This window comes from Oceanobacillus limi (assembly GCF_900111445.1).
Lineage (GTDB): Bacteria > Bacillota > Bacilli > Bacillales > Amphibacillaceae > Ornithinibacillus > Ornithinibacillus limi.
Genome location: NZ_FOHE01000003.1, coordinates 174,742 through 290,084 on the forward strand (window position 1 = coordinate 174,742; position 115,343 = coordinate 290,084).

Consider the following 115,343-nt stretch of genomic DNA (forward strand, 5'->3'; position numbering starts at 1 on the left):
GCCGTTATTTGCAGGTTGATATTATTGTTGGTGTCTTAATTGGAATGGCTATTGTCGGTTTCTTTGCATTACTAGGTGGAATGAAGGGTGTTACATGGACACAAGCCATTCAGTATTTTGTTATTATCATTGCTTTTCTAATTCCTGCATTTGCGATCTCCTATCAGTTAACCGGAAATCCAGTTCCACAGCTGGCACTTACTGGTAGTGATATTGTCGATCGGCTTGGTCAAATTCAAGTGGATCTCGGTATGACGGAATATATGGCACCATTTACAGACCTATCTTTGTTAAATGTCTTTATGATTACGTTGGCCTTAATGGCAGGAACAGCAGGCTTGCCACATGTTATCGTCCGTTTTTACACGGTGAAAAGTGTTCGTGCGGCGAGATGGTCTGCAGTTTGGGCAATTGTGTTTATTGCATTGCTTTATTTAACAGCTCCAGCAGTCGGGGCTTTTGCAAAATATAACCTCATTGATAGCATTGCCAATAAGCCAATTGAAGAAGTAGAAAACATTAGTTGGGTGGAAAAATGGGAAACGACCGGTTTACTCCAATTTGATGATAAAAATGGAGATGGAATGGTTAACTTTACTGGCGGCGAGGATAACGAGGTTGTTATTGATGGAGATATTATCGTTCTTTCCACACCAGAAGTGGCGAATCTAGCACCATTTATTATTGCTTTAGTAGCTGCTGGGGGATTAGCAGCTGCACTTTCCACAGCTTCTGGCTTATTAATCACCATGACAAGTGCCGTATCGCATGATATCTACTATCGGATTTTTAATAAAGAAGCTTCGGAGAAACAACGGCTACGAGTTGGCCGAATTACCTTGCTTGTTGCTTTGTTAATTGCTGCCTATGTTGGTATTAACCCTCCAGGCTTCGCTGGTGAAGTGGTTGCTTTGGCGTTTGGATTAGGTGCCGCAAGTTTATTCCCGGTAATCTTACTCGGTATTTTTGATAAACGGATGAATAAAGAGGGGGCCATTGCTGGTATCTTAACTGGTCTAATCTTCACGCTAGCGATGATTGGTATGATTCTATCACAATCCATCTTTGGTACGGATGAGGCAATCATTGATAGCTTCTTCGGTATTAATGCCCAAGGGGTTGGGGTTGTAGGTATGGTGTTAAACTTTATCGTTAGCTTCATCGTATCCCGTAATACCGCAGCACCACCAGTTGAAATTCAGCAGTTAATTGAGGAAGTCAGGGCACCAGAAGTGGACGATGATAGTGAGATTGCTGCTGGAAAAGAAGAATAATAGCTACTAGAATGGAACGTTACGTCTTAAGGGAGTAGAAGCATGAGTAGTAGTATAAGGGCATGCGCCAGAAAGTTTGGCTTGGCGTATGCCACGTTTTTAGAAGGAAAGGGGGCAAAAACATGATATGGACCATTCTTTTAGCTAGTTCGGTTGCTTTATTTTACATTTTTCATCCGTGGGTGAATTTGAAAACCTTCCAGAAGGTAATTGGTATTACGCTGTTTTTGGAGTTATTTTATCTTGTTGGGCATTATTTGATGAGTTGGCCGTTTCCGACACCGATTGTACTGGGGCAATTATTTGTTGTTTCCGGCTTAGGAGTAGCGTTGGGAATATTTTTTTCACGACTTTGGCCACTACCAACTCATAAAGGATTTGAACGTATTTTTCGCACGTTTTTGATCGTGGTACCATCCTTGGGATTAGGAATGGGGCTTCAAGTTCTCCTACAAGGAGCTCAAGCAACCCAAGCTATTTATTTAATCTTTGCACTTGCGGCTTGGATCGGCTCGGGTCATTTTGTTCGGGAGGATACGGAAGTAAATAGAGAGGTAGGTGCTGAAGCTCAGGTAAGTGGGGGATAGTAAGAAAACGAGCTCATATTTTTATTTAACTATTTATCTATTACTTATTTTATTGTAAACTATTATTCAGATATTCAATATGTATTGTATATGAATAAATTTTGAATTGAATCAGAAAAAGGCAAACCTATCGAAAGGTAGCGACGCAAAGCTTTAGGGGCTAAAAATCTACGGATCCTGCCAGCCAGCTACCGGTTTTTTGGAGAGACTAATCGGCTTCGGTTAGTCTTTTTTATTTACCCTATAGATTGCTGACAGTACCCCACTGCTTGAAAGTTCACTTTTATATTACATATTGTTCATCTCATTACATCTAGGAGGATTCATAAATGTTAAATTTAAATGAAAAGGATGCTGTTTTATCCGAGATTAATCATTATAAAAAAGTGGTGGATAAGTATACCGCTCTGAGTAACCAGCTTACTCGTTTTTATAAAAAACCTATGGCAGGGTTTTCGATTCAACTACGAGTGTTTATTATTGGTATTTTATTTCTTTCGATGTTAGGTGGTTTATCAGCAGGTGCGGGTGATGACATAGGAACCATATTTCTACTTATAGTAGGGTTATTTTTACTCTTTTTTGTTTGGCCTTCTGTTGCCGTTCGAAATAAAGTAAGCAAAAATCAACATACGATTAATCAGTTGAAAGCGGAAATGAAGGAAATCGAAGAACGTATTCATCCTGAATACATACCTCTTGTTTATATCAACAGGAGTGCTTTATTAAAGTTAGAAGAGTATTTCGTTAATAAAAGAGCTGATACACTAAAAGAAGCGTTGAATCTTTTTGAACAGGAAAAACAATTGTCTGCGCAAATGAATCAGTTGAATGAAATTAAACAGATTCAAGAACAGACCTATCAGAGAACAAATGAAGCAGTAGTACTAGGTTGGGCTAACATGTTTAGAAGGTAACTCCCAAGGGGGTTATCTTTTTCACTTTAGAGAATGATAGTTGCTTTAAGAGAAATTTTAGCGAGGAGAGAAATTGGCCGATGAGAAGGAATCGTATTATACCGTTTATGGTTATCATGGCAACTCTATTAATTAGTAGCGCATGTTCAACCGAATCAAGTAATGGTAAATTGCAAGAGGATGAAAATAGTATAGAAAATGAAGCTACAAATGTTTCTACTTCTGATAAATCCGATCAGAGCCAAAAGGATGTTGTGGACACGGAGGTTAAACAAACCGTTCTAGCAAATCATAGTGGTAATATTAATGCTGGTGGTAAATATATTATTTTCGATGAGTGGGTATATTTTGCGAACATACTAGATGAAGAGCATCTATATAAGATGAGGCAGGATGGTACGAAGGCGGAAAAACTAACCGATCACCCTGTTAAAAATCTTCATATTTTTGGAGAATGGTTGTATTATGTACAAGTTGATCATTCAGATGGGCAGCCATTTCACCAATCGTTGAATAAGGTCAAAATGGATGGTAGTGATGAAACGATAGTTTTGGATGAGCCAGTTGGCGCCGTTTATGGAACGGATGAAGACTTGCTATTTATTAAAGATGACTATGTGCACAGACTTCAGGTTGAAAACGGTAAAGTAACCAAGCTTCCTTATGCTGCATTACAAATGGTTGCATCGGATGATCTTGTTGTGTACTACAATCATCAAGGCTACTTTTTAGGAGATCTTCAAGGTTCAGAGGCAGAACCGTTATTTACAGAGAACTATGGTGAATTTATTTTGGATGGCACGTATCTTTTTTATACAGTGATGGATGGTGATTCTGGTTTACATCGCTATTCTCTAGAGGATAGGGAAGAAGTTACTATCGTATCGGAAAAGGTAGATTATTTTAATGTAAACAATGGTCAGGTTTATTACTCTTCGGCGCAGTCTGAGGTTGAAAGAAAAATCTATAGTGTTGATATAGATGGTGAACAGAAGGAAGTTTTAAATACAGTGCTTCATTCCATCCATTTGACTGATGAATATGTTATAGGGGATTATTTTCGTCAAGGATATGGGGGATATATTTTTGTGAATATGGAAACGGGTGAAGTGGAAGAGGTAACTCCAGAAGAGTAGGGAAAGTGCTTGATAAATTTCCTTTATCGCAGCTGGTAATATGTGATCATGAAGATATTACTATTAAAATGGAAAGATGAAAAACCGTACTCCTGAACGCAGGGTGCGGTTTTTGTAATGGAAAAATTGGTGTATTTATTAGGTGTTACAGTTACTCCTTGTTCTTGATAGCTACATCTAAACGCGAGTGTTGAGCTATTGCCCTAACATCGTTAAATGGAGAACATATTTCTTTCGTCCGTATCCATGAAAATTATAGTATATAAGAACCATGTTACTGATTTTTTCCTTGGTTATTATGGCTCATGACATAATAACCCTACTATAATAGTATGTACGTTGACAATTAAATAAGGAGAGATGAAATGGTTAAAAAAATCAATGTTAATTTTCTTGTGTTGTTCTTATTATTATTGATTGTAGCATGTTCTACAGAAGATAATTCAACAACAGAAGAAAATGATGAATCCAATGGTCAAGCAGAAGAACAGTCAGAAGGTGGCGAAGAGGGGGAAGAAGATACCGTAGAACCTAAGATGCTATTTACATATGACCTATTTGAGGATAGTAGATTTGAGTTTAGAAGTATAAATAGCTCAAGTGATGGTAAAACAGTAACTTTTTCTACGCTAGAAGAAGGTGGAGAAAAAAAGGAAAATGAACGGTTTGTCATTTATGGCGATAAAGAAGCGGTAAATTTAAAGGACATTTCTACCGGGGATCCAGACGATTTAGTGGATCGTATGTGTACACGGATGCACCTGTCTCCTAATGGGAAATTTGTAACGTTTAGTTGTGCGTTGGATGAGAAGTGGTTTGTCGTTTATGATTTAGAAGAGGAAAAAATTGTTCACCATGCAGAAGAACTGGAAGATCCAAGGATAGATATTATTGGAATAACTGATAATATGGAGGCACTTGTAGCTAATACGGATGGCAACTTCTTTGGTATATACAATTTGGAAACCGGGCAAAGGAAGGAATTTGATTTATTTGATTTCCCTAATTTGGAAGATGAGCCATATCTTAGCTTTAGTTGGATTGCTCCAGCAGATAACGGGAATAAGTTTTTTATGCACAATTCATTTCGTTTGTATGTTCTAGATACACAAACAGAAGAAATACAAAAAATTGCTGATGTAACACCATATGAAGAGCGGTTTAAGGATGAAACGGAAGGAATAATATTGAGTAATATGAAGGTTTCACCGAATGGGAATTATGTATTTTACCGCTTAGATGATGAAACGTCTAAAGAAGAGATTTACCAAAGTCATAATTTTGTAAAACTAGAAGGTGGAGAGAAGAATAGCTACCACTTTCCTAATCATGTTGCATTAGGTACGATAGATAATAATGGGAACATGGTATTAGCGGAAGAGAAAGAGATATATGCATACCAATTTGATCAGGATAAATTTTTTCACATTCACCACTCCGAAACGAGCGTATACTTAGACGAATTAACACTTTCCGCTGATGGTTCACACCTGTTTTATACTGATAGAATAGATCTTTCCGAGGAACAAGAAGCATATTCGTTGTTTCAGTTGCCGCTTTCAGATTTAGGAGGATATGAAGAAGTTGAGTTTAATGGAACAAAAGAGGAATAGGTAAGCTTAATTGTTGTATTGTTATTTGTCATACAAAAACCGCACCCAGCATTTGAAGGTGCGGTTTTTTGAGTGTGGGTTTATTTTGGATACATCCACGTTCAATTATATTGTGCTTGGGACGTTTGTTTAATTACTGGATCCACTCATCAACTAGATCCTGATTATCTTCAACCCATTTTTCAGCGCCATCAATAGCCTCTTTGCCTTCATCTTCTGCTTCTTTTACATAGCTCATTAAATCACCAATGGCTTCATCGCCCATTTTCCAGTTTTTCACCCATTCGCTTACTTCTGGATAGTCATCACTAAACCCAAGGCGTGTTGCGTGGTGAATTTTTTCAACTTCACCAAACATTTTCTGTGGATCTTCTAAGTATTTTAGATCCATGGAAGAAAAGACGCGGTGAGGATTCCACAATGGAACAATAATTGGCTCCTCTTTATCAATGGCTTTTTCTAATTCCTCAAGCATTGCTGGCTCAGAACTTGGAAGTAGTTCGTAATCTAGATCGTACTCCTCGATCACATCTTGCACGACTAGCATCGTACCAGCACCTGGGTCAAAGCCAGTAATTTGCCCATCTAATTCTTCTTTATGGTCATTTAAGTCTTCAATAGAGTTGATTTCTTCCATAAAACTAGGAACAACTAACCCAACTTTTGCATTGTCATACCATGTTTCTTCGGAAAAATTAATTTTATCTTCATACTGTTGTACATATTCGGCATCCTGAACAGGTAGCCAAATTTCCACATTAATGTCGAGTTCGTCATTTGCTAATGCTTCCATTTGTGTTCCCATCTCAAGTAAATGGAATTCTACATCGTAACCTTGTTCTTCTAAGATTACTTTCCACATATTGGTCACAGCTATATTTTCCGCCCAACTGATTTGTCCCATATCAATGGTTGGTTTGTCTGAACCTTCATTGCTTTCATTACTGTCACTTGAGGTATCTTCTGTATCTCCACATGCACTTAAAACCAGTGCCGAAATAATTGCTAATAATAAGACTTTAATCCCTTTATGATTAAACATATTGTATGCATCTCTCCCTAACGGTTGTTTATTTTTCTGTATCCTTTGGTAAGAATTTATAAATTTCTTCGGTACGAATACTATCCACTAATTTTTCTACCCAGCGATAATATACTTTGGATTGATTAATTAATTCGTAATGACTTTTTGCTTCATCTCGAAGCTCTGTTGAAATGGATTCATCTTCAAAAATTTCTCGTAGCATTTTTTCTGCCTCGTGGATAGCCTCCATATTCATTTTTACCTCTCGCTCCCACATTTGACAGAAATAAGACATAAATGAATGAAAAAAATCCTTTTCAGCGGTGTACGTATGCTTCCTTGTTCCGCGCTGGAATTTTTTCTTTACCATTTCAATTTGTTGGAGTGTGCGGACGTTTGTACTCATACTTGGTTTACTCATTCCAAGCTCTTCCCGCATTTCATCTAAATTCATTTGGTCTTTAAAATACATCGTGCCATATATTTTACCGGCTGCAGGTGTTACGCCGTATAAATCCATTGTTTCTGAAATGGCTAAAATAACTTGATCTTTTGCTTCCTCAAGCTTCTCCCTTGCCCTCTCATCGTGTTGGTTTTCCAATAGAATACCCTCCATCAACAAACTGTTCATTTAATTAAATTTTTTCTTAACATATTTAATACTAAAGGATAAAAAAATAATGTCAAATTAAAAAGAATCATGAAGGGGTTTACAATATTGTTTTAATAGGAAGGAGAAGTATTTAGAATAGGAGGTCTTTTCTTCAATAACATAGAGTTCACCTTTTTCCTTTGACAAACCGTTAAATAATCTATATTATTAAATTCGTTCAGAACGTTAAATTTTTTCTTAACAAACTATAAGCCGAGGAGGGATTATTTTGGATACAAAAAAACAATTCATTAATGGTGAATGGGTGCTTGCCCTCTCCGAACAAACAAGAGAAATCATTAACCCATTTAACCAAGAAGTCGTTGCAATAGCTGCAGAAGGTAATGAAGAAGATGCTAAATTAGCAATTAAAGCGGCAAGAGATGCATTTGACCGAGGAGAATGGTCTCAGACCTCTGCAACAGAGCGTGGAAGAATTGTTCATAAAATAGCTGATTTAATCGAAAGAGATAAAGAAGAACTGGCGGAAATAGAGTCCCTTGATACTGGTAAAACAGTAGAAGAAAGTAGAGGGGATATGGATGATATTGCAGGTGTCTTCCGCTATTACGCTGAGATTGCGGATAAAGATGGTGGAGAAATTATAGATTCTCCGATTCCTAATTCCATTAGTAAAGTCGTGAAAGAGCCTGTCGGTGTTTGTGGGCAAATTACACCATGGAATTACCCGTTGTTACAAGCTTCTTGGAAGTTAGCTCCGGCATTAGTTACAGGGAACACGTTGGTAATGAAGCCTAGTGAAATTACGCCACTAACGACGGTGAAGGTATTTGAATTAATGGAAGAAGCGGGTGTGCCAAACGGTGTTGCCAACTTAGTGCTTGGAGCCGGTAATTCCGTAGGGCAAGAGCTATCAACCAATACAGATGTAGACCTTATTTCGTTTACCGGTGGAATTCAAACGGGTAAGAGAATCATGCAAGCTGCTAGTGTTAATGTGAAAAAACTAGCACTTGAACTCGGCGGTAAAAATCCGAATGTTGTATTTGCTGATGCAGATTTTGATACTGCAGTGGACCAAGCGTTGAATGCAGTGTTTTTCCATGCAGGGCAAATTTGTTCGGCTGGAACGCGTTTAATTGTCGAGGAATCCATCCATGATGAATTTGTTGATGCGTTAGTGAAACGTGTGGAAAACATTCGATTAGGAAGTGGCTTTGACGAGAAAACACAAATGGGGCCGTTAATTTCTGAGGAGCATTTAAATAAAGTTGTTCAATATGTTGAGGATGGGAAAAAAGAAGGCGTAACCGTTGCGACTGGTGGTCGTCGTCCAGAATCACCTGAGCTACAGGATGGTTTCTTCTATTTACCTACTGTCTTAACGAATTGCACAACAGATATGGATGTCGTCCAGAATGAAGGATTTGGTCCTGTTATTACAGTTGAGAAATTTACATCCGAAGAAGAAGCTATGAAACTAGCGAATGATTCGATTTATGGTTTAGCAGGTGGCGTGTGGACAAAAGATATTGCCAAAGCGGAGCGCTGTGTTGCAAAAATGCGCATGGGTACCGTTTGGATTAATGAATTCAATGTATACTTCCCACATGCACCATGGGGCGGATTCAAACAATCCGGTATTGGCCGCGAACTAGGAAAATCCGGACTAGAAGAATACCAAGAAACAAAACATATCCTCCACAACCTAGACCCACAAGCCCTAAACTGGTTCTAAAGACCTAAGGTGCCAGGCACTTAGGTGCCTGGCACCAAATAAAAAGACCAGATTTTGACTCCGATATTGGAGCAGAATCTGGTCTTTTTATTTGGTGCGATCATTATATGCGATCAAGGTTAGTCTATCATTCTATTTTATTTGTTCAATTGGCTTTGGTTTCACAGGTCCCATTCCACGAGGGATTTCTCTTTTTTCGCTTGTTTTTGATTCCAAAGACGCTGCGATATACTCAACAGCAATGTTTGGATCCACTTTACTCCCGCAAGTATATACATCAATACTTGCATAGCCGTGCTCGGGAAAGCTATGAACGGTTAAATGGGATTCGGAAATAATAACGACTCCACTGATCCCGTGTGGAGCGAATGGGTGGAACACGACCTCTCGCACCTCTGCACCGGCCTTCAATGCAGCCTCCACAAATAGCTGCTTCATTTTTTCCATATCATTTAAAATATCGACATTACAATCCCATAATTCAGCTATGATTTGTCTCCCCAAAATTTCCATTTACGAAACCCCTTGAAATAAATATCATCCTGTTTAAATATAGTATATAGAGGAGTATAAACCGTTTTATAGGTTTTTGCAATCTTCCTGGACAGAGGGAAAGGTGCTTCTTCTAACCCTAAAACCGCTCGGAGTAGGACTTGATTACAATCGCAAGTAGTCTAATTTGCGGATTGCTGTAGAGACGGTGAGCCGATCCTCGGTGTCAAGCTTGAAATGACTGGGACGATGAACCTGTCCCTCTGTCCCACGGGTCCGGTGATACCTGGGACAACAAACCTGTCCCCCTGTCCCACCCTTGTCCCGCTGGGGAAAAATTTTTGAAACCTTTTATTTTTGTATTACGTACTAGGTAATGTAGATCATATTTCAGATTTGTGAGGTGAGATTGTGGGGTTGTTTTCTAAGATCTTTTCTAAAAATAAACAGAGTGAACCAGCACCGAAGGAACGTACGGTTTTATCGATTAAGGTCGGGGATATTGTAACGTACGATTTAGTTGATTATGAAGTGGTGGGAAAAATCACCTATCGTGATGGAAATTTTGAATGGTATGGCTACCAGTTGTTAGAAGGAAATGATACAATTTGGTTATCAGCTGAAATGGATGATGAGTTAGAGCTTGGTATGTATAAAAAAGTTCAGCTACCCGTATCGAAGCCATTTCCAAAAGAACTTACCTATGAGAATAAAACCTATTACTTTAATGAGTCTGGTACAGCCAGGGTGATAGGGGAGGGAAGAAGCGCGAATTTACAAGGTTCTCAAGTAGAATATGCCGATTATGCAGATGCAGATGAGGCCAATTTTATCAGCTTGGAAGCATGGGGAACTGAAGTGGAGGCTAGTGTTGGATATCCTATCGAAGCCTATGAGCTAAAAATTATGGCAGGGTCAAGGTAATTTAACCGTAGCAAGAACCCCGCTGTGAAAAATAAAAAGCATGTAAGTAAAAAAGAATAATAAAATGGATATAGGAGGAAGTAAATTATGTTTAAATTTTTTAAGAGAGTATCAACGGTAGTAAGCTCTGAGTTAAATTCGATGTTAGACAAAGCGGAAGATCCAGTAAAAATGCTAGATCAGTATATGCGTGATATGGCTGAAGACATTCGTGAGGTAGAGGCAGCTGTTGCCAAACAAATAGCAAATGAAAAAATGCTAAAACGCAAAGCAGATGATGCCAATGCTATGGTAGAAAAAAGACAAAAGCAGGCAGAGCAGGCGATTGAAGCTGGAAATGATGATTTAGCTCGCCGTGCCTTACAGGATAAGAAAGAACACGAAGGAACTGCAACAACGTTGAACGAGTCATGGGAGCGAGCGAAAAATGATTCGGAACAGTTAAGAACAAAGCTAGACGAAATGAAAAAAGAATATCAAGAAATGAAATTGAAGAAGGATTCACTAAAAGCACGTGCTGAATCCGCAAAAACAAGAACGAAAATTAATCGCACGATGTCATCCATTGGAAATGACGAGTCGAAGCAAGGCTTTAGCCGTATGGAGGAAAAAGTTCTGCAGTTTGAAGCAGAAGCTGAAACCAGTGACGATATGTCACAGCAAAGTCGCACATTAGATGATGAATTTGAAGAATTAAGCAAAAACGATGGTGTTGATGATGAATTAGCAGCACTGAAGGAAAAAATGAATAAACAGTAAGTTGGCAGCGAAGGAGTAGTTCCGATGAGCTGCTCCTTCTGTTGTTGGAGGGGGATTGACTTGTGTAAAAAATCGATGTTACTAATAGGGCTATTATTACTGCTAATTCTTTTAGGTGCATGTTCTTCTAGGGGGATGCAAGATGGCGGGTCTATCAGATCTGAGGATATTCCAGAGGAGCCACCAAAGAGTGAAATTACAGAAACAATCAACCACTCTTCAAATTATGAGGTTGATGATGTGATTGAAGCTAATTTTCCCAGAATGGTTACGGTAGAGGGAGATTCTAGTAATGCAGAAGTTTATGCTACCAAGCAATTCAAGCTTTCTGAGCTTAGTTCTGTCATAACTACTGCCATCAAACCAGAGGAAATTAGTGACGTAAAGGATAACCAGCAAATTTTAATCTATCCAGAGCATTTTGTAACTTTACGTGAAAGTGACGAAGACCAGGATGTAGTAATGATTGAAGTTGCAAGTGATGAATTTGTTCGACGAAATTATTCTCCTAACTTTTTAAGTACATACTTTTCACTTCGACTTCTAGAAAATATGTTAGGTGTAGATAACTGGGGTAGCCGACAATCACGAGGAAGTTACACAGGCATGGGAGGATTAGGAGACTCTTCAAGCCGTGGGAACACGACATTTCGAGGTGGAGGCCCTGGAACAGGCAAATAAAGGGAAGGTGTTAAAATGGAACCATTTATTTCAACATTTGTGTATTTTGTAATAGCTGTAGTGATTGTTTTAATTGGATTAATCATTTTTGAAAATTTAACGCGAAAATATAAGGATATGGAAGAGGTTAAAAATGGAAATACAGCCATCGCCTTATCCATCGTTGGAAAGATAATTGGAATTTGTGTAATTTTATCCTTTGCAATCTATAACAGTGCGGTGATTTATGAAACGATTATTTGGGGAGCATATGGTGTCGTTTTACAAATGATTGCTTATTGGCTATTTGACTTATTCACAAGAAATTTTTCCGTAGAAGAGCAATTATTGAAAAATAATGTTGCAGTAGGAATAATATCAATGGGTGTATCGATTGGATTAGGATTTGTAATTGGTGCATCAATTACGTAAAAAAGACTACGGCCAGGCATTTGCTTGGCCGTCTGTTATTCTCGCAAGGTTTGATGGTGGAGTGGATGAAAGTTGAATGAAGCAGCAATTAGACAAAGTAAAATTATTTATTGGTCATCAGGAATTGTCTCCATTTGTGGGATTATTTTCGAAGTTTTATTTGGGGCATTAGGTTCGTACATATTGGGTGATGGCGTCAAACAGTATACGCTAACTATTTCGCTATTCCTAACGGGTATGGGAATTGGAGCTAGTTTAAGCGAAAAGTTCATGAAAAATTTAATCATAACTTTTGTGTGGATTGAATTCGGTGTAGCGATTATCGGTGGATTCTCTAGTTTTACCATGTTTGGTATGACCGCTTTTGCACCTTCTGGAACCGATGCATTATTTTTATACTTTATTACATTAGTCGTTGGGGCGTTAACAGGGGTGGAACTGCCAATCCTAATTCGTAAGGCAAATGAAATCGGCGTTACCTTAAACAAAAGTACTGCCCGTGTACTATTTTCCGATTATGCTGGTGGTTTAATCGGTGGATTATTATTCGTCTTTTTATTCCGGCCATATTTCGGCATGGTGAAAACAGCCTTTTTAGTTGGTTGTATTAATCTAACGGTTGCCTTAATCGTTCTTTGGTTATTCCGTAAAGAAATAAAACGATTTATGGTGCATGCTGGGATTGGAATAACGATTGGGTTGGTACTACTTATTGGATTGTTTTTTGGGGAGGAAATGGCATTTAGCTTTGAACAAAAGCTATATCAGGACCCAATTATTCATATGGAAGATAGTAGTTACCAAAAAATCACCATAACCCAGGATAACGATGATGTCAGGCTTTTTCTCGACGGCTCGTTACAATTTAGTACGACGGATGAGCATCGATATCATGAAGTGCTTGTCCATCCAGCCATGGCACATGCAGAAAATCCAGAGAATGTTTTAATTCTTGGTGGTGGCGATGGGATTGCAGCAAAGGAAGTCCTAAAGTATGATGAAGTCGAGCATATAACGCTCATTGATTTGGATCCGGCAGTTGTTGAGTTAGCCAATTCAAATCCGTTACTACTGGAGGCGAATGAAGGAGCTTTAACGAATGAAAAAGTTCATGTGGAGAATAGGGACGCTTTTCAATATTTAGAGGATACAAACGAATGGTTCGATGTTATCCTTGTTGATTTACCAGATCCAAATAACGAAAGCTTAAACAAGCTGTATACAACCGAATTTTACTCTCTGGTTCGTAATCATTTGAAGCCAGGGGGAGCGGTGATGATCCAAGCAACTAGTCCTGTATTTGCAAGAGAGGTGTATTGGACCATTTCCGAAACGGTTGCAGCAACCGATATGTTTATCGAAAATCTCCACGTCGACGTTCCAAGCTTTGGAAATTGGGGCTTTGTTATGGCCAGTCGCGAGGCGATTGATTTGGAGGATCTGGATATAACTGTTCCAACAGAGTTCTTATCAACAGATATGCTTCCTTCACTAGCATCGTTTGGGAAAGATGAGAATAGGGACATGAAGGCGGTTGAATGGAAACCAAATACCTTAATCGACCCGCATTTGATTCAAATTTATGAGCGAGCTTGGGAGAATTATTAGTGGGCTAAGTTGACAGTGCATGTAGTTGATGGAGCACCGCTGGATGTTGAACGAGGGAGTTGTCCCTTGCACTCCCGAAAGTGGTGCATCTGTGTGAACGATGGATGTCGACTTTTCCCAATTACTCTCAAATCAAAAATATAAATATCACTACATACAAAAAGCCAGACCTACGAACGGTCTGGCTTTTAATCTATCATTTTGCTAGGGGGAGGATAGTACTTATTATTGTCCAACTTTTTCAGTTTTATTCACTTTTTTTGTTAACGTAAAAAATGCAATGCATCCAATAAGGGAAGTACTAAATAAAATGGTTCCCATCGGTACTGCGGATGCTTCGTTTAATCCAACAAGTGGAGACACAATCGATCCGATTACTAATGGGAGCATCCCTAATACAGCACTTGCACTCCCGGCGCGATGTCCTTGCTTTTCCATTGCCAATGAAAAGGAGCTTGTTAGGATCATCCCCATCGACGTCATGTAAATAAAAATTGGGATAACAATGAGGACTAATGGTCCTTCGATAATGGTCATGATTAGAAGGAAGGAAGTTGCACTTACTGCAATAATAACCGCCGTTCGTAGCAAGCTTTTCTCATGGATGATTCCACCTAACCTCCCGATCGTAAAGCTCCCCGTAATAATGGCTAGACCATTTATCCCAAACAACACACTAAAAACTTGCGGTGATACATCGTAAATCCCTTGGTACACAAACGGGGTTCCCGATACATACGCAAAGCTTCCCCCGTGGACAAAGCCGACAACCAATGCATATCCAATAAAGGATCGATCTGTCCATAGGCTGCCGATCGTACGAATCGATTGGCCAACCGAACTGGGGATGCGCTTTTCTGGAGCCAATGTTTCGGGTAATTTTACAGTAATTGTGAGTACAATAATTACCCCAAGTATACTTAGAAAATAAAAAATCGTATGCCAGCTAGCAAATGGTAGCAGAAGAATTGCTCCACCCGTCATTGGGGCAATCATTGGTGCCGTGGCATTAATTACCATTAGCAGAGCAAAGAATTTCGTGAGCTCTCTTCCACTAAACACATCCCGAACAACAGCTCGGGATAAAACAATCCCTGCTGAAGCCGTAAATCCTTGTAAAAATCGTGCAGCAACCAATATCGTAATATTTGGGGCTAGTGCACATAGTAATGATGACACTGCAAATAAGGAAATCGAGATGAGCAATGGTTTTCTGCGTCCATGAGAATCACTAATCGGACCGATGATTAGCTGACCTACCGCTAATCCGATGAGACAAGCTGTTAAACTCAACTGTACAAGGGAGGCGGTCGCTTCTAGATCCCCAGCGATCTCTGGAAAGCTTGGTAAATACATATCAATATTCAATGGACCTAATATGCCAAGCATACTAAGTAAAAATGCTAAGCCTATTCGCTCTTTTCCTGTTGGATTATGTAACATGACAATCGTACACCTTTCTATCGAACTAGTAATTATACATAAGTTGAATCTAGTTTTTTATCCTCGCTGATTGGTAGATGGTAGATGAACGAATCGGTAACTTACGATCCTAATCTTCCATCGAAAACTCGAATTGTTGACGTGAGGATATTCCTACCAAATCTCCATCCGGAATAAATAAAATAAGTATACGGCAGTAAGCGCAAACATGTCTACCTCCAAGACTTAAGTCGGTGCCAGGCACCTGTCATTTTTTTTGGGTAAATTTGAAAAAACTCTGAATTAATTGTATAGTTAATAATTGCCGCTGTCTTCGGGAGCTACTTGAAATGTGAGATTTATCGTATTCTAGAATGCTCCATATTAAACAAACTGAATTACTGGTAGGAGGTTTTTATGGAAAAAAGAAAAAGAGAGGCAACATTTTTCGAATCAATTATATCATTTTTATTTATGGTATTCTTTGTTTTTGTTGGATATCTGATTTTTGGACTTCGGGTAGAGCTAATGATGATTGCTGCTGCTGCAACGGCTGGAATATTAGCATGGCGAATTGGGTATACCTGGAGTGACTTGGAAAAGGCAATTACCAACCGTATTATTAGTGCCACCCCGGCAATTTTGATCATTTGGGTTATTGGTATCGTGATTGCGACATTTATTTTTAGTGGATCGATCCCGATGCTAATCTATTATGGATTGCAGTTAGTAAATCCACAGTATCTCCTTGTTTCCGCATTTGTTATGTGTATCATCTTTTCAACTGTAACTGGTACTTCATGGGGTTCTGCAGGAACAGTAGGTGTGGCGTTTATGAGTATTGCGGCGGGACTTGATGTTCCACTTCATATTACAGCCGCAGCCGTTATTTCAGGGGCAATTTTTGGTGATAAGATGTCACCTCTTTCAGAAACTACGAATCTATCTGCTGCTACGTCAGGGGTTATTTTGTACGATCATATTAAATCCATGATGTGGACGACTGTCCCAGCTGCAGTGATTACGTTCTTTTTCTTCTTAATTGTTGGAAATAGTTTAGCCGTGAATGGGGAAGCAGGGACAATTGACGGTCTTAGCATGGTAACGGAATTGGAAGCTATTTTTTCATGGAGTCCATTGCTGTTAATTCCGCTTGTAGTTATCCTTTTTGGTGCGATCACGAAAAAACCACCGGTACCCACGATGCTAGTTGGTTGCTTGACGGCAGTTTTGCTTGGGGTATTCTACCAAGGGTTTTCTTTGCAGGATGGAATGGAAGCAGCCTTCAGTGGGTTTGATGCAAGTATGATTCCAGGTATCGAGGTAGCGAGTCTATCGGATGACATTCATACGTTGCTAAACCGTGGTGGAATTATGTCCATGGTGAGTGTTGTGATCATTATTTACTGTGGTTATGCGTACACAGCGATCATTAGTAAGGCAGGGTTTTTAGAAACTGCCCTTCGCCCATTATACAAGCGCGTGAAAAAGCGTGGTCCAGTAATGATTACGACGTTGTTTACAGAGTTTATCATTCTTGTTCTATCCGGTACGTCGTATACCGTAGCAATTTTAATTCCGGAAATGTTTAAAAAGCCATTCTTACGAGCAAAAATGCCAGCTCGCACGTTATCGCGTACGATTGAGGATGTTGGAACGATGATGGCGCCATTAATTCCTTGGGGTACATCGGGGGCGTTTTACATTAGTACGCTCGGCGTATCGATCTATGGTGCTGGAGGATATGCGGGGTGGACGATCATGTCCTTCCTTCCAGCAGTTGTTGCGATTATATTGGCATTTGCAGGAATTGGTATTTATAAGATGAGCAAAGAAGAGTCAGAAGAAGCACTTCGTGAATTGGAAGCGAAGCAGTCGGCATAAGAAATCGTAGTGGACGGGGGAAACCTCGTCCTATTTTTGCAGGTGGGGAAAGGTAGCTCTCATAGAAGGTTGCAGCATCCCGAATATAGTATGGAAGTTTATTCATTGTAAAACCAAAGATGAACATTTACATTTAAAAGGAAATCATTTTTTTAAAAAGGAATTTTGCTTATGTATGTACGTCTATTTTCTTGGGCAGCTGTAATTCTCTGGATGCTCTTAATTTTTTGCTTTTCCCATCAAGCTGGTTCAGATTCAAGCAATGTCAGTCAAGGTGTTACAGAAATTTTCCTAAAAACATTACAGTTGATAAACCCTAACGTGGACATAGAAATAGAAGATCTCACCTTCTTTATTCGTAAAGGTGCACATTTCACGGTTTACTTTGTTTTAGGATTCCTTGTGATGAATGCCTTGAGAAGAAGTAGTGTGGAGAGTAGAAAAGCAATGGCATTAGCTTTTGCAATCAGTGTACTTTATGCCATTTCCGATGAAACCCACCAACTATTTATCCCAGGTAGATCAGGAGAAATACGAGATGTAGGAATCGATAGTACCGGCGCCATCGTTGGAATCCTCGCTTACCTAACTGTCCAACACCGATGGAGACGAAGGAGTGGGACATGGGGTCGTGGACCGTGGGGACAGGAACCTCGTCCCAAATAACGGGAGAGGTGGTCCATGGGGAGAAGTGGTCCATGGGGACAGGAACCTCGTCCCAAATAGATCGGTAATTCTCGCCCCCGTCACGCCGCATAAACACAGCTCGGTTGAAATAATAATAAAAAGCACTTCCAGCGGCTAAACCGTCGGAAGTGCTTTTCCTATTACTTTTCATTCGTATATATTTTGCGAGATATAAATGTTTGCACGAGTAAGAATAATCCTCCTACTGTCCAATACAGTGGTAATGCTGCTGGAGCTGTTAAAGAGAATATCCCGATCATAACTGGTGAAATGATACCCATAATTGCCATTTGCTGCTTCATTTTTGGATCCATGTTCATTTGTGAAACCTTAAATTGAGCAAAGTAAATGATAACAGCGATGATGGTAAGTGGGATATCAGATTGGCCGAGATCAAACCATAGAAAACTGTGTGTACCAATTTCAGGTGTTTGACGAATGGCATAATAAAAACCGATTAGAATGGGCAACTGAATAATCATTGGTAAGCATCCCGCCAGTGAAGCAAGTGGGTTCATATTATGCTTTTGATAAAGCTGCATCATTTCTTGCTGCATTTTCGTTCTCGATTCTGCATCCGTTTTTCCATCATATTTTTCTTTCAGAGTATCCATGTCCGGCTTCATGACATTCATCTTTTCTTTCATTTGTATACTGCTTTTCATTTGTTTTAGAAAGAAAGGCATTAATAATAGGCGGATCACCAATGTAATGATGATGATGGATAAGCCGTAGTTGTCATTAAAAATGCCAGCAATGCTTTTGATAAGCTCGGAAAAGGGATACACGAAATAATGGGTAAAAAACCCTTCAGAATTCGCATCAACGGTACCAGTTGCACTTTGGCACCCTGTTAAAATAAGTAGGCAAAGCACCCCTAAAATGACGCTATATTTTTTAACGAAAGTGAATACAGATTTTTTTGTTGTTTCCATTGTTGTCCTCCTCGTAATTTGTTCATATGATTAAACGAGAAGGACGGTGCGTCAGTATCATCATCTGGTGCTTCAATGCGTTTCGTTTTGGTTGTGATCCAGTTGCGCATCTCGAGAACTCGAGGAATGATCTTCATCTCAGGTAGCAACTGAATTTGTACGTCATGCCATTTTCGAATGTAAAAATGATTTTCAAGTACGTTGTGTTTGACACCAATGTAAATCCGGTTCAAATAAAATACGGAAATAATGGCACTCAAATATAAGTAAAACGGAGAAAATTCATTCAGCATTTCATGGAGCAATTCTAAAAGCATCTGTATTCACCTCCTTTTGAGTTATCTATTTCTTCTACGTATCTATCGTATGATAGGTTTCACAATTTAGCAAGAAAGATTATATGGAAGAAATGGAAGGTGCAGTTGTGTTATGGTTGAATGATAGAAAATTGAAAAGAAAGGATGTCATAGGATGCAATCATTACAAGGAAAAAAAGCGTTAATTACAGGCGGGAGTAGAGGAATTGGAAGAGCAACAGCATTGGAACTGGCAAAGGAAGGTGTAGAGCTTGGTCTAATCGCACGTTCGGAGGAGAGTTTTGCATCAATTCGTAAGGAGTTAAACGATTTGGATGCTAAGTTCGTAACGGCGGTAGCGGATGTTTCTAATGAATCTGCTGTCGAGCGAGCCGTTAAAGAAATAGAAAATGAGCTTGGATCACTTGATATTCTCATTAATAATGCTGGAGTAGGGGTTCGCGGATCTTTCTTAGACCTTGCCGTAGAGGAATGGAAGAAGGTATTGGATACCAACGTAATGGGGATTGTTCACGTTACGAAAGCGGTGTTGCCTGGTATGATTGAGAAAAATTGTGGAGACATTGTCAATATTTCCTCCATGTCGGGCTTGAAAGGAACAGAAGGATCAAGTGCGTATAGTGCCTCGAAATTTGCAGTCATTGGCTTAAGCGAATCATTGATGCAAGAGGTTCGTCGTAATAATATTCGCGTGAACGTTCTAACCCCGAGTCTTGTAGAAACAGACCTTACTAGAGGAAGGAATTCGGAACAAAGAGATCCGGAACGCTTTACCCAAGCTGAAGACCTAGCCGAATATATTGTCAGCCAACTAAAACTTGAACAACGCACCTTCATCAAAACCGCAGCAATATGGGCAACCAACCCATTTTAGTTAATGGGTACCCTTAAACGGTGCCATTAATGGTGCCAGGCACCTACCATTTTGTGTTGGATTTGGTGGGTTCAAGGCAATTAAGTTGGTGCCAGGCACCTACCGACCGGAGACGAGGGAGGGGACTGTCCTTCAAATTTGTTGGTGTCTTGTCGGTGCCTGGCACCTTAGTTATAGTGGCACCTTAGAAGCAGAATTCTTCACAGGTTATGGGTTCTTTTGTAAAATGGGGGTGTAGACATTAATACATTCTTATGGAAGGAAGGATCTTAATGGGCAAAAAAGTTGCAGTTCTTGTTACCAATATGGTGGAAGAAATCGAATTGACGGACCCGGCAAAGAACTATAAAGAAGCGGGACATTCCGTCGAGTTAATTGAACAAGAAGCAGGTAAAGAAATTACTGGTAAGAATGGAGATACATTTACAATTGATAAGGGAATCGGTGAGGTCAGTGCCGATGACTATGATGCACTGTTAGTACCTGGTGGATTTTCACCAGATTTATTACGTATTGATGATCGTAATGCAGACTTTGCACGCGCATTTATTGAAGCAAAAAAACCTGTATTTGCTATTTGCCACGGTCCTCAGTTTTTAATTGATACAGATTTACTAAAAGGTGTGAATGTAACAAGCTTTAAATCTGTTCGTAAAGACCTAATTAACGCCGGTGCGAATGTGAAAGACGAAGAAGTTGTTGTTGACCAAAATATCGTTACGAGTCGTACCCCGGACGATCTACCAGCATTCAACCGTGAAGCATTAAAATTACTTAATGGATAATAAAAAACGGTCAGATTTCATTTAGAAATCTGACCGTTTTATGTATGCATGGCAAAGGTGGGAGGGGACGGAGGGACAGGAACATCGTCCTAATAGGAACTGCGTTACGGAGGGACAGGAACATCGTCCCAATAGGAAACGTATCCTTAACTCGAACTTCCTTAAATAAGGAAAAAATATCTTCTAAATGCGAAATAGATATATAGGAAGGTTAGGGTTGGTGTTTCTGCAATTTATTGAAGTTGTTGTATGTAAAAAGTCAATTTCTCCTTGAAATACACTTAAAAATTCTTTTTTTGTCCAGCGGAGTAAGCTTGACGATAAATCGTCCAACGGCTATCTTAGCTTTAAATACAGTTTAATTACATAGAATACAAGAAACTGGAACGAGTAATCCCCGTCACGAGGAGGTGCGTAGTAGATGCCAAGGAAACCTAGAAGAAAGAGCCGCAATGGTATGTACCATATTATGTTGCGCGGAATTAATAGACAAACGATTTTTGAAGATGAGGAAGATAAAGGGAGGTTGTTGGAGACATTAATAAAGTATAAAACGATTAGTAGATATTCCATTTACAGTTATTGCTTTATGGATAATCATATTCATTTGTTGATGAGAGAAAATGGGGAGTCGCTTTCCAAGGTAATCCAACGAATTAGTGCAAGTTATGTATTTTGGTACAATGAGAAATATGAACGGACTGGACATTTATTTCAGGAAAGATATAAAAGTGAAAATGTAGAAACAACCGATTACTTTTTAACCGTACTTCGATATATCCACCAAAATCCAGTAAAGGCAGGTTTAGTAAGGAATGCATTTGAATGTAAGTGGACAAGTCTAGGAGAGTATATTCATGAACCCAATTTTATTGACATCGATTTAGGCCTCAATTTATTTTCCCCTGAAAGAGAAAAAGCTATCCAATTATTTGCTGATTTCATGATGACGACAAATGATGATGAATGTTTAGATGATCATTTAATAATAAAAATGACTGATGACAAACTTAGAAACCATTTAAACGAAATGGGAATAACGAACCATAGTGCATTACAAAAAATGGACAGAGAGAAAAGAGATAAGGTTATAAAGGAATTAAAAGAATTAAAGGGAGTTACACTTCGTCAGATATCAAGAATAACCGGAATATCAAAAAGTGTAATTCAAAGAGTACGATAAGTGCAGGACAAGCGTGGGACAGAGGGACAGGAACCGCGTACCAACCAACGACGTGGGACAGAGGGGCAGGAACCGCGTACCAGTTCGCTCTCTATACTATAACAATAATCGAGGCGTGGAACCTTTCCCTCTAACCCTTTCTTTACAAATAATTCATTTATAATTTATACCTACTTAATATAAATTAGCTATTCTATAACTAATGATATGTTATGCGCTAGTCACGCTAACATTGTGTATTGCCCCCTTTTTAATAATAGAAAAAACATCGTTTACCCTTTTGACTGGGTAAACGATGTTTTTATTTGATTCTAGTTTGGTAGTGGGCGGTGGGACAAGGAACCTGTCCCCCTGACCCACCCCTAACCCACCCACCCCAGGGACAACAAACCTGTCCCCCTGTCCCGCGCTACTCCACATCGTTGTATTTGAAGGCGTAGATGGCAAATTCGCACATGAAACGGTTTTGGGGTGTGGTAATATCATAGTTTAATAGGTTTTCGATTTTTTCTAAGCGATGATATAAGGTTTGGCGAACGATATAGAGCTCCTCGGCGGTTTGTTTTTTGGAGCATTGATTTTTTAAGTAAAGCTCCAAGGTGTTTAACAAATTTAACCTGTGATTGCGATCATATTCGATGATTGGCCCTATATAATCCCGAATAATTTCCTCTACTTCCATATTATTTTCCATGATTCCGAGCAACCGATTAATATGCAAATCTTGGTATAGAAGGATCTTCCCTTTTTGATGATTGTATGTTTTCATGGCAGTTTCATAGCTATGTGCAAGCTTACTGAAGTCTTTTACAAAAATACCAACGCTCATGAAATTTACGTCAACATTGGTTAGGCTTTTATTTTTGGTAGCACCTATTTCACGGGCTGCTTTTTTAAAACGATCCAGTACATCCTTTCGACCGCGCTGATTAATGATGAGCAAAATAAAGAAGTTTTGATGGAAATCTGGGGTTGCAAAAATTTGAAATCCATTTTGATTCATAATACTGCGTAAGGAAAGCATGATATAGCTTAGTGATTTTTTACTAAAGGCTTGTCCTCTTCTTGTGGAATCTAATGGAATAACTGCGACACTAATTTCATTTGGGTCTAACAGATGGTCTATTTTCTTTAATTGATTGAGAACCGTTTGGTGGTCTGGAGATTCATGTAAAATTTCTTTGATCCACTCATTCTCCTCTAGTTGTCTCGTTTCTTGGTGTTGGGAGGTTAATAGAAGGGATTGGCCAATAAATGTAGCACAACGAGTTAACGAAATAAATTCAAATTTAGTAGCAAATTGCTTTTCTTTCAAAAGGTAAATTGTTCCTACCTCTTGATTTAATGAAGAAACACCTGCAGAAATATATGGGTTGTCTGAGCGTTGAAGTTCTGATTCAACACGTTGTCTATCCCGGTCGCTCAATAGAGGAAAACTCCATACTTGTCCATTAACTTGCTTGAACACAACTTGCTCATGGAGTGTTTGATGCAATATTTTTAAAAAGTCTCCGATTTGTTTATTTTCCACAAAGGCAGCATTCAATTTAATAAAAAGTGTTTCTAGGTCGTTCCAAATCGTGTCTTCGAACTCTAGTAAAAAGCGGTGCAAATCTTGGGTGATGGTAACAAATTTTACTTCTTCATTAAATAATATAATCGGAAAGTTATGATCATCTGCCAGCTCGATAAAGCTAGACGGTAGGGAATTCAGTCCATCCTCCAGTTCAATACAAAGGGCAGCGACATTTTTATCGAGTAGCTGTTGTAAAAAGTACAGTGCTGTTTCCTCTGATTTATTCCATTCAATTCCAGTAGATAAGATCAGTTCCCCGCCATCTATTAGGCGGCTACAATCTACTTTTTCAATAACATGTACCCACTTAAATGAACGCGTAAGGGAATCTCTTCCGGAGAGAATCGTAATATCGGAAAACGAAGGTCTTTTGAGTGCTTCTTGAACGGTTATGCTTAACATGCATTTTCCTCCATTATTTTCTAATTTGTCTACTTGTCTTATTGAAAGCGCTTTTAGTTTAACACTTTGTCTAATGAATTTCAAAATTTCAGTCTATATAATAAATTGTAATAATTCAAAAGGAGGATCAATTCATGAATCAAAAGCATGAAGGAAAACTGGAACACCGGTTTAAAATTGCTCATCGAGAAGCATTAATCGGTTGTGCTTTAGCCATTTTTAACTTTGTATGGTGGTATGGATTTGCTTATGGAATGGGGTCGAAAGCTCCTGAGGAATACACGTTTATCTTAGGATTTCCTGCCTGGTTCTTTTTTAGTTGTATTTTAGGCTTTCTTGTAGTGGTTGGGCTTGTATGGTATATCGTGAAATTCCAACTGAAAGACATGCCGTTTGAAGATGAAGAAGATGAATCGAATGAGGTGAATTCCGCATGAACTGGGGAGTAGTTTTTCCGTTAATTATTTTTGTAATTGTCGTATTTCTAGTTGGGATTTGGTCAAACCGTAAAATGGCAGGTTCCAAATCATTTCTAAGTGATTATTTCTTAGGAAGTCGTGAATTCGGTGGACTCGTGTTGGCGATGACCATGGTAGCTACATATGGTAGTGCATCGAGTTTCCTAGGTGGACCTGGTGCAGCATATTCCATCGGTCTTGGTTGGGTATTGTTAGCAATGTCACAGGTTGCCACTGGATATTTTGTCTTACTCGTATTGGGGAAAAAATTTGCCATTGTAACAAGACGTTTTAATGCAGTTACGTTAATTGACTTTTTGAAAGAAAGATACAAGAGTTCGGCTGTTGTTTTATTATCTGCTGTTAGTATCATTGTTTTCTTATTCTCCGCTATGGCTGCACAGTGGGTTGGTGGAGCTTACTTAATTCAATCGATCACAGGAATCTCCTATGTATCGGCATTATTTATTTTTACCATATCCGTTTTAATTTATGTTGTTATTGGTGGATTCCGTGCCGTTGCGATGACCGATACGATCCAAGGGGTTGTCATGTTTTTCGGGACGTTGGTTTTACTCATTGCGGTTGTTATTGCAGGTGGCGGATTAAATAATATCTTCGCAGACCTAATGAACGAAAATCCAAATCTAGTAACGCCATATGGTCAGGATGGACAACTAACTGGATTATATGTTTCTTCTTTCTGGATACTCGTTGGCGTTGGTGTTGTCGCTTTACCACAGGTAGCGGTAAGGGCAATGTCGTATAAAAATGCCAAATCCATGCACCGCGCCTTATTGATCGGAACCATTGTTGTTGGTTTTATCATGCTGAACATGCACTTGATTGGTGTATTTGCTCGACCTGTATTACCAGGAATTGAAGTTGCCGACCAAGTTATTCCGATGGTTGCACTCGATGTCCTGCCACCATGGCTAGCTGGAATCATATTAGCTGCCCCGTTAGCAGCGATGATGTCAACGGTCGATTCCTTACTATTATTAGTAAGTTCCTCGATTGTAAAAGATGTGTACATTAACTATGTGAAACCAGACGCAACAGAGAGTCTTGTGAAAAAATTGAGTTTAGGTGTAACCGCGGTTATTGGTACGGTTGCATTCCTACTAGCGATTAGCCCGCCAGAACTATTAATTTTCTTGAATTTATTTGCTTTTGGTGGACTAGAGGCAGCGTTTATTTGGCCACTTGTACTTGGTCTGTATTGGAAGTTTGCCAATAAATATGGAGCAATTGCATCCATGATTGCTGGGATTACTTCTTACATTGGAATTCATTTATACAACGAACAATACGGAGAATTATTAGGGGTGCATACGGTAACGATTCCGGTTGTACTATCCTTGATCACATTTATTGTATTCAGTCTATTGTTCAAGCAAGAAGCGTATTATTTTCCAACAAAAAACATAAACAAGAGCGCATAAGGAGAGGGTTTCATGAAACTAGTAAAAGAAGATCAAGTTAGAAGAGACTATGAACGTGTTGTTTCGTTAACACAGCAGCTCGTTCGAATTCCGAGCGTCTATCGACCAGAAGATCCAGATGGAAATGAACAAAAGGCTGCGACGTTTGTGGCCAATTATTTGAAAAATATTGATGGGATTGACGTGCATGTGGAGGAGGTTGCACCTGGACGTCCTAATGTCATTGGAGTTGTTGACTCAGGTAAGCCTGGGAAAACATTGCTTTTTGAAGGACATACCGATGTCGTAACAGAAGGAGATCGCTCGGCATGGAAATATGATCCGTTCGGTGCTGAAATCGTTGATGGCAGAATGTATGGGCGCGGGACCAATGATACGAAGGGGAACCTTGCGTGTATGGTCACAGCAGTCCAATCCATTCTAGAAGATGAAGAAGCATTCACCGGTAAAATTATTTTATGTATTCCAGTCGATGAAGAAAGCTTAATGCTTGGTATTAAAGATTTTATTAAAAATGGCTGGGCCGATGATGTCGATGGCGCAATTATTTGTGAGCCAGAAGAAAATCAATTATGTGTCGCCCAACGCGGGGCATTGCGGATAAAAATTACGGTCCACGGAAAAATGGCGCACGGAGCAATTTCATGGAGTGGTATCAATCCAAATTGGCGAATGGCAAGAATTATTACTGCGCTTGAAAACCTGGAAAAAGAAGAACAGGAAATTCATGGAGAGCATGAATATTTAAAATGGCCGAGCATTACACCAACCATTTTACAAGCGCCAGTTACTGGGGATGCACAAATTAATGTGATTCCAGACCGGTGTATGACAACGCTAGATATTCGTACCATCCCTAGTCAGGATCATGATGCGTTAATTGGAAAAATCGAGAAGATATTTTCTGATTTACAAGAACAAGATCCGAACTTTAAAGCAGAATATGAGGTGATTGATAATCGCCCAGCAACAGAAACATCAAAGGAAGATCCAGTTGTAACGGCTACGTATAAAGCCGTTAAGGATGTACTGAAAGTAGAGCCGAAGTATAACGGCGTTCCTGGTGCTACAGATGGTACCTTTCTACACATCCACGGAGTACCAATTGTAACGATTGGTGCAGGAGATCGTGATATTCCGCATCAGATTAATGAGTATGTGGATATTAAAGAACTCGGCGAGACAACCCAAATCTACCGCAAGGCTGCCTTGAATTTCTTGAATGGGGAAAAAGAAAATGTATAGCCTAGCCGTCATTCCAGGGGATGGTGTCGGTAAGGAAGTAATGAAGGAAGCACTAAAGGTGATTGATGCCATGAACGAGCGAGAATCGATTGCCTTCGACTATGATATTTTCGATTGGAATTCCGACTATTATCTTGCTTATGGCAGGATGATGCCAGAGGATGGACTTGAGATTCTCAAAAACTATGATGCTATTTTATTCGGGGCGATTGGCGACAGCCGCGTCCCGGATCAGGTATCCATTTGGGAATTGATCATGCCAATTCGTAAAACATTTAAACAGTATGTCAATATACGTCCCGTTAAATTGCTTGATGGTCTCGCAGGTCCACTGAAATCCGATCGGAACATCGACTTTGTGATTCTTCGGGAAAATACAGAAGGCGAATACTCAGATGTTGGTGGGACAATGTTTACTGGCGAAAATCGGGAATTAGCCGTACAAAATAACATCATGACAAAGCAAGGAATTACGCAAATTTCCGAGTATGCTTTTAACTATGCACGAAGCCATGATTTTCAGAAGGTAACGAATGCAACGAAGTCGAATGCGATTATTCATGTAATGAAATTCTGGGACACAGTAGTGGAGGAAGTAGCAGAAAAACATCCTGACATCGATTATGAAAAATATTATATTGATGCGTTAGCAGCTTATTTTGTCCAACGTCCAGAAAGCTTCGATGTCGTTGTTGCATCGAACTTATTTGGCGATATTTTGTCAGACCTAGGTTCGGCGATTGTTGGAGGACTTGGTATGGCGCCATCTGGAAATATCAACCCAGAAAAAGAATTTCCATCGATGTTTGAGCCGGTACATGGTTCGGCACCAGATATCGCAGGGAAAGGGATTGCCAACCCACTTGCGCAAATTTGGTCGGTCGCTTTAATGCTCGATCACCTAGGACGGAAGGATTTACATGATCAACTTGTTGCCGCGATGGAATCGTTGTTGCAGGAAAAACAGACGCTCACACCAGATATTGGTGGCGCTGCAACAACAGAAGAGGTAGGCAGTGCATTGATCGCAAAGCTGTATGAATAACGGAGGGGATAAACATGTCATTGAATGATAAAACAGTTGTTGTCGCTGGTGCCGGTGGAGGCATGGGAAACGCCATCGTTGGAGCCTTGCTAGAAGCGGGAGCCAATGTTGTCGGCTGTGATATAAATGTGGACAGCCTAAGTAACTACAAAGGAAATCGGACGTTTATGGATATCGAAGCAAATTTACTTGATGAGCAGGCAGTGCGTACCGTTTTTCAGAAAGCATCTGACCAATTTGGAGTTATTAATGGTGTTGTAAATGCTGCAGGAATTGCCCAACGTTCCACACCAATTGAGGACATATCGTTGGACCATTGGCATAAAATTATGGACATCAACATGACGATGACCTTTTTAATGTGCCGGGAAGCTGCGAAATACATGAAACAGGAACAAGCTGGATCGATTGTTAATATTGGATCTGTTTCAACTACAAGACCACGCCCTGGTTTACAGTCGTATGTTGCCTCCAAAGGTGCCGTGGAATCTTTTTCGAAGGCGTTAGCACTTGAACTTGCTCCTTTTAAAATAAACGTAAATGTTTTGCATCCAGGTCCATGTGACACAAATATGCTTGGTCAATTTGCGCAAGAAGGGGCCAATGTAGATGAGGTCAAACAAACGGTCTTCAAGGATAGTGTTCCACTTGGAGAATTGTTGACGCCAGAGGACATTGCCAAATCAGTGAAGTTTTTATTATCTGGTGATGCCAGCATGATTACTGGTAGTGTTCTTCACGTAGATGGTGGGAGAAGTGTATAAGGAGTGGTACAGATGAAGGAATTGAAGATGTATGTGAATGGGGAGTGGGTAGACAGTAAGAACGGAGAATCAATAGCTGTTCATGACCCATCGACAGGAAAGCAGATGGCAAGCCTTCCGCGTGGCGAACAAGCAGATGTAGATGAAGCGGTACAAGCTGCGAAACGTGCTTTTGAAAGTGATGAATGGAGAAAAGTAAAGCCGTTTGAACGTGGAAGATTATTATACAAAATTGCGGGCAGGCTGGAACGCGACCGTGATGAACTTGCAAACCTAGAATCACAGGATGTAGGAAAGCCCTTATCCCAAGGCTATGCGGATATTGATGCGGCCATTCGTTACTTTGAATTTTACGCAGGGGCTGCGGATAAAGTAATGGGAGAAACGATTCCGATTGAGGATGGATTACTAGACTACGTCGTTCGCGAACCAATTGGCGTAACGGCACATATTGTACCGTGGAATTATCCAATTCAAATTTTATCCAGAAGTGTTGCGGCAGCTATTGCGATGGGGAATACCGTTGTTGTAAAAAGTGCCGAAGATACCCCAATGACGGCTTGCAGGATCGCTGAATACGTTGATGAGCTAGAGTTGCCTGCAGGGGTTTTTAATCATGTCACGGGCTATGGTTCGGAGGCAGGTGCTGCTCTTTCTAGGAATCCAGGTATCAATCAGCTAACGTTTACCGGTTCCGTTGCGACAGGTATTGCAGTATCCAAGGCTGCAAATGAAAACGTGGTGCCTGTTACGTTGGAATTAGGCGGGAAATCGCCCAATATTGTGTTTGCTGATTGTGACATCGATAAAACGGTGGATGGTGTTGTGAAAGCAATTATACAAAATGCCGGGCAAACCTGTTCCGCTGGATCACGTTTGTTAGTGGAAGAATCGTTTAAGGAAGCTTTCCTGAAGCGGGTTGTTGAGCGGTTTAAAAAGCTGAAGGTTGGGCCAGCACTAGCAGATGAAGATATCGGGCCGATTTTGAACAAAAGGCAATATGATCGTATTTTGGAGTACTTGGAACTAGCAAAGCAAGAAGGGAATGTGCTGGTCGGTGGAAAGCCTGCCGATGTTGATGCAGGTGGATGTTATCTAGAGCCAACAATTATTGATGGCTTAACGCCGAATAGCCGGTTAGCACAGGAAGAAATTTTCGGTCCCGTGCTGACGGTGTTTACGTTTAAGGATGATCAAGAAGCGTTAAAATTAGCAAATAGCACAGAATATGGTTTAGTTGCTGGCGTATGGACGAAGGATGTGAGCCGTGCACATTATCTAGCAAGTAGAATTGATGCAGGCCAAGTATTTGTCAATAATTATGGTGCTGGTGGCGGTGTTCAAATGCCATTTGGAGGCTATAAAAAAAGTGGATTCGGTAGAGAAAAAGGCTGGATCGCGCTATATAACTACACACAGGTGAAAAATGTAGCCATTCGGTATGAATGATTGCGTTCGGTTCACCCTCGGTGTCCCCGTGGGTGCCCCCGTGGTGCCAGGCACCTGTCGAATGAATCTTCGACAAGTGCCTGGCACCTTTGTTCTTAGGAATTATAAAATTGGTAGGAACAGCCACGTCCAGCTTCGACGGATAGGACGTCCTAGTGTCGATGATGCCACAGGACGTGGCGTTTTCATCGACCAGCGCCCAGAGACTAGCGAAGGAACTTCAACGAGTAAACTTCACCGCCTTTGTGTCGAGGTAACGCAGGCACAAGACTTCCCTCGCCTTGGTACGATAAGTCAACATCGGCTTCCTTCGGTCGCCGTGTTTCCTTTATCTCCTACGGCTCAGTCCAGTCCGTTCGTCTCTATCCGGGGCGCTTGCGCTTTTGATCTGAAAGTTGATCACCAATGGGCTGGGTTGTAGTTGAATGGAAGGCTATCAAACGTAATCCACATCATACTCAAGTGCCTGGCACCGACATAGGCACCGACATAATTTAGGATAATAAAATTAGTTTGCGGGGGGATACTAGTGGTATGTTAGGAGGTTTTGTGTATGGCTGATGAAAAAAAGAAGAAGCCTATTTATAAGCGTTGGTGGTTTTGGGTTATTATAGTTATTCTTGCGATTGCAATATTCGGTGGTGGTGATGATGAAGGAGAAGAGCTAGATAATCAGGCTACTGATGAGCAAGAGGAGACCAACGAACCTGAGGAAGAATTAGATGAAGAACCTGATACTGGTGAAACAGAAGAAGACAATCAAGAAGACGAACGAGCTGAAGAAGCGGAAGAAGAACCGGAGGAAGTGGATGAGCCAAAAACGAGGGATAACGCTTCTGCAACTGAAACAACATTAAATACAGGAACGTTCGTTGTCGGTTCCGATATCCCCGCTGGGCGATATGTCATTACTGGAGAAGGTAGTGGAAATCTGTTCATTTACGATGAAGGTGGAAGTGCTGTTGTAAATGAAATCTTAGATTCTTCTGGCGATTTTGGTGTACCTAGTGTAACGACTGACATAGAAGATGGGCAAGAGATCGAAATATCTGGATTAAACTCAGTCACTTTCACACCTGCAGATACCACTTTATCCGAGTCATTAAGTACGGGAACATGGGAAGTAGGATTAGACATTGAACCAGGTCGGTATGACGTTACCGCACCAAATGGTAGTGGAAATTTCTTTGTTTATAATGCTAGAGGTTTAGCAGAAGTAAATGAAATTTTGGATGCTAGTGGAGAATTTGGTGTTGAAAGAATTACGGTAAATCTGGAAAATGGACAAATTATTGAAATTAGTGGCCTCCCACAGGTGGATTTTGAAGCCAGATAAAGAGAATATTATTAAACAAGCTCCACCAATTAATGATGGTGGAGCTTGTTGTAGGTTTCGTTCAGCTTTTCAATACGCCACTCTTTACTAAACGAGTTATTTTATCAATAGATATACCAGTTTCTGTAGCTACTTCAATTGCATTGGAGTTTGGTTTTTTTGACAAGTACTCTTTTACATTTTTTATAATAGTTGCCTCTTCATCATAGCATTCTTTACACAAATTATATATGATTGTATCGACCTTCCCACAGTGTGAACAGGCTCCGTAATTTCTCAAAAATAATACCCCCAATCTATCTTATCCCGTGATGAAAGATTGTTTCTGGTTCTATACTACTAGAAATATCACATAAATGAAATGTTAATTCATAATTTTGTCATATATTATCGAAATTTGTAATATTTTATAGTAAAATGATATTATCATAATACATATTGAATAAAGAAAAAGGCAAATTCATCGAAAGGTGAAGACGCAAAACTAAAGGGGCTAAGATCTTTGGATTATGCCAGCCAGCTGCCAATGCGTACATTGGACTAATCGGTATAGATTGGTCTTTTTCTATAATATAAGTCAGACAGGGTGTGCTACATGGAACTTACTACATATCTTACTATAACTCTAATGATTTCGATAACTTCACTTTTATTTTTGACGATTAGGGAAAGGCAAAAACGAATAAAGCTTCAACGAGAAAGTCATAATCATTTTTTAAGGGATGAGCAAGCGATAGAGAACTTTCGTGAGGACAATTCGAATTACGTTAGACTTGTAGAGGATACACTTGCAGGAATTTATATTGTACAAAATAATGATATTGTTTATGTAAATGAAAAACTTCAAGAACTCCTAGGATATCAGGAAGGCGAATTAATTGGTTCAAAGGCACTAAATATGGTTCATCCAGACGATAAACCATTATTAGGTGAAAATCTTCGGTTGCGGTTGCAAGGTGATAATTCTCCAAAGATCCAACACCAATTTCGAGCATTTCGCAAAGACAGGTCCATTGTCCATTTAAAAGTGATAGGCTCTAAAATAGAATACCAAGGAAAGCCAGCTGTAGCGGGAACTGTATTGGATATTACGGAGCAGGTTAGAGCGGAGGAAGCAATGGATTACATGGCTTATCACGATCCATTAACTGGTTTGGCAAATAGATATCGTTTTAACAAGCAACTAAGTGCTTTAATAGAAGATGAAAATACGGAACAATTGGCTGTACTATTTTTTGATTTAGATCGGTTTAAATTGGTAAATGATTCGATGGGCCATGGTGTTGGAGACTTATTACTAAAAGAAGTAAGCAATCGATTAAAAAGCTGTGTGAACCATATTGAAGGGCTAGCAAGATATGGCGGGGATGAATTTATCGTTTCTTTAGTTAATAAAGATTCCCAGGAAGTAGCTAATATAGCCAAGACGATTTTACAATCGTTTGTGGAGCCGTTCTATATTGAAACGTATGAACTATATATTACTCCGAGTATTGGTGTTAGCTTATATCCTACGAATGGCGAAGACGTAGAGACATTAGTACGTAAAGCTGACTCCGCCATGTACCAAGCCAAAAGTAAAGGGAAGAATAATTTCCAATTTTATCGCTCGAATCACTCGAACCATATTTTCGAACGATTAGAGATTGAAGCAGATCTCCGCAAAGCAATTGGTCAGCAGGAATTTGAGCTATACTATCAGCCTAAGATAAATTTACAGTCTGGGAGGATATCCGGTACAGAGGCACTGATTCGATGGAAGCATGCAGAAAAAGGAATGATCTCTCCGGCTGAATTTATTCCACTCGCAGAGGAAACGGGCTTAATAATCCCAATTGGTGAATGGGTATTACGACAAGCGTGTATACAAAATAAAAAATGGCAAGATGACGGTTTAGATCCAATGGTCGTATCCGTAAACCTATCTGTGCGACAGCTTTACCAACCAAATCTTGTCGATATGGTTCAAGACATCTTGCGAGAAACAGATTTGGATCCATACTATCTCGAGTTGGAAATTACAGAAAGCATGATAATGGATACGGAACGTGGGTTAAAAGTTTTGCATGAGTTGAAGGATTTAGGTGTTCAAATTAGTCTGGATGACTTTGGGACAGGATATAGTTCGCTTCACTATTTGAAGGATTTTCCAATAAATAAATTAAAAATCGACCAATCTTTTGTAAGAAACAGTACCGAGGATAAAAATGATGAAGCAATTATTAAGACCATCATAGTCATGGCTCATCAATTGGATTTTGAGGTAATAGCAGAAGGGGTTGAAACGGTCGAGCATCTCGGTCTACTTCAACGAAATCTCTGTAATGAAGCACAAGGATACCTATTTAGTAAGCCTTTGCCACCAAAAGATTTTATTACTAATTTTGATAGGATGAAGCAAATTTTTGACCAAAATGGTATATCAGAAGATGACTCGAGAAAGAAATGGATAGAAAAGGCTAAAGAATTAGATGTTATGGAATTGCGAGATACGTTTAGGCAACAACAAGGAATGATTTTCAAGTTTATAAAAAACGAGGAAGGAAAGTTTATACATACGATGTGTGGCGGACAGTTAATGCATCGAATGGGACTGATTTCGGAGCAGGTTATCGGTAATGAAATAGAGAACGTTTTTCCAAGTAATGATATTGAAAAAAAGTATAACGATTATGAAAGCGCATGGAATGGTGAGGAAGTTAGCTACTCAGGTGAGATGAACGGTGTACATTATATAACAACCTTGCGTCCTATTCGAAAAGGCGGAGTTGTTACAGAAGTAATCGGTTCTAGTATTGAAGTTACCATGAATCAAAAAGAAGAATATCTATTTGTTTAATTTTTTCCTATAATGTAATAGGCTAAAATCAGAAATTCACAGGGGACATATCTTAGGAAAAACGGAGGCTGTAAAATGGCTTCCGTTTTTTTATTAAATAAAATGTTAAAATTAAATCCCTCTCGATAAATTATCAGCATGGATAGTGACGTCTAGATTCGGCGACCAGGAAGTCCAAGTGTAGATGATAGAAATGCTATCTTCAAAGAGCAACAACTAAAAGAGATATTCAAGGAGCTTGTGCTTTTTCTATAATATTGTCTATTGCTCATGTATTGCCCTTCTAGCCAACTTATCGGCAAGCTTGTTTTGCTTTTCTGGGATCCATTTAATGAAAAAATATGGAAAAGCTTTCGTTTCTTCTCTTATTTTTTCTAATAATGGTAGGAAGGAAGGATTTTTGGTAAAGTCTTTCTCGATCGTATCTACTACTAAACGAGAGTCTGAACGAAAGGAAAGAATTTCATTGGGGAAAAATTCTTTACAAACTTCCAGTGCTTTAATTACTGCGTAAAACTCTGCTTCATGGTTGGAAAGCATTCCTAATGGGAACGAGTACTCAAAAAATTTTCCATTGGATTTAATGTATATGCCAGCGCCACTAATGCCTGGATTCCCATTTGATGCCCCGTCTGTGTAAACTTCGATCATCGTGTGAGCTCCTTTTCGTTGGAATAATGCCCCGCCCGTTATCCTAGGTTTGTAAGATAGTAGGGAAACTGCTCGTAAATATCTGATTCGTTCATCTAACAACCAGTGGGAACACTACCCACATTGAAGATGCACTTTATGATTGATTATAACAGTTCTGGATTTGATGTGCATGGTGTGAACGTATAGTTGAGGAGAAGTAAAATATAAACTAAATTATTTAAATTGAATCACTATTTGATGAATAATGAGGATTCCTATAGACTAGTAGTATTGACAGGCTCAATGAAGTCTATGGGAAGGGGATGGAAATCTATGCTAACACTTATTAAAAATGGTGCAGTGTATACGCCAACCTATATTGGATCTCAAGATATTCTCCTAATGGAGGGGAAAATTGCAAAAATTGGAGAGATTAGTGAGGAAGTGGTACGTGAACTTGGAGTGGAAACAACTATTGTGGATGCGACGGGAAAAGTGGTAACACCAGGATTTATCGATCCACATGTACATTTAATTGGTGGTGGAGGAGAAGGTGGTTTTGCGACAAGAACTCCGGAATTACAATTAAGTGATGTTGTGTCAGCAGGGATTACAACGGTTGTCGGTTTATTAGGAACAGATGGTACTACACGGCATATGACATCGTTATTGGCAAAAGCGAGGGGACTTGAGGAAGAAGGAATTAGTACATTTATTTATACAGGAAACTATCATGTGCCGACACCGACAATTACTGGCTCCGTAAAAGATGACGTTATAATTATTGATAAAGTCATTGGTGCCGGGGAAATCGCTATTTCAGATTCGAGATCAGGACAGCCAACCGTTGATGAGATAGCAAAAGTAGTTGCTGAGGCACGCATTGGTGGTTTATTAAGTGGGAAAGCAGGTGTGACCCATTTTCATGTAGGGCCTGGGAAAGAACGTTTGAGCTTACTACATAAAATTATCGATAATTATGAGCTTCCACCATCGAAAATCTATGCAACCCATATTAATAGAAGTAAGGAATTAGTTGATGATGCAATTGAGTTGGCACGAAAAGGAGCTTTTGTTGATCTTACGGCCGGTGAAGATACCTATGAATTAATTGGTTATTACAAGGAAAATGGTGGCGATATGGATCAATTAACTATTTCATCAGATGGGAATGGAAGCTTGCCAAAATTCGATGAGGCTGGAAACTTAGTTGGGTTAGGAGTTGCGAGTCAGAAAACCTTATATCAACAAGTTGTTGCTGCGGTAAAGACGAATGGAATGGCACTGGAAGAAGTGTTGCCACTTGTGACAAGTAACACAGCTAGAGCGTTACATTTTGAAACGAAAGGTAACGTACGCGAAGGCATGGATGCTGATCTACTTGTATTATCAGAAGAAACCCTCGAACTAGAGCACGTGTTTGCAAAAGGCCAACACATGGTCCATAACCAAACCGTCATCACCAAAGGCACATTTGAATAAGAAGTGCCAGGCACCTGTCGAAAAACGTAGGTGCCTGGCACCAATCACACTTGGAAGCTATCACAAGTCGGTGCCTGGCACCGACCTGGCACCGACTTAATGGATTCCAACTTGGTCAAATCCGTTTTCTACGGCGGTTACCTCATCACTGTTTTCTCCGTAGATATCTACTGCTGATTGGACGGTTGCATTGCGTGCGTCACTAAAGTTGGATGTTGGTGTTAGGTAAACGGTTAGTGCACGATAGTAGATCTGCCCAAGCTTGTCCTTGCCAATTTCCTCACCAATGAGATATGCAGCATGGTTGGTAATGGAAGAGTTGACATGGACCCCACCATTATCTACCCATATCGGCATGTCATAGTAGTCATCCATATGCTCTGGATACATCCCATTCCCATATGGAGCTCTTTCTTCTGATACCGGGAACTTGCTTGGATTACTAAGGCTTCTCAGTGCTGTCCGACCCTCTTCTTTAGAGGCAGGTGCCATGATATCCTCACCCATCTCCCAATCATCTTCATCAATTAGTGCACCGAATATATCGGCAAAGGATTCGTTTAATGCTCCCGATTGATTACGGTATTGCAAATTGGCTGTATGGCTAATAACACCATGGGTCATTTCATGGGCTGCTACGTCCAGTCCGGCAGAAAGTGGCACCATGAATTCGCCATCCCCATCACCATAAGTCATGTGACGTCCATTCCAAAAGGCATTGTTATAATCTGTTCCATAGTGAACATATGAGACGATTGCCATCCCATTGTCATCCAGAGAATTCCTCCCATGTTCCTCTAAGTAGTATTCGTAAACCGATTCCGAGTTATAGTGTGCATCCACTGCTGGTGATTGATAGGGATCCTTCCAGGAGGAGCTTTCGTTTTCAAAGAGTTCACCTGTATTATGGTCGTACGTATAAATACCTTCAAGATCGTCATGGGATTCATCGTATAGTTTAAAGCTAGCCCCTTCTCCTTGAACGATTTCTAAGGTGGTATGAATCTGTCTTAGATCTCCATGAACTCCATTCCCGACTCCTTTATGATGTTTCTTTTTAATACCTTCTGTGTGTAACAAGGCGTTATATTTATCAATGACTTCGCCGGTAGTGGCATCGACAAAGACAAACCAATTTCCTGGTTCATCCCCGAGAAAAGTTACATTGATTTTGTGAGCTAGGCGATTCTTTCCTTCAAAAGGATAAACCACAAGCTCGGATGAAGGTGCATATTCCAACTTAACTGGTGCACTCACTGATGACTTGGCAATTTTTAAAGCTTCATTGCTAGTGACGGAAGAAGTAGTTGCTACAAAATCTGTTTCTGCATTTTTATTTACATGTCCATTTACAGAGACCACTTCGTTTTCCTCGTTAAAGTGAACAATAATTTCGGATCCTTCTACAGGGATGTTGTTTTTGGTTTGATGGAAACGAACATGTGTCATACCAAGCTCGTCCTTCTGAACATTTTTAACCTTTAAATTATGCTTCGCATTTTGAATACCTAACTTCTTTTCATTTTTAATTAAGTATGCTTTTGCATTTTTCGCATTACTAGAAGGGAATTTTTCTGCATATTTTTCCTTAACGAAAATGGGAACATTAGAATTCTCATTCCAATTTTTCTGTGATTGTTCTGTGATGGGGGTGACTGAGTCACTGGGATTGGCTAGTACATTCACTGCGGAGAAAGAACTTGCGACGATTGCTGATGATAAAATGACAGGAATCATTTTCTTTTTGTTCATAAACATGCCTCCTATTAATTAATTGGTTTTATTATATAAGGATTTTATCGTTTAATCATGATTATTTAGAACTGAATTAATTTTCAGTATTTTATTATAAAATTACTATTGGTGAGAGATGGGTAGTAGGACCTTTACCATAGTAGTGAGTTAAAGGGGAGGGAAAGGCGAACGCTGTTGGAGCCTATTAAGGAAGGATGACCAAACCAAAGTACTAGATTACATTGTGTTAGGTGCTTGTTACGTCTACTAGGTACAAACTAGTAATAGAAAGTCATAAGACAGTGAAAAAGTAAATATATATTAAGGTAAGGAGGGGATGACTTGAAAGGCGTAGTAACGAAAGAGGAAATTCTTTCAGACCCAATAATAACCGATTGGTTACATTCAATGCCCCAAGAGTTAGAGAGCAAAGGATTTCTAACTAGCATTCTAGAAGATTACTTTTTTATCGATTACTTAGTTGCTAAGGAAATCGATGGTTTGCAGGTTTTAGTAGTCAGTGATGAAGAATTACTTGTTGTAAGCTTCCGAAAAAGTAATGATCCTGGAAGATATGTTAATCAATTTCAACGATATTGTTTAGATGATATTCAACAGGTGATTGTGAAATACCATCCCGATAATCCGGTGCGGTATGAAGTGATACTGGAATTGGAAAATGAAACTACGTTCACGAGCTTTATTGTAAAAGGAGTTAATGGACAAGTTCCCCCATTCATCAATCGGCTTAATAAAATCATGATCCGTGGGGGTACAGGAAATCATTGAGGTGTGGGGTGGGATGAGAAAGGTAGCACCTTAAGAACCCCACAATAGGATAATGGAATAAACCGACTCTTACAAAAAAGGTGCCAGGCACCTAATCTTGACAGTGATCTTTAATCAATTTATGCTTAAGTTGGTTACATAATTAGGGATAGAAAAGAGCGGTTATATGTTAAGTTGGGAAGATCGACGATTGATTGTTAAGGTCGCTATGCTGTATTACTTCGAAGGGTGGACACAGGCAGAAATTGCTGCTAAATATAATGTTTCACGTCCCGTTATTTCGAAGCTTATTAATTCAGCAAAGAAAGAGGGAATTGTCGAGATATATATAAAAGATGAAACATTCCATACGGTTGAATTAGAACAGAAATTAATTAAAAAGTTTGGCCTAAAAGAAGTAATTGTTGTTTCCACTGCTGGGTTTGCTCCCGAGATGGCCAAGCGTCAGCTAGGTAAAACAGGAGCATCCTACATCGCCAATCATACGAATCATGTGGAAAAGCTGGGAATTTCATGGGGGTCTACGCTTCTATCATTAGTAGAGGAATACCCGTACGAACATAAGAAAGGGACCCACGTCGTTCCAATTGTAGGTGGGATGGGAAGTGAGGATGTACATCTTCATTCTAATCAATTAGCTTTTAATTTGGCGCAAAAAATGAACACCAGCTGTTCATATTTATATGCACCTGCGATGGTTGAATCTTATGAATTAAAGGAACGATTAATTGAAACCAAAGATATTGCCCACGTTTTAGAAGAAGCAAAAAATGTTGATATGGCCGTTGTTGGGATTGGAAATCCTTTTAAGGGTGCAACAATGGAACAAATTGGTTATTTAACGCAGGAAGATTTAACCTCCCTACGTAAATCAGGTGCTGTAGGGGATATTAGCTCACGATTTTATGATGCAGTGGGAAATGAGTTGGATCATCCATTAAATCAACGGGTAATTGGTTTGGATTTAAAAGATATTAAAGCGATCCCGGAAGTGGTCGGCATTGTGGAAGGCTCCTATAAGTTAGAAAGCATAGAAGCCGCTCTACAAGGAGGCTATCTTGATGTATTGATCACAGATGATCGTACAGCTCAGGAATTAGTAGAAAGCCAAACCTATAAGTAGAAGGGTGATAAGGATAAGATTGTCACAAGAAGTCCAAACGATGGTTTGAAATAATAAGTGGCCCCCTAAAAGTTAGACCAAATCTAACCTTTGGGGGCCGTTCATTTTTCAGCGGTAAGTACCCTATGCTTTATCCTATTATTCAGTGATCTTATATCCGCGCTTCAGTCGGCTTTACAACGCATTTCAATCCTTCTTTACGAATTACGGTTTGAAATGCTTTTTCGGTACCTTTCAATGGAAATGTATGGGTTACGAAAAAGGAAAAATCGATCAATCCCTCATCAATCCATTTAACAGCTTCCATATGCAAGTCACGAGGAGCCCCATGGGTTCCAACAACTTTTAACTGCTTATAGATAATGTGATTTGTATTTAGTGGTACCTCTTGAACGGGTTTTATTCCAGCAAAAAATAATACGCTCCCCGTTTTTTTAGCAACCTCTAACGATTCTTTTTGCACCGAAGCAGCAGGGGCGGTTACAATAACAACATCTGCACCAAATCCATTTGTCTCTTCATTAACAATGGATAACGTATCACTTTTCGAAGGATCGATAACAATATCCGCTCCAATTTCTTTCGCCTTTATCTGTCTAGCTTCAGAACGTTGAACAGCAATAATCTTGGAGGCACCCATTCTTTTAGCAGCTGCAATATACATGCAACCGATGGTACCAGCACCATAAACGACAACTGTATCACCAGCTTCAATCCCTACTTCCCGCAACCCACTTAATACACACGAAAAAGGTTCAGATAAACTCGCAAGCTCATAGGAAGTAGCGTCGGAAATTTTTTGAATCGACCCATATTCTACAAATTCCTTAGGCAGTGCAACATATTCAGCGAATCCCCCGTCAATTTGATAGCCAATCGTTTCTCCTTTTACGCATTGATGTCCTTGGTTCTTTTGGCAATACAAACATTCTCCGCATGGAATGTGAGCACCTAATGTTACGCGATCTCCTATTGAAAAACGCTGTACATTTTTACCTATTTCAACGATTTCTCCTGCTATTTCATGACCGATCACTCGGGGATATTCCACCCGACTATCGCCGTTTTGATAGATTCGTAGGTCAGAACCACATACACCGATGGCATGGACTTTTAGCAAGACGTCATTATCACTAATTTTCGGAATTTCTCGTTCTTGATATTCTAGTGTTTGCTTGTCAGTTAACGCTACTCCGTACATGACTTTCCTCCTCCATTAAGCTTCTTTAAATTGAACCGCCTTTTTGATGAGATAAAACATTTGGCGTTTTTCATATTCTTTTTTCTGTTCATCCCAATTTAAAATACTAGTAAGTTCCTCTGTTACAACATCAAGTGTGCGTTTTACTTTCTCTAAATCAAATAATAAATAACTGGTTCGACGATCATAAAAATCAGCCAAGGTTGAAACCATTTCGTTTTTTACGGTGTAATGCAATTCTGCGAGAATGTTTCGTTGTTCTTTATTACTATATTTTTGGTCAAAATCACTCATTAACTGCAATAAGGACTCTGTATTCGAACCATATCGATAGACGTAATCAGCGATTTGCTGATCAGTTAGTTGAAGTTCTTGATAATAGCCTTGGAGACGGTCAATATAAGCGTCGATTTCTTCTGCTGATTCAAACTGTGAACCTGATAAACGCAGCGTTGTTGTTTTGGTGGGTGGAATACTACGTTCTTCCTTTTTATCAATATGCTCCAATACCCGTTCTGCCATTTTTCGATAGCCAGTTAGTTTTCCACCAGCAATTGTAACGAGACCAGTGTCTGATTCAAAGATTTCATCATGACGTGACAACTCAGAAGGTGATTTTCCTTCTTCGCCAATCAATGGGCGAATACCGGCCCAGCTGGAAATGACATCGTGGACACCAAGGTCAATAGCTGGAAACATATCTTTGAGACAACCGAGTAAATATTGTACTTCGGATAAATTCACATGAATATCGTCCATATCTCCTTTATATCGGGACTCCGTCGAACCGACATAGGTGCGATTTCCAACTGGAATCACGGCAATCATTCTCCCTTTGTGCTGGAAGTAGATGGAAGATTTTACGGGCAGGGATTTACGGTCGAATACAATATGAATCCCTTTTGCTAGAACCATATATTTACCGGTCACTGGGCGATCCTTTTTTCGAACAACATCAACCCACGGTCCAGCTGCATTTACGATATGCTTCGCATAAACGATAAATGTGTTCCCATCCATATGATCTTTGACGACAATGCCCTTTACTTTATTGTCTTCATCCTTTAAAAACTCAACCATCTCTGCATAGTTAAGTATTGCTGCTCCGTTTTCGGAAGCTGTTTTGGCCACTTCCATGGTTAACCGGCTATCGTCTGTTCGATATTCAACATATTCACCACTTCCTTGGACCGTCCGCGGGTTAAAAAGGGGCTCACGCTCTAGCGTTTTCTTTTTTCCATATATTGTGTGACGTTCTTCTTTTTTTACGCCTGCTAATCGATCATAAACGGTTAAACCGGCCTTAAGCGTTACTAGATTATAAGATTCCTTCTTGATCAATGGGAAATTCATCTTAATCGGGTAGACTAAGTGTTTGGCATTGTTATACACAATTTCTCTTTCAGACCCAGTTTCCTTTACGACTGGTATATCAAAGTTTTGTAAATATTTTAATCCGCCGTGGATGAGTTTTCCGGATCGACTACTCGTACCGGATGCAAAATCATACCTTTCAACCATTGCAACTTTCAAGCCGCGTGTAATGGCATCTAAAGCGATCCCGCTTCCAGTAATCCCCCCACCGATCACAATAAGATCAAACGCTTCTGATTCCAATTGCTTTATTGTATGGATACGATTTAAGGTGGAAAATGACCTATCGTTATTCATGTTTGCCTCTCCCTCCGTATATACATATGTTCTAATGTGAATCGTTTGTAAAGATTTACACTCAGTATAACTTTTTGAAAAAATTCAGTCAATAAAAGGCTTACATTTTATTTTTACCTGATTTGATCATAGTATATAATTATTCTTTTTAATTGAAAACGATTCCATTATAAAATTTTTGTGATAAAATATAAATTAATGATTACAAATGTAAGGAGGGAGATAATATGAAACTGGAGGAACGTCGATTACTTCTTAAGGTAGCAAAATTATATTATTTTGAAGGATGGACTCAGAATGAAATTTCCAAAAAAGTTGCTAAATCAAGACCGATTATATCGAAACTCTTGAAACAGGCGAAAGAGAAAAAAATTGTAGAAGTTTATATAAAAGATGAAACATTGCATACCGTTGAGTTAGAAAGAATTATAGAAAGTAAGTATGGGCTAAATGAAGCAATTGTTGTTTCTACTTCCAATAGTGGACCAGAAATGGTGCTTCGAAATTTAGGAAAAGCAGCAGCTGATTATGTAAATAACAAGCTAGATGATATTACAACAATTGGTATCTCCTGGGGAAAGTCTGTACATGCACTCGTTGAAGCATTCCCATTTCAGGAAAGGAAACATGTGCATTTAACTCCATTGATAGGAGGAATGGGGCAAAAATTTGTTCACTATCATTCGAACCATTTAACTTTTCAAATGGCACAAAAACTGAATACAAGTTCGTCTTATTTGTATGCTCCAGCAATGGTAGAAAGTGCGGAGTTAAGAAACCACATTATCGGAACAAAAGACGTTCATGATGTTTTACAAAAAGGAAGAGAAGTAGATTTAGCAATTGTTGGTGTTGGAAACCCTACGAATAATAATACCATGGTAGAGATGGGGTATTTAACCGAAGAAGATCGTAACTATCTAGTAAACTCGAGTGCTGTTGGTGATATTAATTCGAAGTTCTTTGATAGCAATGGAGATCAAGTAGAACATTCGTTAAACGATCGTACGATTGGAATTGATTTGCTAGATTTACAGAGGATTCCAGAGGTGGTTGCCATTGTAAATGGGGTTCATAAAATAGAGGGGTTGCATATTGCACTTCAGAAGAAATACCTTTCTACAGTGGTATTAGACGATATCACAGCAAGGGCATTAACGGAATTAACCAATTAAAATTTAAAAAAACATTGACATTCTATTGTAAGCGCTTTATCATAAAGTTTACAAAAGTAAAATATAATAACCAATGTAAAGGAGGCGGTAATTTTGTGGGGGAAGTTCTTTATCATTTTTGCTCTAATTTGGGGATTGCAGTTTTTGATGACCCATTTACAGGTGAAACAATACCGATCACAGATTAGAGAATTCACAAAAAGAGAGTCTGGTTATTTAGGAACCGGTTATTACAAAAAAACGCTTGGAACAGGTGCTGTTGTTTTACTCGTATGTGATGAAAAGCTGCAAATTGTAGAAGCGAAGATTATGAAGGGAATTACCGTTTTTGCTAGATTCAAAGATCGAAAAGAGCTTATCGGAAAGAATTTATTGGATAGTAAAAATTCAGAATCTTTGAGTAATAAAGAAAAAAAAGCTTTGCAAGGAGCTATTGAAATGATTCAAAAAGAAATAAATAAAGGAAAAGGAAAGGGGAATGAAGCATGGATTTCATGATCACGCTAGCAGAAGGCTTTATTGGAATGTTTGAAGAAGGCGGAGATACATTTATGGGATTGGTAACTGGAATCATACCAATGCTTGTAGTATTGATAACCGCTGTAAATGCACTTATTAAATTTATCGGGGAAGAAAGAGTTAACAGTTTTGCCCAAAAGTGTACCAAGTATTTTATCTTAAGGTACACAGTCTTTCCGTTTTTAGCGGTATTCTTCCTAACGAATCCAATGTGTTATACTTTCGGTCGCTTTTTACCGGAGAGACAGAAACCAGCATTTTATGATTCGGCTGTATCATTTGTACATCCAATTACGGGATTGTTCCCACATGCCAACCCAGCTGAGTTATTCGTTTGGATGGGAATTGCAACTGGAATCACAGAGTTGGGTCTTTCTTTAGGACCACTAGCTCTTCGATTTTTAATAGTAGGTATTATTGTTATGTTAATTCGTGGATTGGTAACGGAATATATTACAGATCGTATGTTGAAAAATAGAGCAAAAAGTTCGGAAACGAGTGTAGCGTAAATCAAAAAGGTTAAGGAGGTAATCACATGAGCGAATATAAATCCGTTAAAGTCGTTAAAGGTCCTTCGGGTTGGGGAGGCCCATTGGTCATCCAACCAAGTGATAAACAAAAATATATTATCTCGGTAACTGGAGGAGGCATTCATCCTGTTGCACAGGAGATAGCAGATCGAACTGGTGGTATCGCGGTCGATGGGTTTGAGAAATCTGTTCCAAAAGAAGAGTTAGCTGCAGCAGTAATTAATTGTGGTGGGACAGCAAGAAGTGGTGTGTATCCAAGAATGGGTGTAAAAACAATCAATACATTTAGTAATTCCCCTTCTGGCCCATTAATGAAATTTATTAATGAAGGGAACTTTGTTTCTGGCGTAGAACTTCAGCAAATAATGGAAGCGGATGCTGACGAAGCGGATGCAGCAGCAGCGGCGGAAAAGGCTGAGGAAAGCAAAGATGACTTACTGGATAAGAATGTTGCCAAGCAAAAGAAAGAAGAAGCAAAGGCAAAGGTAGCAGAACAAAAGGGAAATAATGGGAACGGACAGAAAAAGAACCCAATCATGAAGTTTATCGAGTTTTTAGGAAATAAAGTAGGAAATGTTGTCAGTATTTTCTTCCAATCTGGTAGAGATACGATTGAGACAATAATTAAAAATATTTTACCGTTTATGGCTTTTGTTAGTGCGTTAATGGGGATTATAACGTATACCGGCATTGGGGATTTTATTGCAAACTTAGTGGCACCAATGGCAACTAGTTTAATAGGTATGCTGATCCTGTCGCTTATTGCTGCGATTCCAGTTATATCGCCATTGCTCGCTCCTGGTGCTGTAATTGCCCAGGTGGTTGGGGTGCTAATTGGGGTAGAAATTGCTAATGGTAATATTCCACCACAAATGGCGTTACCTGCATTATTTGCGATCAACCCACAAGTTGGTACCGACTTTGTTCCTGTTGGGTTAACACTTGGTGAAGCGGAGCCAGAAACGGTTGAAGTTGGGGTGCCTGCTGTATTATTTTCACGTTTAATTACTGGTCCGATAGCGGTTGTTATCGCATACTTCGCAAGCTTTGGATTATACAGCTAAATAGTGGCGGTATTTATCTCGCATATAACGGGGGTCAAAAGACGTGTAGTCCTGTGTAGCGTAAGACCAACTACAAACCAATGAGGATTGGAGTAGGAGTAACGAAAAAACGCACTGTTTGAAGATTCACTTTATTATTGACTAAAAAAAGAAAGCGTTTTATAATTACAAATGTAACGCATTGTTACATTTGTAATCACTTTTTCTTTTTATAAAGGAGAGAGAACATGGAAATGGTTAAATCTTATGTAGAGGTCAATGTTGTTGAAGTAGGAGAAGAAGCCGCATTGATGTTTGAAGAAGGTATGATGATTTTATTTAACGATACAGTGCCTGCAGATCTGAAAGGGATTGCAGTAGTACATGATGGAAGAGATTTTTCAGGAGAACTACAGGTTGGAGATCATATGGTAGTCGACGGCGAAAGCTTTGAAATTTTATTCGTAGGTAGTAAGGCGAATGAGACGTTAAAAGAGTTAGGTCATGCAACATTTAATTTCGATGGAGAAACACACTCTGATATGCCTGGGACGGTTTGTTTAGAGAAGAAACCAATTCCAGAGATGCATGAAAACACAACAATATCCTTCCAAAGAAGATAATCTATAAAACAACTAGGGGTGAAGCGAATGTTAAATATTAATAGAAAGCTAGCTAAGCTTGAGCAAGAGGGAGCTTACATTAAAGTGGGTCTTGTAGGTGCGGGTCAAATGGGAAGAGGAATGATTTCCCAAATCGAAAGTATGAAAGGCATGCGTGTTGTTATGACAGCCGACCTTGTTGTCGATAACATTACAAACGCATATAAACATGCAGGAGTAAATGCTGCGAATATCGTAGAGACGGATGATGCGCAGGTTGCTTCCAAAGCTGTTCAAGATCACAACGTTGTTGCGACAACCGATTCAAAATTAGTTACTTCCTTACCGGAAATAGACGTTGTCGTTGACGCAACAGGTGTTCCAAATATCGGAGCAGAAATTGCTTGGGATTCTATCTTAAATAATAAGCATATCGTAATGCTGAATGTAGAAGCCGACGTAACGGTTGGTCCATTACTGAAGAAAATGGCCGATGCAAGTGGTGTTGTCTACACTGGCTCTGCTGGAGATGAGCCGGGAGCAATTATGGAATTATATGATTTTGCCGATGCGATGGGATTTGAAGTGGTTGCGTTAGGTAAAGGGAAAAATAACCCACTTAATTTAGAAGCAAACCCTGATACAGCTGCAGAGGAAGCAAAAGCGAAAGGATCTGCTCCAAAAATGCTTGCTTCTTTCCAGGATGGTACCAAAACAATGGTTGAGATGAATGCGGTAGCAAATGCAACTGGATTTTTACCAGATCAACCAGGAATGCATGGATTTAAAGGGTCTGTAAGTGAGCTACCAGGTATTTTTATGGAAAAGGATAAAGGTGGTCAGTTAAACGGAAGAGGAATTGTTGATTATGTTAACGGTGTGGCACCAGGAGTGTTTGCTATTATTGCTTCCGATAAAGAAGAAGTAAATGCAGAAATGAAGTACTTAAAAATGGGAGACGGACCAAATTATGTTTTATACCGTCCATATCACTTAACAAGTCTCGAAACTCCGTTGTCTATTGCAAAAGCGTATTTAGACAGAGAAGCAACAATTGCACCATATTATGGACTACAAGGAGAAACTGTTACCGTAGCGAAAAAAGATTTAGAAGCAGGAGAACACTTAGATAGCATTGGTGGGTTTACCGTTTACGGAAAACTTCTAAAATCTTCTGAAGCGAAGGATCAAAACGCGCTACCATTAGGTTTAGTAGATCGTAATGTAGTACTAAAAAAATCGATTAAAAAAGGTGAAGTGATCACCTATGATGATGTGGAGCAAACCAAGGAATCTACTATCTGGAAATTACGTTCTATTCAAGATAGAGAGTTTTAATGTTGAGAATAAAATAGTTGACTACAATGTGTTTTGCAGCTTGCAAAGCATATTTCCACGATTAAAATTTACAAAAGTAACAACACAGAACAAATGTAAAGGGGAGATTGAGAATGGCTGAAGTGAAAAAGCTAAATGTACCTGAAAAAATTACGGATGACAAATTAATCGATCTATATAAGCAAATGTGGCAAATCCGTTTTTTTGATGAGAAAGTTGATGAGTTTTTTGCAAAAGGCATGATTCACGGTACGACTCACTTAGCAGTTGGCCAGGAAGCAAGTGCTGCTGGTGTATGTGCATTGCTTGATGTGGAGGATAAAATTACAAGTACCCATCGTGGGCATGGACACTGTATTGCGAAAGGGGCAACAGCTGATCGGATGATGGCAGAGCTGTTTGGACGGACAACTGGCTATTGTAAAGGAAAAGGCGGCTCCATGCATATTGCTGATGTTGATATGGGCAACCTTGGCGCGAACGGGATCGTTGCTGGTGGAATTCCATTGGCTGTTGGTTCTGCCTTAACTGCACAAATGAAAAAGAAAGACTATGTAACCGTTTGTTTCTTTGGAGATGGTGCTTCTAACGAAGGGAGTTTTCATGAGGCAGTTAACTTAGCATCTATTTGGAAATTACCAGTTATATTCGTTTGTGAAAATAACCAGTACGGGATGTCAGGGCCAGTTACGGAAATGGTTAATGTTGAAAATATTGCAACTCGTTCAGAAGCCTATGGAATTCCAGGCGTTGTAGCCGATGGAAATGACATTGTAGAAATGATGAACGTAACAGATGAGGCTGTGCAACGTGCACGAAATGGGGAAGGACCTACATTAATCGAAGCAAAAACCTATCGTTGGAAAGGTCATTCTAAAAGTGATGCGAAGAAATATCGTACGCGTGAAGAGGAAAAGGAATGGCGTCAAAAGGATCCGATTAAACGGTTTAAAGAAGTGCTCGTAGAAGCTGGACTTTTAACAGAGGAAAAAGCGGAGGAAATTCGTTTAGAAGTAAAAAAAGAAATTGAAGATGCTGTGAAGTTTGCTGAAGAAAGTCCGATGCCAACAGCAGATGATTTATTAACTGACGTTTATGCATAGGAGGGGATTGCAATGAGAGAGATTACTTATTTGGAAGCAGTACGCGAAGCAATGAGTCAAGAGATGCGCAAAAATGATGATGTTTATATTCTTGGTGAAGATATTGGGGTGTATGGAGGAGCATTCGGTGTAACGCGAGGGATGATTGAAGAGTTCGGTCCAGAGCGTGTCCGAAACACACCAATTAGTGAATCAGGAATTGCTGGGGCTGCCGTTGGTTCCGCTCTAACAGGAATGCGGCCAATTCTAGAGCTTCAGTTCTCTGATTTTATTACAATTGCGATGGACCAGATGGTTAACCAGGCGGCTAAAATTCGTTACATGTATGGTGGTAAAGGAAAAGTGCCAATGGTTCTTCGTACACCAAGTGGTTCTGGTACTGGTGCAGCTGCCCAGCATTCCCAAAGCTTGGAAGCTTGGGTGACTCATATTCCAGGGTTAAAAGTTGTGCAGCCGTCAACAGCATATGATGCCAAGGGGTTATTAAAGGCTGCAATGGATGATGATAATCCAGTCATTTTTTACGAACATAAATTGTTATATAAAACGTCTTCGGATGTTCCAGAAGAACAATACAGTCTGCCACTTGGAAAAGCGGATGTGAAGCGTGAAGGATCTGATGTAACAATTGTGGCAACTGCAATTATGGTGCATCGTGCTCAAGAAGCAGCGGAAGAGCTTGAAAAAGAAGGAATAAGTGTGGAAGTTATTGACCCACGAACACTCGTCCCATTAGATGAAGAAACAATTGTCAAATCTGTATCAAAGACAGGGCGCGTTGTTGTTGTGCATGAAGCGGTGAAACGAGGCGGATATGGCGGAGAAATCGCTAGTATGATTGCTGAAAGTGAAGCATTTGATTATTTGGATGCGCCTATTAAACGACTAGGTGGTGCGCCATCACCAATTCCATATAATCCAGAATTGGAAAAATCCCATGTACCACAAGTACCGGATATCATTCAGGCCGTAAAAGAAACATTAAACAAGGCATAAGGGGGGATTTTGAATGGCAAAAGAAGTTTTTATGCCCAAACTAAGTAGTACAATGGCTGTTGGGACGTTACTTCAATGGTTTAAGGAAGAGGGAGAAACTGTTGAAGTAGGTGAACCACTATTTGAGATCATGACAGACAAAATAAATATTGAGGTAGAGTCCTATGAAGAAGGAGTTTTACTTAAGCGATATTATGAAGTAGACGAGGAAATCCCGGTAAATGCTGTCATTGGTTATGTTGGTGAAGCTGGAGAGGAAGTACCTGAAAAAGCTCCTGCTGTGGATGCAGAGGCAAATGCTGATGAGGAAGTTGAAACAGAAGTTGTAGAAACCCAATCTACCCAAAAAGATGGAGCTAGCGCCCAGACAGAAGATGGAAAAGTTCGGGCAACACCGGCAGCTCGTCGTGTGGCTAGAGAAAATGAGTTTGACTTGGCTTCTGTTGTAGGAACCGGTCCTAAGGGTAGAATTCACGAGCAGGATGTGGTTGAAGCTGTAGGGGCCAATAAAGTATTTGCTACACCATTAGCAGAAAAAATTGCAAACGAAAATGGTGTTGACTTACGTGAGGTTACTGGAACAGGTTCTCGAGGGAAAATTGAAAAAGCAGATGTTCTAGCATATATGAATGGATCATCCTCTAGTAAAAAAGCTGAGGAATTAGAAGGCGAACGTGTGAAACTGAAAGGTCTTCGTAAAGCAGTTGCAGATAAAATGGTGGAAAGCACACGTTCTATTCCGCACGTTACCTTAACAAGTGAAGTAGATATGACGAAGGTAATAGAGTTGCGTAAAGCGCTATTGCCAGTTGTGGAAGCACAAACTGGTTATCGTCTATCTTTTACCGAGGTTATTATGAAAACAGTTGCCCATACGTTAGGAAACCATCCAAAGGTAAACGCTTCGCTTGTCGGTGATGAAATTATTATGAATAAGGATGTCAACATTGGTCTAGCGGTTGCTGTTGAGAATGGGTTGATTGTACCTTCTGTCAAACAGGCAAATAAAAAGGGATTAGCTGCGTTAACGGAAGTAAGCAAGACATTGGGAGCAAAAGCAAGAGAGAATAAATTGACTCCTGATGAAATGAGTGGAAGTACATTTACAATTAGTAATCTTGGAATGTATGCAATCGATGGATTTACACCGATTATCAATCCACCGGAAACTGCCATACTCGGGGTGGGCAGAATTGTGGAGAAACCGGTAGTCGTTGATGGCTCCGTAGAAGTCCGACCAATGATGGTGCTTAGCCTATCCTTTGACCATCGTGCAATTGACGGGGCACCAGCAGCAGCATTTCTAACCGAATTAAAAGAGTCCTTAGAAGATCCATATAGCCTGTTAGTTTAGGGGGTAAACGGTATGAAAAATTTTGACGTGGCTATTATTGGTGGTGGTCCTGGTGGTTATGTTGCAGCCATACGTGCTGCCAAATCGGGACTTTCCGTTGCATTAGTGGAAGGCCGAGATTTAGGTGGAACTTGTTTGAATCGGGGCTGTATTCCATCCAAAACATTATTAAAGCATGCAGAGGTACTGAATCAAATTAACGAAGCAAAAAATTACGGAATTACCGTTAATGATGTTTCCTTTTCCATCGAAGAAATGGTTAACCGGAAAAACAAGGTAATTAATCAATTACGTGGCGGAATCCAAGGCTTATTGAGACAAAATAAAATTACCTTTTATCAAGGATTTGGAACGGTGGAAGATGATAAATCTATCACCGTTGAAACCGATAAAGGGCGGGCACAATTGCAAGCTGAACATATTATTTTAGCCAATGGTTCACAGCCGTTTGTTCCAGGAATACCTGGGTTGGATGAAATTGACTATTTCACGAGTGACACGATTTTCGATATCGAAGAAGTGCCAAACCATCTTGTCATTATGGGTGGGGGAGTCATCGGCTTAGAAATAGCCTGTGTGTTTAATAGTTTAGGTACTACTGTAGAAATTGTGGAAATGGCTGATCGCATCCTAGTTAGTGAAGACCCTGAAGCATCTGAGTTTTTAACGAAAGAACTGGTTCGTAAAGGGATAAAAATTCACACAGAAGCTAAAGTTACTGGTTTTTCGAAGCAAGATCAGACACTTGTGGAAATGGAGAAAAACGGTGAGAAGCTCACACTTCAGACGGATTATGTTTTAGTTTCTGTTGGTCGTGTTCCAAATCATACAGGGATCGAGGAGCTCTCTGTAACATTTGATGGGAAATTTGTGCAGGTTGATAAGAATATGAAAACTTCAATTGATGGCATTTATGCGATTGGTGATTTAATTGGTGGATATCAATTGGCGCATGCTGCAAGTGAAGAAGGGATTCAGGCTGTTAGTCATATACTTGGAAGTCCAACTAAGAAAGAGCTTGCAATGCCACGCTGTGTATACACATTCCCAGAGATTGCTAGTGTTGGAATGACGGAGGAAGAAGCGAAGAAAGCAGGCTATTCTGTAAAAGCGAAAAAGGTAGATTTAGCAGCTAATGGAAAGGCAATCGCTTCGGGTGAAAATAGTGGATTCATGAAAATCATTGTCGATGAAAAATATGGGGAAATACTTGGCGTTGTCATGGTCGGTGCCCATGTAACGGAAATGATAAGCCAAGCAACCTCATTCATCCATCTAGAAGGTACTGTAGAAGAAATGGAGTCCATGATATTTCCACACCCAACCGTCTCCGAAGCACTATTCGAAAGTGCAGCAGCATGGCTGGAAAAAGGAATACACTATAGCTAAATGGGACAGGGGGACAGGAACCCCGTCCCGTTTTAGTTAGGAACTCATATGATTGAGTAGAAAAGAAAAGCTATCATTCGTGGAGTGTTACTCTGTATCGTTTAAGGTATATAAAAGGGAACACCACTAGAGCCAGTGGGACAATGAACCTGTCCCTCTGTCCCTTCCTTGGGACAGCAAACCTGTCCCCCTGTCCCGCTTTCCAAATGTCTTGCTATTCTTCTAGGATTGTAAGAAAATAGGTTTATATATTTTACATAGTTTGAGTGGGTTATAGAAATGAGATGGTTTAATGGGGTTTAATGGGATAGAAGTAGCAAAAAACGCCATACTAACGCAGCGTTCTGCAATAACAACTACAGGGCATAATATTTCTAATGTTAATACTGAAGGTTATAGTAGGCAACGAGTTAATTTGGCTGAAACAACACCAATGCCAGTAGAATCGAGAAATAAGATTAAGCTACCTGGACAACTAGGTACTGGAGTAGAAGCGGGAACGGTTCAACGAATTAGAGATCAGTTTTTTGATTTTCAGTACCGAAATGAAAATAGTAAAATAGGTTACTATGAAACAAAAGCCGATTCCTTACAACGAATCGAAAATGTGATGACCGAACCTAGTAGACAAGGATTATCGGAGACAATGAATAAATTTTGGCAATCCTTACAGGACTTATCTGTTGATCCTAGTCATAGTGGGACCCGTGCGGTAGTTCGAGAGCGTGGTATTGCCGTGGCAGATACCTTTAATTATTTATCAGAAACTTTACAATCAATGCAACAAGAGAAGAAAACAGAAATGGATGCTAAAGTAAATGAAGTGAATGACATCGCAAATAAAATAAATCAGTTAAATCGTGAAATTAGTGATTTAGAAAACAATGGTTATTTGCCAAATGATTTATACGATACACGGGACCAATTAGTTGATCAACTTTCTGAGATTGTTAATGTAAAGGTCACGACAATTAAAAGTGGACAGGGGTCAATGGCTATTGCTGATGGTGTCTATTCAATTGAAATTGTTGATGATGATGGATATTCTTTGTTTGGTGGGGATAAATTGGTAAATGGCTCCTCTTTTTCGACAAATGAACTTCAGTTAAATGAAGATGGGAAGAATGGTTCGGTTCATTCCATTTCGTTAGGTTCTTCGACAATTGATGCGCATCAATTTCAATCGAAAGGCGAGTTACAAGCATTAATTGAATCGTATGGATACGAAAATGAAAATGGAGATGTTGCTGGGATTTTTCCGAATATGTTAGCCAAATTAGATAACATGGCTTATATTTTTGCGGCGGAGTTCAATAAAGTGCACAAAGATGGAAATAGTTTACATGAAATAGACAATGGACCAGAAGAAATTCTCTTTTTCTCCGATGCTATTAACGATAGGGTAGCTAGTTACCCGAAGGATACTACGGATATTGTTTTTGTCGTAGATAATAGTGGAACGATGAGCCCGAAATTAGAATCGGTTGCAGAGAAGTTAGGTGATTTTGCGGATGCAATTAAAGGTGGCACTGAACGGGAAATTCAATTCGGTTTAGTGAAGTATGTAGAGGATAACAAGGCGGTTAATTTTGAAGGTGGAGATCGGTGGACCACTGATGTATCCAAAATACAAGAGGCAATTCAAAAGACTGATCTTGACGGTTCTCAGGAAGACTTACTGGGTGCGATTAATAATGTTCTACCTCTCTATGGAGACCAAGAGACGTTTAAACATATTGTTTTTATTACGGATGAAGGGGATTTCGGTAATCTAGCAGCGCATGATGTAATCGATCAATTTACTAATCGAGGAATTCAAATTCATGGAATATATCCTCCTAATACTTATAATGTTGAGGATTTAACAAATATAACGGATCAGAGTGGTGGGGTGAGTCTTGATATCGAAGAGGACGACTGGCCGGATGATTTAGTTAATGTATTAGGAACTTCGATAAAGGATTATATTGAAACTGCTGGAAACGGAGAAAAGTTCTTTAAAGAAGGCTTTGCGAGTAGGATAAGTGTTTCTCAGGATATTCTAAATGATATCGATAAAATTGCTGCGGCAAACGGGGATTCTGTGGGGGATGGAAGTAATGCGAATGAACTAGCAGATGTTGGGACTACGGCTTTCTCCTATGATGCTAGTAATGAATTAGCGGATTTTCGTAGTTATTATGAATCTGTAATAGGGAGCTTAGGTGTAGAGTCAAAAGAAGCGCAACGTTTGGAGCGAAATGCAGATACGATACGCCAATCGGTTAATGAGCGAAGACAATCTATCAGCTCCGTTTCCTTGGATGAGGAAATGGCTCGAATGATTGAGTTTCAACATGCTTATAATGCTGCGGCAAGAAATATGACAGTGATGGATGAAGTGCTCGACCGAATTATAAACCAATTAGGGTAGTGTTTCGAATGCTGTCATTGATTAATTTTACTAGAAAAGCCAAGCAACTAACTTAGTTGCTTGGCTTCACTTATGCGATGAACCAGATGTACTACTTGTTTGGTTTGCTGATACAGTAAATCTTCTGCTTGGTCCATGCATGATTCTAAAGATAAAGGTCGATTGGTGATGGAATAGCATCCACTAAATTTTTGTAGTAAAGGATCTATATCTCTAGATAATGCTCCTGAAAGTAGGATAACTGGTATACCATGGGCATTTGCTAGGTCTGCGATGTATCCTGGTGCTTTCCCATATAGTGTTTGTTCATCACTTTGGCCCTCTCCTGTAATGACGAGATCAGCATGTCTAATCGTTTGTTCCATGGCAGAGGCTTCCCCTACAAGTTCGGCGCCTGATACAAGATTTGCTCCAAGTGTTAAGAAGGCAAATCCTAATCCTCCAGCTGCACCTGCACCTGAAACAAAGCTATTTTTGTTATCTGGATCTATTAAACTTGCAAAGTTCTTCATCGCAGTGTCATAGGACATTATCTGTTCTTCCTTGGCTCCTTTTTGTGGACCATACACTGCACTAGCCCCTTTTTCTCCGTATAGAGGATTATCGACATCACAAGCAACCTGTATTTGTATATCATTTAACCGTGGCTCTAAGTTTTCTACATTTATGCGATCGATGTTTGCTAGGTCACGTCCAAAAATTCCAATTGGATTTTCGTTCTTATCAAATGCTTCCATGCCAAGTGCTAATAGCATACCGAGACCGGCATCATTTGTTGCACTCCCTCCAAGTCCAATAATGATATTTTTACAACCGCGATTAAGTGCATCTAAGATGACCTCGCCTAAACCATAGGTGGTGGTGGCATCTGGGTTTCGTTTGGTGGCTGGTACTTGGGGGAGGCCAGCAACATTAGCTACCTCAATAATTGCCGTTTGATCCTCTAAAATACCATAATAAGTGTTGATTTTTTCACCTAATGGACCGGTGCATGTAATTGGGATGCCAGTTCCTTCCGAAGCAGTTAATAACGCATCTACGGTTCCTTCCCCACCATCTGCCATTGGTTTGGTAACGACCGTATCTTCATATCCAAGATCAAGGATTGCTTTCTTCATCGTTTGTGATGCTTCTGTAGATGTTAAACTTCCTTTAAATGAATCAGGTGCGACAACAATTTTCATGATAATCCCCCTTAAAAAATAATTACGTGATCAAACTCGGTGCCTGGCACCTACAGAATTTTGTAGTGGAAATATATTATTTCAATTTGATAGATTTAAGTCGATAATTGAATATAGGGGTAGTATATCAATTTTTTGTACAATTAAAAACAAAGGGGTTTTAATAATGAAGAAAGAGAGAAATAAACTGATGCATCTGATGGCGGGTGCCGTGGTCTTATTGATGGTTATTATTACGATTTTAGGAAGAGGGTTTCATTTATTCGATTTCTCCCATGGAAATGGAAGTATGGTGACTACCTCTGAAATCGAGGCACAATATGGAGTAGCACTACATACATTGTTTATTTTACCAATCATACTAATCGCAATAAGTTTGATTTTATATCGTAAGAACAAAACGCACCGTCTTATCCCATATCTTTTGACATTAGTACTAACGTTTGGAAGTATTGCCATTATTGCCGGTGGTAGTGGTAGAGTGGAGTTTCATTTTAGTATTTTCATGGTGGTTGCAGCTTTAGGATACTATCAAGAAATCAAATTGATTTTGTTAATGACTGTTATTTTTGCGGTGCAACATCTACTAGGTCTTTTATTTTTTCCAGAAATTGTGTTTGGTGTGGAAAATTATATGTTTTCGATGTTTTTGTGGCATGCAATTTTCCTAGTCCTTACATCAACTGCAGTAAGCTGGCAAGTACATAATGGCAAAAAAATTGAAGCTTTCTATCAGGAGAAACAAAAAGAACAACGAAAAAACATAATTGAGGATATTGTTGGTCGTTTATCAACAACTTCTGGTCAGATATCAACTGTATCTGAAACATTAACCACTAATACAAAAGGGTCCTATGATGCTAGTGGACAATTAGCGGCTTCTATGAAACAAGTATCATCTAGTATTGAGCATCAATTGGATTTAATTGAGGATAACATGGACGCTATTTCTCAAATAAATGAAGGAATTAAAAGTATTAATGATACGGCACAAACGGTTGCAATGAATTCAACTTCGTCTGCAGAAGATGCTCAACATGGAAGCAAATTAATCGAGCGTTTATTAATGCAAATGAAAGAGATTAATAAAAATGTAGATGAGTCTTATACGAAGGTTAAAGAACTTCTCCAACGCTCCCAATCCATTGAAAATATTGTGGAAGTCATTTCCGATATTTCCGAGCAAACAAATCTACTAGCTTTGAACGCGTCCATCGAAGCTGCCAGAGCAGGTGAATCTGGAAAAGGCTTTGCAGTAGTTGCAGAAGAAGTTCGAAAGTTAGCGGAACAATCGCAGGAAGCTACGAAAAATATTTCAGAGATTATCCAACAAATTTTATCCGAGACGGATCAATCTGTTCAGTATATGGAACATGTTAACGGTTCTACAAGCGAAGGTTTGAGCGTTGCAGAAAAATCAAATCAAGTATTTCAACAAATTACCAAATCATCGAATAACGTTGCTTCCCAAGTGCAAGGAGTTTCTTCTTTAACGAAAGAATTGGCTCAGTCTTCAGAGAGGATGAATACATCCATGGAACAGATTACGGAATCTGCGAAACAATCTGTTTCTGGGACAAAAGAAGGAATGCATGCTACGGATCGCCAGCATGAGTTAACCGAAACAACCGTCGAGGTGTCCAATAAATTAAATAACCTAACCACAGAATTAGAAGATATCATTCGAACACTAAAGAACGAAGGATAAATGTCGAATTTTGTCGGTGCCAGGCACCTGTCGAATTTCGACAGGTGCCTGGCACCGATGCCGACATTGAACTACACTAGGTAGTATTATTTTTACAATTTATTTATTCATGCTTAATGTGGTGTTAATAAACGGGGATTATAATGTAGATAGATGTTCAGTAGTTGGAGGAAAATAGTATGGGGAGGAATTATATGAATAACTGTAATCCTATAAAGGTCAAATCGTTTCGTAAAGGATTTATGTATGTACTAGTTTTTCCGTTATTATTATTCGTCGTTTACAAGAAAGTCAGGCGAAATGAGGAGTATGTACGTATTTGAACCATCGATCCCATGAAAACCAATGAACAAAACAAAAATCTTAATAATGTGTACCCCCCTTTTTATATAAAACGAACATCAATTATTAGTTGTTAGACTATTGATTGGTGTTCATTTTTTTACAGTAAAATTACAGTAAGTTTATAAAGAGTTGAAGGTTATATGGAATACTTGTAAGTAAATGATATTCATATTCTAGGAGGCGATTAATTGGAAAGAAATAAGTCTTTTGCCGGGATAGGAATGAGCTATTTGATTGCTACGAGGTTAATGCAAAAGGAAGTGATGTCTGTTGTCAATCAACCTATCACCGGGATAGGAGCACAAGAATTAAATCGATCAAATTCAATTTTTATTATAGGGTGGATAGGGTTATACCATCCCTTTAAAAATAATTACTTTTCCAATTTGGATTACGCTTCTGGTAATCAAAAATTTCGTGTCAGATTTCTTAGATCAGCACAGACTAGTTTAAGAATTTTTTCAGTGAAAAAAATGTTAAAGAAGCCGCCACCAAGGAAAAACCATGCGTAAATTCGTAAACGGAGGTGTACCATGCGCTTTTTGGTTAAGGTTTGTGTCTGTTTGATTGTAGCCGTGCTGTATTTCGTTTGATAAATTTAAAGGCAAAATTATCAATACGAAAAGGGTGAATGGAATGATGAAATTTTTATATGATCAGGATAATCACCTATTTCACATGGTTAATCAAAATTTTGAACAGTGTGTTTTACAAAGGCTTTTTCAAAAGGCAACGCATGCAAAAGGGGCTAGGTATACCAATTCTTCTGACTAACTCATTCTACTCAAATCAATGGGACAGCAAAGATTGTTGCGCTCGCAAGTGAAATCTCTTTAACAGTTAGTCATATCCCAATCAGACTACTCAAGAGAATATATCCACGCACCAGACCATATCTCATCCTTTCTGATTGTCACGTTACAGATCATCGTTTACAGCTGAATGGAAATGCTCTACAGGGGATGGCATAGGATAAGATGTGCAAATTATTTTATAACGTGGAGTAGTTCACCTTTAAAGGGATGAGCTGACTCTTTTTTTATTTACCAATGTTTTACATGAAATTTAAAGTAGATTAATAGTTGTTGGTTATGATAGTTGTGTTTCATAAATTACAGAGGGGAGAATCGGATATGAAAAATAAAATGTTATTCATGGTAATGGCTGTGCTAATGATTGTTTTTATTATTGGGTGTTCGAATGACCAAGAAAGTTCAGGAAATAATTCAGTTGATACCAGCAAAACAGAAGCAACTGGTGAGAATGATTCTGGAGAAGGAAATATCGAAATTGATGAACTTTCGATTGGATTCGTACCTTCAAGAGATCCAGATGAGATCATTACAGCTACTGAACCATTAAAGAATTTGTTAACGGAGGAATTAGCATCTTTAGGCTACGATGTAGGAAATATTGATATAACAGTTGGAACGAACTATGAGGCTGTAGGAGAAGCTCTTTCAGCTGGTACAACAGATGTGGGTCTGATTCCAGGTGGTACATATGTTTTATATGATGACGGAGCAGAGGTTGCTTTAACTGCAACTCGTGCCGGATTAAGTAATGATTCTGATGCAGCGAAAGATTGGAACGAAAATAAACCAACCGAGCCTAGGGACGATCAAGTAACGTATTACCGTGCATTATTAATTGCAGGACCATCTGAAAAAGGACAAGCATTGGCAGATAAAGTGAACAATGGTGAAGAATTGACCTTTGATGAATTAAATGAAGCGTCCTGGTCTGTTATGTCATCTTCATCACCAGCAGGCTATATCTATCCAGCATTATGGCTTCAAGAAAATTATAATAAGACGATCACAGATCTAGATCAGGTTGTTCAAGCCGATTCCTATGGTAGTGCTTTCGCTCGTTTAGCTGCAGGGCAAACCGATATTTTAGTAACGTATGCAGATGCTAGAAGAGATAATGAACAAAGCTGGACAGATGATTTTGGTCGTGATGCGTCTATTTGGGATGAAACCAATGTAATTGGAGTAACCCCGGGAATCTATAATGATACGGTAAGTGTGAGCAAGAACTCAGATATTATGGATGATGATTTGAAATCTGCAATACAGGAAGCATTTATTAATATAGGAGAAAGCGAAGAAGGCAAAGAAGTTATTAGTATTTATAGTCATGAAGGATACCAAAAGGCTCAGGATTCTGACTATGATCATGAACGAGAAGCACAAAAAATTGTTCAAAGCTTAAATTAGGGGTATTTTACCCCACATGCAACGGGTAGTAAGAAATCAACACAGAAATTCAAGGAAACGGTTGTAAAAACTATCCGTTGATTTAACTTTAAGTATGGGTTACAGGCCCCCTTCACGGATTTAGTTAGCAGTAACCATTAAAAACTGCTATGAATAAGGACATCAATCCTGGTGTTCTTATTTTCATTCCATCGTGCTAAAAGAGCGAAGCAAGTTCAATTCCTTAGATTGGAGATTTCTTTTGATGATTGAATTTATCGATGTCCACAAAACCTATACAAACGAAGTAAAGGCACTGCATGCAATTAATCTAAAGATAGAACAGGGAGAGTTTGTTGCGATTATTGGGCTGTCAGGTGCCGGCAAATCCACCTTATTACGTTGTATCAATCGCATGCATGATATAACAAAGGGGAAATTAATCGTTAACAATATTGATGTAGCAACATTAAAAGGAAAGGAGATTCGTCGCTTTCGTAGGAAAATTGGGATGATTTTTCAATCCTTTAATTTAGTTACGAGAACTACAGTATTAAAGAACGTACTTGTTTCCTTTGTTCCAGATGCTCCGTTATGGAGGAAATGGACTGGTGTTTTTTCGAAACAGCATAAATTCCAAGCTCTAACAGCGCTCGATAAGGTGGGTATTTTAGATAAAGCATACGTCCGGGTTGATCAGCTTTCTGGTGGACAGCAGCAACGTGTTTCTCTAGCTCGAACCTTAGCACAGCACCCTGATATTATTTTGGCGGATGAACCAATTGCATCATTAGATCCAGTTACTTCAAAACAAGTAATGGACGATCTTAAGGACATTAATCAAAATATGGAAATGACCATCCTCATGAATATCCATCATGTAGAGGTTGCGTTGGAGTATGCAGACCGAATTATAGGTGTACGAAAAGGCGAGATTGTTTATGACGGGAAGGCAGCGGATGTTACGCAGGACATTTTAGACGATATTTATGGTGGAAAACGTGAAGATATGGAGACCATAGAACAGGAGGAAGCATATGTATGATAAAATTTTTCGACCAAAAAAAATGGTCCTTCCGAATGGGAAAATTGTCTTAGAAAAACGTTCCAAAACACCACTCATCCTATTAGTACTAATTATTTCGATTTACTATTCCATTCAATTAACGAACTTTGAAATTTCCATAATTAAGGACCGTTGGAATGAATTTTTTGTTATTGTTTGGGAAATGTTGCCACCGAACTGGCAATATACATCGAAACTATGGGAAGCGTTATTGGATACGATTAAAATGTCCTTACTTGGTTCCGGTATAGGGGCATTAGCTGCCATTCCCGTAGCGATGCTTGCCTCAGTAAATATCATGACAAATAAAGTGATAGCAATTGCGAGTAAGGTACTTCTTAGTCTGTTGCGGACCTTACCTACTCTCGTTTCTGCATTAATTGCTACATTTATATTTGGATTAGGTACAACGGCTGGAACGGTGGCGATTTTTCTTTTTACATTAGCGTATGTGGGAAAATTATTATATGAACAAATTGAAAATGTTGATATGGATGCATTTGAGGCGATGGAAGCAATCGGAATGACAAGAATACAAGCGTTTCGTTATGCGGTTATCCCACAAATTCTCCCAAATTATTTATCTACTTCACTCTTTTGTTTTGAAGGAAATGTTCGATATGCAGCCATTCTAGGCTATGTTGGTGCAGGTGGAATCGGGCTAATATTGAACGAGAACCTTGGATGGCGAGATTATTCAAGTGTAGGAATGATTCTACTCTTACTAGTTGTTACGGTATTCCTTATTGAAACCGTTAGCGAACATTTTCGAAAAAAATTAATGTAAAGGGAGTTTGCTAGTCATGATGACATTGGAGAAACAGCTACATAATGCACCAAAAAACAACCGTTATCTATTAATGGTTACTGTAATTATCTTACTATTGTTTACCTGGTCCATTACAGCCTTAAACTTTAATAACATAGAGCAAAGTGGAATGGTTATCGCTTCAAATCTTGTAAAGGGTTTGTTAAACCCAGATTTGGATCTTTTATTTGATTTCACTTCTAGTGGCATTATGTATTTATTAATGGAAACAATTGCTATCGCTTTTTTAGGAACGATTATTGGATCTATTTTAGCCATTCCACTTGCTTTTCTCTCTGCTAGTTCCATTGTACCATCTCTGGTTGCCTATATTATAAGATTGTTACTGATTGTGGTTCGTACCGTTCCAGCATTGGTATATGGGCTGATGCTGATTCGGGTAACGGGTCCTGGTCCATTTGCCGGAGTACTTACGATCGCCTTCGTATCGATTGGGATGCTATCTAAATTGTTTGTTGATGCTATTGAGGATTTAGATACTGATGTGCTGGAGTCAATGGCTTCATTGGGGTGTTCTACAATGGAGAAAATTCGATACGGTATCATTCCTCAGTTATTTTCAATGTTTCTATCTATAATGATTTATCGCTTTGACATGAATTTACGTGAAGCTTCTGTTCTAGGGTTAGTTGGAGCTGGAGGAATTGGTGCCCCATTGATTTTTGCCATGAATGGATATCGGTGGACAGAAGTTGGATCAATATTAATTGGCTTAGTACTCCTAATACTTATTGTTGAATTGTTCTCGAATCGACTACGCTCAAAATTAGTTCGAGGATAGTAAAACAATACGGTGCCAGGCACCTGTCGAATTTCGACAGGTGCCTGGCACCAAATATCTTTTGACATCTTCGTTAAAATGAGGTACATTACTAAAGGCGAATGATTTTCATAAAATATAAATAAACATTCGTATTTAGGGGTGTAAATCATGGAAAACATATTTGATTACGAAGATATTCAATTAATTCCACGAAAGTGTGTGGTAGACAGTAGATCAGAATGTGATACAACGGTAACGCTCGGAGAAAACACGTTTAAGCTACCGGTTGTCCCTGCTAATATGCAGACAATTATCGACGAGAACATTGCGCGTTATTTAGCGGAGAATGGTTACTTTTATATTATGCACCGATTTGAAGCAGAAAATCGTATTTCTTTTATTGAGGACATGAAAGCGCGTTCGTTGATTGCTTCGATTAGTGTCGGTGTTAAAGCAGAAGAATATGAATTCGTAGAACGATTAAAGGAAAAACAACTAATACCAGATTATATTACAATAGATATTGCACATGGCCATTCCAATGCAGTAATAGACATGATCCAGCATATTAAGAAGCATTTACCACAAACCTTCGTTATTGCGGGTAATGTGGGAACTCCTGAAGCAGTGAAAGATTTGGAGCAAGCAGGTGCTGATGCAACAAAAGTTGGAATCGGTCCAGGGAAAGTATGTATTACAAAAATCAAAACAGGTTTTGGTACGGGTGGCTGGCAGTTAGCAGCAGTTAAAGCTTGTGCTGAAGTGGCAACAAAACCAATTATTGCCGATGGTGGTATCCGTACACATGGGGATATTGCAAAATCCATTCGCTTTGGTGCAACAATGGTTATGATTGGTTCCCTTTTTGCAGGGCATGAAGAGTCACCTGGCGAATTAGTTGAAAAGGATGGGGTTCGCTACAAGGAATATTTCGGGTCCGCATCTGAATTCCAAAAAGGGGAGAAGAAAAACGTAGAGGGTAAGAAAATGATTGTAGAATATAAAGGAATATTGCAGGATACGTTGACAGAAATGGAACAGGACCTGCAGTCTTCTATTTCGTATGCTGGTGGAACCTCCTTAGCAGCAATTCGTGAAGTGGATTATGTTATTGTACGAAATTCGATTTTTAATGGGGATCGAATGTAAGCGACTGGTCGACAGTGAAAGCTACTTAATCAATGGAGATTTTCTCCTGATTCAAGTAGTTTTTTTATAAATTAAGTAAAGTTAAAAATTTGGAGACTTATTTCGTTCATTACAGGAAAAGCCAGCTCCAGCGCCAAGCGTAACTTCCTTGGCCACCCGCTGTTGAAGTGGTTCTTATTTTGCGAAGGGTAACTTAGATTAAAATGTTTGGACATTAACGCACCTGTGGGAAAGCGAAGACGCTGAGACCCCACAGTGAGCGGTCTTTGCGAATGCGGAGTCTCAGCGCGATTGCTAACGGACTGGCTCTGCCAAAGGTTTAGTCGCACTTATACCCTTGTGGTGAAAGGTAACATCAGTTCCATGTATTTTAAGGTAGGTAGACTAAAACCAGCCTTTACAGACTACGTCGACCTCCCCTTTTAGCAGGGAGATGTTTTCCTGTATCTCCTGCAGTTTCGTCCAGTTATACGAGTTTTAACGGGCGCATGCACTTTCGTTTTTATGATAAGGTATACAAAAAAAGGTGGTGGCTGTCATGCAAATTAGAATGTATCAAAAACAGGATACGACAGCGATAATGGAGCTGTTTCAAGAAACAATCCGTACAGTTAATCGCAAAGATTATTCTGCAATACAAGTAGCGAAATGGGCTGCTGGAGCCGATGGGCAGGAGGAGAGCTGGCACAAACGCTTAACCGAAAGTACAACTTATGTAGTAGAGGAAGGTTTATCGTTGGATTTGGAAATCTAAACGATCAAGGGGAGATTGACTTACTTTTTACACATAAAAATTTTCAGGGCAAAGGTATTGCGACGAAACTATTACAAAGCCTTGAAAGAACAGCTAGAACAAAAGGGATGACACCCATTACTACGGAGGCTAGTATTACAGCCAAACCATTTTTTTTAGCAAAAGGGTTTGACGTAGTTAGAAAGCAAAACAAATGCTACCAAGGAATAGAATTTGTGAATTTTGTGATGGCAAAAACATTGGTATAGTCATCAGCTGGTGCTGGTATTTCTATTAGAGAAACAGTGAAACAACAGTAGACACGACAAGTAAACTACCCCCAGAAATAAATAGTGGGATCCGAATTGGTAATGTAATAGAAGGAATAGTTAGGTTTGGATCTCTATTTTCTACTTGATTAACTACCTCTTCTCTTTTATTTACTTTTTTAAAAAAGTAATGAAAACTTTTAATAATTCCGTTGAAGAAACCTACCTGAATAATATGCATTACAGCACCAGTTATGGTGAGAAAAAGGGAGCATAAAAATAATGTATTGATCCAATTCCAGAATGTAAACGAATAAAGACCTGTTATGATTAAAGAAGAAATAATTGTGATTACTAGTATTCGCATCGTTGTACGTAACATCGGGCTGCCTCCAACTTCAACAAACCTTAATGTAATTTATTATAGTGGCAATTTTTCTATTAATCTAGTCATTTCTTTAAAAATGTGTTAATATAGTATTTAATTAAATTTTTCTATTAATTTCGAATATCGTAAAAATAGCTAATTTTGCCCCTCGTTTTTTATGGGTATGAAGATCCTTGCCTTGGAAAGTTCAACTAAATAAATAGATTTGGGCGAAGGATGAACTCCCTAAAAATATTGATTCGCTTATCAACATAATCTGTTGGTATGAATAAGCCTCACGGATGAAGATTCACTTATAGGAGTTATGCAATGATGAGGAATATAAGAATGTTTTCCCATCATTTCAAATACAACTACACATACTCGCAGTCGTAAATGTGGGGACTGTTTGGGTACAGGAGGGGATAATTTTTAAATTTTACGTTTATTCATAAATAGTAGTCATTAAAATGTTTGAATATTCAACTAAATACGATGTATAACAAGGGGGAAATTTTGTGAAGAAATTTATCTTTTTTCTATTCGTGGCTGCTTTTATGATTTTTGCAGCTGGATGTGGTTTTGACAATGGTTCCGAAGATGCAACATCTGATAATGAGGACACAACATCGGAAAATGATACCAATAATGAAAATTCGGAATCAGAAGGGGATACAAGTGGAGAGAAAGTAATCAACCTAACGCAAACAGCAGATATTCCAACGTTAGATTCCGCGCATGCTCATGATGGGATTGCGTTTACTGTACTGAACAATGTAAATGAAGGACTGTATCGTGGCAATGAAAATCATAATCCGGAGTTAGCAATGGCTGAGGATCATCAAATTAGCGAGGATGGAACCGTTCACACGTTTACGCTTCGTGATGCACAGTGGAGTAATGGAGATCCAGTAACAGCACATGACTTCGAATATTCATGGAAGCGCATTTTTGAAGTGGTTGGTCATTACAATGTCATGTTTGAAACAGCAGGAATCGAGAATGCTTCTGCTATCATTGATGGTGAAAAATCACCAGATGAACTAGGGGTAGTGGCAGAAGATGATAAGACATTAGTTGTCACGCTTGAGGGACCAAATGCTTTATTTACTCAACTACTAACCTTCCCAGTCTTCTTACCACAAAATCAAGCATTTGTTGAAGAAATGGGAGACGGTTATGGAGTAGAAGCCGAAAATATTTTATTTAATGGACCATTTGTTTTAGATTCTTGGCAGCATGACCAAGGGTGGACGTATAAAAAGAATCCTAACTATTGGGATGCTGACGCTGTAAATGTCGATGAAATAAACGTGAATGTCGTAAAAGAAACATCCACAGGAGTTAACTTATGGGAAACAGAAGCGGTAGATCGAATTTTATTATCCTCTGCATATGTTGATGAATTTCAAAGTGATGAAAGCTTTAACACAGAGGTAAGACCATCGATTGTATTTATGCGTTTCAACCATAACCTAGAACAATTCCAAAACGCCAATATCCGCCAAGCAATTGATATGGCAATTGATAAAAAAGGGTTAACAGATACGATTTTAAATAATGGTTCTGTGCCGCTTTATTCATTAGTACCTTATGAATTCTCTTATTCTCCAGATGAAGAGAAGGACTTCCGAGAATTAAATGGAGAATTTAATCAGGGATCCGTAGAAGAAGCACAAGAGCTATGGGAGGAAGGTCTTTCGGAAATTGGTAGTGACGGATTTGAGGTTGCGCTAACGGTAGCTGATGATGAGAATCATGTGAAAAGTGCAGAATACCTAAAAAATCAGCTTGAGACCAATTTACCGGGATTAACTCTAGAAATTAAAACCGTACCATTTGAGGCACGCCTTGAGCAAGAAAAAGCAGTTGAATATGATATGGTTGTTTCCACTTGGGGTCCAGACTATAGTGATCCAATGACTTATATTGACATGTGGGTGACAGATGGACCAGCAAACCGTATGGATTACTCTGATGAAACATTCGATCAATTAGTAGCTGATGCTAAAGTAGAAACCGATGCAGCAACTCGCTATCAATTAATGTTAGATGCAGAGAAACAATTACTTGATGAAATGCATATTGCTCCATTATATCAACGTGCTGATTCATTACTTACACGTACAAACATCAAAGGTTTAGTTCGTCATCCTGCTGCACCAGAATATGAGTATAAATGGATAGATGTAGAATAATTTGATGTGATTAAGGGGATGCGTGTGGTTGCATCCCCTTTTTGATTTATTCCGCACGTGAATCAAAACTCCACATTGGTAGTAGAGCAGCAAAAATAAGCATATTGTGAGGTGAGCGTATGGTCAAATTTGTAATCCAACGTCTAGGTTACATGGTAGTAACGTTATTAATTATTATTACGATTACGTTCTTTTTGATGCAGTTATTACCTGGTACTCCATTTAGCAATCCTGAAAAATTAAGTGATCGACAGCTTGAAGTGATGAATGCGAAATATGGCCTGGACAAGCCTTTGGCAATCCAATACTTTACATATTTAGGAAACCTAATTCAGGGCGACCTTGGTGTTTCGTTTCAGTCTCAAGGACGAACCGTTAATGCAATGATTGGGGAGCGCATTGGTCCGTCAGCCTTAATAGGTGGGCAAGGTGTTGTCATTGGTCTTATTTTAGGACTGATATTAGGAGTTATTTCTGCCTTAAAGCATAATACGATTTTCGATTATGGCGCAGTATTTATAGCGGTTCTTGGTATGTCTATTCCGTCCTTCGTATTTGCAGCACTCATGCAGTATTACATCGGGGTGCAATGGGGATTACTTCCAGCTGCATTATGGAAGGATTATAGTTATTCGATCATGCCGTCCTTGGCATTATCGGTACTCGTCATTGCAACTGTCGCCCGATTTATTCGGTCCGAAATGCTAGAAGTTCTAGGACAGGACTATGTGAATACGGCAAGAGCGAAGGGAATCAAAGAGGTCACCGTTATTCTTCGCCACGTACTCCGCAATGCGTTGATTCCGGTAGTTACAGTTTTAGGGCCATTAGCAGTAAGTATCATGACAGGAACACTCGTTATTGAAAAAATCTTTGCTGTTCCTGGGTTAGGGGAACAGTTTACACTGTCTATTCTCGTAAATGACTATAGTGTCATCTTGGGGATTACATTGTTTTATAGTGCCTTATTTATATTTGTGATATTTATTGTAGATATATTATACGGAATTTTAGACCCACGAATTAGCATCGGAGGAGGGAAGAAAGATGGCACATCATAAACCTGAAATTACCGATGATCTATTTGTACACGAACCTCTCGAGGAAGGAAAAGCAGAAGAATTAGCTGGAACTCCCTCTAATTTTTGGGTAGAAGCCGCAAAGCGGTTACTGAAAAATAAAGGTGCAATAATGGGGCTTATTACCATTATTATAATAGCAATTTTAGCTCTGGTTGGGCCGCTCATGAACCAATACGATTATCAAGATCAAGATCTAATTCGTTCTAACTTACCTCCACTGGTTACAGGTATGGAATGGATGGGCTTTAACGGAGAGGATTCCCACGGTACGAATGTGTACGCTGAAAGAGAAGTTACCGATGCTCCAGCTTGGTTTGGTACGGATGAATTTGGCCGTGATTTATGGACAAGGGTTTGGAAAGGAACGCAAATTTCCTTGTTTATCGCGCTAACAGCAGCATTTTTGGACCTCGTGATCGGTGTTATTTATGGTGGTGTTTCTGCTTTTTACGGTGGGCGAGTAGATAATGTCATGCAGCGGATTGTGGAGATACTAGTCGGGATACCGAATTTAATCCTTATTATCTTGTTTATTTTAATTTTGGATCCAGGAATCACGTCAATTATTTTAGCAATGGTCATTACCGGCTGGGTAAATATGTCGCGGATTGTTCGAGGACAGGTTTTGCAATTGAAAGGTCAGGAGTTTGTTCTTGCGTCCCGTGCTTTAGGTGCATCCAATAAGCGTTTGATGTGGAAGCATCTCATCCCAAATGTCATGGGACCAATTATTGTTACGTTAATGTTTACCATTCCAACAGCAATTTTCTTTGAAGCATTTCTAAGCTTCATTGGACTTGGGTTGCAGCCACCTCTTGCGTCATTAGGTACGTTGATTGAGGATGGTTATCAAGAAATGAGATTTTTCTCATACAAGCTTATCTTCCCAGCCATTATTATTAGTGCGATTATGATAAGTTTTAACGTTTTAGGGGACGGCCTTCGAGATGCATTAGATCCTAAAATGAGAAAATAACAGAGGAGGACAACCATGACTGATGCGATTTTATCCGTTGAAAATTTAGACGTATCTTTCCAGTCACACAATGGCCTAATCCGAGCGGTGCGTGGTGTTAATTTTGACCTGAAGAAGGGAGAAACACTAGCCATTGTTGGGGAATCTGGTTCCGGTAAGTCTGTAACAGCAAAAAGCATTATGCAGTTGCTACCGAAAAAGACTACGGTTATTAATAACGGTTCCATTGTTTATGAAGGAGAAGATCTTTTAACATACAATAAAAAAGAAATAGAAAAAATTCGTGGGTCGGAAATATCGATGGTTTTCCAGGATCCGATGACTTCTTTGAATCCTACGATGAAAATTGGAAAACAAGTGATGGAAGGAATTATAAAGCATCAAGATGTAAGTAAAAAAGAAGCAATCACAAAAGCAAAGGAATTGCTCGAGTTAGTAGGAATTCCCAATGCTGAGGATCGGATGAGTTCCTATCCGCATGAATTTTCTGGAGGAATGAGGCAACGGGTTGTTATCGCGATGGCTTTAGCCTGTGATCCGAAAGTTTTGATTGCAGATGAGCCGACTACTGCACTTGATGTAACGATCCAGGCACAAATACTAGATTTGATGAAAGATATCCAGAAGAAAACCGGAACATCTATTTTGATTATTACCCATGACCTTGGTGTCGTTGTGAATATGGCACAGCGTATTGCGGTAATGTACGCGGGGCAAATTGTAGAAACGGGAACATTGGAGGAGTTGTTCTATGAATCGAATCACCCCTATACATGGGGGTTGTTGCAGTCGATGCCAAAATTACACCAGGATCGATCGGTACCACTTATTCCAATTTCAGGATCACCACCAGATGTAAGTCAGTTGCATGATGGGTGCCCGTTTGCTGCTCGTTGTCCATATGTGATGAAGGTATGTCATAGCCATATGCCAGATCAATCGAAGCTTTCTGAAACTCATTCTGTTGCTTGTTGGTTGCAGGATGAACGAGCTCCTCGTGTTGAAAAGCCTGACCTAGGAGGGGAAACAGTTGATAGAACAGAAACTAGTTGAAGTTAAAAACCTAAAAAAGCATTTTAAAGTGGGCAAAAAACAGCTGAAAGCCGTCGATGATGTGACGTTTGATATTTATGAAGGAGAAACATTAGGGCTTGTGGGCGAATCGGGTTGTGGAAAATCAACGATTGGGAGAACCATACTTAACCTCTATCACGCATCAGGTGGGGATGTGCTGTACAAAGGGAAAAATCTACAGGAAAAGTTAACTCCTAAGGAAGAAAAGCAGTATCAAGAAAAAATGCAAATGATTTTCCAAGATCCCTATTCTTCATTAGACCCAAGATCTACCGTTTTAGACATTGTTAGTGAAGGATTGCGGATTCACCGTCCCAAGATGATGAAAAAAGAGCTGAGTGAACGAGTTTATGAGTTACTAGAATTAGTAGGACTTTCGAAAAATCATGCCAAACGCTATCCGCATGAATTTAGTGGTGGGCAAAGGCAACGGATTGGAATTGCTCGTTCCTTGGCAGTGAATCCAGAATTTATTATAGCGGACGAGCCTATTGCAGCCTTGGATGTTTCTATCCAAGCACAGGTAGTTAATCTATTAAAAGAGCTGCAACGAGATCGAGGGTTAACGTATTTATTCATTGCACATGATCTATCGATGGTAAAATATATTAGTGATCGGGTTGCGGTCATGTATTTAGGGAAAATGGTGGAGCTGACGACAAGTGAGGAATTGTATCAAGATCCATTGCATCCGTATACGAAGGCGCTGATGTCTGCTGTTCCGATACCGGATCCTCGTATTGAGCAGCAACGGGAGCGAATTATCCTTACAGGGGATCTACCTAGTCCAATGAATCCTCCAAGTGGGTGCAGCTTCCGTACTAGGTGTCCGTTAGCTAAAGATATTTGTGCAGAAGTAGCGCCGGAGTGGAAAGAAGTGAAAAAAGGACACCATGTTGCGTGTCACCTTTATTAGGGGAAGGTGAGGAGTGCAGAAGGTTTCCAATGCAAGAATGAATCCAAATCTGCTATCATATATACAAACACAGAACAAAGTTGTTAGATTCATAATCTAACAGCTTTTTCTTTAGACCGTGTTGGAGGAGAGAAGGTGCCAGGCACCGACAAACAGAAAGGGGTTTTCAATGATGACAACGAATTCGGGAGAAAAACAATCGGTGCCTGGCACCGATTGGGGCACCGATTGGGAAGATGTATTTCACCATTTGCACCGGAATCCTGAGGTGAGTTGGGAGGAGTATGGTACTACGGAATATATTCGTGGGTTGTTTGAGGGTTGTGATGATTGTACGATCACGACGTTTGAGGATAGTCCTGGTTTGGTAATTGAGGTTGGAAGTGGGAAGCCGGTTGTTGCATTACGAGCGGATATGGATGCTTTATGGCAGGAGGTAGATGGTACTTTTCAAGCTAATCATTCTTGTGGCCATGATGCCCATATGACAATTGCCATCGAAACGTTACGCAACCTATTAGCTTCAAATCTTTCGAGTAATCTAGGAACCTATCGATTTATTTTCCAACCAGCAGAGGAAAAAGGTACGGGTGCATTGGCATATGTAGAAAAAGGAATTGTGGATGATGTTGACTTTTTATATGGCATGCATTTACGCCCTATTCAAGAACTTGCCCATGGCCAATTTGCACCAGCCATTCAGCATGGCGCTGCGCGTTTTCTTAAAGGAACGATACGTGGAGAGGATGCTCATGGAGCTAGACCACACTTGAATGCAAATGCCATTCAGGTTGGCAGTGAGCTTGTCCAGCAGTTAAATAATATTCATTTGGATCCGATGATACCGTATACCGTGAAAATGACGAAGTTCCATGCCGGTGGAGATAGTGCCAATATCATACCTGGAAGTGCGTCATTTTCATTGGATGTACGTGCACAAACAAATGAGGTCATGGCTGCATTAACCGATAAAATTGAAAACGTAGCAAAAATGCTTGCCGATTATCATGGAGTGGAAATTGACTTAGAGATCGGTGCCAATATAGCGGCAGCGGTGATTAACGATGAGGCAATCTCCAACATGGAAAAGTCGATTAAAGATTCGGTTGGAGAATCGAAATTAGCTCCAATGATTACAACAACTGGTGGCGATGACTTTCATTTTTATACGATTAAACGTCCGGATCTTAAAGCAACGATGCTTGCGATTGGTTGTGATCTTAAGCCTGGCCTTCACCATCCGAATATGACGTTTAAACATGAAGCTATTCCAGAAGCTGCGCAAGTTTTAACGCAAGCTCTCATCCATACAGCAGAGAATTTTTCATCATAAGGGGGAAGTACAGTGGGAATACAGATCAGAAGACTAACAACGATAGAAGAATTATATCAAATGGCAGAAGTGGAGGAAGCAGTATGGGTGGCACCTCCGACTCCAATCCATCAAACCTATACAGCTTCCTATAATGGCGGACTCATGCTTGGGGCTTTTGATGGCGATAAAATGATTGGTTTTCAGTATAGCTTTGCAGGATTTGATGGAAAAAAACCATACCTTTGCTCGCATATGCTTGGAATTTTACCAGCGTACCGTGGCAGGGGGCTTGGCGTGAAAATGAAACAAAAACAAGCTGAGGTTGCACGAGAAATGGGCTATGAAATGATGACCTGGACATTTGATCCACTGGAGAGTTTAAATGCTTATCTTAATTTACACAAGCTAGGCGGGGTTGGTGCTGCCTATAAAGTGAATCATTATGGAATGATGGATGATGGGTTAAATACTGGCTTGCCGACCGATCGAATTCAAATTGAGTGGTGGTTTAATGAAGAAAATCTATCGTACGACGCTGATGCGTTAGCTGAAGAGAACTTGCTGCTTGAAGTTAACTCCAAAGGGGAGCCGGTAAAAACAAAACATTTTACCGATAAATTAGACCATGAAAAAGATTTCTGGTTTGTAGCGGTTCCTTCCAGTTTTCAGCAATTGAAAAAACGTAATCAGGAGCTTGCTATTGTCTGGCGGTATGAAACGAGAGAGGTATTTCAAGCCCTTTTTCATCATGGATATAAAGCAACGGATTTGGTACGTCATGAAGGGGCAAGCTATTATTACTTTACAAAAAAATAGGTGGGGGAACGAAAAATGGCAATTCCAATGGAAAAGTTAATTATTCGTCGGTTAAAAATGCGTTTGAATGACCCTTTTACAACTAGCTTTGGAACGATGCAGGAAAAGGAGTTTTTCATTTCGGAAATAGTTGACCGTAATGGGAATCGCGGATTTGGTGAGTCGGTAGCATTTACGGCTCCGTGGTATAGTGAAGAGTCGGTCGAGACCAACCGGCATATTATAGAGGATTTTTTAATTGATTTGTTACGAGAAAACAAGGTGGAGCATCCAGATGATGTATTAAAGATATTTTCTTCGATTCGTGGAAATAACATGGCAAAGTCAACGTTAGAAGGGGCCGTTTGGGATTTATATGCCAAACGCGAAGATGTCTCCTTGGCCAAGTTATTAGGTGGAGAAAAAAATCGCATTGATGTTGGGATTAGTATTGGAATTCAATCAACTGTGGAGGATTTGTTGCAAACAATTGAGTATTATGTGCGGGAAGGCTACAAACGCATAAAATTGAAAATAAAGCCAGGCTGGGACCTAGATGTGTTACGAGAAGTGCGAAAAAAATTTCCAGAAACACCAATCATGGCTGATGCTAATTCCGCCTATACGTTAGATGACTTGGATCATTTGAAAAAATTAGACGATTATAACTTAATGATGATTGAGCAACCTCTAGCACATGATGATATTATTGATCATGCCAAGCTGCAAAACGAAATGGAAACACCAATTTGCTTGGATGAAAGTATTCATTCCCTATCCGATGCAAAAAAAGCAGTTGAGTTAGGAAGCTGTAAGATCATTAATATTAAAATTGGTCGTGTTGGTGGGATCAGTGAGGCTAAGCGAATTCATGACTTTTGCAAAGAACAGGGTGTAGATGCTTGGTGTGGAGGGATGTTGGAAGCGGGAGTTGGTCGTGCTCATAACATCGCACTTACAACATTGCCACAGTTTACCATGCCAGGTGACACAGCTGGTTCCTCCCGTTATTGGGAAAAGGATATTATCAAACCAGAGGTTGTCGTCCAAGACGGTGTCATTCACGTACCGAATAAACCTGGAATTGGATATGAAATCGACGACAATGCCTTAGAAACATACACCATCGAAAAGAAAGAATATAAACTATAAAAGGTGCCAGGCACCTTTTTTGATTCATTTTATTCTTTATTTTATACTATATTCTGAATTAACTTAGTTGGGGAGGCTTTTTTTATGCAGCGTTTGATGTGTAAGGGGAAGATACATAGGGCTACAGTCACGGAGGCTGAGCTTGACTATGTAGGGAGTATCACGATTGATTATAAGTTGATGAAAGAAGCGGATATAAAACCGTATGAAATGGTTCAAATTACAAGCCTAAAGAATGCAACAAGATGGAAAACATATGCGATTCCAGCTCCAGAATGTTCACAGCGTATTTGTTTGAATGGACCACCAGCACATCTATTTTCTCCTGGAGATATTGTGATTATCTTAAGTCTTGGATTAATGTCGGATGATGAAATTGAAGAGTTAAAACCAAGAGTTGTATTTGTTGATGAAAATAATGAGATTACCAGTGTGGAAGAGCATGATTTACACTGGCCAGAGGGTACAGAAGTTTCATAATGTGTTTGTTTTATAGCACACTCTTTTACGTCCGTAAGAGAGTGTGCTATTTTTGTTAGATCCATTACTTGGTTGCTATTTAGGAGGAAATATAGGAAAATAAGATGAAGGACAATCGTTTGGAAATTGTTCACTATAAAAGTAGGGGGTATTAAAATGCTAGTCAAAAACGATTATGTAAATAAGCAAGATGTAGTGTTTGTGAAGGAAAATGACAGCATGAAGGACGTAATGGACAAACTGGAGGAATCTGGTTATCGATGTATCCCTGTTTTAGATGAAAACGAAATGAAGTATGTTGGAAACATTTATAAAGTAGACTTGCTGGAATATGAGATAGATCATTCGCTAGTAGGTAATCTAGAAGAATTAATTACTGATCGAGAAGAAAGCTTTGTAAAGGAAGATGATCCATTCTTTAAAGTTTTTTCTTCTATTAAAAAGCTACCATTCTTAGCGGTGGTTGGCGAGAGTAAAGAGTTTTTAGGAATTTTAACAAATGGAAATGTGATACAAGTATTAGAAAATGCATGGGGCGTTCATAATGGTAGTTACTCTCTTACGGTTGGAACGATTGAGTATGCCGGAGCATTGCAAAAAATGTTAAAAGTAATAAACAAGCATTGTAATGTACAAAGTATCATTTCCCTTAATAATAATTCAAAATATGTAAGACGAGTTTGTGTTGTTCTACCTAAAGAAGTAGATGAAAAACTTGCGAAAAAGATTGAAGCAGACCTAGACAAAAATAACTTTACCGTAACAGATATTGAGAAATTAAATTAACTTTTTTGGTACCATTTTTTGGTGCCAGGCACCTGTCGATATTCGACAAGTGCCTGGCACCTTTTTTGTAAATTTATGTTTAATTTATGAAGAATTTGGGTATATATTCTTATTCACCAGTTTTATTCAAAACAACAGGAGGTACAGCGTATGGAGTTGACAACAAAGGGAATTAGTTTTATCAGATCTATTAAATTTAAGTTATTAATCATCGTAATCATTAGTAGTGCCATTGGATCACCAATTGCAGGGGGGATTAATGCTTTATTAACGGATTACGGCATCTTACACAGTGGGATTTCTACCATGATAACATTTCTAGTGAATATACTAACAATCCCTGTGCTTGTGATTGTTTTTACTCACTTTTTTATTATCAAGAGAATCAAGATTATTAATGAAAATTTAGCAGCATTGGACAAGGGAAATTTTGAAATAGAATTTCACGATAATTGGAATGATGAAATTAGTCTATTATCACGTAATATTGAACTACTTGCAACTAACCTAGAAAAGTTTATTACGTCCTCTCAGGATCAATCAACAATTGTTTATAATCAATCAAAAGGTTTTAAAACTTCTTTTGATTTCTTAACAGACAAAAATAATCAACAGAATGATTTATTAAGTAAAATAAATCAGAGTAACGAAAATATCACGAAAACCTTTGAAAATAATAGTGCTATTCTACAGGAAATAACAACTGCTATTGAAAATACATCGCTTTCGGTTCAAAAAATTAATAATCGTACAACCGAATCGAGTCAATATGCAACCCAAAGTCAACAAGCGTTAAATAACATATCTGGCCAAATTCAACGTATCCAAGATGGGTCGACGCATACTGCAACACTGAACAAAGGATTAGATGAAAAAGCAAGCGAAATTGAAGAAGTTGTGATTATGATTAAAGATATAGCCGATCAAACGAATTTATTAGCTTTAAATGCCAGTATTGAGGCTGCAAGAGCTGGAGAACACGGAAAAGGTTTCTCCATCGTCGCGGAAGAAGTCCGCAAGCTTGCAGAACATTCAATCGATGCGAGTGGTAAAATCGGTACTACGATTAATGCAATTCAACAAGATGTTCAGACGGTAGTTGAATCCATGAAAGATGATCGTGAAGAAATAAATGACGGTGTTCATTTATTCTCATCCGTTCATGAGAAGATTGAAAAAGTATTGAATCAGTTAAAAGGTTACTCTAAAGAGGTCGATCATATATCAACTACTATGGAGGAGGTTACAGCGAGCAGCCAAGAGATTGCTGCCCATACCGAACAATCCAAACAAAAAATCACGGACAACAATGAAACATTTGATCTGTATCAAAATATCCAACAAGAAGTAGATGGTATCATTGCAGACGGCCTACAAGAAATCAATGTACTACTCAATAATGCCGAAAAACTAGATGATAGAATAGAAGATAAAGCTTCCTAACCTTTTTGGGGTGCCTTTGGGGTGCCAGGCACCTGTCGATTTTCGACAAGTGCCTGGCACCTATCATTTATTCAAAGTATTTGATTAGTCCATCGGTTAGTGCTTGTGCGACTTGATTTTGGTAATTGTCTGTTTGGATCGTTGCTAGATTATCAGGATTTGTCATGAAGCCTAATTCTAGTAAAATGGATGGATTATTATTTTTACGTAATACTAGAAATCCTGCTTTCCTAATTCCACGGTCGTGCATATTTACATGCTGTACTAATGACGCATGAATCGTTTTTGACAATTCAAGACTTGTTTGGTCATTATAATAGTACGTGTTGACTCCATGCACATTTTTATCTTTGAAGTAGTCATAGTGCAGACTAATGAATGCGTCGGCATCTTTTGAATGACTTAAACTCACTCTATTATTTAGTGAAACAAATTCGTCATCACTTCTTGTGAGGTGTACTTCGGCACCGGCGTTTTCTAGGTGATTCATTACTTTTTGCGCAGTCGATAACGTCAACTTCTTTTCTATTATCTTTCCAACCTTTGCCCCGTTATCTTTCCCACCATGACCAGGGTCGATGACAATTTGTTTGCCATCTAATAAATCATCCGTTATTTCAATTGCATTTCCTGAAACCTTTTCATCTCTTTGTTCAAGGGTCTTTACATTTGTTTTTGATTGTTCATCAGATGGGGGCATATAAATAGGATGATTTTCCATGCTGTCTGAAAACGTATAATAATCTTGGGTGTAGTCTTCCTCGTTTTCCGTTTCGTTTGCCTTTTCCATTTCTTCCTGTTCACTTTCTGTTTGCTTGTCCTCTATTTCTTCTTTTTTCTCTTCTTCAATAAAAATTAAATAATTAGCAGATACCCAAACAGGTTCACCACTATAAAATGTTTTTACCCAGCCATCCTGCTCGTCAAATATTCTGAGTCGATCCCCTTCCTCAAGTTGACCTATTATTTTAGCCTCATGTGTTGGGCCTGTTCTCATGTTTAATTGCTCTGTATCTACTTCATATAGCTGTCCATCTTCTTCAGCGTTTGCTATTAAAGTAGGACCAAAAAAGAATATCGAAAATAAAACTCCGGTAACCAAAATACGATGAAATAACTTTTTCATTTTTTTCAAAACCTTTCTCGTAATTTAATAGTTTAATAGAAGGTTGTCCAAATCTGCTAGATTATAAACATAAAAAATTAAGATTCATAGATTTATCTCGTATATAGGTAGCAGGCACGACATAAGCGAGATCTGTCGCATAGTTAGCACTAACATGTCTTGTGCGTCGTAAGCCTCTCACTTCAAGGTGTTACAAAGAGGTAGGGGGAATTGAAAGTACCATTCGTTCATCTAACAAATGAAAAATCAATAAATGAAGATTTACTTCTTAGAATCGGGGGATTAGAAATAAAAAAAGGTGCCAGGCACTTGTCGAATTTCGACAAGTGCCTGGCACCGCTTATTGGTGGATGAGTGATAGGATTTCGGAGCGGGCTGCTGAGTCATTTTTAAGTGAACCACGTACTGCTGTTGTGACGGTCTTGGAGCCCGGTTTTTTGACTCCTCTCATGGTCATACACATATGTTCTGCCTCGATTACGACCATGATTCCGATTGGATCTACTGTTTCATCAATAGTATTTGCTAGTGTGGATGTCATGCGTTCTTGTATTTGCGGTCGCTTTGCCACAACCTCGAGTGCTTTTGCAAAGTTTCCTATACCGGTAACCCGACCATCTTTCGGGATATAAGCAAAATGGGCTTTCCCATAGAACGGAACAAGATGATGCTCACAAATGGAATGGAATGCAATATCTTTTACTAATACCAGCTCTTCATGGTCGTCGCAAAAAGAAGTCGAAAAGCATTCTTTAGGATCAGTATGCAAACCAGAAAATAGTTCTTCGTACATTTTAGCAACTCGCTCTGGTGTATCTAAAATTCCCTCTCGGCTTGTGTCTTCCCCGATGGCTTCAAGAATCATTTGGACGGCATTTTTTATTTTTTCGTTGTTCATTTTCTTCATGCTTAGCCTCCTAACACTTCGTAGTTAATCTATTTTTATCAAGAATGGCAATTTTTTTCGTAGCTTGCATCCCTTGTCCAACTGCAGTAGAAATGCTTGAATAAAGCGGTGAAGTACAAACATCACCAATGGCAAACACGTTATCTTTTGTTGTTTGTCCTAACTGATCAACTAAGATATAGCCATCATGATCTAGTTCTACTTCTTCCAAAATTAGATCGCTATTTGCTTTTGTACCGATGCGAATTAAAATCCCATCAACGTCCATTTGAGATAGAATGTTGTTTTGCTTAAATGCTATTCCGGTTACTTTTTCCCCGTTATCGTAAATGTGTTCCACATTTGCATTGGTAAGTACTGTTACGTTATTGTGAGCAATTGTAGCCTGCAATAAATCATCGCGCGCTCGAAAACGAGTAGACCGGTGGATGAGATAAATACGAGCTCCTTTACGAGCGAGATTATAAGCCCCTTCTAGTGCGCGATCCCCGCCTCCAACAATGGCCATTGTTTTGTTTTTAAATTTATGGCTGTCTTGACTTGTAGAAAATACTTCCCCTCTAGCGATCATTTCTTGTTCCCCAGGAATTCCTAGTTTACGTGGGGATGCACCGGTAGCGATTATTAAAAAATTAAAAGCTATTTTTTGTGTTTTTCCCTTTGATGTAACCATTACGGTTTGGTCCGTTAAGTTTACATCCGTACAATATGACTCTAACATGTAATCACAAGATAAGGAATTTAAATGAGTAGTGAATTTTTGTTGTAATTCTAGTCCATTACTTACTTGAAAACCAGGATAATCGATAATATTGTTTTTAATTTGATGTAATTGTCCACCTAATTCGGCTTTGGATTCGATAAGTAAGTGACTTAAATTTAACCTTTTACTCCAAATGGCTGCTGATATCCCAGCTGGTCCACCACCTAAAATTAATATGTTAACTTTTTTCATTGGATCACCTGTAGTTTATTAATAATACCGAAAATCCCTACTGTAAATTCAGTAGGGAGAATTGTCGACAGTGCTTCATTACTATAGTGGTACGTAAGATTGAGGTTTAGTAAAATGGAGGTTCTAGATAAGTAGCCCTACCATTCAACTTGAAGATCAGCTTATTTAAATCTGACATTTCCTACTAAAATTCTATTAAATAGACCTCAAAAGTAATAAGTCGAACATTGAAATTAACTGAATTATATAGCATTATACCCAAAAAGTAAAAAAATCTGTCTATTGGGTGCCTGGCACCGACAAAATTCGATAGGTGCCAGGCACCCAATTTGGTTCGTTTGGGGTGTGGGGGTATACTTAGGTGGAGGTTTTTATTGGTGATTGATTGTATTTGAAGGGGTTTTTATATGAGAATTGTGGAGACTTTTTTATTTGCACTAATTGGAGGGTACATTTTTTATTTGCTTCATTTTCCGTTGCCATGGGTGTTGGGGGCGTTAGTGTTTGTGATGCTTTGGCAAGGGTTTACCAAACGAAACGCAGTTGTACCGAATTCTATTAGAGATGGCGGGTTTATTGTTTTAGGTATTTATTTTGGGTTGTACTTTACTCGGGAGACATTTCATACGGTCATACCATATTTGCTGCCCTATATGTTGATGACATTTTTATTGATTTTAACGTGTGTCATGTTGGGTTCGGTTGTTTCCAAATGGACTTCGGTTGACCAAACAACAAGTGTTTTTTCGTTAATACCTGGTGGACTCTCAGAAATGGCCATTGCGAGTGAAGCATTAAAGGGGAATTCCTCTTTAGTTGTCATTTTTCAAACCGTCCGTTTAATTGCGGTTTTATTCCTAATTCCCCCAGTAATGACTTTTATATTTAGCGCGGGAGATGGTAGTCAAACAGCAGGAGTTCAAGCAGCTATAGCTGGAAATCATCATGCGTGGTGGAGTTATTTCTTGTTTCTTTTACCGATCATTGCAGCGGTTCTTATCCGTGATAAAATTCCAGCTGGTATCATAATTGGAGCTCTAGGGGTTACAGCAATAATAAATGTCAGTCCGCTTGAGCTTGCTTCTGTTCCCTCGGTTGTCATGAATGGCGCCCAAGTAGCTGTCGGAGCGAGTCTGGGTAAGAAAATGATATTTGCTGATTTAAAACTAGGTGGAAAGTATATTTTTCTATACTTTGCCTTAGCGGTGACGGTTATTTGCATTTCATTTGGGTTAGGTGCATTGCTTGCTAATGTTACGACGTTAAACTATTCCACGGCAATTTTGTCTATTTCACCAGGCGGATTTTTTGAAATGGTATTGACTGCCTACAATATTGGCGGAGATCCCGCCGTTGTGAGTGCATTGCAGTTAGTCCGTATTTTGTTGATTGTTATTTGTGTACCCCCGGCTTTAAAATGGTGGTTTCAAAGGGATAAAAGGGCAGGAAAGGAAATAGTCCGTCAACATTAGATTTTGTAGTGACTGGATATTTCTATAATTTAATAAGTGCCAGGCACCGATTCGTTTAACAAATCTCTATCGACAGGTGCCAGGCACCTCTCTATGTTATAATTTCTTGTGTCGATTAGTGTACGGGAGGGATTGTTTTGAATTTTTGTACGCAGTGTGGAACCCGGTTAGAACATGGTTGGGTTTATTGTGGGAATTGTGGCGTGCTTTTACATAAAGATGGGATTGTAGATAACTTACGACAAAAAAGAGAGATGAAAGCTATTAGTAGTAATGATGTTGAAGAGGAGAGTTATTTTAATAAAGGAATAGCAAATTCATTACCCAAGACCGGTTCAAAGGGGAATAAAAACGTGGTTAAAGGAATAGTAGTTTTAGCTATTGTTTCTTTGTTTTTAATTTTTATCAATCTACCAAAAGAAATGTCGGAAGCAGAATATGCAGAATATGTGATAGATTTTATGGTAAACCAAGAAAAAGCATTTTCTGATTTTCATGCAGGCGCTGATGAAAAAGGGTTGTATGGTGGTGAATGGACGGAAGAATTTCACCAATTAGAGGAATCAGCTGAACAACTCCAACAGTATATTGAAAAGTCCCACGAACAATTACAAAATATTAAACCACCTGAAGGATTCCAAACGGACCATGAAGAAATGCTGCAAGTATCTTCAGCATATGAAACGGCAGCAACCAACCTAGTATCTTATATTGAAACAGGTGATATAGAACAAAGGGAACTCATGCACGAAAATCAAGGAAAAGCATATGAATTTTTTAATAACACGACTTTTTCCACACCAGAGTATGAGGATCAATTAATGGATAAATATTCAGAGGTCATGGAGTAGTGTTAGGTATTATTTAAAAAAGGTGCCAGGCACCTGTCGAGCATTCGACAAGTGCCTGGCACCTTTTTTTTGGGGGAGAATGATTAGTGTGTTGTATTCGTTTTCAATATGACATACTAATTATTGAAGTTAGTCTGATTCCAAAATAATATATGTTCTATTCTGCTAATTATAATATCATATTTGTCAAAATACAGTTTTATAGGTTATAATATTTAAAGATTTTAATGCGCACACATGATTGATATAACTTAAGGTGCAAAATGAATAAACATGAGGGAGATTTTACAGAGTGGAGCATTTACTTAATAATTTTGTAAACGTGACGGAAAAGGCTGCTGTGGCTACTTTGCCTTGGATAGGTAAAGGTAGGAAAGAAGATGCGGATCAGGCTGCTACTACTTCGATGAGAGAAAATTTAAAGCAAGTTGACATGCAAGGGAAAGTGGTTATTGGTGAAGGTGAGATAGATGAAGCACCAATGCTTTATATAGGAGAAGAAGTAGGTAATGGAGCGGGGATGACCGTCGATATTGCTGTTGATCCAATTGATGGGACTACGCCAGTCTCACAAGGTGAAAATAATGGGATCGCTGTTATTGCCGCGGCTCCTGGGGGAACGTTATTACATGCTCCAGATATGTATATGGAAAAGCTTGCTGTTGGACCAGAAGCAGCAGGAGTTATAGATATTGATGCTCCTTTAATTGAGAATTTATACCGGGTTGCACAAGCCAAAGGGAAAAAGATCTCAGAAATGAACGTCTTTGTTCAAGAAAGACCGAGGCATGAAGAAGCTGTTCGGGTTATGAGAGAGGCCGGTGCTAAGGTTCATTTATTTCGTGATGGAGATGTGCTTCGTGCAATTAGTCCAAGCATAGGAAATATGGATATGGATTTATTTTATAATATTGGTGGGGCACCAGAAGGGGTGCTTTCAGCAGTTGCCATTAAATGTCTTGGTGGAGAAATGCAAGCGAGATTGTCATTTAGAAATGAAACGGAGATGGAACGCTGTATAAAAATGGGGATAAAAAATCCAAGAGCAGCATTAAGACATCATGATTTAGTAGATTCAGATCAAGGAATTTTTGTTGCAACTGCTATTACGGAGACACTATTCTTAAACGGCGTACGTAATGATACGGAAGGCTTATTGACAGAAACCCTCGTCATCGATGGGACAACGAAGTCATGGAAGACCGTCGAAACCAATCATCTTGTAACAGTATAAAAAGAAACCCTCGGACAAATATATGTTCGAGGGTTTTAAATTTTCGACTAGTCAAAAAGGTGCCAGGCACCTACTGTATGTCGAAGTAGAGATGGTAATGAAGTTGACATCCTTCGTTAAAGTGTGAAGAACAGTTTAAACATTTGGTAGTTTGTAGGTATTGTTTAATCGTATGTTCGGTGCCACAAACACCACATAAAATTGCTTTTGTTGAGAATTCATGCTCTTTCCAGGTAATGATTTGGTGATTTTCAGCTGCTTCGTGACACTTGTAACATGGATAATACTTGTTGCAGCACTTGAATTTAATAGCGATAATGTCATTTATCGAATGGTAATGTTTACATCGTGTTTGCGCATCTACTAATTCCCCATAAACAAATTTCATCGCACTACTCCTCATAAAATATCACTGGTATTTTGATTTTACTATATTTGTTCTGAATAATATAGAATAACCATTTGTTAATATCAGGTGCCAGGCACCTAATTATTTTGTAGGTTTTATTTTATAGTTTTGGTATAGGTCGCTAGCTATTGTGCTTGGGTTTCCAAAGAAGTAACGCTCGTACTGCGTTTGTCTCGTTGCGAATGGGCTCATGGTTAAATCCCATGCTAGTCGAAAAAGCTTGATACGATCTTTTGCGTTATGTTTTGCACTTTGTAAATACTGGTCTAGATCTGTACGTATTTCGGATGAAAAATCTTCCTCAGTAGGTATGGTTACCATCCCACTTGCTCCAAGTAACTGAACAATTTCAATTAGCTTTGGATATACTTTTGGAAAGGTGCTGCTAGCAACTTGTAATGGAGCTAATTCAGGACTCATTAGGCCAAATTTATCTATTTTTGCATTTGTTTCTGCCTTTATAAGTAAGGATTTTAAGGTTTCAAGGGCAATAATAATCTCCGCCATTTTTTCTTGAACATGTGCATACCCACCAATGTCAATTGTCTGGACAATTCCTTCCGCTACACCTGCAACAAACTCTAATTTTACTATTTGTCTATTTAAAACTTGATGTAGGGCAAATGGTCGGAACGCGCTCTCTCTTAAGAAACGGTTGGTTATTTGTATATTATTATAAAAAAATACTCGCTCCCAAGGTACTGTGACATTGTCAAATACTACAATGGTGTCCATTTCTTCAAAACGTGAACTTAACGGATGATTGTAAGAATTAGAACCAAAGGTAAAAGACTCTCTACAAATGAAGCGTAGACCTTTTGTGTCACTAGGAATGGAAAAAGCAAAAGCATGACTGGGATCATTAATTCCACCAGGAGATAAAACAAGGATCTCATCTGTCATTCCACCTTGAGTGGCAAGAAGCCGTGCTCCTTTTATAACAATCCCTTCCATTGTTTCTTCTATTATTCTTGCTGCTATTGGTTCATTGGAGTCCTCTAAATAAAACGGGGAGCGATTAACTTGTGGGTTAATAAAAGTATGTGTAAATGATAGGTCTTGTTCCTGGGCTTGTTCATAAAATTGAACCAAGTGTTTTGGAAAGCAGTTTTCTTCTCCTTCTAGTAGACTTGCTGAAGCGGCTAATGCCATAAGTACAGTATTCATATAATCAGGACTTCTACCAAGCATACCGTGAGATGATTTCGCCCATTCCTTCATCATTTCACTTCGATGATGCAGGTCTGTTTTAGTAGTCGGTTTTTGGTAAGACCTTCCTACTCGATCACCAGTTTTAGGAGAGGGGTATGTCATAAATTCCATTGTGCTGGGTTGAAGTTGCATATCATAAAGTGCAGATTGACTTTGGATCGTCCCTTGATAAACAGGGTGTTCAGAAATCTTACCAGTTATTTTTTCTCCTTTATACCAAATTTCTGTCTTCATGGTATCTATCCGTTCAATATACTCTTTGCCCGTAATAGCAGGCATAGCATCCACCCCTAACAAAAAAATTCAAAACCTTATACCCTAATATATTTCGCCCACAAAAAAAATGTTCCTAATCTCTAATCGGTGCCAGGCACCGACAAATTTCGACAATACTCGGGAGGTGACAGAGGCCTGTCGAAAGTGGTACATTAGTAACATGAGTTTTCGTAGAAGGACGGCTCGTCGATTTGGTTGTCGAATTATTTTAGGTTAAATGATTGGAGATTTTGTCATGTATCAGATTGAAACGTTTGAAGAACATTCTTTTACGATGTACCAGCTAAGCAATGCAGATTCGAGTGCGTGGATAACGATCTGTCCGGAGCGTGGTGGAATAATTACTTCGTTTGGTGTAGAAGGAAAAGAACAGCTTTACTTAAATGAAGATACTTTTTATGATCGTAGTAAAAATATTCGTGGTGGAATGCCCATTCTGTTCCCTATATCCGGTCAACTGAAACAAGGGAAGTATGAGTGGGATGGGAAAACATATCAAATGCCTAATCATGGATTAGCAAGAATTCATCCTTGGGAAGTAGTTAACATGCATCATGATGATGATTATGCTTCTATAACTCTCCGTTTTGTAAGTAGTATTAGTACAAAAGCCATTTATCCATTTGACTTTAACGTACAGTTTACATATACAATCCGAAAAAACGATTTGTTAATTGAGCAAAGCTATCTAAATTTATCAGATGCTGCAATGCCTATATCAGCAGGGTTGCACCCGTATTTTAAAACAGATAATAAAAATATTGCCTTACAAACAGATGCTACGAAAATGTTGGATTATAATGATGATTCACTAAAAGAATTCTCTGGTGAAGTCAATATGGAAGATCGAAAAGAATCTGTCGTTTTAGTAGATGCAGAGGATCGAAAAGTTGAAATGGATATAGGTACTGGACAAGAAGTAGAAATGGAAACAGGATCAGAGTACAAATATACTGTCATCTGGACGGAAAAGAATAAAGAATTTATCTGTGTAGAACCTTGGATGGCAATGGCTGGAGCCTTTAATACCAAAGAAGAGCTGGTCATGATTAAACCTAAAGAAAACCTAACCACATTTGTCCGTTTCCGCATCAAATAATAGGTGCCAGGCACCTGCTGGGAATGTTGAATTAATGTAAGCTGTTCATATGCTGAGGATGTTATTTTATATCACCCTATGGCATTGACAGCTTTTTTATTTGTGGAAATTTAAGTGATTGTAACTTTGACAAAAAAATCGAGGGGTGCCAGGCACCGATCAGGCACCGATTAAGCTCCATTGCGAATAGATTCGAAAAGTAGGTTTGATATTTCTCTTGAAAGGGTATACACTATTAATTGGAGGTGAATGGTATGGGGTAAAGATCTTAAAATATTATTGTAAGAAAACTGAATAATAAAAAAACTCACTGGAGGTAAACATGAAGAAAGTTTCAAGTGTATTCTATATTACGATTGCATTAGTTATCGTAGCAGTAATAATTGGGGCAATGTTCCCTGAATTATCTGAGGAAGTAACCACCAATGTTAATGCATTCTTATCGACATCCTTTGGCTGGTATTACATGTGGGTAATGAGTTTTTTGATCATAATTTCCATTTTCATTATATTTAGCCCATACGGAAAGATCAAACTTGGTAAGAAAGAAGATAAACCTGATTTTTCTACTCCTTCATGGATAGCCATGCTATTCTCGGCAGGGTTAGGTATTGGGCTGGTATTCTACGGTTCAGCTGAACCACTATTCCACGCGTTTTATGATGCTCCTTTATCTGAAGTAGGTTCTGATCAAGCATTTAAAGAAGGACTTGCTGTCACGTATTTTCACTGGGGAATCCACGGTTGGGCAATGTATGGCATTGTCGCTCTCGTATTAGCATTTTTCCAATTTCGTAAAGATGAACCTGGATTGATTTCCGCAACATTAAAACCGCTTTTTGGTGATAAAATGTTAGGTCCGTGGGGAAAATTGATTGATGTACTAGCTGCCTTTGCAACGATTTTTGGAGTTGCTACATCGCTCGGTTTTGGTGCTGCGCAAATTAATGGAGGTCTTTCTCACTTATTTGGGATTGAAGTAAGTTTCACCTCACAATTTATCATTGTATTAATTGTAACGGTGTTGTTTTTAATTTCAGCTTGGTCTGGTATTAGTAAAGGAATAAAATATTTGTCAAATGCAAATATCGTAATAGCTGCTTTACTGTTTTTTGGAGTAGTTATTGTAGGACCAACCTTGCTTATTTTAAATATGTTTACGGAAACATTTGGCATGTACATGCAAAACATTATTCAATGGAGTTTTCGCACTGCCTCGCTGGAAGGAGATAACCGGGCATGGTTAGATGGTTGGACGATCTTCTATTGGGCTTGGTGGATTGCTTGGGCTCCGTTTGTAGGAATGTTTATTGCCCGCGTTTCTCGTGGACGTACAATTCGTCAGTTTATGATTGGAGTTATGCTTGTACCAACCTTTATTATAGGGATTTGGTTTGCCACATTTGGTACAACTGCAGGTTTCGTACAGACAAGTGGCATAGATTTAACTCAATATGCTACAGAAATGGTACTATTTAATATGTTTGATCAGTTACCATTGTCATTAATTCTGTCCATTCTAGCAATATTGTTGATCTTTTCGTTCTTTATTACATCAGCGGATTCGGCGACATTCGTACTAGGAATTCAATCAACGCATGGTTCTCTAAGCCCGCCAAACACAGTGAAAATCTTATGGGGGTTAGCACAATCTGCAGTTGCATTAGTACTACTATACGTAGGTGGACTAACTGCACTTCAGAATACCATTATAGCAGCCGCATTCCCATTCTCGTTCATCATGATTTTGATGGTGATATCACTATTAAAAGCACTTCGAAAAGAAATGAGAATCATTTCCGGTAGAACCAAGTAAAAAGTAGGTGCCAGGCACTGGTCGAATTTCGACCAGTGCCTGGCACCGATTCTAGTATTAAAGGTTTTAGCATAGAGATAAATAAAAGAGTTAAATGAGGGGGAAAAGAATGGATTCACTCGTTTTAATTATTCTTGCTCTTATATTATTAATCATAGGGCTGAAAGTCGCTAAAAAGATAATCAAGATTATTCTTTTTTTAGCTGTAATTGGAGTCGCTTTTTATTTACTACAAGATTTTCTGATGTAACATGATCTTGCATTGAGAATTTTAGTCTTATAGGAATATTCACTAAACATTTCCCGGGAAATATGTCGAATCAGAATACCTTTAAGAGAGACAATCATCATGGTTGTCTTTTTTTATGTGGCAGGCTGACAAAAACAAAAACGCGACGTGCTGTCGCTACTAGCGCTTCCTGTGCTTCGTAAGACCTTTAATTTAAACCGATGAAGTACAACCAAGGAGATTAAGTGGGGGAACACCCAAAAGTTACATGTCCAATTCGTTCATCTTACAAACATTGGGGGAAACCTTTACTAATTGAAGTTTCACTTTATGAGATTATGAGAAATTTGTGCTTCCAATTAACATCATTTTTAAAAAATGAATGAGCCTACAGTTGGTTACTAACCTCTTTTTTTGGAAATAATGTCTAGTAAAACAAGGAGGTTAGTAGATGACTAGGATGGAAAGACGTCGGAAGCGAGCCAAGCGAAAGGCATTAACAATTATTAGTCTATTATTTTTAGGTGTTATGTCATGGATGATGATATTTTCAAACACAAATAATACGACGCAATCAATTGATGCTGACTCCAAATCAGAAAAAGTCAGCGAGAAACTATTGCAGCAGACAGAGAAAATTAATCCTTTCGCTAGCCAAGAAACAGAAGAAAATAAAAATTACACAGATGAAGAAGAAGAAGAAAAGAAAACAAAAGTCCTTGTTCTTACGAATGATAATGTTTCAGATACAAACCAAGGGGTGGTTTTATCTCTAGGGGAAGAAACGAATCACGTAGAGTTGATGGAATTGTCAAATTTAGATCTAGGTGATGTCATGGATAGTGGAAATGAAACAAAAATAGATGCCATAATGAGTCATATTGAGAATAGTTTAGGAATAACTTTAGACCATTTTATCCAAATGGACACTAGTATCCTACCTGATATTGTTGATGCTTTAGGAGGGATTACCGTTACGAATCAGATTGAGTGGGTTGATGAAGGATTCTATCAAGAAGGATATCGATATGCAAAAGGCAAGCTGGAGCTTGATGGAGATAAAACAAGGGGATATTTATTTATGCAGGACCAAGATCCAAATGGAGAAATTGGACAGATGAACAGACAAATGCAAGTAACGGAAGCGATAATGGAGAAATTGACGAGTTCATTCTCAATTGGTACAGCAACGAATTTGTGGAGTGTAATGCATAATAACGTTGAAACAAGTTTAAACTTGCCGGAAATGATTGATATTTTAATGGCTTATGGGAAGATGGATAGTCTACCTGTGAGTGGAGAAGAATAAAATTATTTAAAGGGAGTAATATGGAATATTATTAGCTTAGGAGAGTAGGGAGTTTTATGTAAACCTACTCTTTTTTATTATTCATCTATCTTTTATTTATCCCGCATATAACTAGTTGTATGGCCCCACTAATTTCAGTTCACTTTTTCACATGAAATTTAGGACTAGATAAAATGTGAGTTCTGACCTACTATGAAATTATAAGTTTTTTATTAAGTACGAGTTAAAGAAGGTGTACGAAATGAAAGTTTCCTTATTCATAACGTGTTTATGTGATATTTTTTCCACAAATGTAGGAAAAGACACGGTTGAATTATTAGAACGAGTCGGATGTGAGGTTGATTTTCCAGAATTACAAACGTGTTGTGGGCAGCCTGCCTATAATAGTGGTTACTTAACCGAATCCAAGCAAGCGATGAAACAAATGATACGTGCGTTTAAGGATTCGGAATATGTCGTTGGCCCATCTGGATCTTGTGTAGGAATGCTAAAGGAATATCCAGAAATATTTACTGGTGATCCTAAGTGGGAAGAAGAAGCCAAGGCATTAGCAGCCAAATCTTTTGAAGTAACACAATTCCTTGTGGATGTGTTAGGGATGACTGATGTTGGATCCACATTTCGCGGGAAAGTGACGTATCATCCGTCCTGCCACATGACACGTATTTTGGGAGTCAAAGATGCTCCGAAAACGTTATTGCAACATGTGGATGGCGTGGAGTTAGTCGAATTACCAATTGGAGAGGATTGCTGTGGATTTGGGGGAACTTTTTCCGTGAAAAATGCAGCAATATCCGAACAGATGGTTCAGGAGAAATCCGAACATATTACGGAAACAGGCGCAGAATATTTAGTAGGTGGTGACATGGGCTGTTTACTAAATATCGGTGGCAGAATGGCTCGGGAAGGTAAAAACGTCCAGGTAATGCACATTGCGGAGATACTAAACTACCAAAAATAGAATGGAGGTAGAAGAAGATGAGTGTGAAGATCGGAAATGCTCCATTTCATAACCGTGTTCAAGACGGGATCGAAAATGATTTTATGCGAAAGGCAGTATCCTCTGCTCAAGGTCGTTTTCGAAGCGGTAGGAGGAATGCAGCAGAGGAACTGGGAGATTGGGAAGATTGGCGTACATTAGGAGAAGAAATTCGCAGTCATACATTAGAAAATATCGATTTTTACCTGGAAAAGTTGAGTGATGCGGTTTCTAATCGTGGAGGAAATGTATATTTTGCCCAAACAGCAGAAGAAGCCAACCAATATATTCAAGATATTGTGAAGAGAAAAGAAGCCAAAAAAATTGTAAAGTCCAAATCAATGGTTACCGAAGAAATAGGCTTAAATGCTGCGCTTGAAGAAGTTGGGGGAGAAGTAGTGGAGACGGATTTGGGAGAGTGGATTCTACAACTGGATGAAGATCCCCCGTCACATATTGTTACACCGGCTCTTCATAAAGATAAAGGACAGATACGTGAAACCTTTTCCAAGAAAAAAGGATATGAGAAAACAGATGATCCGGAAGAATTGGCTTTATTTGCCCGCGAACAATTAAGGGAAGATTTTTTATCAGCGGATGTTGGAATTACTGGTTGTAATTTTGCTGTAGCTGAATCCGGGGCAATTACGCTTGTAACGAATGAAGGAAATGCTCGGTTAGCAACAGCATTACCGGATACACAAATTTCCGTGATGGGAATGGAGCGACTTGTTCCGACTTGGGAAGACTTGGAAGTAATGGTTAGTTTATTGACTCGCGCTGCAGTTGGTCAAAAATTAACGAGCTATGTTACGTCATTAACCGGGACACGATTAGAGGGTGAAGTGGATGGACCAGAGGAATTTCACCTTGTCATATTAGATAATGGTCGGTCAAAAATTTTGGGAACAGAATTTCAGGCAGCTTTACACTGTATTCGTTGTGCAGCATGTATTAATGTTTGTCCTGTTTATCGTCATGTTGGTGGGCATGCATATGGCTCCATTTATCCAGGACCAATTGGAGCAGTTTTAACACCATTATTGGATGGGTATGATGATCATAAAGAGCTTCCTTATGCATCTTCATTATGTGCTGCCTGTACAGAAGCATGTCCGGTGAAAATTCCGTTACATGAGATGTTGATCCGTCATCGTCAAATTATCGTGGAACGAGAAAACAAAGCACCTAAAATGGAAAAATTAATGATGAAGGGGTATGCGAAGTGGGCATCAAGTCCTGCTGCATATAAATTAAGCACCAAAGTAGCTAAACCTGGTTTAAAACCTTGGACTGAAGAGGAGACGATTTCGAATGGCCCTGGTCCGCTGAAGGGATGGACGAACGCGAGAGATTTTCCTGCCCCTAGTAAGCAGTCTTTTCGTTCTTGGTATAAAAGTCGCAGGAAACGGGAGGAGTCCGAATGACGATTAAAAAGCGTGAACGTTTTTTGGAGAATCTCGCATCAAACCTTGGGCGTCCTCGTGTGCAGAAAGTTGAACGTCCGCAATATAGTGTTAGCCCACAACAGAATGTTTATCGCGGTTATTCAATGGATGATTTAATGGATGTGTTAGAAAAACAATGTAAAGCCATTCATACGGATTTCATAAACACAGATACTACTAATTTAGGAAAGATCCTACTAGACACAATTGAAGGGTATAATGGAAACGCCATTATTACAGCAAATGATCCGCGTTTTCAAAAATATGGAATTGAGGATTTGTTTGACAGTCTTCGTCAGGATGGAAAAGAAGTCCATGTTTGGAATTCAGAAAAAGGAAAAGATAATCAAGTTTTTGCAGAAAGCGCGGATGTTGGGATTACGTTTAGCGATATTACACTAGCTGAATCAGGTACAGTAACATTGTTTAATGATAAAAATAATGGGCGTTCCATTAGTTTGTTACCGAAAACGTACATTGCTTTAATCCCTAAAGAAACGATTGTTCCAAGGATGACTCAAGCCGCCCAAATTATTCAGAAGGCATATAAAGAAGGGCATGCGGTACCATCTTGTATTAGTTTTATTACAGGACCAAGTAATAGTGCAGACATCGAAATGAACTTAATAGTAGGAGTTCACGGACCAATAAAAGTAACGTATATCGCGTTTTGATGAATAGGTGCCAGGCACTTGTCGTATATCGACAGGTGCCTGGCACCTAAAATTGCACCTAAAATGGCACCTAAAAATAATTGAACGGCCTGAAAAATTAAGATATGAACCTACTTATTATAGTAAAAGCTCTATTTGGTTTTGGATTTAGGTAGATTGCTTTATCAATGGGCTTCAAAATCTATTTTTAGTGTTTGGACAAGTTTTTCCTATTTGCTTACTATGAAAATGAAGGAAAGAAGGGAGGGAAAAAATAAATGCCACGAAAGACACGTGTTTGGGTTCCAGATTACTATTATCATATTGGATGTCGTGGTAATCGGAAGGAGGATCTGTTTAAAGACGACCATGATTTTCAACTATTTCTCCAATTGCTTCAGAAAGTTAAAGCAAAAACATCCTTTGAGTTGGCTTCTTACTGCCTCATGTCAAACCACTATCATTTACTTCTACGTTCAAAAAAACATCCCATTTCTAAAGTTATGTTTCTACTCAATAAACAGTATGCTGATTACTATAACAAAAAGTACGAATTAACTGGCCATGTATTTGAAAAAAGATATTTTGATAAGTTAATTGGGGACAGGTATGGGCTACTTCGAATAAGTCAATACATCCATTTGAATCCAGTCGAAGCAGGTTTGGTGAAAGTTGGACAAAGTTATCCTTGGAGTAGTTACCGGGATTATTTGAATGCAGCTAACTCCCAACTACTAAATACAAAAGTGATATTGGATTGTTTTCCTGGAGGAGCGATGGAGAAAAGAGAAGGATACAAAAAATTTGTAGAAATGGAAGATCAGCGACTTGAAGTGGAAAGTGTATATGAATGAATGATGTTGGTGCTATGTTGGTGCCAGGCACTTATCGTATATCGACAAGTGCCTGGCACCTTTTTTATATTTCTTCCCCGTTAATGAAGATTCTTTCGGCTTTATTTCGTAGGTCAAATGGGTTTCCACTCCACACTACAAAGTCAGCGTCTTTTCCTTCTTCAATGGAACCAACACGATCAGCAACACCGATATGTTTTGCTGCATCTAAGGTTAATGCTTGAAGTGCTTGTTCTTCGGTAATTCCACCTTTAATGGCATGGACAGCACTTGTTACAAGATATTCAATACCAACGACAGGGTGATCTGTTGTAATGGAACAAGAAATTCCAGCATCAAGTAATGTTTTGATCGTTGTCCAACCTTTGTCTTTAAGTTCAACTTTGGAACGAGTAGACATTGTTGGCCCAACAGATACACGAACATCCTCGTGTTTGGCAATGTAATCTGCTATTTTATGTCCTTCTGTACAATGTTCTATTGTAAGGTCGATATCAAACTCACGCTTTATCCGTAGTACGGTTAAAATATCGTCAGCACGATGAGCGTGTACCCGTAATGTAATTTCTTTTTTGAGGACTTTTGCTAAATTTTCCATATCTAGTTTTCTTTCTTTTTTATCCCCATTTAAGTAGTTTTGTGCTTCAATCAACTTTTCACGAAGACGTGCAGCGACTCCCATGCGAGTTACAGGCATTTTACCTTTATCCCCATGAACTCGTTTGGGGTTTTCTCCAGTTGCAGCTTTCATACCGGAGGGTGATTTGATTACCATTTCATCAACAATATGACCGACTGTTTTGAGAACTACCATTTCCCCACCGATTACATTAGCACTTCCAGGCATGACTTGAACCGTTGTAATCCCTGACTTACGAGCATCCTCAAATCCTTGTTCCATTGGATTTATTCCATCAATTGCTCGTACTTGTGGTGTTTCGGGACTGCTTGTCTCATTGAAGTCACTACCTTCTTTCCCGACACCTTCTTCGGCAACGCCGAGGTGCGTATGTACATCAATTAATCCTGGTGTAACTACTTTTCCAGCTGCATCAACAACTTGATAGTCAGCAGGAATATTTTCCTCACTAGATATTGACGCAAACTTCCCATCTTTTACAAAGACTGTCTTCCCCTCTAACCTGTTTCCATTCCCATCCCAAACCGTAGCATTTGTAATAGCTAACATTATAAACCTCCTAATGAGGTGCCAGGCACTCATCGAACCTCGATGGGTGCCTGGCACCTTTGTTTTTGTGTCGATTGGTTGTTATTATATCACTGGGCTAAGTGCGGTGTCATTAAACTGGGGTTATAATTTTGGGAATTGGTGAAAACTAGTGGAATTTTCTAAAATAATTGATTTTGTTATGTATATCTTATATTCTTTTTATAATCATCCTTAATAGATAGATAGGGTGAATAATAGGAGGAGATTTCATATGACTAGTTTGACGGAGGAGCAAGAATTATTAGCGTATTTAAATGCCAATGGGGCATCTTCCCCTAAAGTTGTTCCAGGTAAAAACGAGGTAACATTTTTGTCAAAAGAAACAGGAATTCCACAAGTTTGGAAATGGAAGCAAGGGAACAAAATAACCCAATACAGTCATTTGAATGATCGGGTGATGTCTGTTCACCATTCACCTTCAGGAAAACAAACAATTATTGGAATGGATTCGAAAGGAAATGAAAAACAGCAGTTATTTTTACTGACAGAGGATGGAGCGAATGTCGAGGAGCTTGTTGTTTCAGAGGACCATTTCCATCGGTTTGGTGGTTGGTCACCCAGTGAGGAAAAGATAGCTTTTGCAAGTAATCGCCGTCATCCAGGCTATTTTGATGTCTATGTTTTCGATATGAACTCCAAGCAAGCAGAGGTCGTTTATGAGTTTGACGGTAGTTGCACACCAATTTGTTGGACAAAAGATGGAGAAGGTTTACTACTACGTTTAATTGAAACGAACATAGACCAATCGTTATATCTTTTTGATTTACATACGAAGCAGATGACAAAGTTGGGGGTTAGAGGAACCAACGGACGATACCCTGCAATTGAGTTGCTAAAAAACGGTGATGGTGGATATTTACTTACGGATGTTGGAAGAGACACATTAGGTCTATTTCAATTTTCCTTTCAATCGCCAACTGAATTGACCGAGGTACTTTCCGTTTCAAATTGGGATATCGAGGAAATTAAAATTTCACCTGATGAATCCAAATTATTGTTTACCGTCAATGAAGGAGGGGTTTCCAAGTTAGGAATTTATCAATTTGATAGTGAATCCTATGACGTTGTTGAGGATCTTCCATCGGGAGTGTTTGATTCCCTTTCATGGATCGATGAGGAAAATTTCATTGTTGGGGTGAAAAGCTCTGTCCTTCCGGGAGATGTTTGGAAGGTTCATTTGAATACAAAAGAAACGGAAAGACTAACCTATGTCGGTGACAGCAAGTCGGTTAGCCATTTATGGATGGAACCAGAATTATGTAGTTTTGCATCGTTTGATGGCCTGGAAGTACCTTATTTCTTATATGGTAAAAAAGAAAAATCTCAACCTGTCGTTATCTATGTGCACGGCGGACCAGAAAGTCAAATTCGATCGGTATTCAATCCGGTCATACAATACTTGGCAGCTAAAGGATTTGCTGTAGCAGCACCAAACGTACGTGGTAGCATGGGCTATGGTAGAAAATATGTACAATTGGATGACGTGCGCAAGCGGATGGATTCCGTAGCCGATTTAAAATGGCTCGTAGAAGATCTTGTTCAGACACACCACGTTGACCGAGAAAAAGTAGGAATTATGGGACGAAGCTATGGAGGATTTATGGTGCTAGCAGCAGTAACACATTACCCTGATCTTTGGGCTGCAGGGGTAGATATAGTTGGTATTTCTCATTTTAAATCGTTCTTAGAAAATACTGGCCCATGGCGCCGAAAATTGAGAGAAAGTGAATATGGCTCCTTAGAAAAGGACGTTGATTTCTTTGAGGAAATTGCGCCATTAAATCATACGGATAAAATTACCGCTCCATTACTAGTGTTCCATGGAAGAAATGATGTTCGGGTGCCCGTGAGTGAAGCAGAGCAACTAACCGCAGACTTAAAAGAGCAAGGAAAAGAAGTTGAACTAATCATTTTCGAAGATGAAGGACACCAAACCGAAAGAATCGAAAACCACATAACCATGAACAGCAAAATCGTAGAATTCTTTAAAAAGTGCTTATAAAGCGATGAAGAAGGGGTGCCAGGCACCGAAAAATCACGACTGAATGTAGGGCGTGCCTGGAAATACAGGAGGTGCCAGGCACCGCCAAAAACGGCACCAAATGGCAAAGCACCGACGTGGTCGGTGCTTTATGTTTTACGCCAGTTTAATTTACCGCCTCTAATTTTGATTTTTCGTTTTTTATGGTAAACCGTGATAAATGCGGAAGATATAACCATTACAATCCCAGCTATTTGCCAAGGTGTTAGCGAATCTCCAAACAGGATAACACCGATGAGAATAGCGATAATAGGCTCAACAGAACCTAGAATAGCAGCTTTACTCGACTCAATATAGGATAATCCAAATGTATACAGAATATAGGCTAAGATGGTTGAGATAATTGCAACCCCTGCAACATTTAGCCACACGTCCACTTGTTGGAGAATTGCTGCTTTTTCCCACAGTCTGCTAGTTGGAAAAATAAATAAGGAGCCTGTTAATAAGGTGTAGGTTGTAATTGTTAAGAAGTTATAGTACTTACTAACTGACTTTCCGATAATGCTATATAATCCACAGAAGAAAGCAGACAGCAATCCTAGTAGAATACTAGATAACGAGACAGTTGCATCACCAATAGGAAACAGCTTAATGACAAATGAGCAGCCGATTAAAGTCATGATTAAAGCCATTACTTTTTTACCAGTAATGACTTCATTAAAGAATAGTTTAGATAGAATGGACACAAATATTGGTGAAGTATACAGCAATACAACTGCAATAGACATAGAAGTTTGTTCCATAACGGTAAAATAAAGCCAGTTGAATAAGACGATACTCCCAACACCAAGTCCAAAGAAATGTGGAAGGTGCTTTATTTTAACTTTTAAATGTTTGGGTGAAAATATGCTGATAATAGGAATTAAAATTATCGTCGCACTGGTTAGGCGAATTGCAACTACTTCCCAAGGTGTAAAACCGAAGTGGTAAAGCGATTCAACAAATAACCCCGTTAGCCCCCAAAAACTTGCACCTAAAATAGTAACAAAATAAGCGATTGATTGTTTCATACTTTCACCTTCCTTCTCTTTATCTACAAAAGGATTCAGTATCACTCAATATCAATATTATATAACTACCCCAACTAAAATTCCCCTTCCATCATTATATGATAACAAAAAAAGCAGGTGCCAGGCACCGACAAAGTTCGACAAAACCCGATGGGTGCCTGGCACCTGATTATTTCTTTTTAAATTTGCTGCCGGTTTTTTTGGCTCGGAGTTTTGCCATGATGTCGCTCGTTTGTTGTTCTGCTTCTTGGGTTGCTTTTTCATTAATGGAGTGTATGGTGAGTTTTCCATCTTCTCCTTGTACCAGATTAAAATAGGTATGAACGTTACTGCCTTCTGGTAACTTTTCTTTGGCTATGATCAATTCTTCATTTAATTCCTCGATTAGAATTACAGCATGTTTATTATCCTCAATCCGATCTAGTACACCTAGCATGTATGCAAACCTCCTTTTAATTTTGGACGCAAGCAATTCCTTCTTCTTTAATGTCGGTAATTCGTGCTGGACCAATTCCATTTATGGAATTTAGATCATTTACGGATTGGAAAGGCCTTCTTTCTATTAATTCTTCTGCACGAGCAGGTCCTATATGCTTAATTCGTTGTAGTTCATCAATGGATGCGTTATTAATGTCAACACAACCAGATTTGTTTTCAGTTGAACTAGAATCTGATTTAGCGTCAGCACCATTATCTGTTGCAGTATCACTATTATCACTAGCTGTAGAATTTCCAGGACGAATTGTTCCATTTTTATTGGTCTTTACATGATAGTCTTTTCCATCCGTTTCCACAATAATCGTGCCATGAACATCTGTCCCATACAAATCAATTCCTTTCCCCTGGAAAAGAGAAATAACCTCAGCATGTGGGTGTCCATAGCTGTTGTCGATACCTGCACTATAAATGGCAACAGACGGAGAAACAGTTTCAATAAAAGTAGGGTCACTTGAGGTGTTTGATCCATGATGCCCAAGCTGCAAAATATCAGCATCTAGATTGACCCCAGCATTAACCATATATTTTTCTGCATCCGTATCCGCATCACCCGTAAATAAAAAGCTCACATCTCCATAAGTAAACCGTACGGATAGAGATTCTTCATTTGTTTGTCCGGAAATCGTTTCTGGATAAACAACCTCGATATCCATATTTCCCATCTCAAATGTTTCTCCCATTTGAGGCTCATGGTAATCTGCATCACTGTTTAATACTGCTTCCACGGCAGAACGGAATGTTTTTGAAGAGCTTTCATTACCAGACATCCACACTTCGCCGACGTCAAATGCTCGAACGACATTTTCTAATTGTCCCACATGATCCGCATCAGGGTGACTCACGATGACTAAATCAATTGTAGACACATTTTGTGAGGTTAGATAATTTACAACTTCATTTCCTCTCCAATCTCCTGTATCGTACAGAATATGAAAATCTTCAAATTGTAATAATGTCGCATCCGCTTGCCCAACATCTATATAATGTACATTTAAGTCAGCAAGTGTCTCGTTTGCTTTCTCGGTTGTTGCATTAGAAGAATTTGAATTGTTATCAGCGGTTTCTTCGGTAGCAGTTTCGTCCTCTTTTTCGTTTGAATTGCCTGATGAATCAGGTGATTTTTTTGTCTCTGTACCACTAGGAGTATTATCTAACTCCTGGTCAGACGAATCGTTAACTCCTTGGCCGCAAGCAACAAGGAATACTGCCATAATTAAGGACAGCCATATCTTCTTCTTCAAGTAAAATTCCCCCATTGATGTTTTTCTCGATTGTATTCCTTGATTAGCTTAACAAAACAGTAGGAGAAAATCTAGATGGGTTCTAATGGTAGTGAGGAAGTCGGTGCCTTTTGACAGAACAGCATAAAAGTTATGTTTCGTTAAGAAGATACACTAAGAAATGTAATATTTTCTTGGTAAAAAACCGATTTTTAACGAGTTTAGATTAGGTATTTTCTACTTCTAGCCATGTGCAAGAATTTATCATTACTGCCATAATCGAGGAGAAGAAAGAGGAGGTGATGACTAGGTGAAAACGATACTTTGGAAAAAAATACACATTATTGCGGTTATAATCGGATGTTGGAGCATACAGTCGTCAAATGATACTGCTGAGCAGCTGAAAAGTCCAGCTGAAGAAAACAACAACACCCCAACTAACAGCATATACACAATCCGAACAACAGCCGTACTAGATCGCATTGAGGATGGAACACATGCCGTAATTTTACTGGAAGACCTGAGAGAAGAAATCATTCTCCCCCTTAATCAACTGCCCCCACACATAAAAGAAAACACACCAATTACTATTTTGGTGCCAGGCACCGCCATCGCCACCGGCAAAGACAACGCCACCGACGATAATCGACGAAAAATGATAGGAGCCTGGCACCTATTTATAGGAGCCCGACTTTTTGGAGTCCGTTTTGGATGCCGTTGTCTTCAACGGTGGTCGTGATGTGCTGGGCAGCTGATTTGACAATCTCTTCAGCATTGCCCATTGCAACACTGTTTTTGATGGTAGAAAGCATTTCGATGTCGTTTAATCCGTCGCCAAATGCATATACGTTATCTTCTTTAAACCCTAACTTTTCCACTGCTTTGGATATACCTACTGCTTTGGATCCGCCTTTTGGGATAATATCCACCGAAAAACGATGCCAACGGATAAAGTCAAAATCAGTAAAGGCTTGCTCGTACTGTGTTTCTGATCCTTCTTCACAGAACAATAATGATTGATAAAGGTCGCGGCCTTTGTAATAATTCGGATCATGTGTAGGATAGTGATCAATCTGAAGGCTAGAGATACTCTCCTTAATATGATGATGTTCCTGAATATTGGCTCTCATATTTTCATGATCCATATAAACGATTGGATGATCATTTGCTAATGCTGCGTCAGCTAGCTTGATAATGGATTCTTTGTTTAATGGATTCGTGTAGGCAACTTCGCCGTTAACAACTACATATTGCCCGTTATAACTTACATATGTATCTATTTCTAACTCTTTTCGCAAATCCTCATACATAAAAGGGGCTCGTCCAGTTGCAATTGCAACCTTATGTCCAAGTGCTTTTAACTTAAAAATGGACTCCTTTGTTGATTGAGGAAGCTTTTTTTCATGATCCAGTAGCGTACCATCGATATCAAAAAAGATTACACTATTCTCTGCCATAATTTCATTCTCCTAAAGTTCAGTTTGACGTTCTCCGTGTTCATTTTATAGTATGAAAGGCCTTTCATGTCAATTGTTATTATTTAATGGTAAGCGTATCCCTTTAAACCTAAGAGCTAAAACAATTATGTTAACGGAAGGTCAACGACTATAAATGACTGATTAATTCATTCATTTCAGCAAAAACATGAATTCAACGGAGGGAAGCTTAGAATTCCCTATACTTTACACCTGTATTTATATTCCTTCTAAATTCCCATTTTTAAAATAAAAAATAAATAGTGGTTGTTTTGTATCCGGTTACATGCCAAAATTATTGATAATTTAAATTGTTACAAATAGTAAGTTTATTACTTTAGATAGTTAATTCTCATACAAAAACCTCTATGAAAAACTGCCAAATAAGATGAATAGCGATTCCCAATAGAAACGTCTCTCCAGATTCACAACCAGTGGAAAGACGTTGATATAATCATTTTTTTCAAGGGAGGATTTTTATGGAAAAGGTAAAAAATAGGTGGCTCATTGCAGCTTCGGCTGTTGGTATTCACCTGTCCATAGGGTCTGCATATGCATGGAGTGTATTTACGAACCCAATGGTAAATCAATATGGATGGGAACAAACACAAGTTTCCACAGCATTTAGTATTGCGATCTTCTTCTTAGGTTTTTCGGCAGCATTTTTAGGTAGGTTTGTAGAGAAAAGTGGGCCAAGGAAATCAGGTATGCTCGCAGTATTATTTTTCGGTGTAGGTGTAGCTGGTTCGGGGCTAGCGACAGCAACAGAATCACTGCTTTTATTGTATTTGTTTTACGGAATAATCGGCGGTATTGGTTTGGGGATCGGATATATTTCACCTGTATCTACTTTGGTGAAGTGGTTCCCAGATCGACGTGGGCTAGCAACAGGTCTTGCCATTATGGGATTCGGATTTGCTGCGATGATAAGTGGTCCAGCAGCAGCTTCTCTGATTGAATCCGCTGGAATTTCGAATACTTTTTATATCTTGGGTATCATTTATTTTGTTGTTATGACAGCATCTGCACAGTATTTGTCTCCGCCACCAGAGGGTTGGAAGCCAAAAGGATTTATAGAAAAGCAGGATGCAGAAGCCGCCAAAGGCAAAATTACTGAGGATTTATCTCAGTTGACAGCCAATGAAGCAATTAAAACACGCAGGTTTTGGATGCTTTGGTTTATGCTTTTCATCAATGTAACTTGTGGAATTGCTATTCTTGCAGTAGCCTCACCGATGGGACAGGAGATTGCTGGAATGACGGCAATTGCCGCTGCTGCTATGGTAGGTGTATTAGGGTTGTTTAACGGTGGGGGAAGATTAGGATGGGCTACCCTATCAGATTACATTGGGCGTCCTAATGTATATACTGCCTTTTTTATCATTCAGATCATTGCATTTTTTGCATTACCATATGCAACGAATCCATTGTTGTTCCAAATTCTCTTATTTGCCATTTTAACATGCTATGGTGGTGGGTTTGCTTCTGTACCAGCATATATAGGGGATTTGTTCGGAACCAAACAGCTCGGTGCCATTCACGGTTATATTTTAACGGCATGGGCAATGGCCGGTGTCGTAGGTCCAATTCTATTATCATTGATTTATGATTCGACGAATAGTTATAATATAACTATGCTTATCTTTGGTGTTTTATTTGTGATAGCGTTTGCCATATCCCTTTGGATTCGAGTTGATATTAATAGATTACGAGGGAAACAGAAAAATGCTACTCAAAAAGTTGGTGGAGTAGCAAAACAAGCATAATAAGGAAGAAGGGTCATTTTTCTATCGTGGATCAGATTGAATGCGCTTTCTGATTTTATTAAAGCACTCGAGGAAAACGAGTGCAAAATAGAACTTTGGCCCTTCTACCGTGAGTTAGATTTAGGAGGGGTAACTGTTGGGAGACACAAAGCATACTGGTCCAATTAAAATGTCAAAAAAGCCAGATCCAAGTCTTTGGGCGAGTAAAGTGCCATTTGGCTTGGGAAAAGTAAAACCTCATCATATACGGGATACAATGAAAGTCGTCTGGGAAAATAAGGATAATCTTCCTTATGCAACCCGTATTTTGACCCAGGGTGTTTGTGATGGTTGTGCACTTGGAGTATCCGGATTACAGGATCAAACATTAAAAGGGCCTCATGTTTGTACTACTCGATTGAATGTACTTCGTTTAAATACAATGTCTGCAATAAAAGAAGAAATTTTGCATCAGGATATCGATGAACTGCGTAAAATGAGCAGTACAGAATTACGAAAATTAGGGAGGATTCCTTATCCAATTATAAGGGAACCAGGGGAGAAGAAATTCCGTCGTTTGACATGGGATGATGCGCTAGATAAAATTTCCCAAAAAATGAAAGCGCTTGATCCGAAGCAATATGCTTTTTATACGACGTCCCGAGGTATTACGAACGAAGTATATTATACACTTGGTAAGGTAGCTCGCTATCTTGGAACCAACAATATTGATAATGCTTCTAGAATTTGTCATTCCCCATCCAAAACCGCATTAAGCCGTTCGGTTGGAGTTGGAGCTTCGACTTGTAATTATAAGGATTGGATAGGCACAGATGTGCTTGTATTCTGGGGATCTGTAGCGGCTAACAATCAACCTGTATCTACCAAATATATGTATGCAGCTAAACGAAAAGGAACCAAAATTATCATTATTAATCCATACCATGAACCATCGATGGACAATTACTGGGTACCGTCGATTCCAGAGTCAGCACTGTTTGGTACGAAAATTGCTGATGATGTATACCAGGTGAATATTGGTGGGGATATTGCGTTCATGCATGGGATTATGAAGCATTGGTTTGCAATGGAACAAGTAGAACCAGGTTCAGCAATTAATCATCAATTTGTTAAAGAACATGTGAACGGATATGAAACATTAAAGGAAAAGGCAGCTTCCTATAGCTGGGAGCAATTGGAGAAGTCTTCTGGATTATCAAAGGAAAGAATGACAGAGCTTGCTGAATTACTCGCAAAGTCGAATTCGGCTGTCTTTGTATGGTCCATGGGATTAACGCAACATCGGTTTGGAACGGATAATGTCTCGCAAATTGCCAATCTAGCATTACTGCGCGGATTTATTGGTAGAGAGCATTGTGGGCTAATGCCGATACGGGGGCACTCTGGTGTCCAAGGCTCTGGGGAGATGGGAGCAGATCCGTTTGTTCTACCAGGTGGTGGAATGGATGAGAAAAATAGAGAACGAATTGAAGATATTTGGGGATTTAAGATTCCAAAATGGCAAGGGGATATTGTCGGTGTCTCCCTCGAAAATGCTATTTTACCAGAGGAACATGAACGAAAACTGAAATTATACTATATGTCTGGCGGTAATTTCCTAGAAACGATGCCAAATCCTGATTTTGTCCAGCAATGTTTAGAGAATGTAGATATTCGTGTCCATCAAGATATTATTTTAAATACATCCACATTAGTCGACGCAAAAGAAGCGGTGATCGTTTTACCGGCCATGACAAGATATGAACAACCAGGTGGGGGGACATCCACGTCAACCGAGCGAATGGTTTATTTCTCCCCTGAAATTAAAGGTCCACGGATTGAAGAAGCAAGAGCGGAATGGGAAGTATATGTGGAGTTGGCAAAACGGATTAAGCCGGAAGGAAGTCACTTAATCGACTTTAACGACCCATTTGAAATTCGAGAAGAAATTGCTAAAGCGGCTCCTAATTATGATGGGATTCAACATTTGAAAGAACGTGGGGATGTATTCCAATGGGGTGGTGCTTGGTTATGTGAGGATGGTGTTTGTCCTACTCCAGATGGAAAAGGGAATTTAATTGCGATGGATATTCCAGAAGTGCGTAAACCAGAAGGGCATTTCTACGTAACGACTCGCAGGGGAAAGCAGTTTAACTCAATGATCTATGATGAAAAGGATCCATTTAATGATGCGGATCGTTATGATGTGTTAATGAATAAACAGGATGGTGAAGAACTAGGGATAAAAGAAGGAGAGCCTGTAGTTGTATTTAACCAGCACGGATCGTTCAATGGGCAGGCAAAATTTGTTCCGTTAAAGTCTGGAAATGTGGAGGTACATTGGCCAGAAGGAAATGTGCTCATTCCTAAAGGTGTTTATGAACACTTGGCCGGTATACCAGAATATAATACAGCAGTAATCATTGAAAAAGCAGAAACTTATTTTGCGCATAAAGATACGAAATACGTGGAAAAACGTATTGAGGAATTAGAAATGGAAACAAGTTAGAGGGTGACGGTATGAACAATACCATACAAGAAGGATGGGAAACGATCCGGTTTCATGGGGAATCCCCAGAGGTTGTTGATGAAGAGATTGCTACGGAATTTGCCTTAACTATTGTTGTAAATGGGGATGAATTCGCCACAATGGTTTGTTCCCCATCAGACTTGCAAGAGTTAGTCATGGGTTTCCTTACTGCAGAAGGTGTCATTCGATTTGTGGAAGAAGTAAAAGACATCGCGATTGATGAATCCATGGGTTTTGCTTATGTCGAGCTATATAAAGAGTTGGATGTTGTAGAAACGGATCATTCGAAACGGGTGATTGGATCATGCTGTGGGAAAAGTCGACAGTTTTATTTTAAGAGCGATGTGAAAACAGCGAAAACGATCACGAGTAAATTACAATTATCTGTGGAACAATGCTATGTTTTAATGGAAAAGCTGCAGAGGCAATCGGATCAATTTAAGCGAACGGGTGGAGTTCATAATGCGGCATTGGCGACGATCGATGATCTGCTAGCGATACGAACGGATATCGGAAGGCACAATGCACTGGATAAAATCTATGGTTATATTTTGCAAAAACGCGTTTCCTTAAAAGATAAGCTGATCGTATTTAGTGGTCGCATCTCTTCCGAAGTCTTGTTGAAAATCTCTAAAATAGGTACAGGGATCGTACTATCCAAATCTGCACCAACTGATATGGCTCTGAAACTAGCTACGGACTTAGGGATAACGGTGATCGGTTTTGCTCGCGGCGATAAGATGAATGTGTACACTCATTCCTATCGAATTCTAGAAGCCAATAAAGCAAATCCAGTCTAATTATCAATTTGTCCGCATATGCTAGGAGGAGAATGTCTGATAGAATAGTAGATAAGAAAATTAGCTAGGAGGGATCCCTTGGCAAGCATTACGGATAAGTTTGGTCGACCACTACGGGATCTGCGTATCTCCGTAACGGACCGCTGTAATTTTCGGTGTACATATTGTATGCCGAAAGAGATATTTGGAAAAGATTATCCATTTTTACCGAAGGATCAACTATTAAGCTTTGAGGAAATCGAGCGGATTGCACGAAGTTTTGTAGAACTTGGTGTCAAAAAAATTCGATTAACAGGTGGTGAGCCATTACTTCGCAGGAACTTGGTTGAACTCGTTCGAAGGCTAGCAGCAATTGAAGGGCTAGAGGATATTGGATTAACGACAAATGCTAGCTTGCTAGAAAAAATGGCTAAGGATTTAAAGCAAGCTGGTTTGCAACGGGTAAATGTTAGTTTAGATGCATTACATGACCATGTGTTTCAAGCCATTAACGATAGTGGTGTACCGACGAAAAAGGTATTAAGTGGAATAGAGAAAGCCAATGAAGTTGGATTAGAAGTCAAGGTAAACATGGTTGTGAAAAAAGGGATGAACGAAGATGAGGTTCTTCCCATGGCGACGTATTTTAAAGAGAAAGGAATTACGTTGCGTTTTATCGAGTTTATGGATGTCGGAAAAACAAATGGCTGGGATTTTCGTAAAGTCGTAACGAAAAAAGAAATCTTTGACCAGCTATTCTCGGAGTTTGACCTTGAACCAGTGGAAGCCGATTATATTGGGGAAGTGGCAAAGCGCTATTGCTATAAGGGGACAAATACGGAAGTGGGATTCATCACCTCCGTATCGGAATCGTTTTGCTCCACCTGTACAAGAGCGAGAATTGCAGCAGACGGTAAAGTATATACTTGTTTATTTGCTGGTGGTGGCTTTGATTTTCGTGAACTCCTACGTTCTTCGGCTTCAGATGAAAAAGTGAAAGCTACGATCCAATCCATTTGGAGCGAGCGAACCGATCGGTACTCCGATGAACGAACCGAAGAAACCGCCAAAAAGAAAAACAAAATCGAAATGTCCTACATCGGAGGATAATTATTATAGGTGCCAGGCACCTGCCTGGTTTTGTTGATGCCAGGTACTTGTCGAATGTTCGACAAGTACCTGGCACTTTTGTTTTAATAAGGTTAAAAGATTGAAGAGAAAGTGGGAATGAAATGGGTAAGCCGAAGATTGGAATAATTGGTCTTGGAAGGATTGCGCAAAAGGCATATCTTCCTATTCTTAGCCAAGAGACGGATTGGTCTCTCGTGGGGGCGTTCTCCCCGAATGCAGAGAAACGTAAACGTATTTGTAATCAATATCGGATGCAGGAATATAGTAACCTAGGAAACTTATTGCGTGATTGTCATGCTGTCTTTGTACATAGTTCAACGGAATCCCACTTTGAAGTCGTATCTCAGGCGTTACAGCAAGGTGTAGACGTATATGTAGATAAACCTCTAGCTGCAACATCTCCGGAAGCAGAAAAGTTGGTAGAGCAAAGTGTGAAACATGGTAGAAAGTTGATGGTAGGATTCAATCGACGTTTTGCTCCAATGTATGTAAAAGCCAAGAATCAGGTGAAAAACTTGGCAGTGGTTCGCTTTGATAAGCATCGTGCAAATAAGGTTGGCCCAAATACATATGAGTTCACGATGTTAGACGATTATTTGCATCTCGTTGATACGATGAGATGGTTAGCAGAAACAGATCTTCATTTAAAATACCAACATAAACAATTAGATATCAATAATTTTCTCGTCCATACGAATCATCTTTTTCAGTCTGAAAATGTATCTTTTCACTCGTCAATGCACCGGAAAGCTGGTACGAACCTGGAGCAGTTAGAGCTTGTAGGAGAAGGTGCTTTATATCGCGTGAAGAATATGAGTGTTTTAGAAAGAGAGGAAAATAATCAAGTAACTACCGAAATACCTGCTTCGTGGGATCCTGTATTAAAACAACGTGGATTTGAAGGGGCAATCCGTCACTTTATCCATTGTCTCGAACAAGACCAACAACCGAGCATAGATGGGGAAGAAGGATTGAAATCGCAACAGTTAGTCGAGCAACTTATTCAAGAGGCCCAAGTAAAATAATTGTAACCAAGTTGAAAGAGGATTAATCTAAATGTAAGTAACGTTCATGGTTCACAAAAAAAGGGTAGGAGTGATTGCAATGAAGTACAATCGTTTAGGGAAAACGGATTTAAACATAAGCGAGTTAAGCTTTGGGACATGGGCAATTGGTGGTGCATGGGGGAAGACCAACGATACGGAAGCATTAAAAGGACTTCAATATGCGATGGACCAGGGTGTGAACTTCTTTGATACTGCAGATGTCTATGGTGATGGTCATAGTGAGGAATTATTAGCAAAAGCGACTAAGGGGAAGGAGAAGGACATTCATATCGCAACAAAATTTTGTCGTGCGGGAGATATTCATGATCCAGAAACCTATTCCATGGAAAGTGTGCAAACATACTGTGAAAATAGCTTAAGAAGATTGCAACGAGATCAGATCGATCTATACCAAATTCACTGTCCGCCACTTGAAATTTTAAAGAACGGTCAAGTATTCGATGCATTGGACAAATTAAAGGAACAAGGGAAAATTCGTTATTATGGTGTAAGTGTTGAGACGGTAGAAGAGGGGTTATACGTACTGGAGCATAGTAAGGCCAGTTCCCTACAAGTAATCTTTAATATCTTCCGTCAAAAGCCTTTGGAGCAGCTCTTTCCGAAAGCTCAAGAAAAAGAAGTAGGTATATTAGCTCGTGTTCCACTTGCGAGTGGCTTGTTAACTGGTAAGTTTCAAAAGAATGTACAATTCGAAGCGGACGATCACCGTAATTTTAATCGAGATGGCCAAGCGTTTAATGTTGGTGAAACCTTTGCTGGCTTGGAGTTTTCCAAAGGAGTGGAATTAAGTAATCAACTCGAATGGATTGCAACAGGAAGAAGCAATATGACGCGGGCAGCGTTGAAATGGATCATGGAGCAGGAAGCGGTTACGAGCGTGATTCCAGGCTTTAAAACAGTAAAGCAAGTCGAAGATAATCTTCAATCCATACATGTAAAAGACTATACTACGGAAGAATTGGATCGTTTAAGGGCATTCTATCGTGAAGAAGTCCAGCATCATATCCGTGGTGCCTATTAAGAAGAGGGAGGAAAAAGAATGAAAAACGTTCGTTGGGGAGTTTTAAGTACAGCAGGAATTGCGCAGAAAGCATTACTACCAGCTTTTGCTCGAGCAGATCATGCAAAGGTTGTTGCCATTGCAAGTGGGAGTAGCTTGGAAAAAGCCCAAGCTGTTGCTGAAAAATTTCAAATTGAAAAAGTATATGATAGCTATGAAAAATTATTAGACGACCCAAACATCGATGCGGTTTATATCCCGTTACCAAACCATTTACATAAGCAGTGGGTCATCGAGGCTGCTAAGAAAGGGAAGCATATTTTATGTGAAAAACCGGCCGCCCTCACGGAGAGGGACGTACATGAAATGAAGCAAGTCTGTGAAGAAAATGACGTTCGTTTCATGGAGGCTTTTATGTATCATTTCCATCCGCAGCATAATCGAGTGAAAGAGATTATTACAACAGGAGAAATTGGTAAAATTAAGTATATGCGGGCTGGATTTACCTTCTTTTTAGGGGAAAAGGATGGGAATATTCGTATGAGTAGTCAAAAAGGTGGGGGAAGCATCTACGATATTGGTAGTTATGCCATTCACTCCATTCGCAATATACTTGGTCAGGAACCGACATCTGTTTATGTGGATGCTGTGGTTGATTCAACTTATCACGTTGAAACAGACGCAGTTGGGTATTTAACCTTTGAAAATGGGATGCGAGCTACCTTTGATTCTAGCTTTAACCTATATAACCGAACAGAATATGAAGTGTTTGGAACAAAAGGAACGATAAAAGTTCCACGAGCATACCGACCAGATAAACAAGGTGGGGAAGGTGTCATTATCGTGGAAAAATCAGGCGTTACACGAACAGAAAGTCTGGTGGCAGACCAATACCGTGAGCAAGTCGAGCACATTTCGAACGCCATTTTATCTGGGGAGCGTCAATTAAATCATGATCTCGAAAATACGATTGGAAACATGCGTGTAATTGATGCCTGCTATCAATCCATTCAGACTGGTGAGAAAGTAACCATCCAGTAAGGAACTGTACAAACAAGCTGTTACATCTCCTCACGTGACGCACGGGAGCATTTCTAGTGGATTTATGAAAAAAGACGGAAAGGGGATTCATGCGCGAAGCCCCTTTCCGCTATTGCATCACTATTCGGTAAATCCAAAAGAGAAAACAGTGTGCTTTTGGTAGGGTTGATTTGCTTCTAAAATAATACTAGGAAAACCGTCATGATGAAGGGATGCTGGTGGGCCTTGTGTTTCAAAACATACCCCTAAGTAATTCCTCGATAGACCTTCTGTTAGCTCTACGCTTTCTGGTAATGTGTTTGCTGTGTACATAACCATACCAGGTTGGTTTGTCGTAATACACATCAAACGACCACTTGTTTTTTCCCGAACAATTACATCATTTTTAGTCGTGTTATTAAATAAAAAGTAATGATCGTATCCGTTCCCTACTACCCTATTTTGTTGGTGATCCGAATCGATTCCGCTAGCAAGTTTGCGTTCCGTTCGGAAGTCAAAAGGGGTATTTTCTACATGTACTTTCTCTCCAGTAGGTATTAACTGCTCATCTAACTCCACCACATGATCACTATCTATTTCTACTAGATGATCATGAATCGTATCCTTAAAATCACCACTTAAATTAAAGTAAGAATGATTTGTTAAAGTTAAGGCCGTTTGTTGATCACTAACCGCATCGTAGTTTATCTTGAATTGATTATCATTTGTTAATGTATACGTAACCGTAACTTCTACATTTCCAGGATAACCACCTTCACCATCTGGGCTACGATGTGTGAGCTTTACCCCAACAGAATTAGTCGTTTGAAATGGTTCGGCATTCCAAGTGACACGGTGAAACCCCGTTGAAGCCCCATGCAGATGATGTACTCCTTCATTTGCTTCCAGTGAATAGTTACTTTTGTCAATTGTAAAGGTAGAATTAGGGATTCTTCCAGCAACCCGACCGATAATCGTACCAAAAAAATAAGGGTTGGATTCATAATCTAGAATATTTTTGTATCCCAATACGATATTTTCCAATTTCCCATGCTTATCCGGAACGACCAATCTAGTAATGGTTCCTCCATAGTTTAATATACTTACTTGCATATGCTGGTCATTCGTTAATGTGAATAGCTTCCACTTGCCGTTCGGTGTCTTTTCCGTTCGAATATACATAATCTCACCTCATTTAATTGTAACGAAAAGAGAACATACGAGTGAAAAACCCGTATGTTCTAAAAAATCACTTCGCTTCATACACGAAATAATCAAAGTCTGCCGGCAACCCTTGTCCAGAGGTGTCTTGGCATTGCATTCCAACAAAGGCTCCGGTAAAAAATCCTCCACCTTGGATATAATCATCGGAAAGCTTATAGGATTCCAGGGTTACAGGAACGGTTGACCAATTAACCCCATCGAAGGAGTAGGAATATTTATACGTATTGGTTTGAACTTCAACCCGTAAATAAACATATTCGGTCCCATCTGGTATGACAATTTCATCTCCGTTCAATGGTTGGGCAAAGGTGAAATTATCACACGTTGTTAAATCTAGGATTCTACCTTTTTCCTCATGCTGCGTAATTTGTAAGGCAGTCCAATTCTGCGTATTATAATAGTTTACCAATCCAGCTGCTTGCTGAAATGATTTCGGATCAAAGGAAACCTTTGTTTCTGCCGTAAAATTAAAATGCTGCCAACGTCTTGCTACGTAAGCTTGAGTGAATTTAGAGGTTAAGGATTCCTTTCCATAAAGTCTTAAATGGCCGGGTTTATCTTTTAGGGAGACAATATCTTCGCCTAAAGGGATTCGTAAAGATTGAAAATGAAGATTTAACTCCTCTGTATCAAAATCATCCTTAGTGGCATAATCTGGCTTCCATTTCACTTCATCAATTTTAGGGCCTTCAATTTCAAGGGCTGGTTGGTTTCCTCCAACAACATATGGCCAATCATTTGACCATTCCAATCGTTGAATTGCTGTTTCTCGACCAAGCGGACAGAAACCTCTAGGGTCAAGTAATGGCTGCCCATCTCTTGGGAGTGGGCGACCTGTTAAATGGACCAAGAACCATTCATCCGTATGCGTATGCACAATCGAGGCGTGTCCAGACTTTTGTAGCGGATTCCTCGGATAAGGGAACGACGTAATCAATGGATTTTCTGGGTGTACTTCATAGGGACCCCAAATATCTTTGGATCTTGCTATTGTTGCTTGATGGTCATATTTTGTACCGCCTTCCGCTGTTAACAAATAGTAATAGCCATTCATCTTGTATAGGTGTGGGGCTTCGGTTAACATAATATCCGTACCTTTAAAAATGATGTCTGACTTACCAACCAATTTTTGTTGCGCAACATCGTATTCCTGCATGACGATTCCATAAAAGTTATGATTTCCTACACGGTGATCCCAGTACATATTAACCAAGTATTTTCGACCATCTTCATCATGGAACAACGATGGATCAAAACCAGAACTATTTAGATGAATTGGTTCAGACCATTCTCCATCAATGGTGTCGCAGGTTACCAAGTAATTATGACTATCCTTCCATTGTCCTTCTGTTACTTTTACGTCAGTATAAATTAACCAAAACTTTCCATCGCTGTAGGAAAGAGCTGGAGCCCAAATGCCACCTGAGTCTGGATTTCCCATCATATTTAATTGGCTAAGGCGGTTAAGTGGTCTAGACACAAGGCGCCAATTTTTCAAGTCCTTTGAATGATAGATTCCAACACCTGGAAACCATTCAAATGTAGATACAGCAATATAGTAGTCTTCTCCTGCACGACAAATACTTGGATCTGGATGAAAGCCAGTTAATATTGGATTTTGAATCGTTGTCATCATACTCCACCTCTTTGAAATAGTTTAAAAAAGAATGCGCTTTCTTTTTTCTGCAGGATAAATAAGTTTAAGCTTACTCATCCTGTATACGCGTAACAAAATGATTCAACAGAAAGGCTTGGCATTGGCCAAGCTTCCTAATGTTTTCAACGAACCTATGGAATAGAGAGGATCTGGTTCGCTTCTTAAATAACGTTGGACTTTTTCATATCACTCATGAAAAAATTCTCCACAGAAAATGCTGCAACACCTAGCGCACTAGAATGTGTTGAGAGTTCAGAGAAATTGATTTGTAAATCTTGCTGTTGATACCACAGTGTTTGTTTCACCATACGATCCTTCAACGGCTCTGTTAACCAATCCTCTGCAAAGGCCATACGGTTTCCGATGATTACTTGCTCAGGGTTGAAAATATTAATGATATTGTTAATTCCAATTCCCAAATAATCTCCGGTTTGCTTGAATAAATGTATAGCTTCCAGATCACCGGCTTCTGCGAGTGTAAGTAAATTCTCTAAAGATAGCTCATCTTTAGGGAGGGAAGGGAAAGCAATCTTTTCA

General features: G+C 39.2%; 105 protein-coding genes and 2 riboswitches (2 of these 107 only partly in view). Of the genes, 78 read left to right on the forward strand and 27 right to left on the reverse strand.

What is annotated here, in order from left to right; all coding sequences use genetic code 11:
- The 5 genes from BMX40_RS05020 to BMX40_RS05040 form a co-directional block, all read left to right on the forward strand.
- A protein-coding gene (locus tag BMX40_RS05020; RefSeq protein ID WP_090867469.1) for a sodium:solute symporter family protein crosses the window boundary here: on the forward strand, positions 1-1,274 show its 3' portion. It extends 430 nt beyond the left edge of the window; the window shows 1,274 of its 1,704 coding nt (coding positions 431-1,704); its start codon lies beyond the left edge, outside the window; the stop codon is at positions 1,272-1,274.
- Positions 1,275-1,396: 122 nt separating this feature from the next.
- On the forward strand, positions 1,397-1,861 hold the full coding sequence (locus tag BMX40_RS05025) for a hypothetical protein (RefSeq protein WP_090867471.1): 465 nt from the start codon (positions 1,397-1,399) through the stop codon (positions 1,859-1,861).
- A 110-nt stretch (positions 1,862-1,971) separates the two neighbouring features.
- Positions 1,972-2,057, forward strand: a riboswitch (cyclic di-GMP riboswitch).
- Positions 2,058-2,190: 133 nt separating this feature from the next.
- Positions 2,191-2,778 (forward strand): hypothetical protein, encoded by a 588-nt coding sequence (locus tag BMX40_RS05030; RefSeq protein WP_090867473.1) that lies wholly within the window; start codon positions 2,191-2,193, stop codon positions 2,776-2,778.
- Between the two features lie 80 nt (positions 2,779-2,858).
- Positions 2,859-3,914, forward strand: coding sequence for a DUF5050 domain-containing protein (locus BMX40_RS05035; RefSeq protein WP_090867475.1), 1,056 nt, complete (start codon positions 2,859-2,861; stop codon positions 3,912-3,914).
- A 365-nt stretch (positions 3,915-4,279) separates the two neighbouring features.
- Entirely contained in the window at positions 4,280-5,527 is a 1,248-nt protein-coding gene (locus tag BMX40_RS05040; RefSeq protein WP_090867477.1) for a hypothetical protein, read from the forward strand.
- Positions 5,528-5,660: 133 nt separating this feature from the next.
- Here the strand turns inward: BMX40_RS05040 and BMX40_RS05045 are convergent, their stop codons facing one another.
- Both BMX40_RS05045 and cudC read right to left on the reverse strand, forming a co-directional pair.
- Positions 5,661-6,569, reverse strand: a complete 909-nt coding sequence (locus BMX40_RS05045) for a glycine betaine ABC transporter substrate-binding protein (RefSeq protein ID WP_090867479.1) — start codon at positions 6,567-6,569, stop codon at positions 5,661-5,663.
- 28 nt (positions 6,570-6,597) lie between these two features.
- A complete protein-coding gene (gene cudC / locus BMX40_RS05050; RefSeq protein WP_090867481.1) occupies positions 6,598-7,152 on the reverse strand; it encodes a choline uptake/conversion transcriptional regulator CudC in 555 nt (184 codons plus the stop codon).
- A 280-nt stretch (positions 7,153-7,432) separates the two neighbouring features.
- Between cudC and betB the strand changes: the two genes are divergently transcribed.
- Entirely contained in the window at positions 7,433-8,902 is a 1,470-nt protein-coding gene (betB, locus tag BMX40_RS05055; RefSeq protein ID WP_090867482.1) for a betaine-aldehyde dehydrogenase, read from the forward strand.
- Between the two features lie 132 nt (positions 8,903-9,034).
- On the opposite strand, the gene speD is transcribed toward betB, so the two are convergent.
- Entirely contained in the window at positions 9,035-9,415 is a 381-nt protein-coding gene (gene speD / locus BMX40_RS05060; RefSeq protein ID WP_090867485.1) for an adenosylmethionine decarboxylase, read from the reverse strand.
- A gap of 390 nt (positions 9,416-9,805) precedes the next feature.
- On the opposite strand from speD, the gene BMX40_RS05065 reads away from it, so the two are divergent.
- The 5 genes from BMX40_RS05065 (at position 9,806) to BMX40_RS05085 (ending at position 13,777) form a co-directional block, all read left to right on the forward strand.
- A complete protein-coding gene (locus tag BMX40_RS05065; protein ID WP_090867487.1) occupies positions 9,806-10,318 on the forward strand; it encodes a DUF4178 domain-containing protein in 513 nt (170 codons plus the stop codon).
- 87 nt (positions 10,319-10,405) lie between these two features.
- The gene (locus BMX40_RS05070) at positions 10,406-11,077 is read left to right on the forward strand and encodes a PspA/IM30 family protein (protein WP_090867489.1); all 672 of its coding nucleotides are present in this window, start codon (positions 10,406-10,408) and stop codon (positions 11,075-11,077) included.
- Positions 11,078-11,137: 60 nt separating this feature from the next.
- Positions 11,138-11,758, forward strand: coding sequence for a DUF4247 domain-containing protein (locus tag BMX40_RS05075; protein ID WP_090867491.1), 621 nt, complete (start codon positions 11,138-11,140; stop codon positions 11,756-11,758).
- A gap of 15 nt (positions 11,759-11,773) precedes the next feature.
- Positions 11,774-12,169, forward strand: coding sequence for a DUF350 domain-containing protein (locus BMX40_RS05080; RefSeq protein WP_090867493.1), 396 nt, complete (start codon positions 11,774-11,776; stop codon positions 12,167-12,169).
- Between the two features lie 72 nt (positions 12,170-12,241).
- Positions 12,242-13,777, forward strand: coding sequence for a polyamine aminopropyltransferase (locus BMX40_RS05085; protein ID WP_090867495.1), 1,536 nt, complete (start codon positions 12,242-12,244; stop codon positions 13,775-13,777).
- Positions 13,778-14,002: 225 nt separating this feature from the next.
- Here the strand turns inward: BMX40_RS05085 and BMX40_RS05090 are convergent, their stop codons facing one another.
- Positions 14,003-15,220, reverse strand: coding sequence for a Bcr/CflA family efflux MFS transporter (locus tag BMX40_RS05090; protein ID WP_090867497.1), 1,218 nt, complete (start codon positions 15,218-15,220; stop codon positions 14,003-14,005).
- Positions 15,221-15,616: 396 nt separating this feature from the next.
- Here BMX40_RS05090 and nhaC point away from each other — a divergent pair, with 396 nt between their 5' ends.
- The gene (gene nhaC, locus BMX40_RS05095) at positions 15,617-17,083 is read left to right on the forward strand and encodes a Na+/H+ antiporter NhaC (RefSeq protein ID WP_090867499.1); all 1,467 of its coding nucleotides are present in this window, start codon (positions 15,617-15,619) and stop codon (positions 17,081-17,083) included.
- A gap of 171 nt (positions 17,084-17,254) precedes the next feature.
- The gene (locus tag BMX40_RS05100; protein WP_090867501.1) at positions 17,255-17,749 is read left to right on the forward strand and encodes a VanZ family protein; all 495 of its coding nucleotides are present in this window, start codon (positions 17,255-17,257) and stop codon (positions 17,747-17,749) included.
- 161 nt (positions 17,750-17,910) lie between these two features.
- Here the strand turns inward: BMX40_RS05100 and yidC are convergent, their stop codons facing one another.
- Entirely contained in the window at positions 17,911-18,705 is a 795-nt protein-coding gene (gene yidC / locus BMX40_RS05105; RefSeq protein ID WP_090867503.1) for a membrane protein insertase YidC, read from the reverse strand.
- The gene (locus BMX40_RS05110) at positions 18,648-19,022 is read right to left on the reverse strand and encodes a hypothetical protein (RefSeq protein WP_090867505.1); all 375 of its coding nucleotides are present in this window, start codon (positions 19,020-19,022) and stop codon (positions 18,648-18,650) included. The genes yidC and BMX40_RS05110 overlap by 58 nt, the downstream gene beginning before the upstream one ends.
- Positions 19,023-19,176: 154 nt before the next feature.
- On the opposite strand from BMX40_RS05110, the gene BMX40_RS05115 reads away from it, so the two are divergent.
- From BMX40_RS05115 to BMX40_RS05125, 3 genes are all read left to right on the forward strand, one after another.
- A complete protein-coding gene (locus BMX40_RS05115; RefSeq protein WP_090867507.1) occupies positions 19,177-19,896 on the forward strand; it encodes a 3-ketoacyl-ACP reductase in 720 nt (239 codons plus the stop codon).
- A gap of 272 nt (positions 19,897-20,168) precedes the next feature.
- Positions 20,169-20,681 carry a type 1 glutamine amidotransferase domain-containing protein gene (locus tag BMX40_RS05120; protein ID WP_090867509.1) on the forward strand — a complete coding sequence of 171 codons (513 nt, stop codon included), beginning with the start codon at positions 20,169-20,171 and terminating at the stop codon, positions 20,679-20,681.
- Between the two features lie 421 nt (positions 20,682-21,102).
- Entirely contained in the window at positions 21,103-21,864 is a 762-nt protein-coding gene (locus BMX40_RS05125; protein ID WP_090867510.1) for a transposase, read from the forward strand.
- A 409-nt stretch (positions 21,865-22,273) separates the two neighbouring features.
- Here BMX40_RS05125 and BMX40_RS05130 read toward each other — a convergent pair whose 3' ends face one another.
- Positions 22,274-23,842 carry a PucR family transcriptional regulator gene (locus BMX40_RS05130; protein WP_090867512.1) on the reverse strand — a complete coding sequence of 523 codons (1,569 nt, stop codon included), beginning with the start codon at positions 23,840-23,842 and terminating at the stop codon, positions 22,274-22,276.
- A gap of 134 nt (positions 23,843-23,976) precedes the next feature.
- Here BMX40_RS05130 and BMX40_RS05135 point away from each other — a divergent pair, with 134 nt between their 5' ends.
- The 7 genes from BMX40_RS05135 to BMX40_RS05170 all read left to right on the forward strand — a co-directional run bounded on the left by BMX40_RS05135 (position 23,977) and on the right by BMX40_RS05170 (position 31,584).
- Positions 23,977-24,279 (forward strand): YhdT family protein, encoded by a 303-nt coding sequence (locus BMX40_RS05135; RefSeq protein ID WP_090867514.1) that lies wholly within the window; start codon positions 23,977-23,979, stop codon positions 24,277-24,279.
- Positions 24,276-25,745 (forward strand): sodium/pantothenate symporter, encoded by a 1,470-nt coding sequence (panF, locus tag BMX40_RS05140; protein WP_090867516.1) that lies wholly within the window; start codon positions 24,276-24,278, stop codon positions 25,743-25,745. Before BMX40_RS05135 ends, panF begins: the two co-directional genes overlap by 4 nt.
- A 12-nt stretch (positions 25,746-25,757) precedes the next feature.
- Positions 25,758-26,990 carry a M20 family metallopeptidase gene (locus BMX40_RS05145; RefSeq protein ID WP_090867518.1) on the forward strand — a complete coding sequence of 411 codons (1,233 nt, stop codon included), beginning with the start codon at positions 25,758-25,760 and terminating at the stop codon, positions 26,988-26,990.
- Positions 26,983-28,035, forward strand: coding sequence for a tartrate dehydrogenase (locus BMX40_RS05150; protein WP_244513361.1), 1,053 nt, complete (start codon positions 26,983-26,985; stop codon positions 28,033-28,035). The genes BMX40_RS05145 and BMX40_RS05150 overlap by 8 nt, the downstream gene beginning before the upstream one ends.
- A gap of 14 nt (positions 28,036-28,049) precedes the next feature.
- Positions 28,050-28,799 (forward strand): SDR family NAD(P)-dependent oxidoreductase, encoded by a 750-nt coding sequence (locus tag BMX40_RS05155; protein WP_090867523.1) that lies wholly within the window; start codon positions 28,050-28,052, stop codon positions 28,797-28,799.
- A 12-nt stretch (positions 28,800-28,811) separates the two neighbouring features.
- On the forward strand, positions 28,812-30,248 hold the full coding sequence (locus BMX40_RS05160; protein ID WP_090867525.1) for an aldehyde dehydrogenase family protein: 1,437 nt from the start codon (positions 28,812-28,814) through the stop codon (positions 30,246-30,248).
- A gap of 553 nt (positions 30,249-30,801) precedes the next feature.
- Positions 30,802-31,584, forward strand: coding sequence for a hypothetical protein (locus BMX40_RS05170; RefSeq protein WP_090867529.1), 783 nt, complete (start codon positions 30,802-30,804; stop codon positions 31,582-31,584).
- A 61-nt stretch (positions 31,585-31,645) separates the two neighbouring features.
- Here the strand turns inward: BMX40_RS05170 and BMX40_RS05175 are convergent, their stop codons facing one another.
- A complete protein-coding gene (locus tag BMX40_RS05175; protein ID WP_090867531.1) occupies positions 31,646-31,864 on the reverse strand; it encodes a hypothetical protein in 219 nt (72 codons plus the stop codon).
- Between the two features lie 163 nt (positions 31,865-32,027).
- Positions 32,028-32,112: riboswitch (cyclic di-GMP riboswitch) on the forward strand.
- Between the two features lie 67 nt (positions 32,113-32,179).
- Here BMX40_RS05175 and BMX40_RS05180 point away from each other — a divergent pair.
- Positions 32,180-34,423 carry a putative bifunctional diguanylate cyclase/phosphodiesterase gene (locus tag BMX40_RS05180; RefSeq protein ID WP_090867533.1) on the forward strand — a complete coding sequence of 748 codons (2,244 nt, stop codon included), beginning with the start codon at positions 32,180-32,182 and terminating at the stop codon, positions 34,421-34,423.
- Between the two features lie 261 nt (positions 34,424-34,684).
- On the opposite strand, the gene BMX40_RS05185 is transcribed toward BMX40_RS05180, so the two are convergent.
- Positions 34,685-35,074, reverse strand: coding sequence for a ribonuclease HI family protein (locus tag BMX40_RS05185; protein WP_090867535.1), 390 nt, complete (start codon positions 35,072-35,074; stop codon positions 34,685-34,687).
- Positions 35,075-35,389: 315 nt separating this feature from the next.
- Between BMX40_RS05185 and iadA the strand changes: the two genes are divergently transcribed.
- On the forward strand, positions 35,390-36,538 hold the full coding sequence (gene iadA / locus BMX40_RS05190; RefSeq protein ID WP_090867537.1) for a beta-aspartyl-peptidase: 1,149 nt from the start codon (positions 35,390-35,392) through the stop codon (positions 36,536-36,538).
- 96 nt (positions 36,539-36,634) lie between these two features.
- On the opposite strand, the gene BMX40_RS05195 is transcribed toward iadA, so the two are convergent.
- Positions 36,635-38,290, reverse strand: coding sequence for a M4 family metallopeptidase (locus BMX40_RS05195; RefSeq protein ID WP_090867539.1), 1,656 nt, complete (start codon positions 38,288-38,290; stop codon positions 36,635-36,637).
- Between the two features lie 324 nt (positions 38,291-38,614).
- On the opposite strand from BMX40_RS05195, the gene BMX40_RS05200 reads away from it, so the two are divergent.
- Positions 38,615-39,061, forward strand: a complete 447-nt coding sequence (locus BMX40_RS05200; RefSeq protein ID WP_090867541.1) for a hypothetical protein — start codon at positions 38,615-38,617, stop codon at positions 39,059-39,061.
- A gap of 166 nt (positions 39,062-39,227) precedes the next feature.
- The gene (locus tag BMX40_RS05205; RefSeq protein ID WP_090867543.1) at positions 39,228-40,184 is read left to right on the forward strand and encodes a sugar-binding transcriptional regulator; all 957 of its coding nucleotides are present in this window, start codon (positions 39,228-39,230) and stop codon (positions 40,182-40,184) included.
- Positions 40,185-40,335: 151 nt separating this feature from the next.
- Here BMX40_RS05205 and BMX40_RS05210 read toward each other — a convergent pair whose 3' ends face one another.
- Positions 40,336-41,385, reverse strand: a complete 1,050-nt coding sequence (locus BMX40_RS05210; protein ID WP_090867545.1) for an alcohol dehydrogenase catalytic domain-containing protein — start codon at positions 41,383-41,385, stop codon at positions 40,336-40,338.
- 15 nt (positions 41,386-41,400) lie between these two features.
- Positions 41,401-43,056 carry a glycerol-3-phosphate dehydrogenase/oxidase gene (locus BMX40_RS05215; protein WP_090867547.1) on the reverse strand — a complete coding sequence of 552 codons (1,656 nt, stop codon included), beginning with the start codon at positions 43,054-43,056 and terminating at the stop codon, positions 41,401-41,403.
- A 227-nt stretch (positions 43,057-43,283) separates the two neighbouring features.
- Here BMX40_RS05215 and BMX40_RS05220 point away from each other — a divergent pair, with 227 nt between their 5' ends.
- From BMX40_RS05220 to flgK, 11 genes are all read left to right on the forward strand, one after another.
- Entirely contained in the window at positions 43,284-44,231 is a 948-nt protein-coding gene (locus BMX40_RS05220) for a sugar-binding transcriptional regulator (RefSeq protein WP_090867549.1), read from the forward strand.
- 93 nt (positions 44,232-44,324) lie between these two features.
- Positions 44,325-44,729, forward strand: coding sequence for a transcriptional regulator GutM (locus BMX40_RS05225; protein WP_090867551.1), 405 nt, complete (start codon positions 44,325-44,327; stop codon positions 44,727-44,729).
- Entirely contained in the window at positions 44,717-45,259 is a 543-nt protein-coding gene (gene srlA / locus BMX40_RS05230) for a PTS glucitol/sorbitol transporter subunit IIC (protein WP_090867553.1), read from the forward strand. The genes BMX40_RS05225 and srlA overlap by 13 nt, the downstream gene beginning before the upstream one ends.
- A 26-nt stretch (positions 45,260-45,285) precedes the next feature.
- Positions 45,286-46,344, forward strand: a complete 1,059-nt coding sequence (srlE, locus tag BMX40_RS05235; RefSeq protein WP_090867555.1) for a PTS glucitol/sorbitol transporter subunit IIB — start codon at positions 45,286-45,288, stop codon at positions 46,342-46,344.
- Between the two features lie 227 nt (positions 46,345-46,571).
- Positions 46,572-46,946 (forward strand): PTS glucitol/sorbitol transporter subunit IIA, encoded by a 375-nt coding sequence (locus tag BMX40_RS05240; protein ID WP_244513363.1) that lies wholly within the window; start codon positions 46,572-46,574, stop codon positions 46,944-46,946.
- A 27-nt stretch (positions 46,947-46,973) separates the two neighbouring features.
- A complete protein-coding gene (locus BMX40_RS05245; protein ID WP_090867557.1) occupies positions 46,974-48,263 on the forward strand; it encodes an NAD(P)H-dependent oxidoreductase in 1,290 nt (429 codons plus the stop codon).
- Between the two features lie 113 nt (positions 48,264-48,376).
- Complete coding sequence (locus BMX40_RS05250) at positions 48,377-49,366, forward strand: thiamine pyrophosphate-dependent dehydrogenase E1 component subunit alpha (protein ID WP_090867559.1); 990 nt, start codon at positions 48,377-48,379, stop codon at positions 49,364-49,366.
- Between the two features lie 12 nt (positions 49,367-49,378).
- A complete protein-coding gene (locus tag BMX40_RS05255; protein ID WP_090867561.1) occupies positions 49,379-50,362 on the forward strand; it encodes an alpha-ketoacid dehydrogenase subunit beta in 984 nt (327 codons plus the stop codon).
- A gap of 13 nt (positions 50,363-50,375) precedes the next feature.
- A complete protein-coding gene (locus tag BMX40_RS05260) occupies positions 50,376-51,716 on the forward strand; it encodes a dihydrolipoamide acetyltransferase family protein (protein WP_090867563.1) in 1,341 nt (446 codons plus the stop codon).
- Between the two features lie 12 nt (positions 51,717-51,728).
- A complete protein-coding gene (lpdA, locus tag BMX40_RS05265; RefSeq protein WP_090867565.1) occupies positions 51,729-53,105 on the forward strand; it encodes a dihydrolipoyl dehydrogenase in 1,377 nt (458 codons plus the stop codon).
- Between the two features lie 292 nt (positions 53,106-53,397).
- Positions 53,398-55,518 (forward strand): flagellar hook-associated protein FlgK, encoded by a 2,121-nt coding sequence (gene flgK / locus BMX40_RS05270; protein WP_090867567.1) that lies wholly within the window; start codon positions 53,398-53,400, stop codon positions 55,516-55,518.
- 47 nt (positions 55,519-55,565) lie between these two features.
- Here the strand turns inward: flgK and BMX40_RS05275 are convergent, their stop codons facing one another.
- Positions 55,566-56,702, reverse strand: coding sequence for a glycerate kinase (locus BMX40_RS05275; RefSeq protein WP_090867569.1), 1,137 nt, complete (start codon positions 56,700-56,702; stop codon positions 55,566-55,568).
- 166 nt (positions 56,703-56,868) lie between these two features.
- Between BMX40_RS05275 and BMX40_RS05280 the strand changes: the two genes are divergently transcribed.
- From BMX40_RS05280 to BMX40_RS20895, 9 genes are all read left to right on the forward strand, one after another.
- Entirely contained in the window at positions 56,869-58,410 is a 1,542-nt protein-coding gene (locus BMX40_RS05280) for a methyl-accepting chemotaxis protein (protein WP_090867571.1), read from the forward strand.
- Between the two features lie 533 nt (positions 58,411-58,943).
- On the forward strand, positions 58,944-59,267 hold the full coding sequence (locus BMX40_RS05285) for a hypothetical protein (protein ID WP_090867573.1): 324 nt from the start codon (positions 58,944-58,946) through the stop codon (positions 59,265-59,267).
- Positions 59,268-59,888: 621 nt separating this feature from the next.
- A complete protein-coding gene (locus tag BMX40_RS05290) occupies positions 59,889-60,977 on the forward strand; it encodes a phosphate/phosphite/phosphonate ABC transporter substrate-binding protein (protein ID WP_090867574.1) in 1,089 nt (362 codons plus the stop codon).
- A gap of 244 nt (positions 60,978-61,221) precedes the next feature.
- On the forward strand, positions 61,222-62,001 hold the full coding sequence (gene phnC / locus BMX40_RS05295) for a phosphonate ABC transporter ATP-binding protein (protein ID WP_090867576.1): 780 nt from the start codon (positions 61,222-61,224) through the stop codon (positions 61,999-62,001).
- Positions 61,994-62,809, forward strand: a complete 816-nt coding sequence (gene phnE, locus BMX40_RS05300) for a phosphonate ABC transporter, permease protein PhnE (RefSeq protein ID WP_090867580.1) — start codon at positions 61,994-61,996, stop codon at positions 62,807-62,809. Before phnC ends, phnE (BMX40_RS05300) begins: the two co-directional genes overlap by 8 nt.
- Positions 62,810-62,825: 16 nt before the next feature.
- On the forward strand, positions 62,826-63,632 hold the full coding sequence (phnE, locus tag BMX40_RS05305) for a phosphonate ABC transporter, permease protein PhnE (protein ID WP_090867582.1): 807 nt from the start codon (positions 62,826-62,828) through the stop codon (positions 63,630-63,632).
- 150 nt (positions 63,633-63,782) lie between these two features.
- Positions 63,783-64,763, forward strand: a complete 981-nt coding sequence (guaC, locus tag BMX40_RS05310) for a GMP reductase (RefSeq protein WP_090867584.1) — start codon at positions 63,783-63,785, stop codon at positions 64,761-64,763.
- A gap of 538 nt (positions 64,764-65,301) precedes the next feature.
- Positions 65,302-65,517 (forward strand): GNAT family protein, encoded by a 216-nt coding sequence (locus BMX40_RS19930; protein WP_139177913.1) that lies wholly within the window; start codon positions 65,302-65,304, stop codon positions 65,515-65,517.
- Positions 65,518-65,531: 14 nt separating this feature from the next.
- A complete protein-coding gene (locus BMX40_RS20895; protein WP_425287844.1) occupies positions 65,532-65,765 on the forward strand; it encodes a GNAT family N-acetyltransferase in 234 nt (77 codons plus the stop codon).
- Between the two features lie 25 nt (positions 65,766-65,790).
- Here BMX40_RS20895 and BMX40_RS05320 read toward each other — a convergent pair whose 3' ends face one another.
- A complete protein-coding gene (locus BMX40_RS05320) occupies positions 65,791-66,147 on the reverse strand; it encodes a DUF3899 domain-containing protein (protein ID WP_090867588.1) in 357 nt (118 codons plus the stop codon).
- Positions 66,148-66,650: 503 nt separating this feature from the next.
- Between BMX40_RS05320 and BMX40_RS05325 the strand changes: the two genes are divergently transcribed.
- The 11 genes from BMX40_RS05325 to BMX40_RS05375 all read left to right on the forward strand — a co-directional run bounded on the left by BMX40_RS05325 (position 66,651) and on the right by BMX40_RS05375 (position 78,349).
- Positions 66,651-68,330 carry a peptide ABC transporter substrate-binding protein gene (locus tag BMX40_RS05325; protein WP_244513364.1) on the forward strand — a complete coding sequence of 560 codons (1,680 nt, stop codon included), beginning with the start codon at positions 66,651-66,653 and terminating at the stop codon, positions 68,328-68,330.
- 119 nt (positions 68,331-68,449) lie between these two features.
- Complete coding sequence (locus BMX40_RS05330) at positions 68,450-69,391, forward strand: ABC transporter permease (RefSeq protein ID WP_090867591.1); 942 nt, start codon at positions 68,450-68,452, stop codon at positions 69,389-69,391.
- Positions 69,378-70,388, forward strand: coding sequence for an oligopeptide ABC transporter permease (gene opp3C, locus BMX40_RS05335; protein WP_090867592.1), 1,011 nt, complete (start codon positions 69,378-69,380; stop codon positions 70,386-70,388). Before BMX40_RS05330 ends, opp3C begins: the two co-directional genes overlap by 14 nt.
- Before the next feature lie 15 nt (positions 70,389-70,403).
- Positions 70,404-71,441: an ABC transporter ATP-binding protein gene (locus BMX40_RS05340; RefSeq protein WP_090867594.1), complete on the forward strand. Its 1,038-nt coding sequence runs from the start codon at positions 70,404-70,406 to the stop codon at positions 71,439-71,441.
- Entirely contained in the window at positions 71,419-72,378 is a 960-nt protein-coding gene (locus BMX40_RS05345) for an ABC transporter ATP-binding protein (protein WP_090867596.1), read from the forward strand. The genes BMX40_RS05340 and BMX40_RS05345 overlap by 23 nt, the downstream gene beginning before the upstream one ends.
- Positions 72,379-72,550: 172 nt before the next feature.
- A complete protein-coding gene (locus tag BMX40_RS05350; RefSeq protein WP_090867598.1) occupies positions 72,551-73,711 on the forward strand; it encodes a M20 peptidase aminoacylase family protein in 1,161 nt (386 codons plus the stop codon).
- A gap of 12 nt (positions 73,712-73,723) precedes the next feature.
- Positions 73,724-74,509 (forward strand): GNAT family N-acetyltransferase, encoded by a 786-nt coding sequence (locus BMX40_RS05355; RefSeq protein ID WP_090867600.1) that lies wholly within the window; start codon positions 73,724-73,726, stop codon positions 74,507-74,509.
- A gap of 15 nt (positions 74,510-74,524) precedes the next feature.
- Positions 74,525-75,640 (forward strand): o-succinylbenzoate synthase, encoded by a 1,116-nt coding sequence (menC, locus tag BMX40_RS05360; RefSeq protein WP_170840668.1) that lies wholly within the window; start codon positions 74,525-74,527, stop codon positions 75,638-75,640.
- A gap of 84 nt (positions 75,641-75,724) precedes the next feature.
- Complete coding sequence (gene panD, locus BMX40_RS05365) at positions 75,725-76,120, forward strand: aspartate 1-decarboxylase (protein WP_090867602.1); 396 nt, start codon at positions 75,725-75,727, stop codon at positions 76,118-76,120.
- A gap of 156 nt (positions 76,121-76,276) precedes the next feature.
- On the forward strand, positions 76,277-76,906 hold the full coding sequence (gene cbpA, locus BMX40_RS05370) for a cyclic di-AMP binding protein CbpA (protein ID WP_090867604.1): 630 nt from the start codon (positions 76,277-76,279) through the stop codon (positions 76,904-76,906).
- 150 nt (positions 76,907-77,056) lie between these two features.
- A complete protein-coding gene (locus BMX40_RS05375; protein ID WP_090867606.1) occupies positions 77,057-78,349 on the forward strand; it encodes a methyl-accepting chemotaxis protein in 1,293 nt (430 codons plus the stop codon).
- Positions 78,350-78,416: 67 nt separating this feature from the next.
- Here the strand turns inward: BMX40_RS05375 and BMX40_RS05380 are convergent, their stop codons facing one another.
- The 3 genes from BMX40_RS05380 to BMX40_RS05390 all read right to left on the reverse strand — a co-directional run bounded on the left by BMX40_RS05380 (position 78,417) and on the right by BMX40_RS05390 (position 81,337).
- Positions 78,417-79,475, reverse strand: a complete 1,059-nt coding sequence (locus BMX40_RS05380; protein WP_090867608.1) for an N-acetylmuramoyl-L-alanine amidase family protein — start codon at positions 79,473-79,475, stop codon at positions 78,417-78,419.
- Between the two features lie 340 nt (positions 79,476-79,815).
- Complete coding sequence (folE, locus tag BMX40_RS05385) at positions 79,816-80,382, reverse strand: GTP cyclohydrolase I FolE (protein ID WP_090867610.1); 567 nt, start codon at positions 80,380-80,382, stop codon at positions 79,816-79,818.
- Positions 80,383-80,392: 10 nt separating this feature from the next.
- Positions 80,393-81,337: an NAD(P)/FAD-dependent oxidoreductase gene (locus BMX40_RS05390; protein WP_090867612.1), complete on the reverse strand. Its 945-nt coding sequence runs from the start codon at positions 81,335-81,337 to the stop codon at positions 80,393-80,395.
- A gap of 407 nt (positions 81,338-81,744) precedes the next feature.
- Between BMX40_RS05390 and BMX40_RS05395 the strand changes: the two genes are divergently transcribed.
- From BMX40_RS05395 to glpX, 3 genes are all read left to right on the forward strand, one after another.
- The gene (locus BMX40_RS05395) at positions 81,745-82,809 is read left to right on the forward strand and encodes an AbrB family transcriptional regulator (protein WP_090867614.1); all 1,065 of its coding nucleotides are present in this window, start codon (positions 81,745-81,747) and stop codon (positions 82,807-82,809) included.
- Positions 82,810-82,946: 137 nt separating this feature from the next.
- Positions 82,947-83,660: a zinc ribbon domain-containing protein gene (locus BMX40_RS05400; RefSeq protein WP_090867616.1), complete on the forward strand. Its 714-nt coding sequence runs from the start codon at positions 82,947-82,949 to the stop codon at positions 83,658-83,660.
- A gap of 292 nt (positions 83,661-83,952) precedes the next feature.
- A complete protein-coding gene (gene glpX, locus BMX40_RS05405; protein WP_090867618.1) occupies positions 83,953-84,894 on the forward strand; it encodes a class II fructose-bisphosphatase in 942 nt (313 codons plus the stop codon).
- 70 nt (positions 84,895-84,964) lie between these two features.
- Here the strand turns inward: glpX and BMX40_RS05410 are convergent, their stop codons facing one another.
- Positions 84,965-85,297, reverse strand: a complete 333-nt coding sequence (locus BMX40_RS05410) for a CHY zinc finger protein (protein ID WP_342028668.1) — start codon at positions 85,295-85,297, stop codon at positions 84,965-84,967.
- Between the two features lie 87 nt (positions 85,298-85,384).
- Positions 85,385-86,794: a 4-hydroxyphenylacetate 3-monooxygenase, oxygenase component gene (gene hpaB, locus BMX40_RS05415; protein WP_090867622.1), complete on the reverse strand. Its 1,410-nt coding sequence runs from the start codon at positions 86,792-86,794 to the stop codon at positions 85,385-85,387.
- Between the two features lie 232 nt (positions 86,795-87,026).
- On the opposite strand from hpaB, the gene BMX40_RS05420 reads away from it, so the two are divergent.
- From BMX40_RS05420 to BMX40_RS05450, 8 genes are all read left to right on the forward strand, one after another.
- Positions 87,027-87,890 carry an aldose epimerase family protein gene (locus tag BMX40_RS05420; protein ID WP_090867623.1) on the forward strand — a complete coding sequence of 288 codons (864 nt, stop codon included), beginning with the start codon at positions 87,027-87,029 and terminating at the stop codon, positions 87,888-87,890.
- A 322-nt stretch (positions 87,891-88,212) separates the two neighbouring features.
- On the forward strand, positions 88,213-89,706 hold the full coding sequence (locus tag BMX40_RS05425) for a BCCT family transporter (RefSeq protein WP_090867625.1): 1,494 nt from the start codon (positions 88,213-88,215) through the stop codon (positions 89,704-89,706).
- Positions 89,707-89,815: 109 nt separating this feature from the next.
- The gene (locus tag BMX40_RS20100) at positions 89,816-89,956 is read left to right on the forward strand and encodes a hypothetical protein (protein WP_170840669.1); all 141 of its coding nucleotides are present in this window, start codon (positions 89,816-89,818) and stop codon (positions 89,954-89,956) included.
- Positions 89,957-90,386: 430 nt separating this feature from the next.
- Positions 90,387-91,244 carry an LCP family protein gene (locus BMX40_RS05430; protein WP_090867627.1) on the forward strand — a complete coding sequence of 286 codons (858 nt, stop codon included), beginning with the start codon at positions 90,387-90,389 and terminating at the stop codon, positions 91,242-91,244.
- Positions 91,245-91,485: 241 nt separating this feature from the next.
- Complete coding sequence (locus BMX40_RS05435; protein ID WP_090867629.1) at positions 91,486-92,205, forward strand: (Fe-S)-binding protein; 720 nt, start codon at positions 91,486-91,488, stop codon at positions 92,203-92,205.
- A 17-nt stretch (positions 92,206-92,222) separates the two neighbouring features.
- Entirely contained in the window at positions 92,223-93,650 is a 1,428-nt protein-coding gene (locus tag BMX40_RS05440; RefSeq protein WP_090867631.1) for a LutB/LldF family L-lactate oxidation iron-sulfur protein, read from the forward strand.
- The gene (locus BMX40_RS05445) at positions 93,647-94,345 is read left to right on the forward strand and encodes a LutC/YkgG family protein (RefSeq protein WP_090867633.1); all 699 of its coding nucleotides are present in this window, start codon (positions 93,647-93,649) and stop codon (positions 94,343-94,345) included. The genes BMX40_RS05440 and BMX40_RS05445 overlap by 4 nt, the downstream gene beginning before the upstream one ends.
- A gap of 257 nt (positions 94,346-94,602) precedes the next feature.
- Positions 94,603-95,178, forward strand: a complete 576-nt coding sequence (locus tag BMX40_RS05450) for a transposase (protein WP_090867635.1) — start codon at positions 94,603-94,605, stop codon at positions 95,176-95,178.
- A 64-nt stretch (positions 95,179-95,242) separates the two neighbouring features.
- Here BMX40_RS05450 and BMX40_RS05455 read toward each other — a convergent pair whose 3' ends face one another.
- Positions 95,243-96,367, reverse strand: coding sequence for an amidohydrolase (locus BMX40_RS05455; protein ID WP_090867637.1), 1,125 nt, complete (start codon positions 96,365-96,367; stop codon positions 95,243-95,245).
- 253 nt (positions 96,368-96,620) lie between these two features.
- Between BMX40_RS05455 and BMX40_RS05460 the strand changes: the two genes are divergently transcribed.
- Positions 96,621-98,411 (forward strand): S9 family peptidase, encoded by a 1,791-nt coding sequence (locus tag BMX40_RS05460; protein ID WP_090867639.1) that lies wholly within the window; start codon positions 96,621-96,623, stop codon positions 98,409-98,411.
- Positions 98,412-98,539: 128 nt separating this feature from the next.
- Here BMX40_RS05460 and BMX40_RS05465 read toward each other — a convergent pair whose 3' ends face one another.
- The 3 genes from BMX40_RS05465 to BMX40_RS05475 all read right to left on the reverse strand — a co-directional run bounded on the left by BMX40_RS05465 (position 98,540) and on the right by BMX40_RS05475 (position 101,199).
- Positions 98,540-99,460, reverse strand: a complete 921-nt coding sequence (locus BMX40_RS05465) for a DMT family transporter (protein ID WP_090867641.1) — start codon at positions 99,458-99,460, stop codon at positions 98,540-98,542.
- 169 nt (positions 99,461-99,629) lie between these two features.
- Positions 99,630-99,896, reverse strand: coding sequence for a DUF3006 family protein (locus tag BMX40_RS05470; protein ID WP_170840670.1), 267 nt, complete (start codon positions 99,894-99,896; stop codon positions 99,630-99,632).
- Positions 99,897-99,912: 16 nt separating this feature from the next.
- Positions 99,913-101,199, reverse strand: coding sequence for an MBL fold metallo-hydrolase (locus BMX40_RS05475; protein WP_244513365.1), 1,287 nt, complete (start codon positions 101,197-101,199; stop codon positions 99,913-99,915).
- Positions 101,200-101,488: 289 nt separating this feature from the next.
- Here BMX40_RS05475 and BMX40_RS20900 point away from each other — a divergent pair, with 289 nt between their 5' ends.
- Positions 101,489-101,917: a DUF3006 domain-containing protein gene (locus BMX40_RS20900; RefSeq protein ID WP_090867647.1), complete on the forward strand. Its 429-nt coding sequence runs from the start codon at positions 101,489-101,491 to the stop codon at positions 101,915-101,917.
- Here the strand turns inward: BMX40_RS20900 and BMX40_RS05485 are convergent.
- Entirely contained in the window at positions 101,856-102,635 is a 780-nt protein-coding gene (locus tag BMX40_RS05485; RefSeq protein ID WP_090867650.1) for a Cof-type HAD-IIB family hydrolase, read from the reverse strand. The genes BMX40_RS20900 and BMX40_RS05485 overlap by 62 nt on opposite strands.
- Positions 102,636-103,132: 497 nt before the next feature.
- Between BMX40_RS05485 and BMX40_RS05490 the strand changes: the two genes are divergently transcribed.
- The 7 genes from BMX40_RS05490 (at position 103,133) to BMX40_RS05520 (ending at position 111,946) form a co-directional block, all read left to right on the forward strand.
- Positions 103,133-104,419 carry an L-lactate MFS transporter gene (locus BMX40_RS05490; protein ID WP_090867652.1) on the forward strand — a complete coding sequence of 429 codons (1,287 nt, stop codon included), beginning with the start codon at positions 103,133-103,135 and terminating at the stop codon, positions 104,417-104,419.
- A 136-nt stretch (positions 104,420-104,555) separates the two neighbouring features.
- Positions 104,556-106,907, forward strand: coding sequence for an FdhF/YdeP family oxidoreductase (locus BMX40_RS05495; protein WP_090867653.1), 2,352 nt, complete (start codon positions 104,556-104,558; stop codon positions 106,905-106,907).
- Positions 106,908-106,918: 11 nt separating this feature from the next.
- Positions 106,919-107,728, forward strand: a complete 810-nt coding sequence (fdhD, locus tag BMX40_RS05500) for a formate dehydrogenase accessory sulfurtransferase FdhD (protein ID WP_090867655.1) — start codon at positions 106,919-106,921, stop codon at positions 107,726-107,728.
- Positions 107,729-107,806: 78 nt separating this feature from the next.
- Positions 107,807-108,817 carry a GTP 3',8-cyclase MoaA gene (moaA, locus tag BMX40_RS05505; RefSeq protein WP_090867657.1) on the forward strand — a complete coding sequence of 337 codons (1,011 nt, stop codon included), beginning with the start codon at positions 107,807-107,809 and terminating at the stop codon, positions 108,815-108,817.
- 122 nt (positions 108,818-108,939) lie between these two features.
- On the forward strand, positions 108,940-109,863 hold the full coding sequence (locus BMX40_RS05510) for a Gfo/Idh/MocA family protein (RefSeq protein ID WP_090867659.1): 924 nt from the start codon (positions 108,940-108,942) through the stop codon (positions 109,861-109,863).
- Positions 109,864-109,942: 79 nt separating this feature from the next.
- The gene (locus BMX40_RS05515; protein WP_090867661.1) at positions 109,943-110,926 is read left to right on the forward strand and encodes an aldo/keto reductase; all 984 of its coding nucleotides are present in this window, start codon (positions 109,943-109,945) and stop codon (positions 110,924-110,926) included.
- A gap of 18 nt (positions 110,927-110,944) precedes the next feature.
- Positions 110,945-111,946: a Gfo/Idh/MocA family protein gene (locus BMX40_RS05520; protein ID WP_090867663.1), complete on the forward strand. Its 1,002-nt coding sequence runs from the start codon at positions 110,945-110,947 to the stop codon at positions 111,944-111,946.
- Positions 111,947-112,066: 120 nt separating this feature from the next.
- Here the strand turns inward: BMX40_RS05520 and BMX40_RS05525 are convergent, their stop codons facing one another.
- From BMX40_RS05525 to BMX40_RS05535, 3 genes are all read right to left on the reverse strand, one after another.
- Positions 112,067-113,107 carry an aldose epimerase family protein gene (locus BMX40_RS05525; RefSeq protein ID WP_090867665.1) on the reverse strand — a complete coding sequence of 347 codons (1,041 nt, stop codon included), beginning with the start codon at positions 113,105-113,107 and terminating at the stop codon, positions 112,067-112,069.
- Positions 113,108-113,174: 67 nt separating this feature from the next.
- Positions 113,175-114,782, reverse strand: a complete 1,608-nt coding sequence (locus BMX40_RS05530) for a glycoside hydrolase family 43 protein (RefSeq protein ID WP_090867667.1) — start codon at positions 114,780-114,782, stop codon at positions 113,175-113,177.
- Between the two features lie 185 nt (positions 114,783-114,967).
- Positions 114,968-115,343, reverse strand: the end of a protein-coding gene (locus BMX40_RS05535; protein WP_090867669.1) for an ROK family transcriptional regulator. Its footprint extends 821 nt past the window's final position; 376 of the gene's 1,197 nt are visible here — the last part of the coding sequence; the start codon falls outside the window, past its right edge; it ends in the stop codon at positions 114,968-114,970.

Excerpts from the sequence above, each read along its gene's own strand:
- BMX40_RS05025 (WP_090867471.1), top strand. The coding sequence starts at position 1,397 with ATGATATGGACCATTCTTTTAGCTAGTTCGGTTGCTTTATTTTACATT.
- BMX40_RS05030 (WP_090867473.1), top strand. The coding sequence starts at position 2,191 with ATGTTAAATTTAAATGAAAAGGATGCTGTTTTATCCGAGATTAATCAT.
- BMX40_RS05035 (WP_090867475.1), top strand. The coding sequence starts at position 2,859 with ATGAGAAGGAATCGTATTATACCGTTTATGGTTATCATGGCAACTCTA.
- BMX40_RS05040 (WP_090867477.1), top strand. The coding sequence starts at position 4,280 with ATGGTTAAAAAAATCAATGTTAATTTTCTTGTGTTGTTCTTATTATTA.
- BMX40_RS05045 (WP_090867479.1), bottom strand. The coding sequence starts at position 6,569 with ATGTTTAATCATAAAGGGATTAAAGTCTTATTATTAGCAATTATTTCG.
- speD (WP_090867485.1), bottom strand. The coding sequence starts at position 9,415 with ATGGAAATTTTGGGGAGACAAATCATAGCTGAATTATGGGATTGTAAT.
- BMX40_RS05070 (WP_090867489.1), top strand. The coding sequence starts at position 10,406 with ATGTTTAAATTTTTTAAGAGAGTATCAACGGTAGTAAGCTCTGAGTTA.
- BMX40_RS05080 (WP_090867493.1), top strand. The coding sequence starts at position 11,774 with ATGGAACCATTTATTTCAACATTTGTGTATTTTGTAATAGCTGTAGTG.
- BMX40_RS05090 (WP_090867497.1), bottom strand. The coding sequence starts at position 15,220 with ATGTTACATAATCCAACAGGAAAAGAGCGAATAGGCTTAGCATTTTTA.
- nhaC (WP_090867499.1), top strand. The coding sequence starts at position 15,617 with ATGGAAAAAAGAAAAAGAGAGGCAACATTTTTCGAATCAATTATATCA.
- BMX40_RS05100 (WP_090867501.1), top strand. The coding sequence starts at position 17,255 with ATGTATGTACGTCTATTTTCTTGGGCAGCTGTAATTCTCTGGATGCTC.
- yidC (WP_090867503.1), bottom strand. The coding sequence starts at position 18,705 with ATGGAAACAACAAAAAAATCTGTATTCACTTTCGTTAAAAAATATAGC.
- BMX40_RS05110 (WP_090867505.1), bottom strand. The coding sequence starts at position 19,022 with ATGCTTTTAGAATTGCTCCATGAAATGCTGAATGAATTTTCTCCGTTT.
- BMX40_RS05115 (WP_090867507.1), top strand. The coding sequence starts at position 19,177 with ATGCAATCATTACAAGGAAAAAAAGCGTTAATTACAGGCGGGAGTAGA.
- BMX40_RS05120 (WP_090867509.1), top strand. The coding sequence starts at position 20,169 with ATGGGCAAAAAAGTTGCAGTTCTTGTTACCAATATGGTGGAAGAAATC.
- BMX40_RS05125 (WP_090867510.1), top strand. The coding sequence starts at position 21,103 with ATGCCAAGGAAACCTAGAAGAAAGAGCCGCAATGGTATGTACCATATT.
- BMX40_RS05130 (WP_090867512.1), bottom strand. The coding sequence starts at position 23,842 with ATGTTAAGCATAACCGTTCAAGAAGCACTCAAAAGACCTTCGTTTTCC.
- BMX40_RS05135 (WP_090867514.1), top strand. The coding sequence starts at position 23,977 with ATGAATCAAAAGCATGAAGGAAAACTGGAACACCGGTTTAAAATTGCT.
- panF (WP_090867516.1), top strand. The coding sequence starts at position 24,276 with ATGAACTGGGGAGTAGTTTTTCCGTTAATTATTTTTGTAATTGTCGTA.
- BMX40_RS05145 (WP_090867518.1), top strand. The coding sequence starts at position 25,758 with ATGAAACTAGTAAAAGAAGATCAAGTTAGAAGAGACTATGAACGTGTT.
- BMX40_RS05150 (WP_244513361.1), top strand. The coding sequence starts at position 26,983 with ATGTATAGCCTAGCCGTCATTCCAGGGGATGGTGTCGGTAAGGAAGTA.
- BMX40_RS05155 (WP_090867523.1), top strand. The coding sequence starts at position 28,050 with ATGTCATTGAATGATAAAACAGTTGTTGTCGCTGGTGCCGGTGGAGGC.
- BMX40_RS05160 (WP_090867525.1), top strand. The coding sequence starts at position 28,812 with ATGAAGGAATTGAAGATGTATGTGAATGGGGAGTGGGTAGACAGTAAG.
- BMX40_RS05170 (WP_090867529.1), top strand. The coding sequence starts at position 30,802 with ATGGCTGATGAAAAAAAGAAGAAGCCTATTTATAAGCGTTGGTGGTTT.
- BMX40_RS05180 (WP_090867533.1), top strand. The coding sequence starts at position 32,180 with ATGGAACTTACTACATATCTTACTATAACTCTAATGATTTCGATAACT.
- BMX40_RS05185 (WP_090867535.1), bottom strand. The coding sequence starts at position 35,074 with ATGATCGAAGTTTACACAGACGGGGCATCAAATGGGAATCCAGGCATT.
- iadA (WP_090867537.1), top strand. The coding sequence starts at position 35,390 with ATGCTAACACTTATTAAAAATGGTGCAGTGTATACGCCAACCTATATT.
- BMX40_RS05195 (WP_090867539.1), bottom strand. The coding sequence starts at position 38,290 with ATGAACAAAAAGAAAATGATTCCTGTCATTTTATCATCAGCAATCGTC.
- BMX40_RS05205 (WP_090867543.1), top strand. The coding sequence starts at position 39,228 with ATGTTAAGTTGGGAAGATCGACGATTGATTGTTAAGGTCGCTATGCTG.
- BMX40_RS05210 (WP_090867545.1), bottom strand. The coding sequence starts at position 41,385 with ATGTACGGAGTAGCGTTAACTGACAAGCAAACACTAGAATATCAAGAA.
- BMX40_RS05215 (WP_090867547.1), bottom strand. The coding sequence starts at position 43,056 with ATGAATAACGATAGGTCATTTTCCACCTTAAATCGTATCCATACAATA.
- BMX40_RS05220 (WP_090867549.1), top strand. The coding sequence starts at position 43,284 with ATGAAACTGGAGGAACGTCGATTACTTCTTAAGGTAGCAAAATTATAT.
- srlA (WP_090867553.1), top strand. The coding sequence starts at position 44,717 with ATGGATTTCATGATCACGCTAGCAGAAGGCTTTATTGGAATGTTTGAA.
- srlE (WP_090867555.1), top strand. The coding sequence starts at position 45,286 with ATGAGCGAATATAAATCCGTTAAAGTCGTTAAAGGTCCTTCGGGTTGG.
- BMX40_RS05240 (WP_244513363.1), top strand. The coding sequence starts at position 46,572 with ATGGAAATGGTTAAATCTTATGTAGAGGTCAATGTTGTTGAAGTAGGA.
- BMX40_RS05245 (WP_090867557.1), top strand. The coding sequence starts at position 46,974 with ATGTTAAATATTAATAGAAAGCTAGCTAAGCTTGAGCAAGAGGGAGCT.
- BMX40_RS05250 (WP_090867559.1), top strand. The coding sequence starts at position 48,377 with ATGGCTGAAGTGAAAAAGCTAAATGTACCTGAAAAAATTACGGATGAC.
- BMX40_RS05255 (WP_090867561.1), top strand. The coding sequence starts at position 49,379 with ATGAGAGAGATTACTTATTTGGAAGCAGTACGCGAAGCAATGAGTCAA.
- BMX40_RS05260 (WP_090867563.1), top strand. The coding sequence starts at position 50,376 with ATGGCAAAAGAAGTTTTTATGCCCAAACTAAGTAGTACAATGGCTGTT.
- lpdA (WP_090867565.1), top strand. The coding sequence starts at position 51,729 with ATGAAAAATTTTGACGTGGCTATTATTGGTGGTGGTCCTGGTGGTTAT.
- flgK (WP_090867567.1), top strand. The coding sequence starts at position 53,398 with ATGGGGTTTAATGGGATAGAAGTAGCAAAAAACGCCATACTAACGCAG.
- BMX40_RS05275 (WP_090867569.1), bottom strand. The coding sequence starts at position 56,702 with ATGAAAATTGTTGTCGCACCTGATTCATTTAAAGGAAGTTTAACATCT.
- BMX40_RS05280 (WP_090867571.1), top strand. The coding sequence starts at position 56,869 with ATGAAGAAAGAGAGAAATAAACTGATGCATCTGATGGCGGGTGCCGTG.
- BMX40_RS05290 (WP_090867574.1), top strand. The coding sequence starts at position 59,889 with ATGAAAAATAAAATGTTATTCATGGTAATGGCTGTGCTAATGATTGTT.
- phnC (WP_090867576.1), top strand. The coding sequence starts at position 61,222 with ATGATTGAATTTATCGATGTCCACAAAACCTATACAAACGAAGTAAAG.
- phnE (WP_090867580.1), top strand. The coding sequence starts at position 61,994 with ATGTATGATAAAATTTTTCGACCAAAAAAAATGGTCCTTCCGAATGGG.
- phnE (WP_090867582.1), top strand. The coding sequence starts at position 62,826 with ATGATGACATTGGAGAAACAGCTACATAATGCACCAAAAAACAACCGT.
- guaC (WP_090867584.1), top strand. The coding sequence starts at position 63,783 with ATGGAAAACATATTTGATTACGAAGATATTCAATTAATTCCACGAAAG.
- BMX40_RS19930 (WP_139177913.1), top strand. The coding sequence starts at position 65,302 with ATGCAAATTAGAATGTATCAAAAACAGGATACGACAGCGATAATGGAG.
- BMX40_RS05320 (WP_090867588.1), bottom strand. The coding sequence starts at position 66,147 with ATGTTACGTACAACGATGCGAATACTAGTAATCACAATTATTTCTTCT.
- BMX40_RS05330 (WP_090867591.1), top strand. The coding sequence starts at position 68,450 with ATGGTCAAATTTGTAATCCAACGTCTAGGTTACATGGTAGTAACGTTA.
- opp3C (WP_090867592.1), top strand. The coding sequence starts at position 69,378 with ATGGCACATCATAAACCTGAAATTACCGATGATCTATTTGTACACGAA.
- BMX40_RS05340 (WP_090867594.1), top strand. The coding sequence starts at position 70,404 with ATGACTGATGCGATTTTATCCGTTGAAAATTTAGACGTATCTTTCCAG.
- BMX40_RS05350 (WP_090867598.1), top strand. The coding sequence starts at position 72,551 with ATGACAACGAATTCGGGAGAAAAACAATCGGTGCCTGGCACCGATTGG.
- menC (WP_170840668.1), top strand. The coding sequence starts at position 74,525 with ATGGCAATTCCAATGGAAAAGTTAATTATTCGTCGGTTAAAAATGCGT.
- panD (WP_090867602.1), top strand. The coding sequence starts at position 75,725 with ATGCAGCGTTTGATGTGTAAGGGGAAGATACATAGGGCTACAGTCACG.
- cbpA (WP_090867604.1), top strand. The coding sequence starts at position 76,277 with ATGCTAGTCAAAAACGATTATGTAAATAAGCAAGATGTAGTGTTTGTG.
- BMX40_RS05375 (WP_090867606.1), top strand. The coding sequence starts at position 77,057 with ATGGAGTTGACAACAAAGGGAATTAGTTTTATCAGATCTATTAAATTT.
- BMX40_RS05380 (WP_090867608.1), bottom strand. The coding sequence starts at position 79,475 with ATGAAAAAGTTATTTCATCGTATTTTGGTTACCGGAGTTTTATTTTCG.
- folE (WP_090867610.1), bottom strand. The coding sequence starts at position 80,382 with ATGAAGAAAATGAACAACGAAAAAATAAAAAATGCCGTCCAAATGATT.
- BMX40_RS05390 (WP_090867612.1), bottom strand. The coding sequence starts at position 81,337 with ATGAAAAAAGTTAACATATTAATTTTAGGTGGTGGACCAGCTGGGATA.
- BMX40_RS05395 (WP_090867614.1), top strand. The coding sequence starts at position 81,745 with ATGAGAATTGTGGAGACTTTTTTATTTGCACTAATTGGAGGGTACATT.
- BMX40_RS05410 (WP_342028668.1), bottom strand. The coding sequence starts at position 85,297 with ATGAGGAGTAGTGCGATGAAATTTGTTTATGGGGAATTAGTAGATGCG.
- hpaB (WP_090867622.1), bottom strand. The coding sequence starts at position 86,794 with ATGCCTGCTATTACGGGCAAAGAGTATATTGAACGGATAGATACCATG.
- BMX40_RS05420 (WP_090867623.1), top strand. The coding sequence starts at position 87,027 with ATGTATCAGATTGAAACGTTTGAAGAACATTCTTTTACGATGTACCAG.
- BMX40_RS05425 (WP_090867625.1), top strand. The coding sequence starts at position 88,213 with ATGAAGAAAGTTTCAAGTGTATTCTATATTACGATTGCATTAGTTATC.
- BMX40_RS20100 (WP_170840669.1), top strand. The coding sequence starts at position 89,816 with ATGGATTCACTCGTTTTAATTATTCTTGCTCTTATATTATTAATCATA.
- BMX40_RS05430 (WP_090867627.1), top strand. The coding sequence starts at position 90,387 with ATGACTAGGATGGAAAGACGTCGGAAGCGAGCCAAGCGAAAGGCATTA.
- BMX40_RS05435 (WP_090867629.1), top strand. The coding sequence starts at position 91,486 with ATGAAAGTTTCCTTATTCATAACGTGTTTATGTGATATTTTTTCCACA.
- BMX40_RS05440 (WP_090867631.1), top strand. The coding sequence starts at position 92,223 with ATGAGTGTGAAGATCGGAAATGCTCCATTTCATAACCGTGTTCAAGAC.
- BMX40_RS05445 (WP_090867633.1), top strand. The coding sequence starts at position 93,647 with ATGACGATTAAAAAGCGTGAACGTTTTTTGGAGAATCTCGCATCAAAC.
- BMX40_RS05450 (WP_090867635.1), top strand. The coding sequence starts at position 94,603 with ATGCCACGAAAGACACGTGTTTGGGTTCCAGATTACTATTATCATATT.
- BMX40_RS05455 (WP_090867637.1), bottom strand. The coding sequence starts at position 96,367 with ATGTTAGCTATTACAAATGCTACGGTTTGGGATGGGAATGGAAACAGG.
- BMX40_RS05460 (WP_090867639.1), top strand. The coding sequence starts at position 96,621 with ATGACTAGTTTGACGGAGGAGCAAGAATTATTAGCGTATTTAAATGCC.
- BMX40_RS05465 (WP_090867641.1), bottom strand. The coding sequence starts at position 99,460 with ATGAAACAATCAATCGCTTATTTTGTTACTATTTTAGGTGCAAGTTTT.
- BMX40_RS05470 (WP_170840670.1), bottom strand. The coding sequence starts at position 99,896 with ATGCTAGGTGTACTAGATCGGATTGAGGATAATAAACATGCTGTAATT.
- BMX40_RS05485 (WP_090867650.1), bottom strand. The coding sequence starts at position 102,635 with ATGGCAGAGAATAGTGTAATCTTTTTTGATATCGATGGTACGCTACTG.
- BMX40_RS05490 (WP_090867652.1), top strand. The coding sequence starts at position 103,133 with ATGGAAAAGGTAAAAAATAGGTGGCTCATTGCAGCTTCGGCTGTTGGT.
- fdhD (WP_090867655.1), top strand. The coding sequence starts at position 106,919 with ATGAACAATACCATACAAGAAGGATGGGAAACGATCCGGTTTCATGGG.
- BMX40_RS05510 (WP_090867659.1), top strand. The coding sequence starts at position 108,940 with ATGGGTAAGCCGAAGATTGGAATAATTGGTCTTGGAAGGATTGCGCAA.
- BMX40_RS05515 (WP_090867661.1), top strand. The coding sequence starts at position 109,943 with ATGAAGTACAATCGTTTAGGGAAAACGGATTTAAACATAAGCGAGTTA.
- BMX40_RS05520 (WP_090867663.1), top strand. The coding sequence starts at position 110,945 with ATGAAAAACGTTCGTTGGGGAGTTTTAAGTACAGCAGGAATTGCGCAG.
- BMX40_RS05525 (WP_090867665.1), bottom strand. The coding sequence starts at position 113,107 with ATGTATATTCGAACGGAAAAGACACCGAACGGCAAGTGGAAGCTATTC.
- BMX40_RS05530 (WP_090867667.1), bottom strand. The coding sequence starts at position 114,782 with ATGACAACGATTCAAAATCCAATATTAACTGGCTTTCATCCAGATCCA.